The sequence below is a fragment of the Corynebacterium guaraldiae genome, assembly GCF_053480195.1.
In genome coordinates this window covers 57,672-147,362 of the sequence record NZ_JBRBAU010000008.1, presented here as the reverse complement: position 1 = coordinate 147,362, position 89,691 = coordinate 57,672, and the positions used below count along the sequence as shown (strand labels likewise).

At 62.0% G+C, this 89,691-nt stretch carries 80 protein-coding genes (1 of these 80 cut by a window edge); 25 read left to right on the top strand and 55 right to left on the bottom strand.

From position 1 onward, the window contains the following. Positions 1-198: 198 nt before the first annotated feature. Genes ACUY3D_RS08105 through rimM form a run of 4 tightly spaced genes read right to left on the bottom strand, consistent with a single transcriptional unit; the run spans position 199 to position 4,252 of the window. Complete coding sequence (locus ACUY3D_RS08105; RefSeq protein WP_448240821.1) at positions 199-2,502, bottom strand: Tex family protein; 2,304 nt, start codon at positions 2,500-2,502, stop codon at positions 199-201. 40 nt (positions 2,503-2,542) lie between these two features. Further along, complete coding sequence (locus ACUY3D_RS08100; RefSeq protein ID WP_070533206.1) at positions 2,543-2,911, bottom strand: hypothetical protein; 369 nt, start codon at positions 2,909-2,911, stop codon at positions 2,543-2,545. A gap of 1 nt (position 2,912) precedes the next feature. Next, a complete protein-coding gene (gene trmD, locus ACUY3D_RS08095) occupies positions 2,913-3,755 on the bottom strand; it encodes a tRNA (guanosine(37)-N1)-methyltransferase TrmD (protein ID WP_070562779.1) in 843 nt (280 codons plus the stop codon). Beyond that, complete coding sequence (gene rimM, locus ACUY3D_RS08090; protein ID WP_269948048.1) at positions 3,752-4,252, bottom strand: ribosome maturation factor RimM; 501 nt, start codon at positions 4,250-4,252, stop codon at positions 3,752-3,754. The genes trmD and rimM overlap by 4 nt, the downstream gene beginning before the upstream one ends. Positions 4,253-4,285: 33 nt before the next feature. Between rimM and ACUY3D_RS08085 the strand changes: the two genes are divergently transcribed. Next, on the top strand, positions 4,286-4,684 hold the full coding sequence (locus ACUY3D_RS08085) for a cupin domain-containing protein (protein WP_269948047.1): 399 nt from the start codon (positions 4,286-4,288) through the stop codon (positions 4,682-4,684). 23 nt (positions 4,685-4,707) lie between these two features. Further along, positions 4,708-5,376, top strand: a complete 669-nt coding sequence (locus ACUY3D_RS08080) for a TetR/AcrR family transcriptional regulator (RefSeq protein ID WP_070565535.1) — start codon at positions 4,708-4,710, stop codon at positions 5,374-5,376. 42 nt (positions 5,377-5,418) lie between these two features. On the opposite strand, the gene rpsP is transcribed toward ACUY3D_RS08080, so the two are convergent. Then, positions 5,419-5,928 (bottom strand): 30S ribosomal protein S16, encoded by a 510-nt coding sequence (gene rpsP, locus ACUY3D_RS08075; protein WP_070520013.1) that lies wholly within the window; start codon positions 5,926-5,928, stop codon positions 5,419-5,421. A gap of 294 nt (positions 5,929-6,222) precedes the next feature. On the opposite strand from rpsP, the gene ACUY3D_RS08070 reads away from it, so the two are divergent. Then, on the top strand, positions 6,223-8,484 hold the full coding sequence (locus ACUY3D_RS08070) for an acyltransferase family protein (protein WP_070520011.1): 2,262 nt from the start codon (positions 6,223-6,225) through the stop codon (positions 8,482-8,484). Between the two features lie 9 nt (positions 8,485-8,493). Here the strand turns inward: ACUY3D_RS08070 and ACUY3D_RS08065 are convergent, their stop codons facing one another. The 18 genes from ACUY3D_RS08065 to ACUY3D_RS07980 all read right to left on the bottom strand — a co-directional run bounded on the left by ACUY3D_RS08065 (position 8,494) and on the right by ACUY3D_RS07980 (position 31,219). Continuing rightward, a complete protein-coding gene (locus ACUY3D_RS08065) occupies positions 8,494-9,600 on the bottom strand; it encodes a TIGR04053 family radical SAM/SPASM domain-containing protein (protein WP_083299255.1) in 1,107 nt (368 codons plus the stop codon). A gap of 98 nt (positions 9,601-9,698) precedes the next feature. Then, positions 9,699-11,303: a signal recognition particle protein gene (gene ffh / locus ACUY3D_RS08060; protein WP_269948046.1), complete on the bottom strand. Its 1,605-nt coding sequence runs from the start codon at positions 11,301-11,303 to the stop codon at positions 9,699-9,701. Between the two features lie 49 nt (positions 11,304-11,352). Then, positions 11,353-13,452 carry a [protein-PII] uridylyltransferase gene (locus ACUY3D_RS08055; RefSeq protein ID WP_070520005.1) on the bottom strand — a complete coding sequence of 700 codons (2,100 nt, stop codon included), beginning with the start codon at positions 13,450-13,452 and terminating at the stop codon, positions 11,353-11,355. 3 nt (positions 13,453-13,455) lie between these two features. Further along, positions 13,456-13,794, bottom strand: a complete 339-nt coding sequence (locus tag ACUY3D_RS08050) for a P-II family nitrogen regulator (protein ID WP_070520003.1) — start codon at positions 13,792-13,794, stop codon at positions 13,456-13,458. A 3-nt stretch (positions 13,795-13,797) separates the two neighbouring features. Then, positions 13,798-15,183: an ammonium transporter gene (locus ACUY3D_RS08045; protein ID WP_269948045.1), complete on the bottom strand. Its 1,386-nt coding sequence runs from the start codon at positions 15,181-15,183 to the stop codon at positions 13,798-13,800. Positions 15,184-15,340: 157 nt separating this feature from the next. Beyond that, the gene (locus ACUY3D_RS08040) at positions 15,341-15,709 is read right to left on the bottom strand and encodes a Na+/H+ antiporter subunit G (RefSeq protein ID WP_070519999.1); all 369 of its coding nucleotides are present in this window, start codon (positions 15,707-15,709) and stop codon (positions 15,341-15,343) included. Positions 15,710-15,713: 4 nt separating this feature from the next. After that, complete coding sequence (locus ACUY3D_RS08035; protein WP_029158995.1) at positions 15,714-15,986, bottom strand: cation:proton antiporter; 273 nt, start codon at positions 15,984-15,986, stop codon at positions 15,714-15,716. Positions 15,987-16,000: 14 nt separating this feature from the next. Further along, positions 16,001-16,555: a monovalent cation/H+ antiporter subunit E gene (locus ACUY3D_RS08030; protein ID WP_070519997.1), complete on the bottom strand. Its 555-nt coding sequence runs from the start codon at positions 16,553-16,555 to the stop codon at positions 16,001-16,003. After that, the gene (locus ACUY3D_RS08025) at positions 16,556-18,097 is read right to left on the bottom strand and encodes a monovalent cation/H+ antiporter subunit D family protein (protein ID WP_070519994.1); all 1,542 of its coding nucleotides are present in this window, start codon (positions 18,095-18,097) and stop codon (positions 16,556-16,558) included. It abuts the gene before it with no gap. After that, positions 18,098-18,535, bottom strand: a complete 438-nt coding sequence (locus tag ACUY3D_RS08020; RefSeq protein ID WP_070519992.1) for a sodium:proton antiporter — start codon at positions 18,533-18,535, stop codon at positions 18,098-18,100. Next, entirely contained in the window at positions 18,532-21,513 is a 2,982-nt protein-coding gene (locus tag ACUY3D_RS08015; protein ID WP_448240818.1) for a DUF4040 family protein, read from the bottom strand. The genes ACUY3D_RS08020 and ACUY3D_RS08015 overlap by 4 nt, the downstream gene beginning before the upstream one ends. A gap of 188 nt (positions 21,514-21,701) precedes the next feature. After that, positions 21,702-23,591: a signal recognition particle-docking protein FtsY gene (gene ftsY / locus ACUY3D_RS08010; protein ID WP_070519988.1), complete on the bottom strand. Its 1,890-nt coding sequence runs from the start codon at positions 23,589-23,591 to the stop codon at positions 21,702-21,704. 74 nt (positions 23,592-23,665) lie between these two features. Further along, complete coding sequence (gene smc, locus ACUY3D_RS08005; RefSeq protein WP_070565525.1) at positions 23,666-27,169, bottom strand: chromosome segregation protein SMC; 3,504 nt, start codon at positions 27,167-27,169, stop codon at positions 23,666-23,668. A gap of 10 nt (positions 27,170-27,179) precedes the next feature. After that, positions 27,180-27,488, bottom strand: coding sequence for an acylphosphatase (locus ACUY3D_RS08000; protein ID WP_070533232.1), 309 nt, complete (start codon positions 27,486-27,488; stop codon positions 27,180-27,182). Next, complete coding sequence (locus ACUY3D_RS07995; RefSeq protein WP_070533234.1) at positions 27,489-29,015, bottom strand: alanine/glycine:cation symporter family protein; 1,527 nt, start codon at positions 29,013-29,015, stop codon at positions 27,489-27,491. 49 nt (positions 29,016-29,064) lie between these two features. Continuing rightward, positions 29,065-29,898 carry a bifunctional DNA-formamidopyrimidine glycosylase/DNA-(apurinic or apyrimidinic site) lyase gene (mutM, locus tag ACUY3D_RS07990; RefSeq protein WP_070533235.1) on the bottom strand — a complete coding sequence of 278 codons (834 nt, stop codon included), beginning with the start codon at positions 29,896-29,898 and terminating at the stop codon, positions 29,065-29,067. Between the two features lie 14 nt (positions 29,899-29,912). Continuing rightward, complete coding sequence (rnc, locus tag ACUY3D_RS07985) at positions 29,913-30,683, bottom strand: ribonuclease III (RefSeq protein WP_070519978.1); 771 nt, start codon at positions 30,681-30,683, stop codon at positions 29,913-29,915. Continuing rightward, entirely contained in the window at positions 30,680-31,219 is a 540-nt protein-coding gene (locus ACUY3D_RS07980) for a YceD family protein (protein WP_070519975.1), read from the bottom strand. Before ACUY3D_RS07980 ends, rnc begins: the two co-directional genes overlap by 4 nt. A gap of 133 nt (positions 31,220-31,352) precedes the next feature. Here ACUY3D_RS07980 and ACUY3D_RS07975 point away from each other — a divergent pair, with 133 nt between their 5' ends. Continuing rightward, positions 31,353-31,991: a hypothetical protein gene (locus ACUY3D_RS07975; protein WP_232755531.1), complete on the top strand. Its 639-nt coding sequence runs from the start codon at positions 31,353-31,355 to the stop codon at positions 31,989-31,991. Positions 31,992-32,020: 29 nt separating this feature from the next. Here ACUY3D_RS07975 and ACUY3D_RS07970 read toward each other — a convergent pair whose 3' ends face one another. Then, positions 32,021-32,767: a DivIVA domain-containing protein gene (locus ACUY3D_RS07970; protein WP_070519973.1), complete on the bottom strand. Its 747-nt coding sequence runs from the start codon at positions 32,765-32,767 to the stop codon at positions 32,021-32,023. A 115-nt stretch (positions 32,768-32,882) separates the two neighbouring features. Then, on the bottom strand, positions 32,883-34,229 hold the full coding sequence (gdhA, locus tag ACUY3D_RS07965; protein ID WP_070533237.1) for an NADP-specific glutamate dehydrogenase: 1,347 nt from the start codon (positions 34,227-34,229) through the stop codon (positions 32,883-32,885). A 172-nt stretch (positions 34,230-34,401) separates the two neighbouring features. Between gdhA and ACUY3D_RS07960 the strand changes: the two genes are divergently transcribed. Then, complete coding sequence (locus tag ACUY3D_RS07960) at positions 34,402-35,520, top strand: glycerate kinase (RefSeq protein WP_269948042.1); 1,119 nt, start codon at positions 34,402-34,404, stop codon at positions 35,518-35,520. A gap of 34 nt (positions 35,521-35,554) precedes the next feature. Here ACUY3D_RS07960 and ACUY3D_RS07955 read toward each other — a convergent pair whose 3' ends face one another. Then, positions 35,555-35,953, bottom strand: coding sequence for a hypothetical protein (locus ACUY3D_RS07955; RefSeq protein ID WP_070596871.1), 399 nt, complete (start codon positions 35,951-35,953; stop codon positions 35,555-35,557). A 36-nt stretch (positions 35,954-35,989) separates the two neighbouring features. Here ACUY3D_RS07955 and ACUY3D_RS07950 point away from each other — a divergent pair, with 36 nt between their 5' ends. Both ACUY3D_RS07950 and ACUY3D_RS07945 read left to right on the top strand, forming a co-directional pair. Further along, on the top strand, positions 35,990-37,198 hold the full coding sequence (locus ACUY3D_RS07950) for an amidohydrolase (RefSeq protein WP_143334930.1): 1,209 nt from the start codon (positions 35,990-35,992) through the stop codon (positions 37,196-37,198). 141 nt (positions 37,199-37,339) lie between these two features. Further along, positions 37,340-39,730: a glycogen/starch/alpha-glucan phosphorylase gene (locus tag ACUY3D_RS07945; protein ID WP_339016679.1), complete on the top strand. Its 2,391-nt coding sequence runs from the start codon at positions 37,340-37,342 to the stop codon at positions 39,728-39,730. 160 nt (positions 39,731-39,890) lie between these two features. Here the strand turns inward: ACUY3D_RS07945 and pyk are convergent, their stop codons facing one another. The 14 genes from pyk to hisD form a co-directional block, all read right to left on the bottom strand. Beyond that, the gene (gene pyk / locus ACUY3D_RS07940; RefSeq protein ID WP_448240825.1) at positions 39,891-41,312 is read right to left on the bottom strand and encodes a pyruvate kinase; all 1,422 of its coding nucleotides are present in this window, start codon (positions 41,310-41,312) and stop codon (positions 39,891-39,893) included. Positions 41,313-41,616: 304 nt separating this feature from the next. Continuing rightward, positions 41,617-42,522 carry a prolipoprotein diacylglyceryl transferase gene (gene lgt / locus ACUY3D_RS07935; protein ID WP_070562730.1) on the bottom strand — a complete coding sequence of 302 codons (906 nt, stop codon included), beginning with the start codon at positions 42,520-42,522 and terminating at the stop codon, positions 41,617-41,619. Positions 42,523-42,563: 41 nt separating this feature from the next. After that, positions 42,564-43,391: an indole-3-glycerol phosphate synthase TrpC gene (locus ACUY3D_RS07930; RefSeq protein ID WP_070533247.1), complete on the bottom strand. Its 828-nt coding sequence runs from the start codon at positions 43,389-43,391 to the stop codon at positions 42,564-42,566. A 172-nt stretch (positions 43,392-43,563) separates the two neighbouring features. Continuing rightward, positions 43,564-44,193 carry a TIGR02234 family membrane protein gene (locus tag ACUY3D_RS07925; RefSeq protein WP_185963337.1) on the bottom strand — a complete coding sequence of 210 codons (630 nt, stop codon included), beginning with the start codon at positions 44,191-44,193 and terminating at the stop codon, positions 43,564-43,566. Then, entirely contained in the window at positions 44,186-44,530 is a 345-nt protein-coding gene (gene hisI, locus ACUY3D_RS07920; protein WP_227486122.1) for a phosphoribosyl-AMP cyclohydrolase, read from the bottom strand. Before hisI ends, ACUY3D_RS07925 begins: the two co-directional genes overlap by 8 nt. 53 nt (positions 44,531-44,583) lie before the next feature. Next, on the bottom strand, positions 44,584-45,348 hold the full coding sequence (hisF, locus tag ACUY3D_RS07915; RefSeq protein WP_448240815.1) for an imidazole glycerol phosphate synthase subunit HisF: 765 nt from the start codon (positions 45,346-45,348) through the stop codon (positions 44,584-44,586). A 129-nt stretch (positions 45,349-45,477) separates the two neighbouring features. Further along, a complete protein-coding gene (locus tag ACUY3D_RS07910) occupies positions 45,478-46,281 on the bottom strand; it encodes an inositol monophosphatase family protein (RefSeq protein ID WP_070533252.1) in 804 nt (267 codons plus the stop codon). A gap of 4 nt (positions 46,282-46,285) precedes the next feature. After that, positions 46,286-47,068, bottom strand: a complete 783-nt coding sequence (priA, locus tag ACUY3D_RS07905; protein ID WP_070519945.1) for a bifunctional 1-(5-phosphoribosyl)-5-((5-phosphoribosylamino)methylideneamino)imidazole-4-carboxamide isomerase/phosphoribosylanthranilate isomerase PriA — start codon at positions 47,066-47,068, stop codon at positions 46,286-46,288. 30 nt (positions 47,069-47,098) lie between these two features. Continuing rightward, on the bottom strand, positions 47,099-47,734 hold the full coding sequence (gene hisH / locus ACUY3D_RS07900; RefSeq protein WP_070596862.1) for an imidazole glycerol phosphate synthase subunit HisH: 636 nt from the start codon (positions 47,732-47,734) through the stop codon (positions 47,099-47,101). Then, on the bottom strand, positions 47,731-49,005 hold the full coding sequence (locus ACUY3D_RS07895; protein ID WP_527249345.1) for an MFS transporter: 1,275 nt from the start codon (positions 49,003-49,005) through the stop codon (positions 47,731-47,733). The genes hisH and ACUY3D_RS07895 overlap by 4 nt, the downstream gene beginning before the upstream one ends. Further along, positions 49,002-49,184: a CG2302 family histidine operon protein gene (locus ACUY3D_RS07890; protein WP_070562724.1), complete on the bottom strand. Its 183-nt coding sequence runs from the start codon at positions 49,182-49,184 to the stop codon at positions 49,002-49,004. The genes ACUY3D_RS07895 and ACUY3D_RS07890 overlap by 4 nt, the downstream gene beginning before the upstream one ends. Positions 49,185-49,190: 6 nt before the next feature. Further along, entirely contained in the window at positions 49,191-49,823 is a 633-nt protein-coding gene (gene hisB / locus ACUY3D_RS07885) for an imidazoleglycerol-phosphate dehydratase HisB (protein WP_070519938.1), read from the bottom strand. A 56-nt stretch (positions 49,824-49,879) separates the two neighbouring features. Beyond that, positions 49,880-50,983: a histidinol-phosphate transaminase gene (locus ACUY3D_RS07880; RefSeq protein ID WP_448240813.1), complete on the bottom strand. Its 1,104-nt coding sequence runs from the start codon at positions 50,981-50,983 to the stop codon at positions 49,880-49,882. Between the two features lie 3 nt (positions 50,984-50,986). After that, entirely contained in the window at positions 50,987-52,336 is a 1,350-nt protein-coding gene (gene hisD / locus ACUY3D_RS07875) for a histidinol dehydrogenase (RefSeq protein WP_448240812.1), read from the bottom strand. A 152-nt stretch (positions 52,337-52,488) separates the two neighbouring features. Between hisD and ACUY3D_RS07870 the strand changes: the two genes are divergently transcribed. Further along, entirely contained in the window at positions 52,489-53,412 is a 924-nt protein-coding gene (locus tag ACUY3D_RS07870; protein WP_448240811.1) for a YbjN domain-containing protein, read from the top strand. Here ACUY3D_RS07870 and ACUY3D_RS07865 read toward each other — a convergent pair. Continuing rightward, positions 53,409-53,810 (bottom strand): hypothetical protein, encoded by a 402-nt coding sequence (locus ACUY3D_RS07865; RefSeq protein WP_227485693.1) that lies wholly within the window; start codon positions 53,808-53,810, stop codon positions 53,409-53,411. The two genes, ACUY3D_RS07870 and ACUY3D_RS07865, sit on opposite strands and share 4 nt — an antisense overlap. A gap of 149 nt (positions 53,811-53,959) precedes the next feature. Beyond that, entirely contained in the window at positions 53,960-54,697 is a 738-nt protein-coding gene (locus ACUY3D_RS07860; protein WP_070519931.1) for a hypothetical protein, read from the bottom strand. Positions 54,698-54,873: 176 nt separating this feature from the next. Here ACUY3D_RS07860 and ACUY3D_RS07855 point away from each other — a divergent pair, with 176 nt between their 5' ends. The 5 genes from ACUY3D_RS07855 (at position 54,874) to ACUY3D_RS07835 (ending at position 60,950) form a co-directional block, all read left to right on the top strand. Then, on the top strand, positions 54,874-55,455 hold the full coding sequence (locus ACUY3D_RS07855) for a TetR family transcriptional regulator (protein ID WP_269948037.1): 582 nt from the start codon (positions 54,874-54,876) through the stop codon (positions 55,453-55,455). A 20-nt stretch (positions 55,456-55,475) separates the two neighbouring features. Beyond that, the gene (gene glgX / locus ACUY3D_RS07850; RefSeq protein ID WP_070519926.1) at positions 55,476-57,671 is read left to right on the top strand and encodes a glycogen debranching protein GlgX; all 2,196 of its coding nucleotides are present in this window, start codon (positions 55,476-55,478) and stop codon (positions 57,669-57,671) included. Between the two features lie 89 nt (positions 57,672-57,760). After that, on the top strand, positions 57,761-59,146 hold the full coding sequence (locus ACUY3D_RS07845; RefSeq protein WP_070623185.1) for a 3'-5' exonuclease: 1,386 nt from the start codon (positions 57,761-57,763) through the stop codon (positions 59,144-59,146). 141 nt (positions 59,147-59,287) lie between these two features. Next, entirely contained in the window at positions 59,288-59,896 is a 609-nt protein-coding gene (locus ACUY3D_RS07840; RefSeq protein ID WP_448240808.1) for a hypothetical protein, read from the top strand. 49 nt (positions 59,897-59,945) lie between these two features. After that, the gene (locus ACUY3D_RS07835) at positions 59,946-60,950 is read left to right on the top strand and encodes a GTP pyrophosphokinase (RefSeq protein ID WP_448240806.1); all 1,005 of its coding nucleotides are present in this window, start codon (positions 59,946-59,948) and stop codon (positions 60,948-60,950) included. Here the strand turns inward: ACUY3D_RS07835 and hslR are convergent. From hslR to ilvA, 4 genes are read right to left on the bottom strand one after another with little or no spacing between them, the layout of a single operon-like run. Further along, positions 60,947-61,333, bottom strand: a complete 387-nt coding sequence (gene hslR, locus ACUY3D_RS07830; RefSeq protein WP_070596855.1) for an Hsp15 family ribosome-associated heat shock protein — start codon at positions 61,331-61,333, stop codon at positions 60,947-60,949. The genes ACUY3D_RS07835 and hslR overlap by 4 nt on opposite strands. 6 nt (positions 61,334-61,339) lie before the next feature. Further along, on the bottom strand, positions 61,340-61,576 hold the full coding sequence (locus tag ACUY3D_RS07825) for a hypothetical protein (RefSeq protein ID WP_070596854.1): 237 nt from the start codon (positions 61,574-61,576) through the stop codon (positions 61,340-61,342). A gap of 34 nt (positions 61,577-61,610) precedes the next feature. Further along, on the bottom strand, positions 61,611-62,249 hold the full coding sequence (locus tag ACUY3D_RS07820; RefSeq protein WP_448240804.1) for a YigZ family protein: 639 nt from the start codon (positions 62,247-62,249) through the stop codon (positions 61,611-61,613). After that, the gene (ilvA, locus tag ACUY3D_RS07815; RefSeq protein ID WP_448240803.1) at positions 62,249-63,532 is read right to left on the bottom strand and encodes a threonine ammonia-lyase IlvA; all 1,284 of its coding nucleotides are present in this window, start codon (positions 63,530-63,532) and stop codon (positions 62,249-62,251) included. The genes ACUY3D_RS07820 and ilvA overlap by 1 nt, the downstream gene beginning before the upstream one ends. Positions 63,533-63,710: 178 nt before the next feature. On the opposite strand from ilvA, the gene ACUY3D_RS07810 reads away from it, so the two are divergent. Both ACUY3D_RS07810 and ACUY3D_RS07805 read left to right on the top strand, forming a co-directional pair. Then, positions 63,711-65,624, top strand: coding sequence for a choice-of-anchor I family protein (locus tag ACUY3D_RS07810; protein WP_448240802.1), 1,914 nt, complete (start codon positions 63,711-63,713; stop codon positions 65,622-65,624). 112 nt (positions 65,625-65,736) lie between these two features. Further along, positions 65,737-66,363, top strand: coding sequence for a hypothetical protein (locus ACUY3D_RS07805; protein WP_101735594.1), 627 nt, complete (start codon positions 65,737-65,739; stop codon positions 66,361-66,363). Between the two features lie 87 nt (positions 66,364-66,450). Here the strand turns inward: ACUY3D_RS07805 and ACUY3D_RS07800 are convergent, their stop codons facing one another. Together ACUY3D_RS07800 and dnaE are read right to left on the bottom strand one after the other, a co-directional pair. Further along, on the bottom strand, positions 66,451-67,647 hold the full coding sequence (locus ACUY3D_RS07800; RefSeq protein ID WP_144014611.1) for a cobalamin-independent methionine synthase II family protein: 1,197 nt from the start codon (positions 67,645-67,647) through the stop codon (positions 66,451-66,453). 85 nt (positions 67,648-67,732) lie between these two features. After that, entirely contained in the window at positions 67,733-71,308 is a 3,576-nt protein-coding gene (gene dnaE / locus ACUY3D_RS07795) for a DNA polymerase III subunit alpha (protein ID WP_154761809.1), read from the bottom strand. A 65-nt stretch (positions 71,309-71,373) separates the two neighbouring features. On the opposite strand from dnaE, the gene rarD reads away from it, so the two are divergent. Next, complete coding sequence (rarD, locus tag ACUY3D_RS07790; RefSeq protein ID WP_070519904.1) at positions 71,374-72,279, top strand: EamA family transporter RarD; 906 nt, start codon at positions 71,374-71,376, stop codon at positions 72,277-72,279. Here rarD and ACUY3D_RS07785 read toward each other — a convergent pair. Genes ACUY3D_RS07785 through lspA form a run of 4 tightly spaced genes read right to left on the bottom strand, consistent with a single transcriptional unit; the run spans position 72,276 to position 74,598 of the window. After that, the gene (locus ACUY3D_RS07785) at positions 72,276-72,545 is read right to left on the bottom strand and encodes a type II secretion system protein (protein WP_070519902.1); all 270 of its coding nucleotides are present in this window, start codon (positions 72,543-72,545) and stop codon (positions 72,276-72,278) included. The genes rarD and ACUY3D_RS07785 overlap by 4 nt on opposite strands. A gap of 18 nt (positions 72,546-72,563) precedes the next feature. Then, complete coding sequence (locus ACUY3D_RS07780) at positions 72,564-73,163, bottom strand: hypothetical protein (RefSeq protein WP_448240800.1); 600 nt, start codon at positions 73,161-73,163, stop codon at positions 72,564-72,566. Continuing rightward, positions 73,160-74,083, bottom strand: a complete 924-nt coding sequence (locus tag ACUY3D_RS07775) for an RluA family pseudouridine synthase (RefSeq protein ID WP_046647986.1) — start codon at positions 74,081-74,083, stop codon at positions 73,160-73,162. The genes ACUY3D_RS07780 and ACUY3D_RS07775 overlap by 4 nt, the downstream gene beginning before the upstream one ends. Further along, positions 74,083-74,598: a signal peptidase II gene (gene lspA / locus ACUY3D_RS07770; RefSeq protein ID WP_070533290.1), complete on the bottom strand. Its 516-nt coding sequence runs from the start codon at positions 74,596-74,598 to the stop codon at positions 74,083-74,085. Before lspA ends, ACUY3D_RS07775 begins: the two co-directional genes overlap by 1 nt. 32 nt (positions 74,599-74,630) lie before the next feature. On the opposite strand from lspA, the gene ACUY3D_RS07765 reads away from it, so the two are divergent. After that, positions 74,631-75,578, top strand: coding sequence for a DUF6263 family protein (locus tag ACUY3D_RS07765; protein WP_448240797.1), 948 nt, complete (start codon positions 74,631-74,633; stop codon positions 75,576-75,578). 125 nt (positions 75,579-75,703) lie between these two features. On the opposite strand, the gene ACUY3D_RS07760 is transcribed toward ACUY3D_RS07765, so the two are convergent. Next, a complete protein-coding gene (locus ACUY3D_RS07760; protein WP_448240796.1) occupies positions 75,704-76,333 on the bottom strand; it encodes a WKL family lipoprotein in 630 nt (209 codons plus the stop codon). Between the two features lie 106 nt (positions 76,334-76,439). Between ACUY3D_RS07760 and ACUY3D_RS07755 the strand changes: the two genes are divergently transcribed. Next, complete coding sequence (locus ACUY3D_RS07755) at positions 76,440-77,375, top strand: asparaginase (RefSeq protein WP_448240794.1); 936 nt, start codon at positions 76,440-76,442, stop codon at positions 77,373-77,375. Here the strand turns inward: ACUY3D_RS07755 and ACUY3D_RS07750 are convergent. Continuing rightward, positions 77,372-78,844, bottom strand: a complete 1,473-nt coding sequence (locus tag ACUY3D_RS07750; protein WP_448240792.1) for a DNA polymerase IV — start codon at positions 78,842-78,844, stop codon at positions 77,372-77,374. The genes ACUY3D_RS07755 and ACUY3D_RS07750 overlap by 4 nt on opposite strands. Positions 78,845-78,955: 111 nt before the next feature. Here ACUY3D_RS07750 and ACUY3D_RS07745 point away from each other — a divergent pair, with 111 nt between their 5' ends. From ACUY3D_RS07745 to ACUY3D_RS07720, 6 genes are all read left to right on the top strand, one after another. Next, the gene (locus tag ACUY3D_RS07745; protein WP_144675260.1) at positions 78,956-79,948 is read left to right on the top strand and encodes an ABC transporter ATP-binding protein; all 993 of its coding nucleotides are present in this window, start codon (positions 78,956-78,958) and stop codon (positions 79,946-79,948) included. A 31-nt stretch (positions 79,949-79,979) separates the two neighbouring features. Next, a complete protein-coding gene (locus ACUY3D_RS07740) occupies positions 79,980-81,047 on the top strand; it encodes an ABC transporter substrate-binding protein (protein WP_448240791.1) in 1,068 nt (355 codons plus the stop codon). Between the two features lie 34 nt (positions 81,048-81,081). Further along, a complete protein-coding gene (locus ACUY3D_RS07735) occupies positions 81,082-82,743 on the top strand; it encodes an ABC transporter permease (protein ID WP_284848306.1) in 1,662 nt (553 codons plus the stop codon). Next, the gene (locus ACUY3D_RS07730; RefSeq protein ID WP_083303797.1) at positions 82,736-83,341 is read left to right on the top strand and encodes a metallophosphoesterase family protein; all 606 of its coding nucleotides are present in this window, start codon (positions 82,736-82,738) and stop codon (positions 83,339-83,341) included. The genes ACUY3D_RS07735 and ACUY3D_RS07730 overlap by 8 nt, the downstream gene beginning before the upstream one ends. 127 nt (positions 83,342-83,468) lie before the next feature. After that, positions 83,469-84,110, top strand: a complete 642-nt coding sequence (locus ACUY3D_RS07725; RefSeq protein WP_070519886.1) for a GntR family transcriptional regulator — start codon at positions 83,469-83,471, stop codon at positions 84,108-84,110. A 170-nt stretch (positions 84,111-84,280) separates the two neighbouring features. Next, positions 84,281-85,465 (top strand): MFS transporter, encoded by a 1,185-nt coding sequence (locus tag ACUY3D_RS07720; RefSeq protein WP_448240823.1) that lies wholly within the window; start codon positions 84,281-84,283, stop codon positions 85,463-85,465. Positions 85,466-85,577: 112 nt separating this feature from the next. Here ACUY3D_RS07720 and ileS read toward each other — a convergent pair whose 3' ends face one another. Beyond that, a complete protein-coding gene (ileS, locus tag ACUY3D_RS07715; protein WP_448240790.1) occupies positions 85,578-88,775 on the bottom strand; it encodes an isoleucine--tRNA ligase in 3,198 nt (1,065 codons plus the stop codon). Positions 88,776-89,138: 363 nt separating this feature from the next. Between ileS and ACUY3D_RS07710 the strand changes: the two genes are divergently transcribed. Beyond that, positions 89,139-89,691, top strand: the 5' portion of a protein-coding gene (locus ACUY3D_RS07710) for an HNH endonuclease signature motif containing protein (RefSeq protein ID WP_269948027.1). The gene runs 521 nt beyond the window's last position; 553 of the gene's 1,074 nt are visible here — the first part of the coding sequence; its start codon is at positions 89,139-89,141; its stop codon lies off the right edge, out of view.

Sequence of the window (89,691 nt, the reverse complement as noted above, 5' to 3'; positions counted from 1 at the left end):
CACACTACGACCACCTGAAACCAAGCAACATAGCTGCTCCACCACATCCGGCGAAGGATCCCAACGACTCGACACCACAAACACCACCAATCAAGGTCAGGTGTTTCCACGATCCTTAGAATCCGCGAGCCACTGAAAACTCACGAACCCCCAACCGTTTGAACAGTCAGGGGTTTGTGGCGCACAACTAGGCGAGCTTTAGAAGCCGGCCTTCTTGAGGGCATCGGCCATCGAACCACCGCCGCCGCGGTCCGAGCGGCCACGCCCACCGTCGCGGCGGGAGTTGCGACGGTCGGAGCGGCCGCCGCGGCCCTCGGAACGCCCACCGCCGTTGCGGTGCTTGGGGGCGGGCTGGCCGGGCTCGTCGTCAAGCCGCAGCGACAAGCCAATGCGCTGGCGCTCCACGTCTACCTCCATGACCTTCACCTTCACCATCTGGCCCGAGCGGACCACATCGTGCGGATCAGAGACGAACTTGTGGCTCATGGCGGAGACGTGGACGAGGCCATCCTGGTGCACGCCCACGTCGATGAACGCGCCAAAGGCCGCAACATTGGTCACGGTGCCCTCCAGAATCATCCCCGGCTTCAAGTCCGAGACCTTGTCCACACCTTCCTTGAAGGTAGCCGTCTTGAACTCCGGACGCGGGTCGCGGCCCGGCTTATCCAGCTCCGCGATGATATCCGTCACCGTCGGCACACCGAAGGTATCGTCAGCAAAGTCCGCCGGCGACAGCTTCGTCAACACTCGCGAATTGCCGATGAGCTCCGAAACCCCCAGACCGGTCTTCTCCGCAATGCGCGCCACCACCGGGTAGGCCTCCGGGTGCACTGCCGAAGCATCGAGTGGATCCTTGCCACCATTGATGCGCAAGAAGCCCGCGGACTGCTCAAAGGCCTTCGGCCCCAAACGCGGCACCTTCTTCAGCTCCTTGCGCGAGGCAAACGTGCCGTTCTCATCGCGATACGCCACGATGTTGGCCGCAATCGTGGAATTCACGCCGGCCACGCGCTCCAGCAGCGGAGCCGACGCCGTGTTCAGGTCCACGCCGACGCCGTTGACGGCATCCTCCACCACGCCATCGAGCGTGCGGGCGAGCGCAACCTGGTTGACGTCGTGCTGGTACTGCCCCACGCCAATCGCCTTCGGGTCAATCTTCACCAGCTCCGCCAGCGGGTCCTGGAGGCGGCGCGCGATCGAAACGGCGCCGCGCAGGGAGACGTCCATGTCAGGGAATTCATCGGCCGCCAACTGGGAGGCCGAATACACCGACGCGCCAGCCTCGGAGACCACCACCGGCGTGGGGCGAGCACCGCCGGCCTGCGCGATGAGGTCGGCGACCTCACCCGCCAGCTTCTCCGTCTCACGCGATGCGGTTCCGTTGCCGATCGCCATGAGGTCCACCGAATGGGCAGCGCTTAGCGACGCCAACTCCCTCACCGCCTCAGCCCGCTTCTGCTGCGGCTGGTGCGGGTAGACAATCGTGGTGGCCAGGACCTTGCCCGTCGGGTCAACGACCGCGCACTTGACGCCATTGCGGTATCCCGGGTCTAGGCCCAGCGTCGCGCGCTGGCCGGCCGGGGCGGCCAGAAGAACGTCGCGCAGGTTTGTCGCGAAGACCTTGAGCGCGCCTTCCTCCGCCTTCTCTTTCAGGCGCATGCGCACGTCCAGACCGGAAGAGATGGAAAGCTTGGTGCGCCAGCCCCAGTGGACGGCGTCGGCAAGCCAGCGGGAGGTAGACACGTCCAGGTCGAAGCGATCTGCGATCATGCCCTCGTACATGGCGTCATCGCCGGCGTCGAGGTTGAGATGCAGAACGCCCTCGCTTTCGCCGCGCAGCAGCGCCAAAATGCGGTGCGAGGGGAGCTTCTCGAAAGGCTCAGAGAACTCGAAGTAGTCCTTGAACTTCGCGCCCTCGGTTTCCTTACCCTCGACCACGCCAGCGTTCATGGAACCGCTGGTGTACATGCGCTCGCGCACCTCGCCCACCAGATCCGCATCCAGTGCGAAGCGGTCCACCAGAATGGCGCGGGCGCCGTCGAGGGCCTTCTTCGTTTCCTCGAAACCTTCGGTGAGATACTCCCCCGCCAGCTCGGTCGGGTCCGCCGAGGGGTCCTCGATGAGCTTGTCCGTCAGCGGCTCCAGTCCTGCCTCGCGCGCGATATCCGCCTTGGTCTTGCGGCGCTTCTTATACGGCAGGTACAGATCCTCCAGGCGCGCCTTGGTCTCGCAGCCCTGGATCAGTGCGCGCAGCTCATCGGTGAGCTTGCCCTGTTCCTCAATCGCGGCGAGCACCGTTTCCTTGCGCTCTTCCAGCTCGCGCAGGTACGTCGAGCGTTCCTCAATGGTACGCAGCTGGGAGTCATCCAGCCCGCCGGTGGCTTCCTTGCGGTAACGGGCAATAAACGGGACGGTATTGCCCTCCGCCATGAGTTTCAGGGCGGCGTCAACGTGTGCTTCTTTGACGCCCAGCTCTCCGGCGATGGTGGCTGCGATATTCACAAAACCTCTTTTTGGTCGGGGACTAAAAGACCTTCCTACCCTATACCCCGCCCTGCCACGCGCAGGAAGTACCCAGCCCAAACTCGGTGTGGCCGATTTCGGAGGTGCCGTACCACAGCGTGTGCGGCGGCAAGCAGTCCGCGACGGCCGCGGTGACTTTGGTCAACGGCAGCTCAGAGGAGCCGTTGACGATGACCCTCCACACGTGCTCACCCACCGGCGGCTGGCCGTGTTTATCCATGTACTCGTTGACCAGGATGTTGTCGGGCTCGCAGGTAAAGGAGATGATCTCTGCGTTGATATCGAGCGGCTCGACGCCGCCTTCGCGCAAACGCTGCGGCATATCTTTGAGAACCTTGTCCCATTCGGCTTCGGTCATAAGTATTGACAAGTCAGTACTGATGTCCATCTCATTCCTCCTTCAAGGATTCCACGTACGCGCGGTCGGCATCGCTCAGGTCCGCCGCGTCCAGCAGCTCCGGGCGGCGCTTCCACGTCCGGGCCAGCGACTGCTCGCGGCGCCACCGGTCCACCTTGGCATGATCCCCGGAAGTCAGTACATCCGGAACTGCCAGGCCGCGCCACTCTCGCGGTTTGGTGTAGCTAGGACCTTCCAGCAAGCCATCGGAGAAAGAGTCCTCCTCGTGCGAGCGCCGGTTCCCCAACACGCCTGGGATGAGGCGCACCACCGCTTCAGCAATGACCAGCACGGCGACCTCTCCGCCGATGAGCACGTAATCGCCGATGGACACCTCGCGCACGCGGTAGCGCTGCGCGGCATCCTCGACGACGCGCTGATCGATGCCCTCGTAGCGCCCACACGCAAAGACAATGTGTTCCTCGTTAGACCAGGCTTGCGCGTCGGCCTGAGTAAAGGGCGTTCCGGCAGGTGTCGGCACGATGAGCAGCGGCTTATCCGAACCCTCGCTTTCACCATAGGAGCGCGCCTCGACGCCATGGATATCGTCGTGGCGCGGCTTGCTCAGGTGCGGCAGCGCGCTTTGGAGGTCCTGGGTGGAGGCGGTGCCGGAGGAGACGTCGTCAAGCGCCGGCCCCCACACCTCGGGCTTCATGACCATTCCTGGGCCGCCGCCGTAGGGGGAATCGTCGACGGACTTGTGCACGTCCGTGGCCCACTGGCGCAGATCGTGCACGCCCACCGCGAGCTTTCCCTGCTCGATGGCCTTGCCCAGCAGCGCGTGGCGCAGCGGGTCGAGGTACTCCGGAAAAATGGTGAGAACGTCTATCCTCATAGGTCGAGCAACCCCTCCGGCGGGGTGATGGTGCAGGTCCCCGCCTCCAAATCAACCTCCGGCACGATCTCCTCCACGAAGGGAACGAGCGCTTCTTTACCTTCGGTGAGAGTGATTTCAAGGAGGGATTGCGTGGGGCCGTGCGTCACGCCGGTCACCTCACCGACCTCCTTCCCATCGAGGAGAACGCGCAGGCCTTCCAGCTCGTGGTCGTAGAAGCCGTCATCCTCGGGGTCATCCAGGGGTTCGGCGAAAAACTGGGTGCCACGCAGGGAATCCGCGGCCGTGCGGTCCGGGACTTCCTTGAACGTGATGAGCAGGCGCCCCTTGTGGGCGCGCACCGCAGCGATGGTGAGTTCGTGTTCCTTCTTGCCTTGTGTGCCGTGGAGAACCTCGCCGACGGCGAATCGGGTCTCAGGGGAATCGGTGGTCACCTCGACGGAGACCTCGCCTTTAATGCCGTGGGATTTCACCACGCGACCAATGAGTAGTTCCATGCCTGCTAGCTTAACGGGCTACGCTGGAGTGGCATGACTGAGCTTCCGATCAATGATGCAGCCACCTTTGGTGCCGCCACCCATGACAGCGCCACGCTCACAACGCTGAGTCTGCTCGATGAGGCCCCTAAGCCGAACCCCACACGCCCCAGACCAGCCGTTAAGCGAGTCCTCAGTGCCGACGGAGCGAACCTCATCCTCTTTTCATTCTTGCCCGGACAGGTCCTGCCCGATCACAAAGCCGCGCACCCCATCACCGTCCAGGTGCTACAGGGCGCGGTGACTTTTAGTTGCGGAGATGAAGATTACGTGCTCGTTCCCGGGCGCATCGTACACCTTCCAGCGTATGTCCCACATGCGGTGTCCTGCAGCGATCAACCTGCGCTAATGCTGCTCACAATGTTGACGCCAAACACTGGCGTGAATGTCTAGACTTTTAGTATTATTCTTGGATTGTGAGTAGTTCTAAGCCTTACCACCATGGAAATTTGCATGAAGAGATCCTCCAGGAGGCCATCAAGCTCGGCCGGGAGGGTGGACCAGAGGCAGTAACGATTCGCGCGGCAACGCGCGCGGTCGGCGTTTCCCCCACCGCCGCGTACCGCCACTTCAAGGATCAGGCCGCGCTTCTCGACGCCGTCGCAGACGTCGCCACCTTCGAACTCATTACCAAGCTGAGTGAGGCCTTCGAGAATACCGAGGGAAGCATTGTCGACAAGATGATGGCGGCTGGCTTTGCCTACTACCACTATGCCTTGGAGGAGCAAAGCTTCTTTGAGTGCATGATGGCCACGAGCGGCTTTGACATCCCTGGTGCGCTGGCCGCCGCCGCAGAGGGACCGGGAGAGGATCCGCGGGTCCAGGCCACGTTCAACTTCTATGACTACATGGAGCAGTACGCACGCTACATTGGGCAGGAGCCTAACCGGCAATTCATGATGCAAAATTGTCTTGCTGGGTGGTCCACGGTGCACGGCTTTACGGTGTTGTGTTTGAGCGGCCACTTGGCATCAGTATCGGAAGAAGCGATGGAAAGGATTGCGCAGTCGGTCATCGCCTCCGCCATCCGCGGTTTGGATTTCGAGAACCCCTTGGAAGCACGCCCCGCTGCCCCGCAAAACTAGAAAATCCCCGCTGGTGCGGGGATTTTCTGTTAGGCGAGTAGTTTACTCTGCGGACTCCTCAGCGGAGTCAGCCTCGGCAGCCTCTTCCTCTGCCTTTGCAGCCTCAGCGGCAGCGGCTTCCTCTGCAGCCTTCTCAGCGGCAGCCTTTGCCTCAGCCTCTTCCTTGGCCTTGCGCTTCTTCTCGGTGATGGCCTCGATGGTCGGGCCGTTGTTGGCCTCAGCCAGAGCGGCGTTGAAGAGATCCAGCTTGGACGGCTTCGGCTCAGCAACCTTCAGGGTGCCCTCTGCGCCCGGCAGGCCCTTGAACTTCTGCCAGTCACCGGTCACCTTGAGCAGTGCGAGAACCGGCTCGGTCGGCTGCGCGCCGACACCCAGCCAGTACTGAGCGCGCTCGGAATCGATCTGGATCAGGGACGGCTCCTGCTTCGGCTGGTAGATACCGATGTTCTCGATAGCCTTGCCGGAGCGGCGGGTGCGTGCATCAGCAACAATGATGCGGTACTCAGCGTTGCGGATCTTACCCATACGCTGCAGCTTGATCTTAACGGCCATGATTGGCTCCTTTTCTAGTCACCGGGCAGTTCAGACACGCGCCGCTTGGTGGCGCGCCGGTTCAACCCTTGGATTTATCCTGCGTGTGACATGCCGGCCGTCCGTGGGCGGTACCGGCGTTACGCAGAAATGAAGTTTTAGGTGTCCTCCATGCTGCACATGGACAACCCCAATGATTTTAGCGGTACGCACGCAAAATAGGAAATCCCCCCTACCGCTTGCATGGTTAGGCCTTACCCCGCGAAAGGGGTAGCCTGTAATGCGGTTATTTCGCTGCCACACAAACCTCTTTTTATGAATAAACAAGCCCCATCTACATTCCGCTACCGCTACGACCTCGATGGCCTCCGCGGCATCGCGATCGCTTTGGTTGTTTTATACCACGTCTTCGTCGGTCGTGTTTCCGGTGGCGTCGATGTCTTCCTCCTCCTGTCCGGGTACTTCTTCCTGGGCTCGCAGCTGCGCTATGCCGCGCGGCCGAACGCCTCCCTGAACCCGTGGTGGCCCATCTGGCGCACGCTGCGCAGGTTGGCACCTGCCCTCGTGCTCGTCATCGGTGTGAGCTATGTGCTTGTTCGGATATTTACCCCGAAGCTCATGAACACCGAGCTCACCAAGCAGATCACGGCGACAGTCTTTTACTACCAAAACTGGGAGCTAGCACGGCAAAACGCCGACTACGCTGCCGCCTCCGCAACCACGTCGCCGCTGCAGCACATGTGGTCCATGGCGGTCCAGGGGCAGTTCTATCTCATGGGCATCTTTTTTGCCCTGGGCCTGGCCGCTTTTATGCGGTTGCGCCCGAAGAAGTCGGGGCTTAAGGCGCAGCGCTTCCCCTCCGTAAATTCTATCGCCGGCCCGATCCTCCTCGTGATCACCGTCGCCTCTTTTGCCTACGCCTCGCGCGACGGTCTCTACGGGACCCCTGAGAATTACTACTCCACGTGGTCTCGCGCGTGGGAGCTAACCCTGGGCGCGGTTCTCGTCATCTACGGCTCGCGCCTAAAGATGCCGCAGCATTTGTCCAACGTCGCCACCGCCCTCGGCCTAGCCGCCCTGGCTGGCACCGGCATGCTCATCTCCGACAGCTTGGCTTTCCCGGGCCCGCTGTCACTTCTGCCCATCGGCGGCGCGGTGCTCATCATTATTGGTTCCGGTGGTTCCTTCTCGCGGGTACTGACGGTTCGCCCTTCCCGCTGGCTCGGTGATATCGCCTACCCGCTCTACCTGTGGCACTGGCCGCTCCTCATCATCTCCACCGCCGCGCTCGGCTTTGAAACCCCGCCATGGTGGCTCGGTGCCATCATCATCGCGGTGTCGCTGGGCTTGGCGGATGTGACGCACAGATTCGTCGAGAAGCCCCTGCGCCAGCACCGCAAGCGCCCGCTTGCCGACGACCTCCCCGTCCACCGCGGCCTCGCCGACCTCCGCACCCGCACTGGTGCCCTCCGCGGCGTCGGTGGAGTTGTCGTCGCGGCGTGCACCGTTGCGCTCGTGGCCGTTCAGCCGCTGTGGCAGCGCAGCCTCCAGGAGGCAAACCAAGAGATTCTTGATCCGCAGCTCTACCCTGGGGCAACGACCTTCGTGGAGAACATCACCCCGCCTGAGAACGTGGAGATTAAGCCAGATCCGATTCTCGCGCGCGGCATCCAGCCACCGGTTGCCGATAACTGGTGCTTCATTCCAGAGCAGGAGCCGTCGGACTATTTCATCGAGACGCAGAAGGACGGCGTAACGCCGTGTGTCTTCGGCGACGTCAACTCCGACGTTGAGGTCTACTTGGTGGGCGGTTCGCACGCGGAGCAGTATTCCTCAGCCCTGGATCACTTGGGCCGCGAGATGGGATTCAAGCTGGTGCCGCTCACCCGCGTGGGTTGCCCCATCGAGTTGGGCGATGAGCTCAGCGTCAAGCCATCTTGCGCCGAGTGGAGCAAGGAAGTGGTCAAGCGCATCATCGACGCGGACCCAGCCCTCGTGGTGTCGAATTCGACGCGCCCCGGGCAGGCCCTAGGCCACGGCCCGGACGCCGTCCCGCCGGGATATCAGGCCTTCTGGGACGAACTGGCCAAGCACGATATTCCTTTCCTCGGTTTCCGCGATAATCCGTGGGGATTCGACGAGCACGGCAATGGCCGCCAGTTTGATGAGTGCTACGTGGCCACCCAGGATTCCCTCGGGTGCGGTATGCGCTTCGAGGAGGTTTATGCGCCCTACGATCCGGGCGCAGAGGTCCTCTCCCAGTACAAGAACATGCTGGCCGTAGACACCTCGAAGTGGTTCTGCGATGCCAACGGCGATTGCCCGGTCATCATCGGCAATATCATGGTGTATCGCGATATGCACCACTTCACCACGGCATTCGCGGATTCGGCCATCCCGCTCATCCGTGAAGCGATCACCCCGTTCCTCAATGGCGAGACCGTCCAACAGCAGCCCCCGGAAACCGCCACGTCTACCTCCACGACGAAGGCGGGCCCAGCACCGTCCACCCCGGCGGCGCCGACTCCCGCCAACCCGGTCCCCTACCCTGCCTTCCCTGCGGGCGAGGCCATCTAGTAGCCGCCGCTAGCGCAGGGCTTCGGGCACGTAGGCGCAGGTGGGGTCCGACGCGAGCGGGTCGCCCGTCATGGCAAAAGCCGTGGACCGCGAGCCGCCACACACAGAAGCAAACTCACACACGGAGCACTTGCCGCTCCACGCGTTGGGATCCCTAAGCTTCTTAAACACTGGCGAGTTGGCGTAGATGTCCGGCAGTAGGTGACTCTTGACGTTGCCGCAGTGCAGCGGCAGGAAGCCGTTTGGATAGACGTCCCCCACGTGGTCGATGAAGACAAAGCCGGAACCCGCGTTGATGGCCATCGGCGGCCGCGGGCGGCGCGTGTGAGGATCGGGGCCCAAAATCCGCTCGGTCTCCGCGGTAAGGAAGCGGTACAGTTCGCCGCCCTCGTACTTCTCTCCCCGCTGGGCTTGCAGGACGATGCGCCGATATTGCGGCCCCTCCGTGGTCTTAATGGCAATCCGCGTGGACACGCTGTGCAGCCACTGCATCGCGTCCTCGCGCTCCTGCGGGGTCAGCGCCTCCAAGCCCGTACCGCGGCCGGTGGGTACGAGGAAGAACACACTCCAGAGCTTGGCACCCATCTCGATAACCCGCTCCAACAGCTGCGGGGCCTCATGGACGTTGTTCTTCGTGATGGTGGAGTTGATTTGGAGGCGGAAGCCCACGTCGGTGACCACGCTGGCCATCTCAATCGTGCGGTCGAAGATGCCGGAGAAGCCGCGGAAGTAGTCGTGGGTTGCAGCGCTCGCGCCGTCGAGAGACAGCGACAGCGCGGCCCCTCCCGCCGCGCGCAGGCCCTCGAGGCGCTCGCGCGTCAAACGGGGCGTGACCGACGGCGAAAGCGACACGTTGAGTCCCAGGGACGTGCCGTAGGCGGTGAGCTCTTCCAGGTCGCCGCGCTCAAACGGATCCCCTCCCGTGAGCACCACGAGCGGGCGTGGCTTGTCGTAGCTGGCCAGGGAATCCAGCAGCGCCTTGCCTTCGGCGGTAGTGAGCTGGCCCGGTGCGGGGTCGTGCTGGGCGTCGGCCCGGCAGTGCTGGCACACCAGCTGGCAGGCACGGGTGACCTCCCAGATGGCGATGAACGGTTTGGTAGTGATGTCGTGGCGCATCTGGCGCACCACAGGGCTGGCCTTCACAGTGAGGACCTTTCCACGCGAGAACAGTTTTATCCAACTTTAGTCGGACATATTGTCGCGTGGGTAATCGCCTACTTCTTCTTGTCTTGGCCAAAGTCCAGGTTGTTGAGGTCGATATTCTCCATGCCCTTCGGCATCTTGATATCGCCTAGCCCGGGCATGCCGCCGCCGAGCTGCTCCTGCATCTTCTGCAGCTCCTGCATCGACGGCATACCGCCGCCCATGCCTGGCATTCCGCCGCCACCACGACGCTTCGGCGGCTTGCGCTTGCCGTTCTTGCCCTTGCGGCCCTTCGGCTTCTTCTTAGTAGCCGAGCGCCCGCCGCCCATGCCCGGCATGCCGAAGCGGCCGGCCATCTGGGACATCATCTTCTTGGCTTCGATAAAACGCTCAATGAGCTGGTTGACGTCAGAGACAGCTACACCAGAGCCCAGCGCAATACGCTTGCGGCGCGAAGCGTTGAGAATCTTCGGGTTCTCGCGCTCCTCCGGGGTCATACCGCGGATGATGGCCTGGATGCGGTCGAGCTGCTTCTCGTCGACCATGTCGGCGATCTGGTTCATCTTGTTGCCGCCCGGCATCATCTTGAGCAGGTTGCCCATCGGCCCCAGGTTGCGGACCATGAGCATCATGTCCAAGAAGTCATTGAGCGTCATCTCGCCGGAGCCCATCTTCTTGGCGGCTTCCTCCGCCTTGGACTGATCCAGCTTGGACTCCGCCTGCTCAATGAGCGTCAGCAGGTCACCCATGCCCAGGATGCGCGAGGACATACGCTCCGGGTGGAAGACATCGAAATCCTCGAGCTTCTCGCCGGTGGAGGCGAACATGATGGGCTTGCCCGTCACCTCACGGATGGACAGGGCCGCGCCACCGCGGGCGTCGCCGTCCAGCTTGGTCAGAACGACGCCGGTAAAGTCCACGCCGTCGCGGAAGGCCTCGGCGGTCTGCACGGCGTCCTGGCCGATCATTGAGTCGATGACGAAGAGGACTTCGTCCGGGTTGACGGCGTCGCGGATGTTGCGGGCCTGCGTCATCAGGGTTTCATCGATGCCGAGGCGGCCGGCGGTATCGATGATGACGATATCGTGCTGCGTGCGCTTGGCTTCCTCAATTCCGCGCTTGGCGACGTCCACCGGATCCCCGTGCGAGGTACCCATCTCATGCTCGTGGGAGTTCAGGGAGGTGCCAGGATCCGGCGCGTAGACGTCGACCCCGGCGCGCTCGCCGACGATCTGCAGCTGCTGCACCGCACCCGGGCGCTGGAGGTCACAGGCCACCAGCATCGGGGTGTGCCCCTTGGAAGCCAGGTGCTTGGACAGCTTGCCCGCCAAGGTGGTCTTACCAGCACCTTGGAGGCCGGCGAGCATGATGACCGTCGGCGGATTCTTGGCTAGGTTCAGGCGGCGGGTCTCGCCGCCGAGGATCTCGATGAGCTCCTCGTTGACGATCTTGACCACTTGCTGCGCAGGGTTGAGCGCCTCGGAGACCTCGGCGCCTGCCGCGCGCTCCTTGATGCGCTTGATGAAGCCGCGCACGACGTTGAGCGAGACGTCCGCCTCCAGCAACGCAAGGCGGATTTCGCGCGCTGTGGCGTTGATGTCCGCCTCGGTCAGCTTGCCCTTGCCGCGCAGGCCGGACAGGGCTGATTGCAAGCGGTCAGACAAAGACTCAAACACGTTAGAGTGCTCCCTCAACTATCGTGGATAAATTTATAACTTCCCCAGCTTAGCCGTTGACCAGTGCTTGGGTCACATTCCGGACGAGGGTGGCACGGGGGACGTCGCCAAGCGGCACGGCGTGAAGCACCATCGTGGCGCCCGGTGTGGTGGTGGATAGCCACTCGCACTCCGGAAGCAGCGCGAGCACGTGTCCGAGGGTACCCGGGTAGTCATCGATTCTGAGCTCGAAAACGCCTCTGGTCCACATGGCGGTTGCAGGCCCCGATACGAAATCGGGCAGCACGGTATAGGTTCCGGACTTATAAGACTGCACCAAGCGCTCCTCCACCGTCGCGAGATCGATGGCGCCGTGGAGCGCGCGGATGTCGAACTCGCCGGCGTAGCCCTCCTCCGTGCGCACCAAGCGCGAGGACAGAATGTTCCATCCCAAGGCAGCGATAAGCGCTAGTGGACGCACGGCCTCCCGCTGGTAGCTGCCGCGCCACAGGACGGTGAAGCTATCATCCTCCGGGTTGTGGCGCAGGCCGATGTCGCGGTCAACGGCCACCAGCGGCCGCACCGGACTCAGGGCCTCCAGCTGCGCAAAAGCGCGGGCGCTGACCGCCTCGATTCCATTCTCGAGCCTGCGGTTCCACACGCCTGGGCCGGTGGATTCGGCATCGGTGCGGGCGAGCACGACGAGGAGCGCCAGGGTCAGGTAGTCATAACGCACGGCTTCGAGAAGCTCATCGCGGGCTTCGTCGGAGAAAGGATCGGTGCGGGAGACGATGCGCGCCAAAGTCGTGTGCTCTGCCACCACGGTTTGCACGCGGGAGCGATCCGCCAGGTCGAGGCCGAGCTTGGCGGCAGCGCGCGCCACCATCTCCGCTCCCACGAGTTCGTGCGGGCGGCCGTAGCCTTTGCCGATGTCGTGGTAGAGCCCCACCAAGAGCAGCAGATCGGGCCTCGCTACGGACGTGCGGGCTTCAGCGCACCGAGCGACGGTAAGGATGGAGTGATAGTCCACGGTATGAGAGTGCGTGCGCTCCCGAGGCAGCATTCCGCGGATGTGCTCCCACTCCGGAACGACTCGCTCCCACAAGCCATGGGCGTCCATTTCCTGGATAAGGCGCGGGGTATTGAGCGGCGAGGACAACAGGCTGAAGAAGGCATCCGTTGCTCCCGCGGGCCAGCGCTGCGGCAGGTCTGGCAGCTCGCGTAGTTGTTCCCAAACGTGAGCGGGCACGCTCCTGCCCGAACGCGCCGCAGCGGCGGCGACGCGCAGGAGTAGCCACGGCTCGTCTAGGTCTGCGGTGCGGGCGAGCCTGATTTCGCCGCCCACATCCACGACACCGATGTCGAGTGGCTTGCGGGTGCGGTTGTGGCTGCGCTTAGACACCACTCCCCTAGCCGTCGCGAGCGCCCTCTCGACGGCCCTATCCACCGCCGCGGCGGCGGTGACGACGGCCGCTGATAATTCATAGCGGTCGGCAAAGCCCAGTTCGTGTGCGATCTCCGCAGCGAATTCTGGGTCGAGGATGTCGCGGTGGCGGCGGGCGGTGACGTGGAGGAGCGTGCGGACGTCGAGAAGCAGGGCCTGCTCCTCCTCGAGCGCTGGGGCGTCCGCGAGGTTTCCTAGGGCGAGGGCCCGGAGGAATTGGATATCGCGCAGACCACCGCGCCCATTCTTGATATCCGGGTGGGTCATCGTGGCCAAGGTGCCGGAACGGCGCCAGCGCGCAATGGCGAGATCAACGAAGGCATCGAAATTGCTCTGCAACAGGCGGCGCCACGAGGCATAGACCTGGGCGCGGGTGGAATCCACCAGCTGCTTGTCTCCGGCAACGAAGGCCAGATCCAGTTGCGCGAAGCCGGCGGCGGGATCGGAACCGGCGATGGCGCCGAATTCGCGCGGGGTGCGCACTGCATAATCGAGCCGATACTTAGCGTCCCAGATGGGATACCAGACCTCGGAAACGACTTCCTCGGGCAGCTCCGTGTCATCCGGGTGAAGGAGGATGAGGTCGAGATCGGAAAACGGGGTCATCGCGCGGCGCGCAAAGGAACCGGTGGCTGCAAGCGCGCAGCCGGGCGGAAGCTGCAGGGACTGCGTGAGGCGCATCGCCGCAGCATAAGCGTCCTCACGCAGTTGAGCGGCCGTAGACACGTGTTACAGGGCCGCCTCGCCGCGCTCGCCGGTGCGCACGCGGATGACGTCCTCAATAGGAGTGATCCAGATCTTGCCATCACCGATCTTTCCGGTGTAGGCGGCGTCCACGATGGTGGAGAGGATATCCTCAACCTGTTCGTCAGAGGTCACCACCTCGAGCTTGACCTTGGGAACGAAATCGGTGGCGTACTCGGCGCCGCGGTAGACCTCACTGTGGCCGCGCTGCTGGCCAAAGCCTTGGGTCTCGGTCACCGTCAGGCCATGCACGTCGTGCTGTTCGAGGGCCTCGCGAATGTCCGGCAGCGTGAACGGTTTGACGATGGCAGTGATGAGCTTCATCTGTTACTCCTTAGCTCCGGCGGTGTCGACCCGCGGCTGGACGGTTGGTGCAGGACTAATCCTAGCGTCGTGGGCGTGGCGGCGGTGCGACGCCACGGATTCGCGGAAATCATATGCGGTTTCGCGGTGCTCGCCCAGGTCGATACCCTGCGCTTCATCCTCGATTCGCCAGCCCATGGTGGCGCGGATGAGGAGCGCCGCAAGCAAGGTGACGAGCCCCGACACCAGCATCGCCACAACCGCAATCAGCGTTTGAACGACGAGCAGCTTGAGCCCTTCAGTGAAGTGACCGGTGAGGATGCCGTTATCCGTAGCGAAGAAGGCTAGGCCAATCGTGCCCCACAATCCTGCGCACAGTTGCACCCCGACGACGTCCAGGGAATCATCGAAGCCCCAGCGGTACTTCAGGCTGATGCACAAGCAGGCGATAATCCCGCCGAGGAAGCCGAGGGCGATGGAACCGAGCGGAGTCAGCGCTCCTGCCGCCGGGGTGATGGCGACGAGGCCTGCGATAGCTCCGGATGCAGCGCCGAGTGAAGTGGCGGCACGGTCACGAATTCGCTCCACCAACATCCAGCCGAGCATCGCGGCGGCCGCAGCAACGGTGGTATTCAACCACGCCACACCTGCAAGGCCATCCGCAGCGAAGGCAGAACCGCCATTGAAACCGAACCAGCCGAACCACAGCAACGCGGCGCCGAGCATCACCATCGGGAGGTTGTGCGGCCTATCGACGTGCTTCGGAAATCCCGCGCGCGGGCCCACGACAATCGCGAGGACTAGGGCTGCAGCTCCGGCAGAAATGTGCACGACGGTACCGCCGGCGAAGTCGATGGGAGCGATGAGCGCCTCACCTTCCGAGACACCGAAGAGCCACGCCGCGAGGGAGCGCGGGGCGTGGGAGAGAATTCCCCCTCCCCACACCATGTGGGCGAGCGGGAAGTAGGCAAAGGTTACCCAGATACCCGCGAAGGTTAACCAGGCCGAGAACTTCACGCGGCCGGCGATGGCACCGGAGATAATAGCCGTCGAAATAATAGCGAAGGTGGCTTGGAAGCCGATATCGATGACGGCGGGGTAGCCAGAACTACCAAGAAGATACTCGTTGGAAGGACCTGTGATCTGGCCACGCAAGCCCCACGCTTCAAACGGGTTGCCCACGATGCCGGCAAAAGAGCTTCCCGCATAGGACATGGACCAGCCCCACAAGACATAGAGCACAGGCACAAGCGCGAGCGCGCCGAAGGACATCATCATCATGTTAAGGACATGACGATTGCCCGCCATGCCGCCATAAAACAACGCCAATCCGGGGGTCATGAGCAACACCAATGATGCGCTGATCAGCATCCACGCTGCATCACCGGAAGAGAATGCATCAGGAGTCATACTTCAACTAACCCCTTTTCTATAGCTTGATAGGTACAATTCCCAAAATATCTTTAGCTCTATAGTTTTGGGAAGAAGGATGAGTCCTAGATCACATTTGGGATCCAAAAAAGCGGCGAGGGCATTGTTGCCCTCGCCGCTCACTTAAACGTGCGCCCTAGATTTCCTCCTCGGACGCTTCCACGGTCTGCGCTTGCTGGCGCATACGTTTGGCGTACTTCACATCCGTGACGGTCACGCCGTAGATGGAACGGCCCATGTAAAAAGAGCCCACCGAACCGATGATCCACACGCCGAAACAAGCAATGAGGACACGGACCAGCGACCACAGCGAGAACCCGTTCTCGGCAAAGTCAACGACCAGCTTCGCCACGAGCAGAAGAGGAACGGCCAACCCGACCGTCGGTCCCAGTAGGTTGACTCGGGTCAGAGCATCGGGCGCGCGCCACAAAGCGATGGCCGTCGCGATAACCAGGACCGTGGCCACAACCAGCAGAACCGAAGCAATAATCTCCGCGATAGTCATGGTTTTACCTCCTGCCCTTCGAGATGATGCGGGCCATCGACAACGTCGGCAGCACGCCCGCCGCGATGCCCGCGAGCATCGCGATGTCGTAGACGATGGACGCGTGATTGGTCATGGCCCATGCAAAGTACATGCACATCATGCCGTAGAAGACCATGTCACTCATCACGGTGCGGGTGAGCTCATCGCGAGAGCGCAACGCCAGCACCAACGCCGAGCACACCGATGCGCCAATGAGGAACACACAGACAAAGACAACCCATTGAAAGGCGCTCATCGAGGAAAAATCAATCACTTCTTATCATCCTTTCGGGCGTCCTTGCCCGGCACGACCTGACGCAGCGGCCACACGGAATACTTCTCCACGTCGTTCGCTGCCAGCGGGGTATCGTCCGCCTTCGCGATATCGGGGGCGCGCATATGACGGCCCAGCGTATCCAGCGGATACTCGTAGAACGTCGGGGCCAGCTCCTCCGTCGGGCCCTGGCCAGGCACGCCATAATCGATGCCCTTCACTCGTGGCGCGAGGCGCTCCTCCATGTCCGCGAGGTCCGCCATGACACTGGCCGGGTCATCCCCCATCACGGCTTGGACCAGCACGATGCGCGGAAGGCCTTCGGCAACCGGCTCGCGCAAGCCCAACGACAAGGTGCCCGGCGTTGCGGTAATGGACGAGGTGAACCAGAAGATCTCCCAGGCGCTCGTCACACGCAAGGGGTACCGAAGCACCACTGGGCGATAGTTGTTATGCGGCTTGAAGGATTCCATGGCGAGCGAAAAGCCCGCGACGAAGATCTCCTTAATGAGCCACAGAGCGTAGACAACTGCATGCACAGCACTCTTCATTTAACGGCCCTCCTGAAGGGAGTCGATATCGGGTAGGGCTACGGGGTCGTCGCCAAGCACTGCGTGTGCGTAGGCCTCCGTGTCCAACAAATCCTCCGATGCCTCCATGGTGACACTAATGACCGGCCCGGACAGGATGAACATGGTCAGCGAGCCCAAGATTAACGCCGCCGAGGGAGCCATCAGCTTCTTGCGAATCACAAGTTCATCGGGCACCTTCTCCTTGGGCAGGTCCTTGCCCCAGAAGACGCGGCGCCACACGCGCAACATGGCCAAGAACGCTGCGAAGGAGGCGATGATAATCACCGCGATAACGGTCCAGGCCCATCCCCCGCCGGTACGGGCGATTTCCGCGACGATGAGGACCTTGCCCCACATACCGGAGAAAGGCGGGAAGCCCACGACGGAGAAGGCACCGGCGGCGAAGATCCACGCGATAATCGGATCACGGCGCGCCAAGCCAGAAAGCTTGTTGAGCCTGCCCGTACCGTACGTCTCCTCGATGGCACCGGAGGCCAAGATGAGGGAGCCCACCGTGAGCATGTGGTGAATCGTGTAGAGAATGCCGGCAGCCAACGCGCGCTGCGCATCGTGGGTAGTGAAGGCCATCATCACGAGGATGAAGGGCATACCGTTGAGCATCTGGTATCCCAGCACGCGGCGGATGGAGTTTTCAGCCAAGCCGCCGAAAGCACCAACCAGCATGGAGATGATCATGATGACGATGATGAGTGTCCCCCACCGCTGGTCCATATCAAAGAGCTGCACCCACAGGCGGTAGAGCATGTACACCGCGACCTTGGTGTGCAGGCCAGAGAACAGGCCCATGACGGCAGCCGACGTACCCGGGTAGGTGCGCGGCAGCCACGACTGCACGGGGAACACACCGGCCTTCGCGGCGATGGCGATAACGATGATGCCGGAGGCCACCGTCACCGGACCGTTGCCGGCGGCAGCGCCCGTCAGCGCCGCCAAGTTGACCACGCCCGTAACCGAATAGATATAGCCCACGCCGACCACAAGCAGTGTGGAGGCGAACAGGTTGACCAGCACGAAAGCGCGGCCTGCGGCCAAGCGCGACCACGTACCCGACATCGTGATGAGGCCGTAGGACGGCAGCAACATGACCTCAATGAACACGAAGAAGTTAAAGAGGTCAGCGGTGAGCAGGGCGCCGCACACGCCGGTGATCAGGATAAGGGTCAGCGACGGGTAATAGCGCGACTTGGTCTCACCACCAACGATGGCGAACCAGTTGGCGCCGAAGGCCACGATCATCGTCGTGATGAGCATGAGAGCCGAGAAGGTGTCGGCAGCAAAGGCGATACCCGCGTTGCCCACGTAATTGCCCACCGTGTGCGCCACCACGCCATTGTTCATGGTGTAGAGCAGCAGCGCGAAGGAGGCGAAGATGCCTACGCCCGGCACGATGAGCATGATGGCATCGCGCACACGGTGCCACGGCGCGAGCAGCGCCAGCGCCGCCGATACCAGTGGAACCGCTGGGAAGAGCGGAAGAAGAGCGCTTACAGTGTCATACATTTACTTCTCCCCCTCGTGGTCAAGTTCCTTCAGACGATCCATCTTGTTGGCCGAACGCTGCAGAATCTCCCGGTTTTGGGTATCGCGGCCCAGCGTGGAGAAGGCGTGGTCAATGGTGTTGTCATCCACCGGTTCGACAACATCCGTGTCATCGTTGGCGCCCATCGCCGCCATGGTCAGCAGAATCGTGGAGGTGGCCATGGAGATCACCACGGCGGTCAGAACGAATGCCTGCGGCAGCGGGTCCGCCATCTGGTCCGCCGGTACCTGTGACGGGAAGGACTCTCCGCGGTAGGAGTACACGCCGGTAGCCAAGAGCATGAGGTTGGCGCCGTGGCCAAAGGCCATCATGCCCAACACGATGTGGACCAAGCCGCGCTGCTGGATGAGGTAGACAGCGCTACCGATGAGCAGTGCAATAGTCAGTGCGAGGATCATGAATTCTTCTCCTCTGTAGCCGGAGTGTGGTGGGGCGAAGACGCGCGGTGGCGCGCCTCGGATTCATTGAGCAAGGCCAGTGGATCCGAGGATGGGTTGATGGATTCGGGGTACGGATCATCGATGTCCTCCATCACCACGCGCGGCGTGTTCGGCAGCGCCGAGTCATCATCGTGGACCCACGGCAGGAAGTCCCGCTCAGTGCCCGGGCGCAAGTAGCCGCCCAAGGCATTGATGGCCATGGTGAGCATGCCCAGGACCGCCAGGTAGATACCCAGGTCAAAGATGAGCGACGTGGTCCAGTGCTGCCCCAGCGCGTGGCCGTGGATGGCAGTCAAGAAACCACCGGAGCCGTGCGAGGTCGGAATGTAGCCGATGAATCCCGCCGTCAGCGCAACGATGATGCCCACGCCGGTGAGGTGAATTGGGGTCATGCGGCCGAAGACGATCTCATCGGTGCCGCGAGAGAGATACGTCAGGCCGATGGCCGCGCCCATAATGAGAGCAGCCGGGAAGCCACCGCCGGAAGCCTGGTGGCCGCGGTAGAACACGATAAAGGACATGACCACCAGAATCGGGATGGCAATGGAAATTCCCTTGCGCAGCGGAACCGAGTTGAGCTGCGACTGGCCGAACGGTGCCGGACGCGTACCGGAGGTGAACGGGAAGCGCGGCAGCGTCGACGTGACCGCGGCGATCACCACGGCGGCCATGCCGAGCACCGACAGCTCACCCAGGGTATCGAGTGCACGGAACTCCACGATGATGGTGGCCACGACGTTATCGCCGCCAGTGATGTCTGGGGCGTTATTGAGGTACCACATGGACAAGTCGGAGCGCTCGTGGCGGCCCATCAGCACCCACACACCAAGGAATGCGGTGATACCCGCGAGCACCGCCACCACGATGGAGCCAACCTTGCGGTTGGTGTTCTGTACTGGGTGGAATTTCTCCGGCAGGTAGCGCAGGACCATCATCATGACGATGACGGACAGCGCCTCCACCGTGAACTGAGTCAAGGCAACGTCCGGTGCACCCAGCAGGAACATCTGCAAGGTCACGCCGGTACCCGCGGTACCAATCATGACCGCACCCGTGAGGCGGTTGCGGGTACGAACCAAGCCAAACATCGACAGCGCCACGATGCCCAGCGGCAGCAGATCCCACGGATTATCAAGGCCATCCACGCGCGGGTTCAAGGCCACGCCGTCGACACCCGTCGACACCAGAGTGGAGCCCGCAAGAATGATGACGAGGAGGACAATCGGCAGGATGAGCTTCGACGGGTTGTGGGTATCCGACATGCGGCCGACGAAACGTCCGAAGGCTGCGCACTCGTCCTGAATCCACTTCAGGATTTGGTTACCAGTGCGCGGCAACAGTTGGCGCTCCTCCATCGCGGTCGACAGCGGCGTACGGAAGAACAAACCGACGACGCCAGAGATGAGAACCACGACAGAAATAAGCAGCGGGACGTTCAGGCCGTGCCACAGCGCAAGGTGAGAATGCCCCTCCATGCCGATGGCCGCCACGACGTCATCAAGCGGCCCATCGAGCGCGCCCATGACGAAGATGATCGGCACCGACATCACACCGGGAAGAGCCGCGGGCAGCCACAACCGCACCGGCGCCTCATGGACCTTAGACATATCGCGCGGGCCGTCGAAGAAAGCACCAAAGACGATCTTGGCGGAGTAGGTAAACGTGAAGAACGCACCCACACCCGCAACGATGAGCAAGAGCACCTGTCCGGCCGATCCGATGGGCGCGTCCTCGAAAGCGGTCAGCATGCCTTCCTTCGACACGAAACCGAAGAGCGGCGGGACCGCAGCCATGGAGGCAGCGCCGATGAGCATGGAGCCAAAGGTCCACGGCATCTTGTTCCACAGCACGCCGAGGCGGCGGATGTCACGTGAACCAGCCTCATGGTCAATCACGCCGATGAGCATGAAGATGGAGGACTTAAACAGCGCGTGTGCCAGCGTGTGCACGAGGGCCGCCGCGATGGCGAAGGGCGTGCCAACACCAATCGTGGCCACGATCCAACCCAGGTGGGACACGGTGGAATACGCGGTCAGCTTCTTCAGGTCCGTCTTCTGCACGGCGAAGACCGCCGACATGACGGCGGTACCCATGCCGACCACGATGAGCAGCCAGTTCCACGCTGCAACATCATGGAAGATAGTAGAGAAACGAATCAACAGGTACACGCCGGCCTTGACCACGGCCGCCGCGTGCAGGAAGGCCGAGACCGGCGTGGCAGCCGCCATAGCCTCCGGCAACCAGAAGTGGAAGGGGAACTGCGCGGACTTGGTGAATGCCGAGGCCGCGATGAGAATGGCAACCCCGGTGGTCAGGCCTGGGCGCTCGGCCCATACATCGGAGGCGAGGATGTCTTCCAGGTTCGTCGTCCCCGCTGCCGTCGCGGCAATCGCCACACCTGTCAACAAGGTGAGGCCGCCGATGAAGGTCAGGATGAGTGTGCGCTGCGAACCGGCCTCACCGGACTTGCCGCTGCGTGCGATCAACATGAACGACGCCAGCGATACCAGCTCCCACGCCAGGAAGAGCACGACGACGTCATTAGCCAGCACGAGCAAGAGGATCGACAGCGTAAACGCGGTCATCAGCACATAAAAGCTGACGTTGCCTTTCCCCTTGGGCAGGTAGGCAGCGGAATAGGTAAAAACCACAGCGCCGATGACGAGAGCCAACATCGCAAAGAAAACGCCCAGCGCATCGCCGCGGAAGGCGAGGTTAACGTCGACGCCTGGTGCGATGACATCACGCACCCACGTCACGGAATAGGACAGTTCTTCGCCACGGGCCAGTGCCGGAAATTCTTTAGCCAACAGTGCCGCTGCGATAATAAAAATGCCGGCTAGCGGGTAGCCGGCTGCGCGATCAGCAACCTTGACGGCTACCGGTGCTAGCGCCACTGCGACAGCTGCGAGGAGGACGACATACAAGAGTGTCACGAAAGAGTAGCCTCACGAACCGTTGTTAGGGCTGAAAACTCAGCCTCACATAGACAGGACTGTCCTAGACTACCATTGTGACCTCCCCCAAAGCACATCTTTAATGGGATGGAGACGACGAAAGCGCCTCACAAAGGAGGCGCTGCGTCTCGAAAGAACTTAGGTATAGCCCAGGGATCTATAAGGTCTTACTTCTCCCCCAGCAAGGCATCGACGAATCCCTCAACCTCAAACGGCGCGAGGTCATCGGCTCCTTCGCCGAGGCCCACGAGCTTGACCGGCACACCCAGTTCTTCCTGAACTTGGAAGACGATGCCGCCCTTTGCCGTGCCATCGAGCTTGGTCAGGACAACACCAGTGATGTCGACGACATCGCGGAAAATGCGCGCCTGCGTCAGGCCGTTCTGCCCCACCGTCGCGTCCAGGACAAGCAGGACCTCGTCGACCTCGGTCTTCTTCTCCACCACGCGCTTGACCTTGCCCAGCTGGTCCATGAGGTCAACGGAGGTGTGCAGACGCCCAGCAGTATCGATGAGGACCACGTCCACGCCCTGGTCCACACCAGCGGCGACGGCATCGAAGGCCACGGAAGCCGGGTCCGCGCCTTCCTTGCCGCGCACCGTCGATGCGCCTACGCGGCGACCCCAGGTCTCGAGCTGATCAGCTGCCGCTGCACGGAAGGTATCCGCCGCGCCGAGCAAAACGTTGTGGCCCATCGCCACGAGCACGCGCGCGAGCTTGCCCGTCGTAGTGGTCTTGCCGGTGCCGTTGACGCCAACGACCATGATGACGGCAGGCTTGCCGTCGTTCGGCATGGCCTTGATGGAGCGGTCCATCTCCGGATGGCCAACCTCGATGAGTGCCTCGCGCAGCATGGCGCGTGCTTCCGCCTCGGAGCTCACGCCGCGTTCAGCGATCTTCTCGCGCAGGGAGTCGGTGACTTTCATCGTGGACTTGGTGCCCAGATCAGCCATGATGAGGGTGTCTTCAATCTCTTCCCAGGCATCATCATCCAGATCACCAGCGGAAAGAATACCCATGAGGCCTTGGCCGATGGCGTTCTGCGAGCGGGACAGGCGCCCACGCAGCTTGCCCAAGCGGCCGGCGGCCGGTGCGATATCCTCCTGCGGCTGAGATGCCGGGGCCTCAACGACCTCGGCGTCCTCGGAAACTTCCAGCTCCTCGGGCTCAGCCTCGAGCGCCGCGCTTGCCGACGCCGCCTGCGCCCCCGCCGCCGCAGCGGCTTCCTCTGCTTCAGCCTCCTCTGGCTCGGGCTGCGCTTCTGGTTCAGGCTGTACTTCTACCTCTTCCGCTGCCTCTTCTTCGGCTTCAGACTGAGCAGAAGGCTCCTCCTCTACCTTCGGGGCCTCGTCCACTGCTTCTGCCTCAGCAGCTTCGGGAGCTTCGGGCTCCGGCTCAGTGGTTTCTTGCTCGGCGGCTGGGGCATCGTCCTCCGCGCCTTCTTCTAGAGCGTCCTTATCATCCTTGTCAGCGGCAGCGGCTCCGGTCACGGCAGTACCAGCGGCTGCGGCGCCCGCGGCACCTGCCGCGACAACGCCAGCGGAAGAGTCTTTTCCCTCTTCTTCTTTTGCCGGCTCCGGCTCGCTCACTGGCTTGGCCTCTGCCGCCGGTTCCGGCTTAACCTCAGCCTTAGCCTCCGCCTCGGGCTTAGTTTCTACCGTTGGTTGTGCCTCCGCCTCCGGCTCCGCCTTAGGCTTCGTGCCCTTCGGTGTTTCCTCGGTGCCCTCTAACTGCGCATTCGCCAGCTCAGTGGCATCACGCTGCTCCGCCTGCGGCTCAGGCTTGGGCTCAGCAGGGGCCTGCGCCGGCTGCTCGGGCTTCGAGGCGGTGACAGGCTCCTTAGTTGTACCGCCACCAGCAGGGGCAAAGTTAAAGCCAGACTTGGCCTGGTAGTTGCCGGACTTCTGCTGTTGGGTCAGCTCCTTCGGCTCCTCCGCGGGCTTTTCGAAGGAGACCTTCTTCGACTCGCCGCGCTTCTTGCCCAGGACGATGAACAAGACCACCAGCAGAATCAGGACGATGACTGCTATCGCAATCCACAGAAAAGTAGTATTCATGCCCTCCATAGTGCCAGGGTTGTTCGCGCCCGGCACGATGAGGAGGGCGAAAGCCTCGGTCTGGCACCGCGCCGTTAGCGCGGAGCATCCACACCAAGGCGCGTGGCGTCCTCCGCCGCCTGAGCCGTGCCCGGCGCCTCACCCGCACGGGTCATGCGCTGTGAAATCACGCGCGTGACACCATCGCCGCGCATCGTCACGCCGTAAAGGACGTTGGCCACGTCCATCGTCGGCTTCTGGTGAGTGATGACGATGAGCTGAGAATCCTTGCGCAGCTCCTCGAAGAGGGCGATGAGGCGGCGCAGGTTGACGTCGTCCAGCGCGGCCTCCACCTCATCCATGACGTAGAACGGTGAGGGGCGCGCGCGGAAAATAGCCACGAGCATCGCCAGCGCGGTCAGTGACTTCTCGCCGCCCGACAGCAGCGTCAGGCGCTTGACCTTCTTGCCCGGCGGGCGAGCCTCCACCTCGATGCCGGTGGCCAGCATGTCATCCGGCTCAGTGAGGATGAGTCGGCCCTCGCCGCCGGGGAAGAGTGTTTGGAAAACCTTGGGGAACTCCGCCTCCACGTCGTGCCAGGCATCCGTGAACAGCTGCAAGATCTGCGCGTCAACGTCCTCAATGACTCCGGCCAAATCCTTGCGCGCCTGAATCACGTCATCGAGCTGCGTGGACAGGAAGCTATAGCGCTCCTCCAGCGCCTTGTACTCCTCCAAGGCCAGCGGGTTCACCTTGCCCAAGGAGTTGAGGTCCTTCTCGGCCTGCTTCAACCGCTTGGTCTCGGCGGAACGATCGAAGCCCTCGCCCGGCGTGTAGCCCTTGAGCAGGTCGGGGATCGCAATGCCCAGCTGCTCCACGATCTTGCCCTCGGCCTCATCCACGCGCACCTGCGCCTGGCTGCGGGCAATCTCCGAGTTGTGCGCGGAATCGGTCAGGCGATCGAGCTGCTGGCGGGTTGCGGAGACCGCCTGCTTCGCCGACTGCGCACGCCCCTGCAGCACGCCGCGCTGGGTCACTAGCTCATCGCGTTCCTCAGCTGCGCGCTCAAGTGCCTGCGTAGTGCGGGCGGCTAGGTCCTGGGCATGCTTGTCGACGGCCCCCGCCAACCGCGCCTGCGCCTGCCGGCGGGCCATCGCCTGATCGTGGCGTGCCTTAGCTTGGCGCTCATGCTGAGCTTGGCGCCGCAGGGCCTCTCCCTTGCCGGCTGCCTGGCCTACCTTTTCCTCCGCGCTGCGGGCCGCCAGTTGAGCCTCTACCTCCATGGCCTTGACCTGTTCAAGGGCGGCCGAGGCTGCATCGCGTTCCACCGAGGAAGGTTCATCCGCTTGCTCATCGGCGTCCACGCGCGACAAGCGGTCACGAGCCTCCGCCAGTTCTTTGCGCAGGCGGGCCAGCTGCACCTCGATATCCGTGGCGCGGGCGGCGGCCTTTTCGTGCTCAGCCTTGTTTGCCTCGTACTGTTTGAGCAAGCGCTGGTGGTCGCGCTTCCACGCCTCGAGCTCGTGATCGTGCTCGCGCAGCGCGGCCTTAGCGCTCGCCGCGCCTACCCGGGCATCATCGGCGGCTAGCTTCGCGCCTTCCAGCGTGCCTGATAGCTCCTCCAGCTCGTGGGTGGCGGTTTCCAACTGTTGCTCGGCTTCTGTAATCTGGCCGCTCACCTCGACCGTGGAGACGGCACCAGTTCCGGCCTCGACCCAGCCTTCACCAACCAGCAAGCCCTCGGCGGTGACGGCCCGCAGGCGCGGATCTTCAGCAATGAGCTCGCGGGCCGCGGCATAGTCATCCACCAGAACGACGTCGGAGAGCAACCGTGTCACCGCCGCCGATACTTCCGGGACCAAGACCATCTGGTCGAGCAACCAGCTAGCACCGGAGGGCAAGTCCGCATCAAGGCGCCAGGCTGAACCGGTAGGTTCCGTGGAGACGTCGATCAACGGAGTGCGGCTCGCCTCAGCGAGATCACCCACGATGTCCCCACTCACCGCGCCGGCCTGCGCCTCCGCGAAGGAACCGAGTGCCGCCGCGACGGCCGTTTCATAACGCGTAGAGATGAACTCCGCGAGAGGCTTAAAACCCTCCCCCAGCTCGAGCGCTTCCGGAGCGGTCTGGCCCAGCGTATCGATCCTGGCTCGCAGGCTGTACACGGTGCGCTCGCGCTCCCGCTGGGCATCGCGCAGCTGCTCCAAGCGTTTATCGGCCGCGGCGGACTCGCTGGCCGCGCGCACGTGCGCTTCTTCCAGCGGCTCACGCTCGGCAGCCAGGTGCTCTAGTTTGTCCGCTACCTCATCGGCCTCCGCCTGCGCTCCCCTGGTGCGCGCTTTCGTGTTCGCCAGGGTTTCTTCCTGGCGCGCCAACTCAGATTCCGCGGAGCTTACCTGACCCGCCAGGTTTTCCTCGGCCGCGATGAGGCGGACCACGCCTTCGCGGCGATCCGCAATGGCGCGCAGCTGCGCCATGTGCTCCTTGTCCGCGGCCTCGAAGGCTTCCCGGCGCTCAGCCACTTCCTCCCGGATCGATTCCAAGCGCTCCGCCGCTTCTTCGGCAGCGGCCAGCAGCTCGTCGTGCTCCTCGTCGGCACGCCGGGCGCGCGCCTCCAGCTCCTCCGGATCCTGGCCGGCATAGGCCACCTGGGATCCGACGTTGCTGGCGCGCTCGGCCGCAATACGCTGCGTGGCAGAGATGCGTTCGCTCAGCGTCGATAGCTCGAACCACAACTTCTGCGCGGCCTCCGCGCGCGGAGTGACATCCCCCAACTCGGCCTCTACCTCGAGCTGAATTTCCGTGGCCTCTTCCAGCTGCGCCGTGACTACCTCGACCTGCTCGGCGAGCACCACAGCGCGTTTCTCGGCATCCTCGAACGTGGCACGCAACCTGACCACACGGTCACCGGCGAGGCGCAGGCGAGCATCGCGCAAATCCGCTTGCACAGTGGCTGCGCGTTGGGCGGCCTCCGCCTGGCGGGCCAGCGGCTTGAGCTGTTTTCCCAGCTCATCGGTCAGGTCTTGCAGGCGGTCCAGGTTGGCCTGCATGCCCGTGAGCTTGCGCTGCGCCTTTTCCTTACGGCGGCGGTGCTTAAGCACGCCCGCGGCTTCCTCAATATAGGCGCGACGATCTTCTGGTCGGGACTCCAGGATCTCCGCCAGTTTTCCTTGGCCCACGATGATGTGCATCTCGCGGCCAATGCCGGAATCCGACAGCAGCTCTTGGATATCCATGAGGCGGGCCTTTGACCCATTGATCTCATACTCGCTCGCGCCATCCCGGTACATGCGGCGGGTGACGGAGACCTCCGAGTACTCGATGGGCAATGCGCCATCGGAGTTATCGATGGTCAGTGTGACCTCAGCGCGGCCAAGGGCCTTGCGCTCACCGGCGCCAGCAAAGATGACGTCCTGCATCTTGCCGCCGCGCAGCGTCTTGGCGCTGCCTTCACCCATGACCCACGCCAGTGCGTCGACGACGTTAGATTTGCCCGAGCCATTCGGGCCCACCACGGCGCAGATACCGGGCTCGAATTTCAGGTTCGTCGCGGACGCAAAAGACTTGAATCCCTTGAGCGTGAGCGATTTGAGGTGCATTCGACTTAGTCTAGCGCTCGATGAAACCCGACTCACCGCGCGGTGCGGCCCACTGCTCCACCACGGCGTTCACAACGCCCGGGCGGCGCGTGGTTGACGGCTCTTCGCGCAGCAAGGACAGCAGCTTCTCGCAATCAGCTCGCGGGCCTTCAGCAACCACCTGGACGCGTCCGTCCTGAAGGTTCGTCGCGTGCCCAGCCAGCCCTAGTTCGAGGGCCCGGGAACGCGTCCACCAGCGAAAGCCCACGCCTTGGACGTGGCCAAGTACGAAAGCTGTGAGGCGTTCATGTCCCGCAGAGGCTGCTGCCGTGTCTGCCATCTAGTACTCCCTCAAGTTTGTGCGGTCGCTCAAGTCGAATTCGTGATCGAGACGGCGGCGGTCCTCCGCGCTGCGGCGCGTCACAGGATCGGTACCATCCCAGCACTCGACGTTTTGCAGTTCCGGCAGCATATCACGGTGGAAGACAGGATCCAGGCCCTTGCGGCGCTGCTCGTTGTAGTTCTTCAGCAGCTTGATGGCCACGCCGCACAGCGGCACGATGGCGCACACGTTGAGCAGCACCATGATGGCGGCACCCGTATCCGCCAGGTCGAACACGGTACCCAGCGGGGCCACCGCGCCGTAGAAGACGAAGGCCAACACGATGAGGCGGAAGGCCCACAGTACCCACTTCTTCCCGGAGAGGTACTCCACGTTGGACTCTGCAAGGTAGTAGTTACCCAGAATCGAGGAGAATGCCAAGAAGAACAGGATGAACGTGACGAAGTGGATGCCCCACTCGCCGACCACATTGGACAGCGCGTTCTGGGTGAGGGTCACGCCCTCAATCGCGTCGGAGCCAAAGGTCTCGAACTCGGTGCCCAGCAGAATGATGAAGGCAGTAATCGTACACACCACCAGGGTGTCGAAGTACACGCCGAGGGTCTGCACAAGGCCCTGCTTCACGGGGTGGGAGACCGTCGCCGTTGCTGCCGCGTTCGGCGCCGAACCTTCGCCGGCCTCGTTGGAGAACAGGCCGCGCTGGATGCCCTTCAGCATGGCCATGCCCAGTGTCGCGCCAGCAGCCTCACGGAAGCCGAAGGCAGAGCCGACGATGGAGACAAACATGTCCGGCACCTTGTCAAAGTTAAGGACCACCACGATGAAGCCCATGATGAGGTAGGCACCGGCCATAAACGGCACGATGAACTGAGTCATCGAGGCGATGCGCTGAACACCACCGATAATGATGAGGCCAGCTACGGCAACGACGGCAATACCCACGCCCGCCTTGAAGGCACCGGAATCCTGTCCGAAGGAGGCCGCCAAGGAATCAGAGATAGCGTTGGTCTGGAAAGCGTTGTAGAACCAACCAAAAGTAATGGCGATGGCGACGGAGAAAATGGTTGCCAAGGGCTTCCAGCCCAGACCGCGGGACATGTAGTAGGCCGGGCCGCCGCGGTAGGTATCCCCCTCGCGGACCTTCCACAGCTGGGCCAGCGTGGACTCCACGAACGCAGTTGCGCCACCCAGGATGGCGATGAGCCACATCCAGAACACAGCGCCGGGCCCGCCCACAGAAATTGCTACGGCCACACCCGCGACGTTGCCGGTGCCCACACGCGACGCCGCCGAGATGGTGAACGCCTTGAAGGCAGAAATACCGCCGTAATCGGCGTCCTCATCGACGCCGACCCCCTTGGGCTTTTCGACGACCGCTTTGAACATATCCGGCACCATGCGGACCTGCACCAAAGCGGTGCGGATACCGAAGTAAAGGCCAGCAGCGATAAGCAGCCATGGCAGGACATAGGACCACAGGCTGTCGTTAATGACACCGATCACGGTGCTGAAGATTTCTTGCATACGTTACACACTAGTGACAACCCCCGCCATCGGCCTAGTTGGAGCCTAACTACTTCCCCACCCCACGGCGCTGACAGGACGGGCAATAGTGGGTACCGCGCCCGCCCAACACGGTTTTCACGATGTCCTCGCCGCAGCGATCACAGGGCTGCCCGCCACGCCCATAGGCATGCAAGGAACGGTCAAAATACCCGGATTCGCCGTTGACGTTGACGTACAGCGCGTCAAAGCTGGTCCCGCCAACCTCAAGGGCGGAGCGCATAACGTCGGTGGCCGCGGAAATCACCGCGACGGCATCGCGCTGCCGCAGGGCGCTGGCCTTCTTCAACGGAGAAATCTGAGCCGCCCACAGCGCCTCATCCGCATAGATATTGCCCACTCCGCTGAGCACAGTTTGATCCAGCAGGGCAACTTTCACCGCCGTACGTTTTGCGCGCAGGCGCCTCCCCGCCGCGGTGAGGTCAAAGTCTGCTTCGAGGGGATCGGGCGCGATATGCGCCATGGTGAGCCACGGGCCGAGATGCCAATAGCCAAAAGTGCGCTGGTCGACGAAGCTGATGCGGGTGGCGTCGTCAAGCACGGCGGCGATGCGCACGTGGGGTGAATCCACCTCACCGATCCGCACCTGCCCCGACATTCCGAGGTGGATAAAGAGCACATCGCGGGCAGGATCAGTGCGGTCCTCATCGGCAAACTCCAGCCACATGAACTTGCCGCGGCGCGCCACCGCGGCGATCCTCCTGCCCACGAGCAGCGCGGACAGCGGTGCCTCCTGCTTGCGATTGGCGCGCGGGTGAAGGACATCGACCGCCGCGAAGGATCGCCCCACGACGTAGGGCTCGAGCCCGCGGCGGACGGACTCAACTTCAGGCAGCTCTGGCATCGAGTCCTCGTGGGTTAGTTCTCTTTGCCGGCGGTGCCCTGCACCAGCAACGGGGTCTCACGCAGCGCCTGGCAGGCTTCTTCCGCCGCCTGCTGCTCCGCAAGCTTCTTGTTGTGTCCCGTTCCCCTACCCACGGTCAAACCGGCCACCGTGGCAACGGCATTAAAGGTCTGATCGTGCTCGGGGCCGGTCGAGGTGGCCGAATACACGGGCATCGCTGCCTTCAGCTCGGCGCACAGCTCCTGCAAGGTCGTCTTCCAGTCCATGTGGCGGCCGGATACCACGGCGTTCTCAACCTTGGCGGCAAACAGCCGCAGCACCACCCCGCGGGCGACTTCGAAACCATGCTGGCGGTAGATGGCCCCCAAGATGGCCTCGGTGGTATCGGCCAAGATGGAGTCCTTGTCACGGCCGCCGGTAGATTGCTCACCCTTGCCCAACAGGACGTGTTGACCCACCCCGATTTCACGGGCTACGTCAGACAAGCCGTAGCGCGAAACAATGGAAGCGCGCATCTTAGAGATGTCGGATTCGGGGCGCGATGGGAACTTTTCGTAGAGCTTGGCCGCGATGGACAAGCCTAAGACCGCGTCCCCGAGGAACTCCAGACGCTCATTGTTGGGCAGGTGACCGTTCTCGTTGGCAAAGGAACGGTGCGTCAGCGCCAAGCACAGCAGCTCATCGTTGAGCTCCACGCCGAGTGCCTTGAGCAGCGGACCGTGGTCTACCTCCGCGAATGCTACGGCAAGTGCCTGCTCGCCGGTGAGTTTCTTCTTCTTGCTCATAGGAATTTCTCCAACCCAGACCACCGCGGATCGACGCGCTCTTCTTCCCCGGAGACCCCCGTGGTCACGCCTTCGGGAACATCTACTTCACAGCCATCCTCACACGTCGGCGCGAAAGGAAGCACCAAACCTGCCTCATCGATCACGGTCTGCAGGAGGTCAAGGACACCGTCCTCAATCTCGGGGATCTCATCGCCGGAACCGCGATCCTCTTCCTCTGTTTCATCTCCGCTGATGAAGGACTCATCCGCGGAGAAAACCTGGGATACGTGGAGATCTAGTGCTGGATGTAGCTCAGCTAAGCAGCGTGCGCATTCGCCGCTGAGGGTGCCGGTGATATCAGCGTCCACCAACACGCCGGAGCCCAACGGCGTCAAGGTGGCGTCCACCTTAACCTCAGCACCTTCCGGGATGCCGATCATTTCCACGCCGATGCGCTCGGGGGCGGGTCCGGTTTGCACGCGGTGCTCAGGCAGCGCTTCAGCTCCTTGGCTGCGGAGCAATTCCGTCACGTCGAACTTCAATGGTGATTTCATAACGCCCACCAGCTTACCCTGTGCTGACCCACGCGCCCTAGACTGGCAAGGGCCTGAATGTTGGGTCATAGCCGCTTAAGCGCTTGCCCACAAGGCTCGATTCTTTCGCCTGTGGCTTTTAGCCTAAAACTCCATGAGCTACACCGCGACCGACACGGCGTCTCTGGGCGCCACGGCACGTGAACTCGCGCTCAGCTTTCCCTTGCAGTGCCTTGTCCCCGCCGTGGTCCTGACCGTCGTAGGAGTGACCTGCCGCCACCTCATCACGCGAGTCCGCCCCAGCATTTTCGGTGATGCCGGCCTCTCCCTGCACCGCGCGGCCCTCGCCAGCGCCCTTGCGGGATTGGCCGTGGGCGCGGTGTCCTTTCTTCCCCTGCATTTTGGGCCTATCGTCATACTCTCATCGGCGCTGTTCTCGCTGTGTGCCGCGCTCATCGCGTGGAGCGCGCGCGAGTCCTTTTCTGCCGCCGGCATGGGGATTGGTGTGATGATGCTGACCGTCGGTGCGGTCGATGTGGTGCTGTTGCTTGTCGACGCCGCCTGGGGCCCCATCCCCGAGCCTCACACCACGGGCACGGACTTCGGCATTATGTGGGTGCTTTATGCACTGCCGGGCCTCGTCGCCGCGGGATTGGCCGCAGCCTTAAGCACCATGCCGGCCAAGGAAGCCGCCCGGATTCGCCGCGCGGAACAGGCGCGCGCTGCGGCGCAGGACTCTACCTCGCTTCACTCGACCTCGCTTCGGCTACGCCGAAGCGTCACCACTAGGTAGTTGCCCGCACCTTAATTCAACAATTCGGCTTAGTAATCACGGGGCGCACGCGGCGCACGGCGCACAGGCTCCCGGGTCTCGCGCACAGCGCTTCGTCCCTCACCATGTGATTCACCGCGGGAACGCACGCCGGCGCCCCGCCGCAGCGCGGAGCGATCGTTGTTGACGGTACGCAAGAGATCGGACAAGGTGGTCTCGAACTCCCCGAGCTTGGCGTCAACGAATTCATCGCACTCGGTGCGCAGGCGGTTGGACTCAGAGTGCGCGGTCTCCACAATGCGGTGCGCCTCATCGTCGGCGCGGCGCACAACCTCGGATTCGGAGACCAAACGGTCCTGCTCGGCTTGGCCTGCTGCGACGGCGCGCTGGTACTCCTCATCCGCCTGGGCGCGGGTGCGCTCGGCGTCGGAGCGTGCGTTCTCTACGAGGTTGGTGGCCTCATCTTCCGCCTGGGCTACCAAGGTGGTGGCGCGGTGTTGAGCGTCGGCAAGCATGGCGTCTGAGTCCTCACGCGCACGGGCAACGGTGTCATCGGCCTCGGCGGTGGCCTCAGAAATAATCTGCTCCGCGCGCTCCTCAGCACCCTGGAGGATCTCGTCCTGCTTGTCTAGGACGTCCTGGGCGTCATCCATTTCAACGGGGAGGGCGTTGCGAAGATCGTCGAGAAGCGCCAGCATTTCGTGGCGCGGAACCATGCAGTTGGAGGTCATGGGAACGGCATAGGCCTGTTCCAGATTGCGAACAAGTTCATCGAGGGACTCAAATACGCGGTACATGGCACCAGCCTATCCAAGCGCACGCACACTGCGACGTATCCCACGCGGGAAGAAATGGCGAAAACCTCCCCGGCAAGCGAGGAGGTTAAGCACGGATACAGAGATAAGGAAACGGCTAGATTACGCCTTGGGCCAGCATGGCGTCGGCCACCTTCTTGAAGCCGGCAATGTTGGCGCCCGCCACGTAGTCACCTTCCAGGCCGTATTCCTTGGAGGTCTTGTCGATGTTGCGGAAGATATTGGACATGATCTCATGCAGGCGCTGGTCGGTGTACTCGAAGGACCAGGAGTCGCGGGATGCGTTCTGCTGCATCTCCAGCGCGGAGGTTGCCACACCGCCCGCATTCGCGGCCTTGCCCGGCGCGAAGGCGATTCCGCTCTCCCCGAAGTAGTGCGCGGCTTCCGGGGTACACGGCATGTTTGCACCCTCAGCAACGTAGCGGATGTGGTTCTTTACCAGGAGCTTGGCGTCATCGCCGTCGAGCTCGTTTTGGGTCGCACACGGCAGGGCAACGTCGGCGCTGACCTCCCATACGTTGCCGCCCTCGTGGTACTCCACGCCCGCGCCAGCCTCGCCGGCGTAGGTAGAGATGCGCTCGCGGCGTACTTCCTTGATGTCTTTGAGCAGCTCCAAGTCCACGCCGTTCGGCGTCGTGATGTAGCCGGAGGAATCGGACATCGCCACGACGGTTCCGCCGAGCTGCTGAACCTTCTCGGCGGCGTAGATAGCAACGTTGCCGGAGCCGGAAACAATGACTTTGGCGCCGTCGAAGGACTCGCCGTGGGTCTTCATCATCTCCGAGGTCAGATACACCAGGCCGTAACCGGTGGCCTCAGTGCGCACGAGGGAGCCACCCCAGGTCAGCCCCTTGCCCGTGAGGACCCCGGACTCGTGCTTGTTTTCTAAGCGGCGGTACTGGCCAAACAGGAATCCGATTTCGCGGCCGCCCACGCCGATATCGCCGGCCGGCACATCGCGGTACTCACCGATGTGGTTGTGCAGCTCCGTCATGAAGGACTGGCAAAAGCGCATGACCTCGGCTTCGGACTTGCCCTTCGGGTCGAAGTCAGAACCGCCTTTGCCGCCGCCGATGGGAAGGCCGGTCAGCGAGTTCTTAAAAATCTGCTCGAAGCCAAGGAACTTGATGATGCCCAGGTTCACGCTCGGGTGGAAGCGCAGGCCGCCCTTGTACGGGCCGAGGGCCGAGTTGAATTGCACGCGGAAGCCGCGGTTGACCTGAATCTGGCCGTTGTCATCCACCCACGGGACACGGAAGATGAGCTGGCGCTCGGGTTCGCACAGCCGCTCGACCAAGCCATAATCAGCGTAGTGAGGGTCCTTGTTGAGGACGATCTTGAGGGAATCCAGGACCTCAGCGAGCGCCTGGTGGAATTCCGGTTCACCAGCATTGCGCTTGAGAAGCTTGCTGTAATAGTCGGAGATTTGCTGGTCGATGGACATGGCAATCCTTTCATTCGGCACCGTGTTTAGCTGCTGGTGCGTCCTCCGTTGAACAACCGCTAGTTTTCTATCAATCGACCTAAATTGCAAGACGAGCGTACGGGGAAATTTATTAAAGGCAGGTCAGAGGGCGAAAATTTTTTCCCGTTTCCGCTTCCATATACTCATGTGCATGCGCATACTTGTTGCCCCCGACTCTTTTAAAGGCACCGCCACTGCCGCCGAAGCCGCTGCCGCCATTGCTTTGGGCGCGCGCCGCGCCCTCGGCTCCTCCCCGCACGCCGCTACGGCACAGGTAACCACTCTCCCTATGGCCGATGGTGGCGAGGGCACCGCGGAGGTACTCGCCAGCGCTGCCGTTCACCGCGACGGTACGGCGGGCCAGACCATTACGCTGCCCACCACCGATGCCATCGGGCGCCTCACCGAGGCCAGCTACCAGCTCGTGGGTGACACGGCCTTCATCGACGTCGCGGCGGCCACCGGCCTGCCCGCTGTCTCCGACGCCCTCGATCCGCTCCACGCGGATTCCTATGGCACGGGAGTGCTGCTTGCCGACGCCGAATCGCGCGGCGCCAAGCACATCGTCTTGGGACTTGGCGGCAGCGCCAGCATCGACGGCGGGCTCGGCATCCTCGCCGCGCTCGGCGCCGCCGCCCACGATTCCCGCGGCTACGCCCTGCCCAAAGGCGGCGCCCCGCTGGTCAACCTCGATCACATCGACACCGCACAGCTCAACATGAAGGCGGCGATGATGGACTACACCTTGGTTACGGACACCCGCGCCGTGCCCATCCAGGCCGCGACGATGTACGGCCCTCAAAAGGGCGCCGAGGGCGAACAGGTGGCACTGCTCGCCGGCGCGATGCTGAAGCTATGCGAGGTTACGGATACCGACCCGCAAGCGGAGTTCTTGGGTGCCGCCGGCGGCATCCCCATCGCCTTAAGCTGGCTCTCACGCACACTGTGGGGCACGGCGGAGCACTGCCGCATCGTTCCCGGCGGGCGCTATGTGGCCGAGGCACTCGACCTGCCCGCGCGCATCGCCGAGGCCGATCTCGTCCTCACCGGCGAGGGGCGTTTCGACGATCAATCGCTCACCGGAAAAGTCGTGGGCACGCTGGCGGAGATGACCGGGCCGCCGACGCTGGGCATCATCGCTGGCTCCGCTACGGCACCGGCGCCGCAAGGCGCGCTCCTAGAGGAGCTCGACGGGGATGAACGCGGGGACGTCGCCCAGCGCTTGAGCTCCGCAGCCGAACGCCTCGTCCACAGCTTTCTACAGAGCTAGCTCTCTGCAGGGGGGCTAAAGCTTCTCTGCAGGACTAAGGGGTTACCTGCACCGCCCACGGGAAGATGGCCGGGCGCTCGTGGGCGAGCTCATCCTCCAGCAGTACGTGATCCTTCGGCAAGACCGAATGCGGAGTTAACAGGCGCGCGAGGACCATGGTCAGCTGGTTAACGGACCCCTTCACGCCATCGACGTCGATGGCGTAGCGGTAAACATTTGCGTCTTCGAGGTCACGTTCTTCATGCTCCTCCCGGTAGGTTTGGCGCAGCTGCTCTTCCAGCCCCTCCGGGAGTGCGGGCTCGTGCACGCGAGTAACCTCAGCAGAGGCCAGCGAGTTATTGTCCACCAGCTTGTGGGTGGCAGTACTAAAGATTTCGGCCACACGCTCGGCTTGGGCATCCGGCACCAGAACATCAAAGTGAATCAATGGCATGTAGGTAACCCTACCCAAATTTGGAGGACAGTAACTATGGCAGATCCCACACTTTCCCGTCTGACCGAGCTCTTAGTGGACGATTCCGTCGATCTCAGCTGGCAACGGGCCTTCTACGAGGATCTGCATGCCCACCCTGAGCTTTCCCATGAAGAGGAACGCACCGCCGGGCGGATTCTGGAACAACTAGAAAACTACGATTGTGAACTCGTCACCGGCATCGGCGGACACGGTATCGTCGCTATCTTCCGCAATGGGGATGGCCCCACCGCGCTGATGCGGGCCGATTTCGATGCCCTCCCCGTAGCCGAGGAAACCGGCGTCCCCTTCGCCTCGACCAACGGCGCGATGCATGCCTGCGGGCACGATGTGCACGCCACCGCGTTGCTCGGCGCGTGCGCGATTCTCGACGCCCACCGCAACGCCTGGCGCGGCACCTTCCTAGCACTGTTCCAGCCCGCAGAAGAATCGTCCATGGGTGCCAAATACATGATTACGGACGGGCTCACCGACCGCGTCCCTGCACCGGATGTGTGCTTCGGCCAGCACGTCATGCCGGGCCCCGCCGGGCAAGTCCAATCTACCGCCGGCCCCATCCTGGCCGGCTGCGACTCCCTTCGCATTCGCATCACGGGGCGCTCGGCGCACGCCTCCATGCCGCACGAGGCCATCGACCCCTCCTATGTGGCCGCCATGGTGATCACGCGTCTGCAGGCCATCGTCGGCCGCGAAGTTCCTCCCCATGACTTCTTCGTCATCTCGGTGGGCGAGCTACATTCGGGTGATAAGAACAACATCATTCCAGGTGGCGCCGAGCTAGTGCTCAACACCCGTTATTACAAACCGGAATTGGCCGAGCGCGTCTATGCTTCCCTCGAGCGCATGGTGCGCGCCGAGTGCGAGGCGTCTGGGTGCCCGGCAGCACCGACCTTCGAATACTTCGCTCACGGCGAGGTCACCGATAACGACGCTGCCACCCACCAGGCTGTTCGCGCCGCCTTCGACGAGGTCTTCGGCAAGCTCTCCGTCACCGCCGCGCCCTCCACCGTCTCCGAGGACTTTTGCTATCTCCCGCAGGCCTGGGGCGTGCCTTATTACTTCTGGTTCATCGGCTCCACACCGGAAAACCTCCTCGACAACCCGCCCGTTAACCACCAGGCCACCTTCCTACCGGACTATGAGCCCACGATGCGCTCGGCCACTCGCGCTGGGGCCGCCGCCGTTCTGTCTTTCCTTGGACGCTAAGCCTCTGTGCCCAACGCCACTCGGCATCACGGTCTGCGTGAAACGTTGGTCAGTGTCCTGGTCTGCAGGTGCATACAGAACTGGTTAAGCTTGGGAGTTGGTATTTTTCCGCATTTATATGCCTCAAGTGAAGGGATTCTCATGAGTCAACCCCAGCACTCCGATTTCCAATCCGCAGTTCCTGGACACGTTCGCGCCGCAGCCGGCGTCTCCCCCTCTCGTGCGACCGACCGCAAGTTTTGGTCCGGTCTGTCTTCCTCGGTGATGGAGCAGATTGCAGACAATTGGGAGGCCACCCGCAGCGCCTACGCTGCCACTCGTCAGCAGCACTACTTCTCCGCTGAGTTCCTGCAGGGTCGTGCCCTGCTCAACAACCTCACCAACGTCGGTCTCGTCGATGAGGCCCGCGCCGCTACTAAGGCTGCGGGCCACGAGTTGGCTGATGTCCTCGAAGCCGAGCACGATGCCGCACTCGGCAACGGCGGCTTGGGCCGCCTCGCCGCCTGCTTCCTCGACTCCGCCGTCACCCAGGACTACCCGGTGACCGGCTATGGTCTCTTGTACCGCTATGGCTTGTTCCGCCAGTCCTTCGACAACGGTTTCCAGCGCGAGGAGCCGGATGCATGGATGGAAAACGGCTACGACTTCATCATTCGCCGCGCTTCCGAGCAGCGCCTAGTCCACTTCGACGACATGGACGTGCGCGCCATCCCCTATGACATGCCGATCACCGGTTATGGCACCGATAACGTGGGCACCCTGCGCCTGTGGAAGTCCGAACCCATCGATGAATTCGATTACGATGCCTTCAACTCGCAGCGGTTCACCGAGGCCATCGTGGAGCGCGAGCGCGTCATGGACATCTGCCGCGTGCTCTACCCCAACGACACCACCTACGAGGGCAAGGTCCTGCGCGTCCGTCAGCAGTACTTCTTCGTATCGGCCTCGCTGCAGCAGATGATCGATAACTACATCGAGCACCACGGCGAGGACCTCACCGGCTTCGCTGAGTACAACTGCATCCAGCTCAATGACACCCACCCGGTGCTGGCCATCCCGGAATTGCTCCGCCTGCTTCTCGACGAACACGGGATGGGCTGGGATGAAGCCTGGAAGGTCGTCACCGAGACCTTCGCCTACACCAACCACACGGTGCTGGCTGAGGCCCTGGAGAGCTGGGAAGTGTCCATCTTCCAGAAGCTGTTCTGGCGCATCTGGGAACTGGTGGAAGAGATCGACCGCCGCTTCCGCGAGGACATGGCCCAACGCGGCTTGGATCGGGGCCGCATCGACTACATGGCCCCGGTATCCGACGGCCACGTCCACATGGCGTGGATCGCCTGCTATGCCGCGTACTCCATCAACGGCGTCGCTGCCCTGCACACCGAAATCATCAAGGCGGACACGCTCTCCGAGTGGCACGAGCTGTGGCCGGAGAAGTTCAACAACAAGACCAACGGTGTGACCCCGCGCCGCTGGCTGCGCATGTGCAACCCGCGCCTGTCCGACCTGCTCACAGAACAAGCTGGCTCCGATGCCTGGGTCACCGATCTGACTGAGCTGGCGAAGCTGGCTCCTTTGGCAGAGGATGAGAAGGTACTGCGCCAACTCATCAATATCAAGCGCGCCAACAAGCAGGATTTCGCCGCCTGGATTGACGCGCACCAAGGCGCATCCGTAGACCCGGATTCCATCTTCGACGTCCAGATTAAGCGCCTGCACGAGTACAAGCGCCAGCTGATGAACGCACTCTACATCCTGGACCTGTACTTCCGCATCAAGGTCGACGGCGAAACCGTCCCGAAGCGCACCTTCATCTTCGGCGCGAAGGCCGCCCCGGGCTATGTCCGCGCCAAGGCCATCATCAAGCTCATCAACGCCATCGGCGACGTGGTCAACAACGACCCAGCCACCAAGGACGTGCTCAACGTGGTCTTCGTTGAGAACTACAACGTCTCCCCCGCCGAGCACATCATCCCGGCCGCTGACGTCTCCGAGCAGATTTCCGTCGCTGGCAAGGAAGCCTCCGGTACCTCCAACATGAAGTTCATGATGAACGGTGCCCTGACCTTGGGCACCATGGACGGCGCCAACGTGGAGATCGTCGAGGCAGTGGGCGAAGAAAACGCCTACATCTTCGGTGCCCGCAACGAGGAGATCCCGCAGCTGCGCGCCGAGTACAACCCAGGTGAGCTCTACAACACGGTTCCGGGCTTGGCACGCGTCCTCGACGCCTTCACCGATGGCACGCTGGGCTCTGAAAATGCGGGCATGTTTGGAGATCTTCGCTCCTCCTTGCTCGATGGATTTGGCGAGCACGCCCAGGACACCTACTACGTTCTTGGGGACTTTGCCGACTACCGCGAGACCCGCGACCGCATGGCAGCCGACTATGACGCTGATGAGCTGGCATGGGCCAAGAAGGCATGGCTTAATATCTGCTACTCCGGCCGCTTCTCCTCTGACCGCACAATCGCCGACTACGCCAACGAGGTGTGGAAGCTGGCCCCGACTCCCATCGCCAACGTCTAGGTAGACGGGGTTAATAGGCGCGCTAGTGCCTATTAACCCTTAGATGGGTAGTCCTTCAAGACTCCTTCAAGGCAAAAGCGCCGCCCCACTCAATTCCCCCCCTTCCGCAATTGCGGGAAAGAGGCCGAGTGAGGCGGCGTTGCCTTACTGCGCGAGAGCCCTACTTATCGCGCAGCGTCTGACCCAGCTCGTGGACCTGAATCATGTTGGTGTTACCGGAGATTCCAGGAGGCGTACCGGCGATGACGACGATCATGTCGCCTTCCTTGTACTTATCCATCCCCAGCAGCGCCTCATCGATGGCTTCCATCATGTTATCGGTGGACTCCACCGATTCACTCAGGAAGGTCTCGGCGCCCCAGGTCAAAGCCAGCTGCGAGCGCACAGCCGGGTGCGGGGTAAAGGCAAGCAGCGGCAGCGGCGAGTGCAAACGAGCCACGCGCTTTGCGGTATCACCGGAGGTGGTGAACGCCACGATTGCCTTCGCGTTAAGGCGCTCAGCGATATCGCGTGCGGAGTAGGACACGACACCGCGCTTGGTGCGCGGAACGTGCGTCAGCGGAGGAACGCGGCCACCCTGCTCGGCATTCGCGACGATCTTGGACATGGTGCGCACGACATTCTGTGGGTCGATGCCCACGGACGTCTCACCGGAGAGCATGACTGCATCGGCGCCGTCGAGCACTGCGTTGGCAACGTCGGACGCCTCCGCACGGGTCGGCCGCAGATTGGAAATCATGGAATCGAGCATCTGCGTTGCCACGATTACCGGCTTGGCGTTCTCACGCGCAATCTGGATGGCGCGCTTCTGGAACAGCGGAACCTGCTCCAGCGGCACCTCGACGCCGAGGTCACCGCGGGCAATCATGATGGCATCGAATGCCAGCACGATGGACTCGAGGGCATCGACAGCTTCCGGCTTCTCCAGCTTGGCGATGACCGGAACGCGGCGGCCTTCCTCATCCATAATCTCGTGGACCTTGTCCACGTCGGCCGGGGAACGCACGAAGGACAGAGCAATCAGGTCGACACCAAGCTTCAAGGCGAAGCGGAGATCTGCGATGTCCTTTTCCGACAGGGCCGGGACGGAAATGTCCATGCCCGGCAGGGACACGCCCTTGTTGTTCGAGACCGGACCGCCTTCGGTGACCTCACAGACGACGTCGTTGCCATCGACTTCCTTGCACACGACGGCGACCTTGCCATCGTCGATAAGCAGGCGGTCACCCGGCTTCGCGTCCTTCGCCAGGTTCTTGTATGTGGTGGACACGCGGTCGTGCGTGCCTTCCACGTCCTCAACAGTGATGCGGACGATCTCGCTGTCCTTCCACATCTCTTCACCGTTGATGAAGCGACCCAGACGGATCTTCGGACCCTGCAAGTCCGCCAACACACCGACGGCGTGGCCGGTCTCATCGGTGGCCTCGCGGACCCAGCGATAGTTCGCTTCATGATCCGCGTGCTCGCCGTGAGACATGTTCAGACGTGCCACGTCCATGCCCGCTTCAACGAGGCCAAGGATTCCTTCCTTGCTTGCTACCGCGGGACCCAACGTACAAACGATTTTGGTTCTTCTATCCAACATGGAATGCCTTACTCACATCGGGAGCTTCTAACGGTTCCCAAACTACCCCGGTTTACTGGTCTCGGCCACCACGAATGGCGCTCGTAGCACATTTTCAACCCTCGTCCCGAGTGCTCTCCGGAGCTGAGCAACGCCCCAAATATTCGGCAACAAACGGGAACAACCGGGCACATCTGGGCATTTCGTACTCATCATTCGGAACCTCAGACTTCCGAATAAGAGCTCAAAAACACCGTGTGTGATCCCGGCTACTTTTTCTGTTTTCAGCGCCTAAAACAGGCAGACGCTACGAAAGCTGTACCTAATTAAAGCCTGCGGAGCCACCATTCTTCTCAACTTCCGCGGCACGAGCGGGATCCACTTCCTCCGGTGACTCCTGCCCACGTGGCAACCGGAAGTACACGATGAGCGCAACAACGAAGCAGACCACCGAAACGATGACGTTGACACGCAACCCGAAGATGTGCGTGGCCTCATCAGCGCGCATGTTTTCTACAACGAAGCGCCCCGCCGTGTATCCGGCAACGTACAGCGCGAACACTCGGCCATGGCCGAGTTTGAACGCCTTGTGCGCCCACAGCAGGAACACACACACCGCCACATTCCACAGCAGTTCATAGAGGAAGGTCGGATGCACTGAGGTCACTACTTCCCCGGTCGAGCGTCCGCTGATTGGTGCGTACGCGCCGCTGTCATTTACTCGGTAGTAGATGTCCAAGGCCCACGGAACCGTGGTTTCACGGCCGTAGAGCTCCTGATTGAACCAATTACCCAAGCGCCCGATAGCTTGGGCCAAGACAAGTCCGGGCGCGACGGCGTCCGCAAATGGCCCCAATGGGATGCCTTTAACCTTGAACATGATCCACACCGCTATTGTGCCTAGCGCCACTGCGCCCCAAATGCCGAGGCCGCCGTTGGTAATCTTCAGCGCATCAACTGGATTGCACGTGGAACAGAAGTACTTTTCGTTATCCGTAATCACGTGGTAGAGGCGCCCACCAATAATTCCGGCCGGTATCACCACCAAGGCCGCATCCCACACCACATCCGGGTTTCCACCGCGGGCGGTATAGCGGCGCAGCGTCATCCACATCGCGACGAGGATGCCGACGATGATGCACATGGCATAAGCGCGAATTGGGACCGGACCTAGATGCCACACGCCTTGCGGCGGAGAGGGAATGTTGGCGAGATTGTAAATTTGCACGGGAAACAGTGTGCCTGAAAATTACGCCCACTACAACGCGTCTAGGTCCTGCGCGAAGGGCACGCCGGATGCTGGCCGGTAGCCACCAAAGAACGCGCCAAGGCCATGGGGTCTTGGGCAGCCATGATGGACTCACCGACCAAGATGGCATCAGCGCCCTGAGAAGCATAAGACAACACGTTTCGCGGGCTATTGACCCCACCCACCGCGATGCGCGTCATGCTCTCAGGAAGACCCGGCGAAATAGTAGAAAAGGCCTCCCGATTAATAGCATCGGAGGCCAAAGACCACGCATTGATCGCCACGACAGTTCCCCCTGCCTTAATGACGCGATCTACCTCAGCGCACGTACGAACTTCGAGGATGGCGGTCATGCCGAGGGATTCCACGCGGTCTAGGAGAGACTCGAGGCGAGCCTGGTCGAGCAGCTCCACTTGCAGGGGAATCGCGTCCGCCCCATAGCACCGCGCCTCATGGATCTGATAGGGGTCGACGATGGTGTCGCGGCATAGCATCGGTATGTCAACGGCGGACCGGGCCGCCCGCATGTCTTCGAGGGAACCGTGGAAGCGGCGGCGATCCGTTTGGCACGCCATCACATGCACTCCGGCTTCCTCCAGGCTATGCGCCAGCGTTGCCACGGACTGCGGGCTCTCCAAGTGCGCAATTTCACCGCCATAAGGTACGGCGCGCTTGATTTCGGTAATGATAGAGCATCCCGGACGCAGCAAAGCCTGTGCAGCATCGCGCGGGGCATCCATGTCTCGGGAACGCGCCTTAACTTCTTTGAAGGGGACGCGGGCCTCCCGCGCGGCGACATCAGCTAGTACGCCGGCCACGAGGTGATCGACGGCAATCGGGGTAGGCATGGAGCACCTCCCTTCCCCGAAGGAAACTCAATGAAAGAAACAGAATGGAGTTCGAGATCACACTTAGGCTAGCGCGCTCTTACCTCCAACCAGAAATCCGGGGTCCCCTTCTATCAGCGTAACACCCCGTGGTGGAGATGAGACGAGCCGGTGGCTCGTGCCGCCGCCTCCCCTAGGTGGTGCGAGGATCCGTGGGGTCGATATCGGCGTCCAAAGCGTCCCACATCACGCGGCCAGAATCCTGGGAGGTTTCTAGATCTTCCTGCAGGCGCTCCTGCCGTACAGCTGGTGTCTCATATTTGGCGGAGCGGGGCTTATCGCCTCCCGGATTGCTGGCCACCATGACCGCACCAAAGAGCGCGAGTGCAGCGCCGACGAGGGCGAGGACAGGGCCGGCAGTCGAGGCATCCGCGGAGAGCACCGTGGCCCAGTCAGAAATGGTTGTGGACTCCACGGAGGTATCATTCGTGCCTCCCTGCAGCAGTTCCTCGGCGCGCTGCGCCTCCGGGCCGGCGGTCAGCAACGCAACAGGGCGCCATCCCGCAGCCGCCGCGGCAAGTGCTGTGAGGCCAGATACGATTCGGCGGCCGGTGCGCCGTAGCGCGAAGGCCGCAACACCGCCAGCGAGGACCACAACGCTCAACGCGATGAGCTCGAGGGACCACAAGGAACCCGATAGCTCCGCAACGCTGGAGCCGGCCTTATCATCCTCAACCGCAGCCTTTACCCACGTCATGCGGGAAGACAACCACAATAGGATGGCACCGACAAACATCAACAAGGGCCCAATGCGCTTAGCCATCATTCTCCTCCCCTATGAGATCACGTGCATCGAAACAGGTCCGGTCACCGGTATGGCATGCCCCGCCGCGCTGACGAACGGTGAGCAGGATGGTGTCACCATCGCAATCCAAGCGCGCGCCGACCACTTCTTGGGTGTTGCCGGATGTTAGGCCTTTGATCCAATACTCGCGGCGGGAACGTGAATAGTAGGTTCCGCGGCGCGTCGCCAACGTGTAGGCCAAGGCATGGTCATCCATCCACGCCAACATGAGCACCTCACCGCGCTCAGACTGCACAATGGCTGGAACAAGCCCCGCCTCGTTGCGCTTAAGTTGCTGAGCAATCTCATCACTCAGCTCATAAGCCCCGACAGCCGTTGGGTCGGTGGTGGGGTTGTCACTGTTCCTCGTCACTGTCGCACCTCCTTACCTGCCGCGGCTAGCGCCTGCTTGACCTCGGAGATCCCCACTTCTCCGAAGTGGAAAATGCTGGCGGCCAGCACCGCATCTGCCCCAGCGTCGACAGCCGGTGGGAAGTGCTCGGCCTTTCCAGCACCGCCGGAGGCGATGATCGGAACGGAAACTTTCTCACGCACTGCCTCGATCAATTCGATATCGAAGCCCGCCTTGGTTCCGTCGCCGTCCATGGAGTTCAGCAAGATTTCGCCGACGCCCAATTCCTCACCGCGCTTGGCCCATTCCACGGCATCGAGGCCCGCAGAACGCGTTCCGCCATGCGTGGTGACCTCGAATCCGCTGGGGAAATCTGCAGCACGGCGCGCATCCACCGACAACACAATGCACTGCGAGCCAAACACATCCGCGAGCTCGCGCAGTAACTCTGGGCGCGCGATGGCAGAGGAGTTGACGGAGACCTTATCGGCGCCGGCACGCAGCAGTTCGCGGACGTCGTCGACAGACCGCACTCCACCGCCAACGGCCAGCGGGATAAAGACCTGATCGGCGGTGCGGCGTACGACGTCAAGCATGGTACCGCGGCCGTCCTTCGACGCTGACACATCGAGAAAAGTCAGCTCATCAGCACCCACGCGGTCGTAATGGGCGGCCAACTCGACTGGGTCGCCGGCATCACGCAGGTTTTCAAAGTTAATGCCTTTGACCACGCGGCCATTATCAACGTCAAGGCACGGGATCACTCGCACGGCAAGAGCCATGGTGACAATCCTCCTAAAGCTCAAAGCGAAATGAAAGGCAGCTCGAATCGAACTGCCGATTGGTGAAATTCAAGTCCGGTATGCGGCGCCAGCGACGAGCGCTAGCGTCCTAGGCAAGCCAAACGCGTATCAACGGCTTCCGCGGGGGTTTCGGGCGATGGCATCCAAGATCGTGGCATGCACCTGCGGGGTACCGCCCACGAATCCCTGTGAATGCGCGGTCCACTCGTTGCCTTCTGGATCACTCACGCGGCCACCGGCAGCCTTGATCATGAGAGCACCCGCCGCGTTATCCCACGGGTGCGGCGAGAAATTCACCGCGCCGTCAAACACGCCTTGAGCCACAAATGCATTATCCAGACCCACGGACCCGGTCATGCGGGGACGCAGCCCGGTCTCCCGGAGATCATTGAACAGGCCCGTCGGCAGGTGCGAGGAGCAGCCCACGTGGCCACGAGCCTCGTCGAATCCCTGGGCTTCTTCGCCACCACCGAATCCAGTGGAGGGGCCGCCGCTGGTTCGCAGCTGCATGCCCTGCGCCGCAACGACGCGGCGGTGTAGCAGGGGGAAATCCGCTACTGCAACAACCGGCTTTGCTTCGTGGATTAGCGTGACAAGAATGCCGCAGCATGGATTCCCGGCTGAGTAGTTCGCGGTTCCATCCACGGGATCCACAACCCACACCGTTTCTTCAAGGCTGCCGCCTGATTCTTCACCGAGTACCGGGATACCGGTGAGCTGGTTCAGCGTCAGTCGCAGCTGCTGTTCAATCAGCAAATCCACCTCGGTGGCAAAGTCCCCTTCGCCCTTGAAACGCGCGGGCGCTGCACCGAGGCCCCGGCGGAAGAGATCATCAACCTGGTCCACCGCTGCTTCTGCAAAGGCCACGAGTTCGCGCGGATCCGACGCGGAGGTTCCTGACATCGGGGCCATTGGCCTACCTCTCCTCGATCGGGTCAATGTATTCTTCGCCCGGCAACGGAGTAACTTCCGCAACCGCCGCGAGCGCCTCCTCCAGTGTGAAGCGCTCCTCATAGAGAGCCTTGCCGATGATGGCGGAATCAATTCCCTCATTTTCGTAGAGGGCCAATTCACGCAGATCATCAAGGGTGGAAATCCCACCGGAGGCTGTTACCTTTGCCTCCGTGGCGGCCGCAACCTCACGCAGCAGTTCGATGTTGGGGCCTTGCAGCGTCCCGTCCTTGGACACGTCCGTCACCACGAAGCGAGTGCAACCAGCGGCGTCAAGGCGCTCGAGCACCTCCCAGAGGTCGCCACCATCGGAAACCCAGCCGTTACCGCGCGTGCGCCACTCGCCGTCCACCATCCGGACTGCGAGATCGACCGCGATGCGGTCACCATGCTCTGCCAAGACCTTGGCAATCCATTCGGGGTTCTCCAAAGCCGCGGTACCAATATTGACGCGGCGGGCTCCGGTGGCGAGTGCACGGGCCAAGGAGTCATCATCCCGGATACCTCCGGTCAGCTCCACGTTAAGGTCCACGCTCGTGGTGATCTCAGCGAGCAGCTCGTGGTTGGAGCCGCGGCCAAAGGCTGCGTCCAGATCTACTGCGTGCAGCCACTGCGCGCCTTGGGCCTGCCACTTAAGGGCGGCCTCACGCGGCGAGCCATAGGGCTTTTCAGTTCCGGCCTCTCCCTGATCAAGGCGAACCGCCTGACCGTCGACGACATCAACCGCGGGCAACAGTGTAAAGCTCATGGTGGGTAGTCTACCTTTCGAGTGGGCTCTTTAAAGCGTTCCAATCCAGTTCTTTAGCAGCTGCGAGCCGACGTCACCCGACTTCTCCGGATGAAATTGCGTGGCCCATAGCGCACCGTTTTCTACCGCGGCGACAAAACGGTCACCGCCATATTCGGACCACGCCACCTTCGGCGGCTCAGTGATTTCAGTCTCGAGCTCCCAGCTCCGCGCGGCATAGGAGTGCACGAAGTAGAAGCGATCCTGCGCGCTCACGCCATGGAACATAAGGCTATCGTCGGGAAGCTCGACGGTGTTCCAGCCCATATGGGGCAGAACTGGCGACTGCAAGCGGGTCACCTCCCCCGGCCACTCACCACAGCCTTCCGTAAAAACGCCGTGTTCTGTACCGGACTCAAAGAGTATCTGCATACCTACGCAGATGCCGAGAACTGGGCGGCCGCCAGCTAGGCGTTGGCCAATGATCCGTGGGCCCTGGGCCGCGCGCAGGCCTTCCATGCAGGCGGCGAAGGCGCCTACGCCGGGCACCAGCAGGCCATCGGCTTCCACCGCCAGCTTCGGGTCTGCGGTCACCGTCACGGTGGCACCGACCCGTTCCAGTGCGCGCACAGCCGAGCGGACGTTGCCGGCACCATAATCAAGGACAACTACGTCGTGTGAGCTCATCGTGGCTCCTTTCCGGGCCTCCTCGGCCTTCTAATCCTGCGCAAGCGCGTTTGGATGTCATTGAGTTCGCTCACGCGGGTCTTACCCAAAGCTAGGTCAGCAGCAGTCATGAGCAAGCCCACCGCAATGATGGCGGCACCTGCGGCAAAAGCGCCTTTGTATCCTGACATCGCCACGACGGCGCCAAGGACCGTCGAACCAAGGCCAGTACCACCGTCGTAGAAGATGTTCCACACCGCAGAACCCTCGGAGAGCCGCTCGCGTGGGAGGCGGTCAAACATCGACAGCAGCGCCTCGTTTTGAACGATGCCGAAGCCGGCACCGTAGATGACCGTACCGAACACGAGCAGCCATACCGACCACTCTTGCCACAGCACGGCGGCGATGAGTCCCACACCCACGACCGAGGAAGCCTGGGCCGGAATCATGAGTGTGCCGGGCTTGCCCACCCGGTCCGCCACGACACCGGCGACGTAGCGCGCAATCATGCCCGCGCCACCAATCACGGACAGCATGAAGCCGCCCAAAACCGCGCCGCGTTCAGGATCCAATTCGCGCACGGCCGGCGAAATGAAATTCGAGGCCACGCCGTAGCTCACGGAGAAGCTCATCAACGCCAGTGCCGGCACGAGCACAAGCTTCCACATTGGAGCACGCGGAGTGGTATCCGATGGGTCCGGCATTCCCACCGGGGCAGCCTTGATCTGCGGTACGAGGATGCAGGTGAAGAAACCCAGAAGGCCGAGGCCGGCGGCCAAGAGGTACACCACGTTATAGTTGTACGCTGCGGCGACGGCAAGGCCGACGGGCAGGAAGGCCATCTGTGCCGCGCCGATAAAAAGGCCGAAGATTCCAGTGGCCTTGCCCAACAAGCGCCGCGGCGTGATTTCCGCGATGAGCGCGTTTTCTGACACCGTCAGGGCACCAAAGCCAATACCGCGCAGTGCGGAAAAGCCTAGGGCGATTGGGGCGGCGTCGCCCAGCATGTGGCCCAACGCCGGCACGCCCAAGAGCAGCGCCGACGCCGCCATGATCGGCCGGTAGCCAAAGATGCGCAGCAGCATCGGAGTCGCCATTTGGGTAAGCACGGTGGCCAGCATGAACACGCCGGTTGTGGCGCCAGCCAGCGTGGCCGATCCGCCGGAATCCAACACAGCCAACGGCACCACGGGTAGCAAAACTGACCACGCGCCGAAGGCGGAAACCACCGCGATCATGGTTTCCTTGAAGCCGGCAACCTTCCACACACTCTGAGGGGCGTTATCTGTCACTTTGCCGCCAATCCTGCCAAAAAGATGTCGAGGAACCAGACCAACGCGGCGGCCACGGCGACCGCCGCGAGCGCGCCCGCGACCACAGTCAGCAATACTGAACCGTTCTGATACGCCGCCCACGCGCCACCGACGAGCAGACCGGCGACGAGAAAGAGAATGAGAACCATGACATTCATAGCGTCTTAGAGTGCTCCCTTCGTCGAAGGAACTCCGGTTACTCGCGGATCCCGCTCGGTTGCCTGGCGCAGGGCGCGGGCCACTGCCTTGTACTCGGCTTCCGTGATGTGGTGCGGATCGCGCCCATAGCGCACGTTGACGTGCAGAGTCGTCGCCGAGTGTGTGGCAAAGGTTTCGAAGAAGTGCCGGTTGATCACCGTGGCGTAGTGCCCGCCAATAACCTGCCACTCCAAGTTCTCCGGCTCGCCATTCATGACAAAGTAGGGCCGCCCAGAAATGTCAACGACGGCCTCCACCAGCGTTTCATCCATGGGCAGAAGCTGGGAACCGAAACGGCGGATGCCGGACTTATCCCCCAGTGCTTCGAGGAAAGCGCGGCCAAGAACAATCGCGGTGTCTTCCACCGTGTGGTGGGCATCGATATCGATATCGCCCTCGGCATGGACCTTAAGGTCGAAGGAGCCGTGAGTGCACACAGCGTTGAGCATGTGGTCAAAGAACGGCAGCCCCGTCGAAATATCCGCCTGGCCGGTGCCATCGAGATTGATTTCAACGGAGATCTTTGTCTCCCCAGTCACGCGCTCTGCGCGGCCAATGCGGTCGCCTAAGTCGTGGCGTGTAGCTTCACCAGCGCTCATTGTCCCACGCTCCTTCTTTTCATCATGAGCCTTTTCCTGGGCTCAAGTTTCAGTTCTCAGTTAGTCATCTCTACTGTATCTGCCAAGTCCGCCGCGGCCGAAAGGAAGGCGTCATTCTCTTCGGGCAGCCCAATCGTGGCGCGCAGGAGACCCGGTACGCCGTTGTCTCGGATCAGCACATCGCGGTCGAGGAATCCCTGCCACACCACGTGTTGGTCGGCAAAGCGCCCAAAGGAGACGAAGTTGGATTCGCTCGGCACAACGTAATAGCCAAGTTCCTGGAGCCGTGCGACAACCCGATCCCGCTCCGCCGAAAGCTTCGCCACGGTACCCAAGGTCTCCTCCTTGTGAGCAAGAGCCACGGTGGCCGCGATCTGGGATAAAACGGAGAGGTGATAGGGCAAGCGGACGAGCATCACGGCTTCCACGAAGGCGGGATCCGCCACAAAGTAACCCAAGCGCCCGCCGGCGAAATCGAAGGCCTTGGACATCGTGCGCGAGACCACGAGCTTGGTCGGGTACTTCGCCAGCAGTGTTGTAGCTGACGGCGAGGGCGAGAATTCCATGTAGGCCTCGTCCACGATGACGATGCCCGGCGCGACCTGCACGATCTTCTCCACCAGTTCGATCGGGGTGACATCACCGGTGGGGTTGTTCGGGGTGGTGATGAAGACGACGTCGGGGCTGTGCTTGGCGACGGCCCCCAGAGCCGCCTCCTCATCGATGCGGAAGTCCTCATCGCGCGGGCAGGAAATGAATTCGGTCTGCGTGCCTGCGCACAGAATCGGATGCATGGAGTAGCTCGGCGTAAATCCCAGCGCGCTGCGGCCCGGCCCACCGAAGGCCTGCAGCAGCTGCTGGAGCACCTCATTGGAGCCGTTGGCTGCCCACACGTTCTCCACGCCCACGGTGACACCGGTCTGCTCGCTGACGTATTCCGCCAGCGCCGTGCGCAGCTCGACGGCATCGCGCTCCGGGTAGCGGTTGAGTTGGCGTGCGTGCTTCTCGACGGCCTCCACCATGTCCTTCACCAGCGCCTCCGACGGCGGATAAGGATTTTCGTTGGTGTTGAGTTGGTTGGTTACCGTCAGCTGCGGGGCACCATAGGCACTGGAGCCACGCAATTCTTCACGCAGGGGAAGATCCTTCAGCTCAGCCATGGTTTAAGCCTCTCCTTTCTGGGCATCTGTGTCTTCGGCGAATCGTGCGGCGATTGCTTCACCGTGGGCGGGCAGCGCCTCCGCGGTGGCGAAGGCGATAACGTTCTCCGCTACCTCGCCGAGTGCCGCGCGGTCATACTCGATGAGGTTTACTGGGCGAAGGAAGGTGTGCGTCGACAAGCCGGCGCTAAACCGCGCGGTTCCAGAGGTTGGCAAAACGTGGTTGGAACCCGCGGTGTAATCACCAAGAGGTACGGGCGAATAGTCGCCAACGAAGATGGCACCGGCGTGGCGGATGCGCTCCGCAACTGCCCGGGCGTTTATCGTGTGCACCTCCAAGTGCTCGGCGGCATAGGCATCCGCGACGGCGATTCCCGCCTCAAGGTCCTCAACCACGACAATGCCCGACTGCTCACCGCGCAGCGCCTCGGCGGCGCGTTCGGCATTGGCGGTGGCGGTATAACGCTGCGCTACCTCCGCGTTCACGGCGGCGGCAAACTCCTCTGAATCAGTAATGAGCACGGAAGCAGCCATGGGATCATGCTCTGCCTGGGAGATGAGGTCATAGGCCACGTAGACGGGGTTGGCGCTATCGTCTGCCAAAATGGCGATCTCCGTGGGCCCGGCCTCCGCATCAATGCCCACCACGCCCTGCACTGCCCGTTTAGCGGCGGCAACAAACACGTTGCCTGGGCCGGTAATGATATCGACAGGCTCCAGTGCTTCCTCACCGGTAACCGGTTCATCATCGCCATAGGCCAGAAGGGCAATGGCTTGCCCGCCGCCTACTGCCCACACCTCGTCCACGCCGAGCATGTGGCATGTGGCCAGCACCGTCGGGTGCGGCAGACCACCAAACTCCTTCTGTGGTGGGGAGGCCACGACCATCGCCTCAGCGCCCGCTTCCTGGGCGGGGACGGCGTTCATAATGACGGAAGATGGATACACCGCCTTGCCGCCTGGGACGTACAGCCCCACCCGCTCGATGGGGTGAAAGACCTCGGTGACCGTTGCCCCCGGCGCCAGGGTGGTCGTGTGCGAATCCGGCCTCTGGTCAGCATGGACAGCACGCACGCGCACGATGGATTCCTCGATGGCCGCCCGCACTTTCGGGTCCAGCTCATCGGCTGCTTTCTTCAGCTCCTCCTGAGGAACACGCACCGCGGCCGGGCGAATGCCGTCAAATTTTTCGCCGAAGTCGAGGGCGGCCGCCGCTCCGCCGTCACGGACCTTCTCCACCATGGGGATAACAGTGCCCATCACCGAGGACACGTCCGTGCCCCCTCGCGGCAATACTCGGCGCAAACGGGAGGTAGTAAGTTCCTCTCCTCGCAGGTCGATGGTTCGTAGCATGCTGGGACCTCTTTTTATAATATGCAGTGGTTTCTATACCTTCCCATTACTATACCCGGACCGAAAAGCCAGCGAACCGGCAGGTGCGGGTTATAGAATGTGCCACTAGTAACACATTCCGGCATCCCGAATCGGTAGAGGGAGGTGGCGAAATGAGCAACGGCGCCGACGGCCTGGACCGCCAGACCCCGTCAGACTTGCTTGCCCGCGTCGAACGCCTCACGCGCCGGGAAAGCCTTGACTGCATCCGGGTGTCCGCACACGAGCTCCTCTTCCCGCACTCGCCGCTCGGGGAAACCCGCGCTTTCATGGACACTGAGGGCGAGCCGATCCTGCGTTTCTACACCACCCACCATGGCATTCTTGGTTTCGGCGATATCCCCAGTCTCAGCGAGTTCGTCAACGACTGGAACCACGACTGCCTCTCGCCGCACCTCGTGCTCAACTATTCCTCCCCTACCGAAGTCGAAGTGTGGGGTCACTCCTTCCTCGTGGTGCACCAGAAACCCACAAGCGCCCAACTCTCCGCTTCGGTAGTGCCAGCGCTCCACAACGCCGCGGCCTGCCTCGAAGAACTGGCTAAACTTTTCCCCGTTCTCACGCTTCCCCGCCCGGCAGTCCCGGAAGAACAGACAGAACTCGACGGCCCCGTCGCCAGCGTCGATACGGACCGCCTCGAAGCCCTCTTACCCGCTCTGGGAATTTCGCGCTTCCAATCAGATGGCGATGAAGCAGTTTATGCCTGGATCAATGACGTCCTCTTTGCCTTCGCCATTGACTCCGGCCCAAGCCTCATCATCAAAGGCCATTGGGACCCGAACCTACAGGGCAGCGAGTTCTCCAGGATTTTCCTTATTTGCAATGATTGGAACCGGAACAATCACTCGGCCTCGGCCTTCTGCCACTCCAACGTTGACGGGCTGCAGGTGCGCATTGATTACGCGGTCATGACGGGCGCCGGGCTTTCCGACGCCCAACTGATAACCGCCCTCGGCCGCGGCATCAAGCACGTCCTCCACGGCATCGATGACATTTCACGCGATGCCGTGGGCTCCTCCCCCGTCGCGTGGCCCTAGCGCACGTCGACCGCTGCCTCATTTTCTTCCGTTTCACTTTCGAGCGCCACGCTGGGCGGCTCAAAGAACAGCGCGGACCAGTAGACAAACATGGCCATAAATGGTCCCACAAGCCACGCGATGCCGGGCGAAAACTTCGGCACGAACTCCACGAATTCCCCGGGGTTCTCCGGAACATCAGTGGCCGTCGCCCCACCGAAGACATAGAAGGACGCCGCACCGGCCAAAGCCGCCAGCGCCACCCACAGCAGCACACCGACGCCACGGTAGCGCTCTCCCCAACGGTGGGCGATTGCTCCCAAGGCCATACCGAGGACTCCGGTGATCAGCACGAAGGTGATATAAGAATCGAATTGCACGTCGGCAACGTTGCGCAGGACATAGCCGCCATCCTCCATGCGATGGCCCTCCAGAGTAGGCCGCCACAGCCCCCAGACAGCGCCAACAGCGGAGAAACCAAGGAGCGCTAACGCGAGCAACCCCGCGCCGAATCCAATGGCGCGGGGTATATGAAAGCTAGGTGCACGCAGTGCAGGCACGATAATCTCTAGCCGCAGAAGGTCCAGTTACCATTCTCGCGCTTGAAGCGCATGGTGGAGCTATCCATGCCCTGGCTGGTGTTGACGTTCACGGTCGCGGAGGCGTCATCGCCGTTAACCACGACATCATTGATGGACTCAACGCCGGTCTTGGACCAGTCGAAGCCCTCCATCTGGGAGGTGTCCTGGCCAGCTGCGGCCATCATGTCCTTGAGCTGGTTCATCGGCACATCCGGGACCTGGTTGTAGTCCACCTGGTCGAGGCCGGAGTTTGGATCATTACGCACGGCCGCGCAGGTGTGTTCCGGAAGGTACTTCACAAAGGAGCGCATGGTCTGCTGCTCATACATGCCACGTACCAGGGTGTTGATACCGTCGATATCCTCCTGGCTTGCGGCCTCGCCCTGAACCGGTTCAACCTTTGGCATGTTCTGGAACGGGTCCGCGCCCTCTTCGAAGGGGTTGGCCACGGCCTGGTCGCCGCCCTCAGGGTTCTCTCCCTCCGGCTTCGGAGCAGCGCTCTCGCCGTCCTTATTCTCTTCCCCCTCCTTCTTATCCTCAGAAGTCTTCTCTTCCGTCTTCTTCTCAGACGTCTTTTCCTTGGACTTCGTCGTCGTGGTGGTCTTTGCCGCAGAGGAAGCGGTGTCGCCTGCGTTCTCGTCATCGGAACCACAAGCAGCCAAGGAAAGCGGTGCAACGAGTGCAACAGCGATGAGGGACTTCTTGGCAGGTGTCAAAAAGGACAAGGGATAACTCCTCAAATTAAATAGAGAGCGATAGGTAAATCCACGCTAGGCGTGGTGGTTGCTCTTGGGCATCTCCGACAACCCTAACAAGGGCTGTTTGAAGAAATCATATTTTACACCTTGAAGCTTCCTGTGAGCCCCACTAGGGGTTTCTTGCGCCGCGTAGAGTTGGTCGTGTGCATCTATCTCGCGACGCTATCGTTTCCACCGCCCTCGAACTCTTGACCCGCTACGGGCTTGCCGACGTCACCATGCGCCGCGTCGCCACCAACCTCGACGTGGCTCCCGGCGCCTTGTACTGGCATGTAGCTAACAAGCAATCGCTCATCGCCGCCATGACCGCTGAGATCCTCTCCCCCGTCGCGGGTGAAACCACGGCGGAGTTGGTCAGCTCGCTGCACCGGGAGCTGCGCCGCTGGCGCGATGGAGCCGAGGTAGCCATCGCTGGCGCCGCTTTCCCAGAGTCTTCAGCCAGCATTGACTTAGAAGAGTTATTCACAACCACGCTGCAGAAAGAAGCCCCCGATGCGTCACCGGAGGATATCGCCGTCGCCGCTCGTACGCTGATCCACTACACACTCGGGGCTACGTTCATGGAGCAATCCCGCGAGCAGCTCAGTGGGGCGTCGCCGAGCGGGTCGTCGCCCAGCACGGCCTCTCCCTCTCCGGGCACCGCGCCCGTGGACGCCACCTCTGTGCGCGCCGCGGAACTCATGGTTACCGGTTTAAAGTCACTGCGAACCGATCGCTGCGAATAGAATTGACTAAGCTGAGCCTCATGACTGAGACCCGTGCTGATCTAACGCCATCTCGCCAGGTGTGGCCTGGTTCCCCCTCCCCGCTCGGCTCCACCTTCGATGGAGCCGGAACTAATTTTGCTATCTTTTCCGAAATCGCGGAAAAGGTTGAGCTCTGCCTCATCGACCACGATGGCAGCGAAGAGCGCATTGAGTTGACCGAAGTCACCGCCCATGTCTGGCACGCCTACCTCCCCAACGTCAGCCCCGGACAGCGCTACGGTTACCGCATCCACGGCCCTTATGAACCGGAGCACGGCCTGCGCTGCGATCCCTCGAAGCTACTTGTCGATCCTTATGCCCGCGCCTTCGACGGTGATTTTGACGGCGATGCCTCGCTGTACTCCTACGATATCTTCGCTGAAGAGCCTGGCACCGGGCGCAACGAAGATGATTCCTTGGGCCACACGATGCTGTCGGTGGTCATCAACCCCTTCTTCGAGTGGCACGGCGACAACCGGCCGCATACCCCGGATAACGAGACCATCATCTACGAAGCCCACGTCAAGGGCATGACGATGACGCACCCGGATGTGCCAGAGGAGCTGCGCGGCACCTACGCCGGCATGGCGCACCCGGCGATCATCAACTACTTCAAGGACTTGGGTGTGACGGCCGTCGAGCTGCTGCCGGTCCACCAGTTCCTCCAGGATGACCGTCTGCGCCAGCTGGACCTGCGTAACTACTGGGGCTACAACACCTTCGGCTTCTTCGCTCCGCATGCGGACTACGCCTACGCCAAGAAGCCAGGCGAGGCAGTGGCTGAGTTCAAGGCTATGGTTCGCGCTTACCACGAGGCTGGAATCGAGATCATCCTCGATGTGGTCTACAACCACACCGCCGAAGGCAACCACATGGGGCCAACCATTGCCTTCCGCGGTATTGATAACCATGCCTACTACCGCTTGGTCGATGACAATCCCGAGCACTACATGGACTACACCGGCACCGGTAACTCCCTCAATGTCCGCCACCCGCACTCCCTCCAACTGATTATGGATTCGCTGCGTTATTGGGTGACGGAAATGCGCGTGGATGGCTTCCGCTTCGATCTCGCGTCTACTCTGGCGCGCGAGCTGGATGACGTCGACAAGCTCGCCACCTTCTTCGATCTGGTGCAGCAGGACCCGGTGGTCTCCAAGGTCAAGCTCATCGCCGAGCCCTGGGACGTGGGCCATAACGGCTACCAGGTTGGTAACTTCCCGCCCATTTGGAGCGAATGGAACGGTAAGTACCGCGATACCGTCCGTGATTTCTGGCGCGGGGAACCGTCGAAGATGGGTGAGTTTGCCTCACGCTTGACCGGCTCTTCCGACTTGTATGCCAACAACGGCCGCCGCCCCACCGCATCCATTAACTTCATCACCGCTCACGACGGCTTCACGCTGCGTGATTTGGTGTCCTACAACGAAAAGCACAACGCGGACAACGGGGAGGACAACCGCGACGGTGAATCCCACAACCGCTCGTGGAACCACGGCGTGGAGGGCCCGACTGACGACGAAGAAATTAAGAAGCTTCGCCGCCGCCAGGTCCGCAACTTCCTCACCACTCTTCTGCTCTCCCAAGGCACCCCGATGCTGTGCCACGGCGATGAACTAGGCCGCACCCAGGGCGGCAACAACAACGTGTACTGCCAGGACAACGAGATTTCCTGGATCGATTGGTCGATGTTGGAGCAGGAAAAGAACATCGCCATGCACGGTTTTACTAAGCGCCTGATTAACATCCGCAAGAACCACCCGGTGTTCCGTCGCCAGCGTTTCTTGGCCGGTGGCCCCTTTGGTTCTGAGGTGAAAGACCGCGATATTGCATGGCTCGTGCCCTCCGGCAAGCTGATGACCTCTGAGGACTGGGATTTTGAATTCGGCAAGGCCCTCATGGTCTACCTCAATGGCAACGCCATCACGGAAACGACGGCCCGCGGCGAACGCATCACGGATGATTCCTTCATCATGATTTTCAACGCCCACCACGAGGACATTGAGTTCACCCTGCCGAAGAAGGACTTGGGCGCTAGCTGGCGGCTCATCGTCGATACTTCTGATTCCGGCGGATACCCGGACGAGGAAAAGCTGATCTCTGCCGAAGGAACCATCATGGTGCAGCCGCGCTCCACGCTGATTTTGCGCCAGACCGAGCCCCCAGTCTTCGACGACAACGACGAACCTGCATAATCGGTTGCTTCGGCAAGAAGCAGCTGAAGCTTTGGCTGCTTCTTCACCGCTTGCTCTCCACCACCAACACCATGCTTTGAAAGGAATCCGTGTCCTACACTGCCCACGGTGCCGTCATTGATGTCACCGCCGAAGCCATTGTTTTCCGCCGCTCTTTGCTTGCTTCTTCCCTCGGCGCACCAGCCCACGAGAGTCTCTCCCTCGCTGGAGCCACGGGCGTGGAATGCACGGAGCCGACGGCAACTGGTTTTGGTCAAGTCATCGTTCACGGCACCAGTGGTTCCGGAGATGGTGCTGGTGACACGGTCATCCGTTTTGCACCCGGCCAGGACGCCACGGCTTTCGCGCAGGCGGTGGAGGCTGCCTTGCGCGGCGAAGCACCGGCCGCCAGCACTCGTGTTCAGGGATTGAACTTCACCGCCGTCGATGTGGAAACGGCCAATGACAACTGGGGTTCGGTGTGCCAGATCGGCGCGGTCCGCTTCCGCGATGGCGAAGAGACCGAGTCCCGTACGTGGTTGTGCACTCCCCCGCCGGGCCTAGAGCACTTCGACGACGTCAACATCAGTATCCACGGCATCACGCCAGATGACGTCGCTGATGCTTCGCCCTTTGCGGATGCTGCTGCCGAGCTCTTCGACTTCCTCGGCTCTGACACGATGGTGGCCCACAACGCACAGTTCGATTCCACGGCCTTGCGCAGCGGCCTTAAGAAATCTGCGGCGCCAGTTCCGGAGATTCGCTTGGCGTGCTCGCTGGCCCTGGCTCGCGATGCCTCCCGCGCCGGCGTCATCGACGTGGCCAACCATAAGCTTCCGACCGTCGCCTCCTGTATCGGGGCCGAGGACTTCCACCACCACGAAGCCACAGCGGATGCCCGGGCAGCCGGCGAAATTGTTAGCGCCCTGGCTCAGCGCTTTGGTCACTCTGGTTCCATCGAGGACTTGTTCACCATCCGTGACTTTGCCCTGGGCACCTTGAGCGAGGAGTCCGTCATCCCAGTTCTGCGCGCTAACACTGCTCCGCTGTCTGCAGCGGACTTAGGCGCAGGCACGGATTTCCGCGACAAGACGCGCATGGCCGGAACGACCTCGGGTGCGAAAAAGAAGAGCTCCGGGTCCGCACAGCGCCGCGGGCCGGCCCCATGGCAGTCCGTATCCACGCCAGACACCATCCCGGATCCGAACCCCGACGCCGATCCAGAAGGCGCATTGTTTGGCCAGAATGTCACCCTCACTGGTGACTTCGAACCTTTTGATAAAGGTCTGTTGTGGTCCAAGATTGCTGAGCGCGGTGGAAAGGTGGGCAAGAACGTCACGAAGAAGACCACCATCCTCGTCGTAGGCCAGTGGGCCACCAAGACATCGAAGGAAAAGCGCGCCGAAGAGCTACAAGGCAAGGGCCAGGATATTGAGATCTGGCAGACAGACAAGCTCCTCGAGGAGCTTCAACTCGATGAAGCACCTCCGTTTTAACCCGCGATTGGCCTCAAGGCATCCGCGATAAGCCCAAATACAAAGGAATTCTCCTCTTCGCTGGGAACCGGTGGGCGTGGAGCGCAGTCCAATAAGCATAAGGAATCTGCACCTGCCCAACCGTTACGGAGATAAATCCTTATGACCATCGCGCTATCCACTTCCCTCCACGTCGATCGCCTTCTCCCCTCGCTCTGCCCGAGCGAAGAGCTGACCGGAAATAAGCTGTGTGATGATGGTTTTGGGGACTCACCTGCTAGCCTCCAGCTATCGCGCACGCTATCGATGTCCATAGTGCGCGGCACGGGTACGGAGGCCAAGCGTGTGAGCCAGCGCGCTCTGGATGATATGGGCTTAACCGTACGCCAGGCATGGGATTCCGCAGCGCTGAATCTGCAGCGGCGAGCGTTGACGGAGCAGGGACTGCGATTCTTCACCCGCCCTGCCGAACTCGGCTTCATGGGGTCCGAGGCAGGCCTCGAGGTGCGAGCTTATCGCTGCACGATATCGTCCTGGTTGGCCCATCCGCAGGCTTTCGTTATCCTAGACAATCATCTTCAGAGGCTCAGCCAGGCTCGAAGCATCACGTACCTCGTGCCTGATGCGCACACTCTTTATGCGTTGTTCAACGTATCCCCGCATCGCGCCACGGAGTTAGCGTGGCGCGCTGCTGAATTGCGCCCGCGCCATCGAGCCCCGCTCAGCATGCAACCGCTAGTATTAGCTAACGGCTTCCCGTTGGAGGTGTAGACACACCCCCGCACTTTTCCGCCGTGGCCGAAAGGAGTCACGTTTCACGATGGCTGAATCATCCATGTCCCGCTTGAGCAACCAGTATCATTCCTGGGTGCACGCGCATCCCACTGCGGCGCAGGACTTCCGCGATGCCATCGAGGACTTGCTTAACGACGCCGGAATTATCTTCGACCGCGTAGCTACCCGTGTGAAGCAATGGCCGTCTCTGAAGGCCAAGGCAAAGAAGCGTCGCGGCAACGGCGAGCTCATGTACCCCACTCCGTGGGAGGATATCCACGATGTCTTGGGCGTGCGGATTACCGTCTTCCACTCCACGGTTATTCCGGAGGCCCTCGAAGTTCTGGGAGAAACCTTCACCGTGCTTCGCTCGGTGGACAAGGCAGCAGAAACGCGGATTTCCGGCGGCTTTGGCTATGGCTCACACCACCTAGTGCTCAAGGTCTCTGAAGATAGTGTCGCTGCCCTTGAGGAACTTGAAGCCTATGTTGGCTGGACCTTTGAGATTCAAATCCGCACTGTGCTGCAGCACGCCTGGGCGGAATTTGAGCACGATATCCGGTACAAGCAGGGCCCCAACCCGCCATCCCCACAGGTGGATCGCCTCTTCACGCTCGCTGCGGGCCTCATTGAGTTGGCGGACCAGCAGTTCGATGAGATCGCAGCGCTCAAGGCCCCCAGCTCCGAGGCGGACGATGACGTGGAAATCACGGCAGAGACCCTCCCCGGCGTCCTCGCCATCATTCTGGGTAACCGCTTTCCGCGTTCACGCTCGGAGCACTATCGCTTCCTAGCGGAGCTTTTAGAAAACAACGGCATCAATCGTCTAAGCCAGCTCAAGCAGCTCCTCGATGAAGACGCCATCGCCCACGTGCATGACGCCATGCGCTACCGCTTCCGCCCGGGCCAGGTCAGGCTTATCGACGATTTGCTGCTCAACAAGTTCGGTGCCCAGCACATCGAGGCCACCGCCCAAGCCGGCGACCGCAAGGATCGCAAGCGTCGCCTGAACGCGCGCCTGAAGGCCTTAAAAAGCTTCCGGAATAATTAGCGGAATCCGCCGCGGAACTTGTCGATCTGCCGGCGCTCCTTCTTCGTGGGGCGGCCGGCACCGCGCGGGCGAACCGGAACCGAGGGTAAAAACTCCTTCGGCGGTGGCGGCGGTGCGTGGTCGATGTAGCAGGTCCGCGCGATGGGAGCGCCCACGCGCTTGGACACGGTGGCGAGCACCTCGAGATCATGTTCGTGGTGGTTGCGCCACACGCGCACGCGGTCGCCGGGGACAACCTGCTGTGCGGGCTTGGTGGCGTTGCCGTTGAGCTTGACGTGCCCGGCGCGCACCGCTGCGGCAGCTTCTGACCGGGTCTTGAACATGCGCACGGACCAGACCCAGGCGTCAATGCGGACGGGCCGCCCGTCGGGCTGATTCACCATAGGCGCTTAAAGGTTGTGGTTTTCGTTGACGATCTTCTGGATCTTTATCCAGTTGTAGGCGCCGCCGACCACGGCGACGATGAGACCAATGGCCATACAGGTCCAGAAACCAGTCAATGCCCAACCCAGGAGGATGCCGCCGGCGACGCCTCCCACGACACACACAGCGCCGTTGCGTGCGTGGGTGCGTACGGCTTGTTTGCGTTGCTCAATGGGATTGTTGGGGCGTCGCTGCATAGTCATGGGGCTTATTTTACATGGCCAGAAGCCCGCCACCTTAAAGCTCCACCCAGGCTGTTCCGGCTTCCTTCGGCTCTACCCCACCCTGAGTCAGTGCCGCGAGCGTTGCAGCGAGTTTCTCCTCACCGCCGGGCTCAACGGACACGGTGAAAGTCACCGCCTGGCCATAAGCGGTATCCACCATGTCGACGCCGCGGTTGCGCAACTCCGCTTCCAGCCGGCCGGCCTCCGCGTGGGAAACCTCCACGGTATAGAGCTCACGCAAGGCGCGCGTGACATGCTCAACCTGCTCCATCGTCTCGCTCACAGCGCCGCTATAAGCGTGAACGAGCCCGCCCGCGCCCAACTTGATACCGCCGAAGTAGCGCACGACCACTGCACAGATATCAAGCAGCCCCGAGCCTTTCAAAACATCAAGCATCGGTTTACCGGCGGTGCCGGAAGGCTCGCCATCATCGGAGGAGCGCTCCACCGGATTCGAGCCATCGACGTGATAGATATACGCCGAGCAGTGGTGGCGGGCGTCGGGAAAGCGGTCGCAGGCGGCGTCGATAAGCGCGCGTGCTTCCGCCTCATTCGTGGCGCGGCCGATGAGGGTGATAAACCGCGAGCGTTTGATCTCAATCTCGTGCTCGACGACGTCTCCTGCGACCGGGCGCTGATAGCTCTCCAGCATTATGCGACGAGGAAATCGTACTCAGGGGTGCCCGGCTGAAGCTGCTGGCAATTCAGCTTCGACTTCTCCATGCGCTCCAGCAGGCCATCGATACCCGCTGCGCTGCCCAGTTCGATGCCCACCAGCGCCGCGCCGGTCTCGCGGTTATTGCGCTTGAGGTACTCGAACAACGTGATGTCATCCTCTGGACCTAAGACATCCTGCAGGAAGTGGCGCAGCTGGCCTGGCTCCTGTGGGAAGTTCACCAGGAAGTAGTGCTTGAGGCCGCGGTGCACTAGGGAGCGCTCCATGATTTCGGCGTAGCGCAGCACGTCATTGTTGCCGCCGGAAATAACGCAGACGACTGTCGAGCCCGGCTGCAGGTTCAGCGTGCGCAGGCCGGTCACGCTCAGCGCGCCGGCGGGCTCGGCGATGATGCCTTCGTTCTGGTACAGCGCCAACTGCTCAGTGCACACAGCACCTTCGGAGACGACATCCCAGTGCAAGCGTCCTTGATTGGCCTCCAAAATCTTGAAGGGCAGCTCACCGATGCGCTTGACCGCAGCCCCATCGACGAAAGGATCCACGGTGTCGAGCGTTACCGGCTCGCCGGCAGCGAATGCAGCGCTGAGCGACGCCGCCCCAGCCGGCTCAATGCCCACCACCGCGGTGCGCGGGGCCATGTCAGCGAGGTAGGAGGTGATGCCGGAGATCAGGCCACCGCCGCCCACGGGGACCACCACGGTGTCGAGGGATTTACCGATGGACGACAGTTGGGACACGATTTCCGCGGCGACGGTTCCCTGGCCGGTAACGGTATCGCGTGCGTCGAAAGGCTCAATAAAGAAGGCACCGCGCTCCGCAGCATCCGCGTGCGCGGCGGCAGCTGCTTCATCGAAGTTGGCGCCGGTGACAACGAGTTCCACGACGTCACCGCCATGGACCAGGATGCGGTCGCGCTTTTGCTTCGGGGTCGGCTCCGGCACGAAGATCTTGCCGTGGATCCCCATGGTGCGGCAGGCATAAGCCACGCCTTGGGCGTGATTGCCGGCAGAGGCTGTAACAATCCCCTGCTTCCGCTGCTCTTCGCTTAAATTCGACATGCCGTACAGAGCGCCGCGAATCTTGTAGGAGCGCACGTCCTGCAGATCTTCGCGTTTTAAGTACACCTCATAGCCGGTTTCTTGGGACAGGCGCGGGCAATACTGCAGCGGAGCCGGGGCAATCTCCGAGCTAATTCGCGATTGTGCCAGTTGGATATCAGAGGCGTGGATTGGCTCGAAGTCTTGCGGGGTGCTTGTCATGGTGGCTCATTTTAGCGCCCCAGCTCTCTCGCGTCGCACATTACCTAGCATTCGACCGATTCACCCAACGTTTACCTAGATATCGTTTGTTTGCAACGCTGCGTTCCCCAAAAGCACCATGGGCGGTACGTACGGTGGTTCGGAAACTTTTTCGTTCCGCTTCAAGGAGTCTTTCTCAATGTCTCGCTCTTTCTCCCGCCGCGCTCTCGCGCTGTGTGCTGCGACCGCGACTAGCCTTAGCCTGACCGTGCCGGCATCCTCGGCCGCGATTGTGGACAACGTCATCGAGCATTCCGCCGCTGACGCCAGCCTCAAGGTGACCCCGATCGGCACCTATGAGTCCGGCGTGTACGCAGAATCAGCCGCGGAAATCGTGGCCTTCCACCCAGCCTCCAAGCGCATCCTTACGGTTAACGCGCACGCGGGCCAGATCGACGTCCTCGACGCCGCTGACCCAGCCAAGCCCACCTTGATCGGCTCCATTTCTGCCGGTGAAGGCAAAGAGATCAACTCCGTAGCCGTACGCCCTGATGGCCTGGCTGTGGCCGCCGTCCAGCAGGCGGACAAGACCGAGAACGGCGAGGCGCTCTTCTTCAACGCTGCGGCCGAGGACTTAGCCACCGCCGAGCTGGGGCGCGTGGCGGTGGGTGCTTTGCCGGATAACGTCCACCTCACCGCGGACGGAAACTACGCTCTCGTGGCCAACGAGGGCGAGCCGTCGAACGAGCTCAACGCCGAGGGCACCGATTACGTCGCCGACCCAGAAGGTTCCGTCTCCGTTATCAAGCTGCCGGCGGGAGTTGCGGCGCCGACTCAGGCGGATGCCCGCATCGCTGATTTCACGGCTTTCGACGGCAAGCCACTGCCTGAGGGCGTGCGCGTCTTTGGTCCCTCCGGGCACGAGGCGAAGCCCTCCATTGACTTCGAACCGGAGTACATCTCCTCCCAGGCGGGCAAGGCATACGTGACGCTGCAGGAGGCCAATGCCATTGGGGTCATCGATATTGAATCCGCCACAGTGGAGAAGATCCTGCCGGCTCACATTGCGGATCACTCGCAGGTAGCACTCGACTCCTCCAACAAGGATGACGCCGCCGAGCTGCGCACCATCCCGGTCAAGGGTCTGTCCATGCCGGACTCCATCGGTGCTTTCACCGCCGGCGGCCAGACCTACTTCGCCACCGCGAATGAGGGCGACGCCCGCGAGTGGGGTGTCAAGGAAAAGGACGGTGGTTCCGGCGTCTACACCGATGAAGTCGAGCTCAAGGACCTCATCGAGGACGGCAAGGTGTGCGAGGGCGCGCTGGGCGACGTCAATCCGGACGAGCTCGCCGACAAGAAGCAGGCCGGCAACCTGAAGCTCAGCAACGCCTCCGGGTGGAATGAAGAGAAGGGCTGCTTCGACGAGCTCTATTCCTTCGGCTCTCGCTCCTTCAGCATCTACGACGCCAACGGCACGGTCGTCTTCGACTCCGGTAGCGATTTTGAAAAGATCACCGCTGAGCTGAATGAACCGGGAGTGTTCCACCACAACGCCGACAACGAAGCGGCCGAGTTTGATGACCGCTCTGACAACAAGGGCCCTGAACCGGAGGCCCTGACAATCGGCAAGGTTGGGGATCGCACCTATGCTTTCGTTGGCGCCGAGCGCGTCGGCGGCGTTTTCGTCTATGACGTCACCGACCCGGCCAATGCCTCCTTCGTCACCTACGTCAACAACCGCGACTTCTCCACCGATGAGTTCGCCGCTGCCGGTGACTTGGGCCCGGAGGGCTTCACTTTCGTCGACAAGGCCGACTCCCCCAACGGCGAGCACCTGCTCATCGTGGGCAACGAAGTCTCCGGAACCACCACTGTCTACTCTGTTGAAGATTTGCTTGACGACGAAGACTCTACCGGTGACAAGGACGACGAGGACAAGAATACCCACAGCTCCCACTCATCCACTGCGAGCATCATCGCCGGTTCTGTCATCGGTGTCATCGCTGCGGTGGCTGCCGCAGTCGGCCTGCTGAACGCTCCGGGTGTCCGCGAAACAGTCCTCAGCCTTGCCCCAGCACCGCTGCGCGAGCAGCTGGAGAAGTTCCTGTAATCCCTACCTTCCCTCGGGGCGGGCTGCTACATTGAAGTGGGCTTAGGACAAGCTAGCCCACCCCTTTTTCTCGCACCCCCTTCGCACCTTCTTTCAAGGAGAACTCCTGATTATGCGCCTTTCCACCTCCCTTATCGCAGTGTGCGCGACGACGATGGCCCTGGTCACCCCGTTGGCCACAGCCGCAGAATCCGCTGAGAGCAGCCAGTCCCCCGCTTCCTCCCAGAGCCAAAGCTCTAGTGGCGGAAGCTCTCAGGGCCCCAACGGTGGAAGCTCGATGAACGTCGGTCACATCGACACCTCCGATCTCTCCAAGGAATGTGCGGACGCTGTGCACAAGGCGCGTGAGGAGCACGAGCAGGCGGTGGCTGATGGCACCGCAGGTTCTTCCTTCATGGGGCCGCAGGAGCTGGGGCTCGGCATCCTTAACGGTTATGGTTCCTCTGGCATGCCAGCAGAGCCAGACTGCGTCCAAGCGGAAAAGGACGCCGAGTTGGAGAAGGAATGGGACGAGATGCCCGAATGGGTACAGTCCGCCCGCCCCAATGACACAGCCGAAGAGGTCTTTGCGTGGGTCGGCGGCATTATCGCTCTGGTCGCCGTCGCTATTAATGCGCTGACCGTGGTCGCACAATTCGACCCATCCGTTCTCGATGGTCTGCGCGCCTTCCTCAAGAGCCACGGCTTTTACTGGGATAACTCCCAGAAGAAGGAAGGCGAGAAAGCGGCTGCGAAGTAACCGCCTCCCCACCAAAAATTAAACGCGCGAACCAAGGAGGTTCGCGCGTTTATTTAGTTTGCTCACTGGTTCATGGCCGCTCGCTGATTAGAACAGCTCCTCGGTGGCAATCTGCGCACCCTCCACGAGGGACTCCAGCTTGGCCCACGCGATCTGGTGGTGCAGACGGCCGCCGAGACCACAGTCCGTCGATGCAATCACGTTTTCTGGGCCGACCAGTTCAGCGAACTGGATGATACGGTCTGCTACCAAGCGTGGGTGCTCCACAGCATTGGTGGAGTGAGAAACCACACCCGGGTAAATGACGGTGCCCTCCGGCAACTTGTGGTCCTTCCACAAGCGCCACTCGTGGGCGTGACGCGGCGAGGCACCCTCGAAGGAGAATCCGCCGACCTTGGCCTGCAGGATCTCCTCAATGATGTCCTCGAACGGAATATCCGTCACGTGTGGGCCATGCCAGGAACCCCAGCAGATGTGCAGACGAGTCTGCTCACGCGGGATGTCCTTGATGGACTCGTTGAGCACATCGATTCGCTCACGTAGGAAGGCCTGGAAGTCCTCAACCGTCGGCTCCGGAACCACCGAGTCCCAGGCTTCAGCCAGGTCCGGGGCGTCGAACTGCACGGTCAAGCCGGCATCCGTAATCGCCTTGTACTCCACCTTGAGCGCCTCACCGCAGGCACGCAGGAGGTCAGACTCGTCCTCGTAAAACTTGTTAGGAAGGCGTGCCGCTGCGCCTGGGGATAGGGCGGCGACGAAGCCTTCGGTGCCATCAGGCAGGGCGTCGGCAAGCAGCTTGACGTCCGCTTCCACCTGATCTTGGCCGATGTAGGTAACCGGGCCGGTGAACTCCGGGTTGGCAACCTTCTTGCGGCCGGTAAAGATACCCGAATCCGGGTCATTGTAGGCCTCGGCGAACAGAGCGCGGTCACGGCGATCCTTCATCGAAGAGAGGCGAATCTTGCCCGGCTCGGAACGGATCTTGTCACCGATTTCCCAACGGTCCTTATCCGTCATGGTCAGGCCGCCCAGGCGGGTAAAGGAATAGTTCCACCACGCGCCATAGTCGACGGCGCCGGAGGTGATGTGGCCGTACTCGCCCTCGTTGATGATGTCGACGCCAAGGTCGACCTGCCGCTTGACGACGTCCGCGACGGATCGCTGAAGAATCTCGTGGAACTTCTCATCGGAGATGGTGCCTGCAGAGCGCTCGAGGTTTGCCTCCAGCAGCTCCTTCGTGCGTGGCAGCGATCCAACGTGGGTGGTGCGAATCTTATTGACCATGGGAAACGGGGTTCCTTTCTTCTAGACTGTGCTGTCTAGCCTAGCTGTCAAGGCCCGTCTACCCATAGCGAAAGCGAAGATAAATTCACCCGAGGATGCCGGCGCCCATTGTCGCTTTGAGATCACCCATGAGATTGCTGGAGCGCTCCACGCGCAAGTGATCACCAAGGACCATCATGGTGGACTCTTCGCCGTCGACAAGCGTGAGGTACACATCCGACTCGCCCTTGTTGTTGACCAGGACCTGCTTGAGGCGCGCAATGTTGTCCATCGTGCACTGATCCGTGCGCATGGTCAGGCGCAGCGGCAGGCCGGCACCGTTGCCTGGGCCAAGATCAGGGATGCGGATATCGGAGCAGAACAGGGACATGCGCTCATCGCGGATCTTCACCTGCACCTTGGCCAGGATGATGTTATCTTCCGCGATCTGCGCGGCCACCAACGAATACACCTGGTTAAACACGAGGATGTCCACCTGTGCACCGTTGTGGTCCTCCATGCTGACGATGGCCCAGGGCGAGCCATCACGCTTGGAAAAGCGCCTGTCAACACCCGAGATGATGCCGCCAATCACCAGCTCTTGGCCATTGCCCACCTCACCGTTGAGAATCTTCGTAATCGGGGTATCGGTCTGCGCGTTGAGGGCTTCCTCGAATCCGTCGAGCGGGTGGCCGGAGACATACAGGCCCAGCATTTCCCTCTCCAGGGCCAGCTCGTGCTTGCGGTCCCAGTTCTCGTCCGGAATATCGATGGCGAAGGCGGAAGCGGACTCGCCTTGCCCTTCCTCCCCACCAAAGCCGGCGAAGAGATCGAATTGACCCTTGTCGGCTGCCTTCTTCGTCGTCTGCACCGAATCCACGGCATCTTCGTGGATGAGCATGAGTCCCTTACGCGGATGACCCAAAGAATCGAAGGCACCGGCCTTGATCAGGGATTCGGTGACGCGCTTCGAGCAGGCCGCCAGCTCGATTTTGTCCAGGTAGTCGGAGAAGGACGCATAGGCGCCTTTCTCCCGCCTAGTCTTCACGATGGAATCCACCACGTCCCCACCAACGTTGCGGATAGCGCCCATGCCGAAGCGGATATCATCGCCCACGGCCTGAAAGGTCTCCACCGATTCGTTGACATCCGGGGAAAGCACACGGATGCCCAGGTGGCGGCAGTCGGCAAGGTAGATGGCGGACTTATCCTTTTTGTCACCCACCGAGGTCAACAGCGCAGCCATGTATTCCGGCGCATAGTAGGCCTTGAGGTAGGCCGTCCAGAAGGACACCAGACCGTAGCCTGCGGCGTGGGACTTGTTAAACGCATAGGAGGCGAAGGGCTCGATGGTGCCCCACAGAGCGTCCATCGCTTCCTTGGAGTAGCCGTTGTCCTTCATGCCGCCCCAGAACTTGTCGTACTGTTGCGCCAAGACTTCGGGCTTCTTCTTACCCATGGCTTTACGGAAGCCGTCTGCCTCGCCGGCGGTGTAGTTTGCCACCTTCTGCGAGATACGCATGATCTGCTCCTGGTACACGATGAGACCGTACGTCTCATCGAGGATTTCCTTGAGCGGCTCCTCCAGTTCGGGGTGGATCGGAGTGATTTCCTTGCGCCCATTCTTGCGGTCCGCATAATCCCAGTGCGCGTTCACGCCCATCGGGCCCGGGCGGTAGAGCGCCAGCGAGGCCACGATGTCCTTAAAGCCCGTCGGTTTCATGCGTTTGAGCAGCTCCTGCATGCCGCCGGAGTCCAGCTGGAACACGCCCAGGGTATCGCCGCGCGAGAGCAGGTCATAGACTTTCGAGGCTTTCGGGTCGTCGGCGTGGAGGTCTTCGAGGTGGACTTCCTCACCGCGGTTCTTCTTGATGTTCTCCAGGCAGTCACCGATCACGGTGAGGTTGCGCAGGCCCAGGAAGTCCATCTTCAGCAGGCCGATGGCCTCGCAGGCCGGGTAGTCCCAGCCGGTGATGTAGGCGCCGTCGGCTGGGCGCTTCCACATCGGAATGTGGTCCATGAGGCGCACCGAGGCCATAATCACGGCACATGCGTGCACGCCGGCTTGGCGAACCACGCCCTCAAGGCCACGGGCGGTCTCGTAGATCTTCTTGACGTCCGGGTCGGTCTCAATCATCTGACGGACCTCGGTCGCCTCCGAATAGCGCTCGTGCTCTGGGTCCATGATGCCGGCGAGCGGGATGTCCTTGGCCATGATGGCGGGCGGCAGCGCGCCGTTAATGCGGTCGGCCATCTGGAAACCAGGTTGGCCAAAGTGGACCTTCGCGGAGTCCTTAATAGCCTGCTTCGTCTTCACGGTGCCGAAGGTGATCACCTGCGCCACCTTGTCCTCGCCCCACCTCTCGGCGGCGTAGGTAATCATCTCGCCGCGGCGGCGATCATCGAAGTCGATATCGATATCCGGCGCGGAGGGGCGCTCCGGGTTCAAGAATCGCTCGAAGAGGAGATCGTGCTCGATGGGGTCAATGTTGGTAATCGTCAGCGCGTAGGCCACGAGTGCACCGGCCGCCGAACCACGTCCCGGACCAACGCGAATGCCGATGGACCGCGCGTGCTTGATGAGCTCGGCCACGATGAGGAAGTAGGAAGGGTAGCCCTTCATATCGATGACGCTGATCTCGTATTCAGCACGGTCGATGTACTCCTGCGGAACATCTCCACCGGGGAAGCGATCCTTGAGTCCTTCCATAACCTCATGGGTCAGCCAGGAGGTTGGGGTGTGGCCTTCGGGGACGTCGGCAATCGGCATGCGGTCGTGGGTATGTTCCTCCCAGATCTTGCCGTAGTCTTGCACGCGCTCCGCAATCCACAGAGTATTATCGCAAGCCTCCGGCACCATATGATCCCACAGCTCACGCATCTGGGCGGCAGATTTGATGTAATAGCCGGTGCCGTCGAACTTGAAGCGGTCCGGATCCATAAAGGTCTTGCCGGTTTGCACACAGAGCATCGCCTCGTGCGCGGGGGCTTGGGTTTCCAGCACGTAGTGGCAGTCATTGGTCACCAGCGGCGGCAGGTCCAGCTTGCGGCCGATCTCCAACAGGCCATCGCGCGTGCGCTTCTCGATGTCCAGCCCATGGTCCATGAGCTCCAAGAAGAAGTTGTCCTTGCCGTAGATGTCTTGCCACATAGCGGCGGCCTCTAGCGCCTCATTGAACTGGCCCAGGCGCAGGCGGGTCTGCACGTCACCCGACGGGCAGCCGGTGGTGGCGATGATGCCCTCGGCGTGCTCGGCAATCAGCTCCGCGTCCATGCGCGGCCACTTGCCCAATTGGCCTTCATAGGAGGCCAGGGAGGACAGCGTGAACAGGTTGCGCAGGCCGGTCTCATTTTCCGCCAGCATGGTCTGGTGCAGGTAGGCACCGGAAGCGGAGACGTCATCGCGCTTTTGGTCCGGGGTTCCCCACAGCACGCGCTTCTTGTTGAAGCGTGACTCGGGCGCGAGATAGGCCTCGATGCCGATGATGGGCTTCACCCCGGCGCTCGTCATCCTTTGGTAGAAGGCGTTGGAGCCATACATGTTGCCGTGGTCTGTCATGCCGACGGCAGGCATTCCTTGGCGAACCACCTCATCCGCCAACATATCCACCTTGGCCATGCCATCCAGCATGGAGAACTCGGTGTGGTTGTGCAGGTGGACGAAGGAGGAGTTTTTGGCCATGCGGCTCATCTTAGCGGGGACGTCAAACTTCGCTCGTACGTCCTCGTTAAGGTACATTTTCTTAAATGTTCTACACCATTGCTGCCTATCTCATGTGGGGTTTCTTCCCGGCGTTTTTCCCGCTGCTGCGCCCCGCCAGCCCTTTCGAGATCTTGGCCCACCGCATCGTGTGGACCGCGGTTCTTGTCACCGCAATGCTCTTGGTAACCGGCGGCTGGCGCGAGTTACGCGCGTTCAGCTTGCGCACCTGGGGGTGGATGCTCGCCTGCGGCGTGGCCATCACCATCAACTGGGGAACCTACGTCATCGCCATCAACAGCGACCACGTGGCCGATGCCGCACTTGGCTACTTCATCAACCCGCTCGTCTCCGTGGCCCTAGGAATCATCTTTCTCAAGGAAAAGCTGACGAAGGCGCAGGTGGCGTCGGTCAGCATCGCCTTCATCGCCGTGTTGTGGCTAACCTTCATGACCGGTCAGGCCCCCTACTACTCACTGGCCCTAGCCTTCAGCTTCGGTATCTACGGCCTGCTTAAAAAGCGCATCACGGTCTCCTCCATGGGGTCGGTCGCCGCGGAAACGATTGTCATGCTCCCCTTCGCGCTCATCTATCTGGGCTACCTGCAGGCACAGGGCGAATCCACCTTCACTACCGAAGGCCCCGGGCACATCGCGCTGCTGATTACCTCCGGCCTCGTCACCGCCCTACCGCTGCTGTGTTTCGCGCAGGGTGCTAAGCACCTGCGCCTGTCTACCCTCGGCATGCTGCAGTACATGACCCCCATCATGCAGATGCTGTGGGCGCTGTTCGTGACCCAGGAGCACATGTCCACCGAACGCTGGATTGGCTTTGCCATCATCTGGGTTGCGGTGATCATCTACCTTGCAGACTTGGTGCGCATGGGCCGCGCTTCTCGACGCCGCGCCCGCCTCCACCCCGCCGACGCATCACGCGCCACCGCAGAGGGCTAGCGGCGCTTCAGCTCCTCGCGCGCTTGCTTAGCCTGGGCGCGCCGGGCGGATTCCTCGCGCGCGTTCAGCGCCCACCGCGGCATGAGGACGGCCATGGCGATGCAGTAGATGGCCACCACGATGAGAATGCCGAGGGCGAGCTTGTCCGCGCCCCAGATCCCTTGCGCGATGGCAGCCCCGGAGGCGATGAACGCGCCCGCCCACATCAAGAGGTAAGCAAAGCGGTAGTTCGGCGGCCACGTAGAGGTGTTCGGAAACAAACGCATGTCTTCTCCTTGACTGTTTTAGCGGTTCTCGTTCTGTCCGACGTTAGCGGGCGGGCGCACGCCGAAGGATCCCCAGGCGGCATCGTCGGGGGCAACCTCGATCGTCTCGACCCGCGGGTCGGCGGCGAGGGCGCGCAGTTGGGTGCCCGCAGAATAGACCACCACCGCATCAACGTGCGTGGGGACTTCCTCGCCCATGCCACCGGCTTGCTCATCCACGCGGGCGAACACCGCCTCGATGACGTCGGCGCGCTCGGCTCCTGCGACGGGTTCGGGAACAGCGATAGGAGCGGCCAGCCCAATCACGATGGCATCCATCCGCTGGATTGGTTGCAGAGCCTCAGAGACGTCGTGCGGACTCAGCGGCTTATTAAAACCCACCAGCGCATAGGCTGGCTTATCCGCCTGCGCTAGCGAGGCCTCCGCGCGCTCGCGGTATTCGGCGGCAGTCTCGGTTCCATCCGGGCCCAGCTGGTCTCCCTGCAACGCCGAGCGAGGCTGCGTGCCAAGCAGACCGAAAAGGACAATCACCACCAGCGCCAGCACGGCCAGCAGCACCAACGCCGCGGCACGGCGGCGCCGGTAGATGCGCTGGCGCGTGCTCCGCTGCGGGCTCATCCGCGCAATACCTCCACGGCGTGCTTCAGATCGTCCGGGTAGGGTGCGGTGCATTCAAACCACTTGCCAGTTCCGGGGTGGGTAAAACCGAGCTCGACCGCGTGCAACCACTGGCGGTTAAGCCCCACGCGCTTCGCCAGGTTCGGATCACAGCCATACATCGGGTCGCCCACGCAGGGATGCCCGGTGGCGGACATGTGCACGCGGATCTGGTGGGTGCGGCCGGTCTCCAGGTGGACTTCGAGGAGGCTGGCCTCGCGGAAGGCCTCGAGCAGCGTGTAGTGCGTCACCGCCGGCTTGCCGTCATCAATGACCCCAAACTTCCACCCCGCGGAAGGATGGCGCCCGATAGGCGCATCAATGGTGCCGACGATGGGATCGGGCAGGCCTTGGACCACGGCGTGATAGGTCTTTTTCACGGTGCGCTCGCGGAAGGCGTTCTTGAGCTGCGAGTAGGCCCGCTCACTAGCGGCTACCACCATGACGCCTGAGGTTCCCACGTCGAGGCGGTGGACGATGCCCTTGCGTTCGGTAGGGCCGGCGTCGGCAAGCGCATAGCCCGCCGCCCGCAGCCCGCCGATGACGGTGGGGCCATCCCAGCCCAAAGTCGGGTGCGCGGCCACGCCCACGGGCTTGAACACGCAGATGACATCCTCGTCCGCGTAGAGGACATCCATGCCCTCCACCAGCTCTTCCTTAGGAATGAGCGGCTCCTCGGGCGCTGGCATCATGACGTCGATCCAGCCACCGGCGCTTAAGCGCTCGGACTTGCCCACGGCCGCACCGTCGATTTCCACATCACCCGCCGTGCACAGCTGGGCCACGCGGGCGCGGGAAATGCCCAGGAGCTTGGCCAAGGCGGCATCCACGCGCATGCCATCGAGCCCTTCGGGCACCGGCAACCTACGGCTTTCGCGCATTACTCTCCCCCTGTTTCCTTTTCTTCAGCTTTCTCATGCATCTCCGCCCAAAACATCGCAATGATGAAGACTACGACTCCACAGGTAATGGCCGCATCCGCGATATTGAAAACAGCGAAGCTGCCCACGGAGATGTAATCCACCACGTGGCCGAACCAAAACCCTGGCTCGCGCACGAGGCGGTCGATGAGGTTGCCCAGAGCGCCGCCGGCGATCATCGCCAGCCCGATGGCCTGCCACTTGTCATGAATGCGCGGGGCGGCGATTGCTACACCAACAACGAAGGCGAGTTGGATAGTGGTAAACAGCCACGTCGAGCCTTCCCCTCCCATAGAGAAGGCGGCGCCGGGGTTAAAGAGAAGGTAGAAGCGGAACCAGTCACCGATTACCGGTAGGGCTTCGCCTTCCGTGAGGATGGACAGCATCAGTGCCTTCACGGCTTGGTCGACGGCGGCCACACCGAGCACCACCGCAACCATCACTCCGATATAACTCCTTGCTTTCACTCGTTCCATTCTAAACAGGCTCATCCGGTAATTTGGAATGCGTGTTTCGTGTGAGAGCTCTAGCAGTCCTGTCCGCCACCGTCTTGGGAGTCAGCGGCGCGCTCGCCGGCTGTTCCTATTCCCAGCCGGCCAAGCCAGTAGAGGAGCCAGTGGGCTTAGGCCTCGATGCCCCGCGCGTCACCCTCCTAGAACCCGGTGACGACGCAAGCCGCGTTGTGGCTTATAAGGATCTCGATGCCACTCAGGAGCTGACCTATGAGGTCGCCACGGGTTTTGACCAGCAATTGCGCAAGGACGGTAGCTCGGCTCCTTCGCCAGCGACCAAGGACAAGGTCACCCTTCCGCTACAGGCCTCGGTGGAGGCTGCCACCGAGAATGTTGAGGGCCAGTTGCCGGCCAGCCGCAACGCCTTCGTTACCGTGGGCAAACCTGCGGCCGAAGGCGCGGACGTCTCCTCCGCCGAGGGCTTCCAGTTTGGGTGGCGCGGCACGGATAGCGGGCAAATGAACTCGCTGCGCCTTGCCGCCCCGCAGGCCGCAACCGACGAGGCCCGCAGCACTGTGGAGCGCGCCATCACCAGCCTGACCTCGCTGCCCATCGTCTTCCCGGATGAGGAAATTGGCTCCGGCGCTCAGTGGGTCGTGGAATCGCGCGTTACCGGCGAGTCCACGCTGCTGCAAACCACGACCTATACCTTGGACAAGCTCGACGGGGATATCGCCACGCTCAACGTCGAGGTTGAGCAGCGGCCGTCCCTGGGCGCGCTCTCCTTCGACGGCGCTGACGCCCCCGAGGAGCTGCGGGGCAAAGAGCTCAAGGTCATGGACACCACGTCGACGTCGAAGGGCACGGTCACCGTTGATCTGACCAAACCGCTTCCCACCGCCGGCGATGTCTCCGTGACTACTGCCATTTCTTATGGTGCGGACAGCTCCGATCTTCGCGTGGTGCAAACCAGCGCCACCGATATGACGTTCACCACCGACTAGTCCGCTGCGCGCCGAGCCTGCCCCGCATCAGGCAACCGCGCGCCGACCTTCGGACAGCGCAGCGCCCGCCACCCACTGGCTCTCAATCCAGTGTGGTGGCGGGCGCTGAAGCTTGAATCCCAGTCTTACTGAGCCGGGGCGTCGGCCGGGGCCTCTGCGCCTTCTGCCGGAGCGTCGGCAGGAGCTTCGGCACCTTCTGCCGGGGCGTCGGCAGGCGCCTCTGCGCCTTCCGGTACGGAATCAGCACACATCTCCGGCACCTCTTCCGGCGGGACGATGTTGGTGACCAGGACACAGGCCCACGTCTTGGACAGCTTCCACGTGCCGCCCTCGTTGATGAACTCCACCTGGTCGGCGGTCTGCTGCTGGCCGTCCGGGGTGTTGATGTGGACGGTCGCCAGCGCGGAATCCGGCACGAGGCCCGGGATGACCGGGGCCACGACCTCGAAGGTGGCGCCGGACTCGGCCTGGGACTGCGACATGACGTCGAAAAGCTCCGGCGCCGTCTCACTACCCTGGACCAGCTGGACCTTCTCTTCCTGTGGAAGGTTCGGGTCGGCGGCCTTGGTCAGGATCTCATTGAGCTGCTCCACGGTCGGCATCTCGGTGGAGGCCACCTGCGAGGCAGAGGTTTCGTCCGAAGGCTTAGCGGCGGTACTGTTCTCGGTGTCTGCATCCTCGGAAGACGAGCAGGCTGCCAGGGCAGTCGCGGCGCCCAAGGCCACAACGGCGGCGCTCAGCTTGAAGGATTTCACAAATACTCCTCACGTAGGGGATCGTGGTTTATCCCTTTTACTTTAGCGTCCACGACCGCCGCCCTGGGGTTCCCGCGCAGGTGCGTGCCTGTAGTAGCCTGCTGTCATGACTTTCGCCCTCATCGCCACCGGTGGCACCATCGCCTGCACGACGATCCGTGACGGATCCTTGGTCCCCACCGTCAGTGGGCAACAGCTAGCCCAATTCCTCGGCGCTGAAGGCGGAACGCACGACATTGAGGTGGTGGAATTCCGCGCGCTGGATTCCAGCTCGATTACTTTGGCAGACCTCGACGAGCTGCTGTTGTGCGTTCACCAACAACTCGCGCGCCCGGAGATTGATGGCGTCCTCGTCACACACGGCACCGATTCCATGGAGGAAACCGCGCTGGCGTTATCCCTCTTCGACCTCGGTGAGGGACCCATCGTGCTCACTGGCGCGCAGCGCGCCTTCGACCACCCGGCCGGTGATGGCCCGCGCAACCTGCGCGATTCCTATGAGCTCCTGTGTTCCGGAAAGGCCGGCGTGTGGGTGCAATTCGGCGGCAAGACCATTCCCGGACGCGGCGCACGCAAGTGGCATACTTCGCAGCTCAACGGCTTTGAGGAGCTACCGGTGGGTGACTCCGCTCTGGCGCCGTTGCCGCTCTCCCCCATGGCGCAACACCCCGTTGAAATCATCGCCGCCTACCCGGGTGCCGGCGCCGCGCTTGTCGACGCCTCCCTCAACCACACCCATGGCCTCGTCATCGAAGCCATGGGCTCGGGGAACATGGGTGAAGAGATGGGAGCTGGGGTTGCCCGCGCGCTGCAAGCGGGCGTGCCCGTGGTGATTAGCACCCGCACGCCCTACGGAACTACCAAGCTGGCCTATGGCGGCGCAGGTGGCGGTGCCACCTTGGGCGAGATGGGTGCGGTAGCCTCCGGTGGATTCCGAGCCGGCCAAGCCCGCATTATGCTCGCCGCGGCACTCGCTACCGACACACCGGTGGCAGAGATGTTTAGCACTGCCCCCTCCGCCACTGCTTATACCGCGGGCTAGCTATCCTCGCGTGGCGGTTCCTCCCCAGCGGTGTCAATCTCGGGCCCATCGGCCTCGGTGGCGTCGCCTGGCAGCGCCCCCTCCCAGGCCAGTGAGTCCAATGGATCGGCCGGGTGGAGGTCTTCATCCTCAGCCGCGAAAGAGCGCACAAACCCCGGGCCCGTAGCGCGAGTTTCAAAGCGCACGCTGACCACCCCGTGGCCGGCGCCTTGAATCCAGCCGTGGCCAAACTCGGAGTGGTAGACGTCCTGGGTAGCGTGCCAGCGGCGCATCGAATCCGATTCCGCTTCTCCCAGCGATTCCGACTCTACTCCGGGCTCCGTCTCCGTTTCCGGCGCGCCGGGCAGGTGGTCGCTGACGCCAGTCTCGTAATCCGTATCCGGAGCTGGACGCACGACCTCGCGGTCGAGCTCAGGAAATAGCACGTCTTGGCGGGCCTCCTCCAAACCCGAGTAGCTCACCCCGACCAGCCTGATGGGCCCGAGCTCCTCCGGGTAGCGCGCCAAACTCAAGGCCTTAGCCTCGAGGACCTTCAGGTCATCCGTGGCATAGGGCAACGTGGCCGAGCGGGATTCGATGTGGAAATCCGCCATCCGCAGCTTCACCGTCACCGTGCGCGCGCCGCGGCCGTCCTTGAGCAGGCGGGAATGCGCGCCCTGCGCCGCGCGGATTAGTGCCGCATCCACCTCCGCCGCCGTGCGAAGGTCCGTGGGGTAGGTGAACTCGGTGGAGATTTGTTTGGCAATCGCGCGCGGGGCAACCGGGCGCTCATCAATCCCTTGGGCGAGCTCCCACAGCTGCACGCCCACCACGTTCCCCAGTGAGATCTCGACTTCCTTGCGGCTCATCGCCGCCAGCTGGCCGATAGTCTCCACGCCGATAGCTGCGAGCTTCTGCTGGGTGACTGGGCCCGCTCCCCAAAGCTTGCCCACCGGCAGCGGGTGGATGAGCTCATCGAAGCGCTCCTGGGGCACGATAAAAGTCCCGTCCGGTTTGGCCTCCCCTGACGCAATCTTCGCGCTTTGCTTTCCTGCACCGGCGCCAATGGAGCTGGGAAGGCCCGTCTCGGCTCGAATCACTCGGCGCAGATTCTCCGACCACTCACGGACTTCGGTGGGCGTGGCTCCGGCGAGTGCGGCCGGTTCCATGAAGGCCTCGTCGATGGAGAGCTGTTCGATGACCCCCGCATGCTGCGCAATAATTCCAAATACCCGGCGCGAGGCCGCCACATACACCGCCCGGCGCGGCTGCACCACCACGGCTTTATACCCCACGAGCTGCTGCGCGCGGAACATGGGCATTGCGGAATGAGCTCCATATGCGCGGGCCTCATAGGAAGCACCGGCGACGACGCCGCGTCCGCTCGTTCCTCCCACCAGCACAGGCCGGCCGCGCAAGGTAGGGCGGGTGAGCTGCTCCACCGACGCAAAGAACGCGTCCATGTCGATGTGAAGAACCCAGCGTTGCATGTGCTCCAGTTTAAACACCGCGTATCCGTCACCCATTATTCATGTTTCTTTACCACCTTCGTAACCCCAACGCCCCCATCCGCTTACTTTACCGCCCTAACCTTTTTCGCCGTGACTTCTCAACTCTCGCCCCAACAACCCGCCTCCCAGGCCCACGTGGTCGTTACCGGCATTAAGCGCGAGTTCGCGGACAACACTGGTCTCCATGCCACTGACCTCGTCATTAACTCCGGCGAGTTCATCTCCATCCTCGGCCCCTCCGGTTGCGGTAAGTCCACGCTTCTGCGCTGCATCGCAGGCCTGGAAACCCCTGATACTGGAACCATTACCTTCTCCGATAAAGAAGTGTTCGGCCCACACACGAACGTTCCCGTTAATAAGCGCAACCTGTCCATGGTGTTTCAAGATCTGGCGCTGTGGCCGCACATGACTGTGGAGAAAAACATCGAGTTTCCCCTTACCACCGCGGGTAACAAGCTGTCTTCTGTGGAACGCACAGAACGTGTGCGCGCGTGCATGGACATGGTCGGAATTACCCCGAAGGCACAAGCTCGCCCCAATCAACTCTCCGGTGGCCAGCAGCAGCGCGTAGCCATCGCCCGCGCGCTTGTGTCCAACCCGCAGTTGCTCCTAATGGATGAGCCACTCTCTGCGCTCGATGCTGCCCTGCGTGTTCAGATACGTGCCGAGCTCACTGCCTTGGTCCACGACTTAGGACTCACGGTCATCTACGTCACCCACGATCAATCCGAGGCTCTGTCCATGTCGGACCGCGTCGTCGTCATGAAGGACGGCGTCATCGAACAGTTCGCCGATCCTGTCACCCTCTACGACTCCCCTGCCACCCCCTTCGTCGGTGGCTTCGTGGGTACTATGAACCGCCGCGCTGGGCTTCCCGACGTCCGCCCGGAAAACCTCACCGTCCTTGACGCGGAGGAAGACATCGGGTCTTTCCCGCACCACGTGGACGGAATCGTCCGCACCGCTCAGTACATCGGCGGACGCTACGAGCTGCACTGCGATGTCGAAGGCGCTGACGAGCCTTGGGTGGCTTACAGCCGCTCTCGAGTCGATCGTGGTTCGACGGTACGTCTTGCGTACTAGTCACATCCGTTTTCTACTTTAAGGATTCTCCATGCTGTATAAGAAACTTTCTCTCGCCCTCGCTGCCGCCGCTCTGGCTCTGGCTGGCTGCGGTTCTGTTGATTCCGCTGACTCCACCGACGCATCCTCCGCCGACAACACCGGTGCTGAAACCAGCGCCGAGGCCTGGGAAGCCCCGGAGGGACTGTCCGGCGAGCTGGACTACTACTCCGCGAACCCGCAGGGCCTTACCGACGCCCTCGTCGAAGCCTTCGAGGAAAAGACCGATGTCAAGGTCAACGTCTTCGCCGACACCACCGGCAAGATCACCGCCAAGCTCAAGGCGGAAGAGGCTAACCCGCAGGCAGACGTGGTCTACTTGGCTTCTTGGTCCGCTGCTTCCAAGCAGGACAAGGCCGGCGCTCTGGCGGAGTACACCCCGGAAGGTGCTGACAAGATCACTTCCAGCTGGGTATCCAAGAACGGCACATTCACCGGCCGCGATGGCTCCGCCTTGGCACTGGTGACCAACACCAACGTGGTGGACTCCGCTCCTCAGGACTGGGAGGACCTCGCTGACGAAAAATACAAGGATCAGGTCATTATGCCGGATCCGCGCGAGTCCGGCACCGCCGCTGACCTCATTGCCGCCATGGTGGATCAGTGGGGCGAGGACAAGACCTGGGAGCTCTTTGACAAACTCTTCGACAACGGCATGATTGTCCAGGGCGCTAACGGTCCGGCCCTGGACCAGGTCACCTCCGGTTCTCGAGGCATCGTCATGGGTGGTGTGGACTACTCCGCATACTCCGCTCAGGCCAAGGGAGAGCCGCTTGAGGTTGTTATCCCCTCCTCCGGCACTACCGTCACCCCGCGACCGGTCATGATCCTCAAGACCACCGACAACAAGGACGCTGCCGAAGCTTTTGTCGACTTCATGTTCTCCGATGAAGCACAGGAGATTTCTGCTTCCAAGAACATGATCCCGGCCAACACCGAGATCACCCCGAAGAACGGCCCGAAGCTGGAGGAGATTGAAACCCTCAACGAGGATCTCGATGGCATCGCCTCCTCCTCCAAGGACATCAAGGAAAAGTTCGCTGAGCGCTACCTGAAGTAGCCTCTACTATCTCACCACGGAGCAACCCCGCCTTATGAGCACCACTATCCGCAGCCCTCAGCGCACCCTTGGCATTTATGCAGTACTCTTCGTGCTGTTCGTGCTTGTCGCTGCGCCATTGGTATCGGTGCTCATCAGCGCTGTGGTGGGGTATCGCGATGAGCCTTCTTCTCTCCACAAGATTGTGGAGCCGGGAATGGGAGAGGTGCTGCTCAATACGGTCGTCCTCTCCCTCCTCGTGGTGGTCTTTTCTACTCTGTTCGCCGCCCCGCTAGCTTTCCTGCGCGCGTGGACGTCTTTTTCTAAAGCGAACTGGATAGAAATCGCCATCATGATTCCTTTCATGACCCCGCCTTTTGCCGCAGCAATGGCGTGGATGGATTTCACCCGCCGCGGTGGAGTCTCCGAATTGCTCTTCGGGCATACCGTCGGCAAGCTCGCGCATGACGCCATTTACTCGGTTCCTGGCATGGCTTTCATCATGGCGTGCGAGCTCTTCCCCTTCCTCTATCTCATCCTGCGCAACTGTCTGACCTCAATTCCTGCATCCTCTCTGGAAATGGCTCAAGTCGCAGGCGCCAGCCGGTGGCAACAGATTAGTCGCATCATCCTCCCCACCGTCGTGGGCCCCTATTCACTGGGCGCACTGATCATTTTCATCAAGGCTGCCGGCGAGTTCGGCACCCCAGTTACCTTGGGAAACGCCATCGGTTTCACGGTCCTCGTCTCCTCCATCTACCAAGACGTCACCATCGACCCGTTGAGTTTCTCCGATGCAGCAGCCTCCTCATCGGTGTTGTTTGCACTTGGTGTGGGCGCATGGGCATTCCAGCAATGGGTCTCGCGGCGCGACCTTACCGGTGGTGGACGAGTATCCCGCCAAGTCTCGCTCCGCATCGGCACCGCAGGCAAGGTCCTTGGCAGCTTAGTTGCTTTCCTCATCATCGCCTGCTCGGTGCTCATCCCGTATATTTCCATCACCCTGGCAGCCATGACCATTCTGCGATCCGCGCCCCCAACGCCTCAAAACCTCACCTTCGACTATTTCGCCATCGTCCTGCAGATGCCTTCCGCTCAAGAAGCTTTGCTGCGTTCCATCGCCCTCGGTGCAATTGGCGCCACAACGGCGGTCATCCTCGGCATCGCGGTCACCTTGCTCACCCAGCGAACCAGGCAGATCAGCGCCCGTGTTGTCGACTTCCTTGCTGTAGCACCGGATACCGTCCCCGGAATCGTTCTCGCCATTGGCTTCATTCTCCTATGGAACGCTCCCTGGCTGCCATGGACACCTTATGGCTCCATGATCATCCTCGTCATGGCTTTTACTGTTCTCTTCCTGCCGATGGCGGTGCAGAACATCAAGACCTCCGCTGGCGCGGTTTCCCCTTCGGTCTACGAGGCAGCCGCCGTGTCCGGTGCCTCCGCCTCCCACACGTTGCGCAGCATCACCTTGCCGCTGCTTGCCCCGGGTATCTTTGCCGGTTGGCTGCTGGCGTTCTTTGTGGGCTTCCGCGAGCTCGTCATGTCCTCCCTGATCCGCCCGAGCCAGCTCAATCTCCTTGCGCCGTGGATCATGAACCAATTTGACCAGGGCCACCGCGCTGAAGCCATGGCTATGACGCTCATCGGTGTAGGAACCTCCACTGTCGTGCTAGTCCTAATCACTTGGTGGCAAGGAAGGAGGGCGCGTGGCTAGTATCCTCATTTTCGCGGACCTTCACCTTGGCCGCCCCGACGCGCCAGGCATGGAGTGGGTGCTAAACGTACTGGAGGTCACGACTGCGGATGCATGTATCTGCCTCGGTGACATCATTGACCGCAAAGCCGACGCAGCCACCTACGTACCCCAAGCACAGAAAGTCATGGCTCGCGCATGCGAGCTTTTCAGCGACGTCCATTTCATCTCCGGGAATCACGACGTCCACCACGAACTCAGTCTCTCTTCGCCTGTAACGGTTCATTCCGCCGACGTTCACTCCTTTCACTGCGCCGGCGCTACCGTTGTCACCGCCGCGGTAGCTGCCGATCCCGATCCCCGCACACTCACCTTTCCAACGCGCCAGAGCAACGAGCCGCATCTGGGATTACTGCACTCATCAGTGACCGGTGAATTCTCTAAAGGCATATGCTTGCCCACGACACCCGAACAGCTACAGGCCTGTGGCTTCGACGCATGGATTCTTGGCCACGTCCACACTCCACAAGTGCTTCAGGACAATCCCTTTATCGGTTGGGTCGGTATGGGAGAGGCAGTGCTTTACGACGTCCCCACTTCCTCCCTCACTCGCCTCTAACACATCTCCTACCTGACCACACGCGCCGCTCAGAGAACTAGCTCTCACTTGCCCACCGCGTGATCAATGTCTCACGAATTGGCGTTTGCGCTAGACCGAGAGCACCGCATGCATGCATCATGTATACATGCAAAAAGACAAGGTACCCGCCGCGGAACGGGCCTACGATCACCTCAAGCGCCGCATCATCGATGACGACATCGATGACTCGGAGATGCTCTCCGAAGCCGCCCTTGCCGCCGAGCTGGGAATGAGTAGAACCCCGGTGCGCGAGGCTTTCCTCCGTTTGGAGGTGGAGGGCTTCTTGAAGCTCTACCCCAAGCGCGGTGCGCTGGTCGTACCGATTAGCCCCCGCGAAATCCGTGAGGTCTACGAGGCGCGCCTCCTCGTGGATGAGAACTCTGCCCGCCATATTTGCGGACTGTCCGCAGAGGAGCGCAGTCTCATCGCCGATGTCCTCGTCGCCACCATCGATGAGCAAAAGGCCGCCCTAGACGCTGGCGATCTGGGCACCTATACCCAACTGGATGCGAAGTTCCACCAAACCATCATGGACAACGGCGGCAACCGCCTCCTCGCCCACCTCGGCCACACCTTGCGCGAGCGCCAACAGCGCTTTACCGCAACTGCCATCGGCCGCAGCGTCGAGAAGGCACGCGGCTTCGTGGCCCAGCACGCCTTGCTCGCCGACGCCCTCCGCACCGGCGACATCGACACCTACCTGACCGAACTCCATTCCCACCTCAACTCCTCAAGGAAGCAACTGTGACTGTCTCTGCGCATTCGAACCCGCTTGTCGAGGCGCCTACTCCCCAACCCGACGCCCCCACAGACGCCGACACCACCGAAAGCACTGAAAGCGCTGCCTCCCCAGGCTCGCCCAGCCGCTCCGCCGAAGCGCCGCTGCCTAAGCGCGCGTGGTTCCCCGTCGCCGGTGCCATGATCGCGGTTGCTTGGGGCGGAAATGAATTCACCCCGCTGCTGGTGATGTACCGCGAGACCTCGAATTTTTCCCAGGTGACGGTCAACGGGCTCTTAGCCGCCTACGTGGTTGGCATCATCCCCGCACTGCTCATCGGTGGCCCGCTGTCCGATCTGCTCGGCCGCCGCCCACTGCTGCTCCCCGCGGCACCGCTGTCCTTGGTGGGATCTTTCTTGCTCTCCATCGCCCCCAACGAACCACTCATCATCGCGTTGGGACGCGTCTTGTGCGGTATGGCATTAGGCCTAGTCATGGCGGTGGGTTCAACGTGGATTACGGAGCTCATCACGAGCGCCGGCGGCGACCCAGCGTCCGGCGCTCGTAAGGCTTCGTTGTGTTTGACCGCCGGCTTCCTCGTCGGCGCGGGTATCGCTTCGGTGCTGGCCCAGTGGGGGCCATGGCCGACTCACACGGCCTATATCCTCCACATGCTGCTCACGCTGTTGACTGCCGCGTGGATCCTGCATACGCCTGAGACCCGCCAGCCCAGCCGAGGCGATGTCAAGACCACCATCCTGGAGCTCAGGGTGCGTGACATGCTGGAGATGCTCCACATCCCCGCCGCTGCGCACAAGCGTTTCCTGCGTGTCGTCGTGCCCGTGGCCCCCTGGGTCTTTGGCTGCGCGGGAGCGGCCTATGCGCTCCTTCCACAGCTGCTATCCGAATCCGCTGGAAACGCCCCCATCGCTTTCTCCGGCCTGATGACCGTCATCACCCTGGGCTGCGGCGTGGCCGTCCAGATGCTGGGCCGCCTGGTTGATACCCACAAGTCCGCGCGAGCCTCGGCCCTGTCGATGTTCGTCATCACCGTCGGCGCAATCCTCGGGGCGTTTGCTGCTCACTCGCTGTCCCTGCCGCTCGGCATCGCAGCCGCCGCCACAATGGGCGCGGGATACGGTTTGGCGCTGGTCGCTGGATTGTCCGAGGTCCAGCGCATCGCGGGCGAGCGAGAGCTCGCCGGCTTGACCGCCGTGTACTACTCCATTTCTTACACTGGCTTCTTCATCCCGATGGCCTTTAGCGCGCTTGCGCCCTATATCGGCTTCACGGCGTTGTTCAGCATCGGCAGCTTCTTGGCGCTGGTGTGCCTCATCAACGTCATCCTTGCGTGGCGCGCACACCTGCCCGGAACCCGCCGCTAGCGCACACACCCCGTCATCGCGGCCCCCTCCGGGCCGCCCCTGCGCCACCAGTGCGCAGATGCTCAAAGCTCCGCCTCCCCACTCGAGGGAAGCGGAGCTTTTCGCTGCGGATTTAGGCCTTGGCCACGGTAGCCGTCACGCCCTTGAGGACATCATGGATGTTCTGTCCATCGCTTGGCTCGAGAGCCTGGGTCGTCACAGTGAAGTCGACAGCAAGCACCTCCGCCGCGATGTGTTCGCGGTGGTGATGAGCCCACTCTTCCTTCTCCGCGGGAACGGAGAGAACCACGGTGATGCGGTCAGTCACCACGAAATCCTCGGCCTTACGCGCATCCTGCAAACCGCGGATGACGTCCGCAGCCCAGCCCTCTGCCTCGAGCTCCTCCGTCACCTCGGTATCCACGGCGACAAGGCCATCGAGCCCTTCCACGCGAGCCGTCGACTTCGCATTCGCCGCCTTGAGGCGCTCGGTGTACTCGTCCGGGGATAGGCGGATATCGCCGTCGACCACAACGTCCTCGCCCTCGCGCACGTAGTTGCCCGCCTTGAGGTTCTTGATAGCTCGCTGAACATCCTTGCCCAAGCGCGGACCGGCTACCTTGGCGTTGCACACGACCTCGAAGGTGCCCACCGCGTCGACATCGTCGGTAAGCTCAACGTCCTTAACGTTGACCTCATCCCGGATGATGTCCTTGAAATCCGCCAGGCGCGCCGAATCCTTCATCGCCACCGTCAGCTTCGGCAGCGGCAGGCGGTTGCGCAGCTTGTTGGACTTACGCACCGAGGACGCCGCGGAGGCCACCGCGCGGGTGGCATCCATGGCGGTCACGAGGGCATCGTCAGCCGGGTAATCCTCGGCCTTCGGGTAGGAAGCCAAATGCACGGAGCGCTCACCGGTCAGGCCACGGTAGATGACCTCAGCCACGTGCGGCAGCAGCGGCGCGACCACGCGGGAGACCGTCTCCAGGACCGTGTAGAGCGTATTGAAGGCCTCCGGATGGGTTTCCTCGCCCTCCCAGAAGCGGTCACGGGAGCGGCGCACGTACCAGTTGGTCAGCGCATCCGCGAAGAGGCGGACCTCCTCCGTTGCCGAAGCAATATCGGTATTCGCCAGCGCGTCGTTGGTGTTCTTCACCAAGTCATGGGTCTTGGCCAAGATGTAGCGGTCCAGCACGTTGGTGGAGCTCACGTCGAACTTTGCGTCCTGGGAGGCGTAGAGCTGCAGGAAGGTGTACGAGTTCCAGATCGGCAGGATGGCCTGGCGCACGCCCTCGCGGATGCCCTGCTCGGTGACGATGAGGTTGCCGCCACGCAAGATCGGCGAAGACATGAGGAACCAGCGCATCGCATCCGAGCCATCGCGGTCGAAGACCTCATTCACATTCGGATAGTTGCCCTTGGACTTCGACATCTTCAGGCCATCATTGCCCAACACGATGCCGTGGGCGACAACCTTCTTGAACGCCGGGCGGTCGAACAGGGCGGTGGACAACACGTGCAGGAGGTAGAACCAGCCGCGCGTTTGGCCGGAATACTCCACGATGAAGTCCGCCGGGGAATGCGTCTCAAACCATTCCTTGTTCTCAAACGGGTAGTGCTTCTGAGCGAACGGCATCGAGCCGGACTCAAACCAGCAATCCAGCACGTCCGGCACGCGGCGCATCGTGGACTTGCCCGTCGGATCATCCGGGTTCGGACGAGTCAGCTCATCAATGTACGGGCGGTGCAGGCTCGTCGGACGCACGCCAAAGTCACGCTCCAGCTCATCCAGCGAGCCATAGACATCGACGCGCGGGTACTCCGGGTTATCGGAGATCCACGCCGGGATCGGAGCGCCCCAGTAGCGGGTGCGGGAGATGTTCCAGTCGCGAGCACCCTCCAGCCACTTGCCGAACTGACCATCGCGGATGTGCTCCGGCAGCCACTCGATCTCATTGTGGTTGAGCTCGACCATGCGGTCACGGAACTCCGTCACCTTGACGAACCATGCAGGCAGCGCCATGTAGATGAGCGGCTCGCCGGAGCGCCAGGAGTGCGGGTAGGAGTGCTCGATGGTCACGTGGCGCACCACGCGGCCAGCGGCCTTGAGGTCCTTGATGATGGCCTTGTTGGCATCGAAGACGAGCTGGCCCTCATACGGCGGTACCTGGGAGGTGAACTTACCGTCCTCATCCACCGGGATGACCAGGCCCACTCCGTACTTCTGGCAGGTGAGCATATCGTCCTCACCGAAGGCCGGGGCCTGGTGGACCACGCCCGTGCCGTCCTCAGTGGTGACGTAGTCAGCAAGCAAGACCTGGTACGCATTCTCGACATCCGGGAAGAAGCCGAAGATGGGCTCGTACTTGAAGCCCTCCAGCTCCGCGCCCTTGAACGTCTTGAGGACTTCCACCTCACCCAGCTCCTTCGCCAGGGTGCCGGTGAGCGCCTCGGCCATGATGAAGGTGCGGCCAGCAAAGTCGCCCTCGGTGGCCTTGAACAGGACGTAATCAACCTCCGGGTGGACCGCCAAAGCCAGGTTGGACGGCAGGGTCCACGGGGTGGTGGTCCAGGCGAGGAAGGAGGCATCGGCAAGCTCGGCGTTCTCCGCCAACGTCTTCTCCGCCGCACTTCCCTCCACGGCACCAGCCACCGGGAACGTCACCGTCAGGGTCGGGTCCTGACGCATCTTGTAGGAGTCATCCAGGCGGGTCTCCTGGTTCGACAGGGAGGTGTGCTCCGCCCAGGAATACGGTAAAACCCTAAAGCCCTGGTAGATCAGGCCTTTGTCATAGAGCTCCTTGAACGCCCACATCACGGACTCCATGTACTCCAAGTCCATGGTCTTGTAGCCGTTCTCGAAATCCACCCAGCGAGCCTGGCGGTTGACATACTCTTCCCACTCATCGGTGTACTCGAGGACGGACTTGGCGCAGTACTCGTTGAACTTCTCCAGGCCCATCTCCTCGATCTGGCCCTTGTCGGTGATGCCGAGCTGCTTTTCTGCCTCCAGCTCCGCCGGCAAGCCGTGCGTATCCCAGCCAAAGACGCGCGGGACGTGATTGCCGGCCATGGTGCGGTAGCGCGGGACGATGTCCTTGACGTAACCGGTCAGCAGGTGGCCGTAGTGCGGCAGACCGTTGGCAAAGGGAGGGCCATCATAAAAGACATACTCGGGGCAGCCCTCTGTCTGCTTGAGGCTGGCTTTAAAGGTGTCGTCGGCCTTCCAGTACTTCTGGACTTCCTGCTCCATATCGGGGAAACGGGAAGACCCAGCAGTCATATCAACTTTGGGATAAACACTGCCGACGTTCGCGGGGTTATTACTCATCTAAAAATTCCTTCACTCGTTCGCTGTGACGGGGACGCGCCGTACGGCTCGCGGTACCACCCCGCTTGGGCGCCGAGGCGCCCCGCTTCGTTGATGTGAAGGAGATGACGGTCCCTACCCGCCCGGTTCTAATAATGCGACGCTCACGCGCCTCACGTTCTTCCGGAATGCTCCCCGGTGATAGCCGGCTCACTGCATATAGCTCCAAAGTATAACCGAGGGGTCAAGTTTTCACAGGCGCAGGTTCCCGTGAACCCCAAAATAGAAACGACAGTGCACAAAAGAGGTGCCTGAGAAACAGTTTTCCACAGGAACATTTTTTCTAATGCGCGCAGCTCAGAAGGTGTTTTATTCTCCACAGATATGAACGCGCTACAGACTTTCCTCAACGCACTCGGGGCCGGCATCGATGTCATCGCCGAGTGCGAAGGCATGTCTGAAGCAGACCTCATCGCCGCCGGTTCCCCAGACAAAACAGCCGCGCAGTTGGTGCGGATGCACACGAGCTTCTTTGGCAAGACCGCCATGACCAAGATGCAACGTGATGCGGTGAAGGCTGCGCGCCAGCGCGGCCACTCATTGCCCACTCTGGAAGTCATTGACCGCTATGCCCGCAAAGCCAAGACGCAGGCATTGGGCTGGAAGCTGCGCCTAGAGTTGTGTCGGACCAGCGCCGATACCCTCGCGATGGAAACACTGGCGAAGAAGAAGCTCAAGGAGCACTCGGCCCCGCCCGCACCGAAGGAGGGCGTGACCATTTACCGCCGCCGCAATGCACCGTGGACGATGGCAATCACAGGCCCCGCGCAAATGATTGCAGAGCTTAGCGACGCCGTCGACCGCGAACGTCCCCTCGAATCCATCCGCGAAGCCTTCTTCAAAGGCGCCGCCCCGCGCCGCGGTTTGCAAACCAATA

Excerpts from the sequence above, each read along its gene's own strand:
- ACUY3D_RS08000 (WP_070533232.1), bottom strand. The coding sequence starts at position 27,488 with ATGGCAGACACGGCAGCAGCCTCTGCGGGACATGAACGCCTCACAGCT.
- ACUY3D_RS08020 (WP_070519992.1), bottom strand. The coding sequence starts at position 18,535 with ATGATCCTCGCACTGACTATTGCACTGCTCATCGGTAGCGCTGTCTAC.
- ACUY3D_RS07725 (WP_070519886.1), top strand. The coding sequence starts at position 83,469 with ATGCAAAAAGACAAGGTACCCGCCGCGGAACGGGCCTACGATCACCTC.
- ACUY3D_RS07910 (WP_070533252.1), bottom strand. The coding sequence starts at position 46,281 with ATGGCCCCGATGTCAGGAACCTCCGCGTCGGATCCGCGCGAACTCGTG.
- ACUY3D_RS07865 (WP_227485693.1), bottom strand. The coding sequence starts at position 53,810 with ATGGAGGATGGCGGCTATGTCCTGCGCAACGTTGCCGACGTGCAATTC.
- ACUY3D_RS08085 (WP_269948047.1), top strand. The coding sequence starts at position 4,286 with ATGACTGAGCTTCCGATCAATGATGCAGCCACCTTTGGTGCCGCCACC.
- smc (WP_070565525.1), bottom strand. The coding sequence starts at position 27,169 with ATGCACCTCAAATCGCTCACGCTCAAGGGATTCAAGTCTTTTGCGTCC.
- ACUY3D_RS08050 (WP_070520003.1), bottom strand. The coding sequence starts at position 13,794 with ATGAAGCTCATCACTGCCATCGTCAAACCGTTCACGCTGCCGGACATT.
- dnaE (WP_154761809.1), bottom strand. The coding sequence starts at position 71,308 with ATGGCCAAAAACTCCTCCTTCGTCCACCTGCACAACCACACCGAGTTC.
- ACUY3D_RS07825 (WP_070596854.1), bottom strand. The coding sequence starts at position 61,576 with ATGACTATGCAGCGACGCCCCAACAATCCCATTGAGCAACGCAAACAA.
- ACUY3D_RS08030 (WP_070519997.1), bottom strand. The coding sequence starts at position 16,555 with ATGAAGAGTGCTGTGCATGCAGTTGTCTACGCTCTGTGGCTCATTAAG.
- ACUY3D_RS07950 (WP_143334930.1), top strand. The coding sequence starts at position 35,990 with ATGGCAGATCCCACACTTTCCCGTCTGACCGAGCTCTTAGTGGACGAT.
- ACUY3D_RS07995 (WP_070533234.1), bottom strand. The coding sequence starts at position 29,015 with ATGCAAGAAATCTTCAGCACCGTGATCGGTGTCATTAACGACAGCCTG.
- ACUY3D_RS08045 (WP_269948045.1), bottom strand. The coding sequence starts at position 15,183 with ATGACTCCTGATGCATTCTCTTCCGGTGATGCAGCGTGGATGCTGATC.
- ACUY3D_RS07755 (WP_448240794.1), top strand. The coding sequence starts at position 76,440 with ATGACTTTCGCCCTCATCGCCACCGGTGGCACCATCGCCTGCACGACG.
- ACUY3D_RS07820 (WP_448240804.1), bottom strand. The coding sequence starts at position 62,249 with ATGCTGGAGAGCTATCAGCGCCCGGTCGCAGGAGACGTCGTCGAGCAC.
- hisD (WP_448240812.1), bottom strand. The coding sequence starts at position 52,336 with ATGCTACGAACCATCGACCTGCGAGGAGAGGAACTTACTACCTCCCGT.
- rnc (WP_070519978.1), bottom strand. The coding sequence starts at position 30,683 with ATGAGCAAGAAGAAGAAACTCACCGGCGAGCAGGCACTTGCCGTAGCA.
- ACUY3D_RS08100 (WP_070533206.1), bottom strand. The coding sequence starts at position 2,911 with ATGGACATCAGTACTGACTTGTCAATACTTATGACCGAAGCCGAATGG.
- ACUY3D_RS07955 (WP_070596871.1), bottom strand. The coding sequence starts at position 35,953 with ATGCCATTGATTCACTTTGATGTTCTGGTGCCGGATGCCCAAGCCGAG.
- ACUY3D_RS07780 (WP_448240800.1), bottom strand. The coding sequence starts at position 73,163 with ATGAGCCCGCAGCGGAGCACGCGCCAGCGCATCTACCGGCGCCGCCGT.
- ACUY3D_RS07785 (WP_070519902.1), bottom strand. The coding sequence starts at position 72,545 with ATGCGTTTGTTTCCGAACACCTCTACGTGGCCGCCGAACTACCGCTTT.
- priA (WP_070519945.1), bottom strand. The coding sequence starts at position 47,068 with ATGAGCTTTACACTGTTGCCCGCGGTTGATGTCGTCGACGGTCAGGCG.
- ACUY3D_RS07975 (WP_232755531.1), top strand. The coding sequence starts at position 31,353 with ATGAGCTACACCGCGACCGACACGGCGTCTCTGGGCGCCACGGCACGT.
- rarD (WP_070519904.1), top strand. The coding sequence starts at position 71,374 with ATGTTCTACACCATTGCTGCCTATCTCATGTGGGGTTTCTTCCCGGCG.
- ACUY3D_RS07735 (WP_284848306.1), top strand. The coding sequence starts at position 81,082 with ATGAGCACCACTATCCGCAGCCCTCAGCGCACCCTTGGCATTTATGCA.
- ACUY3D_RS07925 (WP_185963337.1), bottom strand. The coding sequence starts at position 44,193 with ATGGCTAAGCGCATTGGGCCCTTGTTGATGTTTGTCGGTGCCATCCTA.
- ACUY3D_RS07810 (WP_448240802.1), top strand. The coding sequence starts at position 63,711 with ATGTCTCGCTCTTTCTCCCGCCGCGCTCTCGCGCTGTGTGCTGCGACC.
- ACUY3D_RS07720 (WP_448240823.1), top strand. The coding sequence starts at position 84,281 with ATGATCGCGGTTGCTTGGGGCGGAAATGAATTCACCCCGCTGCTGGTG.
- ACUY3D_RS07890 (WP_070562724.1), bottom strand. The coding sequence starts at position 49,184 with ATGAATGTCATGGTTCTCATTCTCTTTCTCGTCGCCGGTCTGCTCGTC.
- ACUY3D_RS07800 (WP_144014611.1), bottom strand. The coding sequence starts at position 67,647 with ATGGTCAATAAGATTCGCACCACCCACGTTGGATCGCTGCCACGCACG.
- hisF (WP_448240815.1), bottom strand. The coding sequence starts at position 45,348 with ATGGCTCTTGCCGTGCGAGTGATCCCGTGCCTTGACGTTGATAATGGC.
- ACUY3D_RS07970 (WP_070519973.1), bottom strand. The coding sequence starts at position 32,767 with ATGTACCGCGTATTTGAGTCCCTCGATGAACTTGTTCGCAATCTGGAA.
- ACUY3D_RS07740 (WP_448240791.1), top strand. The coding sequence starts at position 79,980 with ATGCTGTATAAGAAACTTTCTCTCGCCCTCGCTGCCGCCGCTCTGGCT.
- trmD (WP_070562779.1), bottom strand. The coding sequence starts at position 3,755 with ATGAGGATAGACGTTCTCACCATTTTTCCGGAGTACCTCGACCCGCTG.
- ACUY3D_RS07840 (WP_448240808.1), top strand. The coding sequence starts at position 59,288 with ATGACCATCGCGCTATCCACTTCCCTCCACGTCGATCGCCTTCTCCCC.
- ACUY3D_RS07880 (WP_448240813.1), bottom strand. The coding sequence starts at position 50,983 with ATGGCTGAGCTGAAGGATCTTCCCCTGCGTGAAGAATTGCGTGGCTCC.
- hslR (WP_070596855.1), bottom strand. The coding sequence starts at position 61,333 with ATGGTGAATCAGCCCGACGGGCGGCCCGTCCGCATTGACGCCTGGGTC.
- ACUY3D_RS07870 (WP_448240811.1), top strand. The coding sequence starts at position 52,489 with ATGAGCAACGGCGCCGACGGCCTGGACCGCCAGACCCCGTCAGACTTG.
- ACUY3D_RS08065 (WP_083299255.1), bottom strand. The coding sequence starts at position 9,600 with ATGCGCCACGACATCACTACCAAACCGTTCATCGCCATCTGGGAGGTC.
- ACUY3D_RS08040 (WP_070519999.1), bottom strand. The coding sequence starts at position 15,709 with ATGACTATCGCGGAGATTATTGCTTCGGTTCTGCTGGTTGTGGCCACG.
- rimM (WP_269948048.1), bottom strand. The coding sequence starts at position 4,252 with ATGGAACTACTCATTGGTCGCGTGGTGAAATCCCACGGCATTAAAGGC.
- ACUY3D_RS07930 (WP_070533247.1), bottom strand. The coding sequence starts at position 43,391 with ATGCCTACCCCGATTGCCGTCGATCACCTCGTGGCCGGCGTACTAGCT.
- ACUY3D_RS07775 (WP_046647986.1), bottom strand. The coding sequence starts at position 74,083 with ATGCGCGAAAGCCGTAGGTTGCCGGTGCCCGAAGGGCTCGATGGCATG.
- ACUY3D_RS07980 (WP_070519975.1), bottom strand. The coding sequence starts at position 31,219 with ATGAAATCACCATTGAAGTTCGACGTGACGGAATTGCTCCGCAGCCAA.
- mutM (WP_070533235.1), bottom strand. The coding sequence starts at position 29,898 with ATGCCAGAGCTGCCTGAAGTTGAGTCCGTCCGCCGCGGGCTCGAGCCC.
- ileS (WP_448240790.1), bottom strand. The coding sequence starts at position 88,775 with ATGAGTAATAACCCCGCGAACGTCGGCAGTGTTTATCCCAAAGTTGAT.
- ACUY3D_RS08035 (WP_029158995.1), bottom strand. The coding sequence starts at position 15,986 with ATGAGCGCCTTTCAATGGGTTGTCTTTGTCTGTGTGTTCCTCATTGGC.
- ACUY3D_RS07750 (WP_448240792.1), bottom strand. The coding sequence starts at position 78,844 with ATGCAACGCTGGGTTCTTCACATCGACATGGACGCGTTCTTTGCGTCG.
- hisH (WP_070596862.1), bottom strand. The coding sequence starts at position 47,734 with ATGAGCTCACACGACGTAGTTGTCCTTGATTATGGTGCCGGCAACGTC.
- ACUY3D_RS07960 (WP_269948042.1), top strand. The coding sequence starts at position 34,402 with ATGCGCATACTTGTTGCCCCCGACTCTTTTAAAGGCACCGCCACTGCC.
- lspA (WP_070533290.1), bottom strand. The coding sequence starts at position 74,598 with ATGGAACGAGTGAAAGCAAGGAGTTATATCGGAGTGATGGTTGCGGTG.
- ACUY3D_RS07805 (WP_101735594.1), top strand. The coding sequence starts at position 65,737 with ATGCGCCTTTCCACCTCCCTTATCGCAGTGTGCGCGACGACGATGGCC.
- gdhA (WP_070533237.1), bottom strand. The coding sequence starts at position 34,229 with ATGTCCATCGACCAGCAAATCTCCGACTATTACAGCAAGCTTCTCAAG.
- ACUY3D_RS07835 (WP_448240806.1), top strand. The coding sequence starts at position 59,946 with ATGGCTGAATCATCCATGTCCCGCTTGAGCAACCAGTATCATTCCTGG.
- rpsP (WP_070520013.1), bottom strand. The coding sequence starts at position 5,928 with ATGGCCGTTAAGATCAAGCTGCAGCGTATGGGTAAGATCCGCAACGCT.
- ACUY3D_RS08025 (WP_070519994.1), bottom strand. The coding sequence starts at position 18,097 with ATGTATGACACTGTAAGCGCTCTTCTTCCGCTCTTCCCAGCGGTTCCA.
- ACUY3D_RS08070 (WP_070520011.1), top strand. The coding sequence starts at position 6,223 with ATGAATAAACAAGCCCCATCTACATTCCGCTACCGCTACGACCTCGAT.
- ACUY3D_RS07945 (WP_339016679.1), top strand. The coding sequence starts at position 37,340 with ATGAGTCAACCCCAGCACTCCGATTTCCAATCCGCAGTTCCTGGACAC.
- ilvA (WP_448240803.1), bottom strand. The coding sequence starts at position 63,532 with ATGACAAGCACCCCGCAAGACTTCGAGCCAATCCACGCCTCTGATATC.
- hisB (WP_070519938.1), bottom strand. The coding sequence starts at position 49,823 with ATGAGCGCTGGTGAAGCTACACGCCACGACTTAGGCGACCGCATTGGC.
- ftsY (WP_070519988.1), bottom strand. The coding sequence starts at position 23,591 with ATGAATACTACTTTTCTGTGGATTGCGATAGCAGTCATCGTCCTGATT.
- glgX (WP_070519926.1), top strand. The coding sequence starts at position 55,476 with ATGACTGAGACCCGTGCTGATCTAACGCCATCTCGCCAGGTGTGGCCT.